The organism is Brevibacterium sp. R8603A2 (assembly GCF_023072605.1).
Lineage (GTDB): Bacteria > Actinomycetota > Actinomycetes > Actinomycetales > Brevibacteriaceae > Brevibacterium > Brevibacterium pityocampae.
In genome coordinates this window covers 1-111,206 of record NZ_JALLGN010000010.1, presented here as the reverse complement: position 1 = coordinate 111,206, position 111,206 = coordinate 1, and the positions used below count along the sequence as shown (strand labels likewise).

Here is a 111,206-nt window from a genome sequence, read left to right as displayed (position 1 = left end):
CTCCACGGCCTCCCGGGCCACCCCGGGCAGGTCGTCGTGTCTGCGGAACGCGTCGACGATGTCGGGGACCTCGGGCAGGTCGGCGAGCGAGGGGTAGACGGGGTGCCCGAGGATCTCGTCGAGCACCGGGTTGATGAAGTACACCCGGTACGTCGAGGAGGACAGCAGATAGGTCGCCACGAAGTTCGAGGCGCGCGAGGGCTTGTCCGATGCCCCCACGATGGCGATCGACTCCGCGTCGCGGAGGATCCGCAGGCGTTCGGTGGCGCTGGGTCCCACCCAGGTGCGGGTCTCGATCATCGTGCGTCCTCTCGTTCCAGTCCGGTCGCGGCGGTGAGCGCCTGATCGAAGTCCCAGATGATGTCCTCGACGTCCTCGATGCCCACCGACAGTCGGATGAGATCCTCGTGGACGCCGCCGGAGGCGAGCTGCTCGGCGGTGAGCTGCTGGTGCGTGGTCGACGCCGGGTGGAGCACGAGGGTGCGGGCGTCGCCGACGTTGGCCAGGTGGCTGGCGAGCTGCGTGGCCTCGATGAACCGGGCCCCGACCTCGCGCCCGCTGAGCTCCGCGGTCGCGGTGACGCCGAAGGAGAACACCGGGCTCGTGCCCTTGGGCAGGTACTTCTGCGCGCGCTCGTAATGCGGGTGCGAGGGCAGGCCGGCGTAGTTGACGTAGGACACGCGGGGGTCGGAGTCGAGCCATTCGGCGACGGCCCGCGCGTTCGCCAGGTGGGCGTCGAGGCGCTGGGGGAGGGTCTCCACGCCCTGGAGGAGCTGCCAGGCCGACTGCGCGGAGAGGCTCGGGCCGATGTCGCGCAGCTGCTCGGAGCGCAGCCGGGTGAGGAACCCGAACTCGCCGAAGTTGTCCCACCACGACAGGCCGTTGTACGAGGGCACCGGCTCGGTCATCGCCGGGAAGCTGCCGTTGCCCCAGTCGAAGCGGCCGGACTCGACGACGACGCCGCCGAGCGTGGTGCCGTGGCCGCCGAGGAACTTCGTCGCCGAATGGATCACGATGTCCGCGCCGTGGTCGAACGGCCGGCACAGGTAGGGCGGGGTGAGCGTGGCGTCGACGACGAGCGGGATGCCGGCTTCGTGGGCGATCTCCGCGAGCGCCTCGAGGTCGCTGATCTCACCGGAGGGGTTGGCGACGAGCTCGCAGTAGAGCGCCTTGGTCTCCGGGCGGAGGGCGGCGCGGTAGTCGGCCGGGTCGGTGCCGGGGACGAACGTCGTGTCCACCCCGAACCGGCGCAGCGTGACGTCGAGCTGGGTGACGGTACCGCCGTAGAGCTGGGAGGAGGCCACGATGTGGTCGCCGGCCTGGGTGAGCGCGGCGAAGGTGATGAACTCCGCCGCCATGCCCGAGGCCGTGGCGACCGCTCCGATCCCGCCCTCGAGCGCGGCGATCCGCTCCTCGAACGAGGCGACCGTCGGGTTGCCGATCCGAGAGTAGATGTTGCCGTACTTCTGCAGCGCGAAGAGGTTCGCGGCGTCGGCGGCGTTCTGGAACACGAACGAGGTGGACTGGTAGATCGGCACCGCCCGGGAGCCGTGCATGGCGTCGGGGGTGCCCCCGGCGTGGAGCGCCAGGGTGCGGAAGCCGAACTGATGATCTGACATCGGGTGGGGGCCTCTTCCGGTTGGTCGGTGGTGATTGGGAGTCTGGTTCAGCGGGAGCCGGTCGTGCTCGGGTGTCCCACGATCCGAGCGATCCCGTCGATCGCCTCGGGGTTCTGGAGCGAGGTGGTGTCGCCCAGCGCCGTGCCCTCGAAGAGCTGGGTGAGGAGGCGGCGCATGATCTTCCCCGACCGGGTCTTGGGCACCTCGGGCACGGGGATGACCCGCTGCGGCCTGGCGACGGGGCCGATCTCCCGGGCCACGTGGGCGCGCAGCTCCGCCTCGACCTCGGCCGGCGGCCGCGTGCGTGCGGCTTCGCTGAGGACCACGTAGGCGATCGCGGCCTGCCCGGTGAGCGGATCCGCGATCGGCGCGGAGCCGGCCTCGACGACGTCGGGATGGGCGATGAGCGCGGATTCGAGCTCGATCGTCGAGAGCCGGTGGCCGGAGACGTTGATGACGTCGTCGACGCGCCCGAGCAGGGTGATGTCCCCGTCCGCATCGCGCCGGCCGCCGTCGCCGGAGAAGAACCAGCCGCGCTCGCCGAAAGCCCTCCAGTACGAGTCGAGGTAGCGCTGCGGGTCGCCCCACACGGTGCGCGCCATCGACGGCCCGATCCGGTCGACGACGACATACCCCTGCTCGCCGTCCGGGGTGTCCGCACCGGTCTCGTCGACCACCCGGGTCGACACGCCGGGCAGGGCGCGGGTCGCGCAGCCGGGCTTCGGGGCGCTCCCGGACCCGGGATCGAAGCACGGGTCGTGGGGGCGCGGGGACATGATCGTCGACCCGGTCTCCGACTGCCACCACGTGTCGATCACCGGCAGGATGCCGCCGCCGAGCTCGCCGCGCAGCCAGCGCCATGCCTCGGGGTTGATCGATTCCCCGACCGTGCCGAGCAGACGCAGCGATGACAGGTCCCAGGTGTCGGGCAGGCCGTCGGGGAAGTTCCCCATGTGCGAGCGGACGAGGGTGGGGGCGGTGTAGTAGTTCGTCACGCCGTAGCGCTCGATGATCTCGAAGTGGCGGCCCGGGTGCGGGCTGGCCGGGGTGCCCTCGTAGATCACCTGGGTGACGCCGTTGAGGAGAGGGCCGTAGATCTCGTACGTGTGGGCGGTGACCCAGGCGAGGTCCGCGGTGCACCAGTGGACGGTGCTGTCCACCCGGGCGGGGTCGTTGACCGCGGCGAGCTCGTCGTCGACGAGGTCGAAGAGCAGCGCGTGGGTGTAGGCCGTCTGCACGAGGTACCCGCCGGTGGTGTGGACGAGCCCCTTGGGCTTCCCGGTGGTGCCGGAGGTGTAGATGATGAACAGCGGGTGCTCGGCGTCGAAGGCGCGCGGGGTGTGGGTGTCCGGCTGGGCGGCGAGCGACTCGTGCCACCACAGGTCGCGGCCGGCGGTCCACGGGATGTCGTCGCCGGTGCGGGAGACGACGAGCACGTGCTCGATCGCGTTGTCCCCGGCGCATGCGGCGTCCGCGGCGGCCTTGACCGGCACGGCCGCGCCGCGCCGGAACTGTCCGTCGCTCGTGACGAGCACCTTCGCGCCGGTGTCCTCGATGCGGAAGCGCAGCGCCTCGGCGGAGAACCCGCCGAACACGAGCGAGTGGACCGCGCCGATCCGGGCGCAGGCGAGCGTGATGATGATCGTCTCCGGGATCACCGGCAGGTAGATCACCACGCGGTCACCGGGGACGACGCCGAGCGCTTCGAGAGCGTTCGCCGCGCGGGACACCTCCGTGAGGAGCCCCGCATAGGTGTAGGTGCGGCGGTCGCCGGGCTCGCCCTCGAAGTGGAGCGCCACCCGGTCCCCGTGCCCGGCGGCGACGTGCCGGTCGAGGCAGTTGACTGCCGCGTTGAGCGTGCCGCCGGCGAACCACTCGATGCGCGGCACGGTGTACTCGGGGTCGCCGGGTTCGGTGACGCCGGATTCCGGGGCGGGGGCGTCGACTCGACGCGGCTTCTCGAAGGTGTGGGCGGTGTGCCAGGGGGAATCCCAGTCGAGCCGGGCGGCCTGCTTCTCCCAGAATGCGATCCGTGCGGCATCGGACTCCTGCGCCGGGTTCGCATCGGCCCTGGCGACGGGGGAGAGCACGGGGGCAGTCGTCTGGACGGTCATGTCGTCAATTGAGCCGCACGCCCGCGTCACAGCCGCCGCTTGGCGTCACACGCCGTCAGACGGCGTCGTATTCGCGCGTCATATGACGACGTATGACGGACTGTGGCGCGGGTCGCGCGGCGGGAGGTGCGCGCTGTGCTACCCGGTGCGATCGCGGCCGGACGCGTCGTGCGGACCGTGCCTCAGTGCTGCTCTGCGGCACCGGTGGGTGCGGGCTCTCCCGGCGGCCGGGGGCGGTAGACGAGGGTGACGAGGACGACGGAGATGATCATGAGGAGGAACCAGCTCACCATCTTCGACAGCGACACCATCTCCCAGCCGCCCGCCTGGTGCGGGTAGATCCAGGCCCCGGCGGCCGTCCCGATGTTCTCCGCGATCCAGATGAAGAACGCCACCCCGAGGAACGGCAGGAGGATCGGCAGGCTGCGAGCCGGCCGCTCGCGATGGTTCCGGAACAGCATGATGCACCGCCCCCATACGAGGACGACGGCGACCAGCAGCACCCAGCGGGCATCGGGCAGAAAGTGGTGGGTGAAGAAGTTCGCGTAGATGGCCGCCCCGATCACGGCGGTGAGCCACAGCGGGGGATAGCGCACGAACCGCAGGTCGAAGAGCTTGAACACGCGCACCATGTAGGAGCCGACCGCGGCGTACATGAACCCGGTGTAGAGCGGCACCGCGCCGATCGCGAGCACGCCGGCTCCGCCGTACTCCCACGATCCGGCGGCCGTCTTGAACAGCTCCATCACCGTGCCGACGAGGTGGAACAGGACGATCACCCACAGCTCGCGGCCGCTCTCCAGCCGGAGGGCGACCATGAGCACCTGGATCGCCACCGCGATGAGGACGAGCGCGTCGTTGCGGCTGAGCGCCGCACCGTCGGGGTACCACAGGGCGGTGGCGACGAGGGCTGCGAGCATGAGCGCGCCGAACACGCACGCCCAGGCCTGCTTGAGGATGAAGACGAGGAACTCGACCCCGGCCCGGCGGGCGCCTCGGGCCCCGGACTCTGCGGACAGGTGCCGGTGGGCCCAGGCGTCGAGGGCGGCCTCGACCCGGGTGAGGTCGGCGCGCGGATGCTCGGGCCGCTCCCGGGACTCGTCCGTCATCGCTCAGCGCACGACCGAGCGGAGGAGGACGTGGGTGCGGCTGTTGACGATGCCCGGCACCCCGCGGATGCGGCGGAGCACCTCGTCGAAGTTCTGCAGGCCGGTGCACTCGAGCTCTGCGATCAGGTCCCAGCCGCCGTTCGTCGTGTGGAGCGCGCTGATCTCCGGCAGTCCGCGCAGCTCGTGGATGACGCGGTCGGTGGTCCTGCCCTCGACCTCGATGAGGCTCATCGCCTGGAGGCCGCCGCCCTCCGCATCCGTGTCGACCCGCACGGTGTAGCCGACGATGATGCCGGCGTCGGTCAGCCGCTTCATCCGGCTCGTCACGGTGGTGCGGGTGGTGTGGAGGTCCGCGGCGAGCGTCGACACCGGGGAGCGCCCATCCCGGCGCAGCGCCGCGATGAGGCGGCGGTCGAGGTCGTCCATGCGGTACATGGTCAGAGTGTAAACCTGCGGTGCGCACAATGATCGCCCGGTGCGCAGATTTCGGAGGGTCTGCTCATTGTTGCTGCCCTCGGCCCGAACCTGGACTCAGACGGTACTGCGAAAACGGAACGGATCCCTGCAGGGCGCGCCCGTAAACTGCTCCACGGACCGCGGGGTCATCCACCCCGAGGTCGTGGACCATGAGGCCCCGGCCCCGGCCCGCACTCATCCCCATCCCACGCATCATCGTCTGAGCAGGAGGAACCCATGACGGCTTTCGTCGGCGTCGAGAACACGGCCCGCGGGGACACCTACTCCTTCAAGTACGTCAACGGCCACCCCTTCAACCCGGCCCCGCCTTCCAGACCGTCACCGCCTTCGGCGTGCTCGCCGACGTCCACAACGGCTACCCGGTGTTCCTCGGCGAGATGACCCTCGTCACCGCCCTGCGCACCGTCGCGACCTCCGCGATGGTCGCCCGCGCGCTCGCCCGCCCCGACTCCACCCGCATGGCGCTCATCGGCTGCGGCAGCCAGGCCGAGTTCCAGGCACTCGGCATGCGCGCCGCGCTCGGCATCTCCGAGCTCGCCGTGTTCGACACCGACCCGCAAGCGATGGCGAAGCTGCGCCGGAACCTCGAGCCCCTCGGATTCACCATCACCGAGGCCGCCTCCGCCTCCGAGGCGGTCGCCGGCGTCGACGTCATCACCACGTGCATCGCCGACAAGGCCCACTGCGTGGTCCTCGAGGCCGCAGATGTGAAGCCCGGCGTGCACATCAATTCCGTGGGCGGGGACTGCCCCGGCAAGACCGAGCTCGACCCCGCGATCCTCGACCTGGGCGAGGTGTTCGTCGAGCTCCCCGAGCAGACCCGCATCGAGGGCGAGATCCAGCTCCGGGATCCGGACTTCCCCGTCACTGAGATGTGGCAGGTGCTCACCGGTCAGGCCGCAGGGCGCACCTCGCCGCAGCAGGTGACGATCTTCGACTCCGTGGGCTTCGCGATCGCGGACTTCTCCGCACTGCGCTACGTGCGCGACGCGACCGCCGGCACGGCCTACCAGGACGACATCGACCTCGTCGCCGAGCCCGAGGACCCGAAGGACCTGTTCGGTCTCATCGGCGCGCTCTCCCCGGTCGGCTGAGGCCGCTCGGCGGCGGCCCAGCTCCCGTGCTCCGGCCGAGGTCCCGCACCTCGGCCGGGGCACCTCAGTGGCGGGTGATCCGCAGGTAGGTCGTGGCCCTGACCTGCCGCGTGTAGCGCGAGGCCGGCCGCTCGACCTCCAGCCCCGCATCGGTGAGTTCGCTGGTCACCGTGTCCAGCAATGCGGCGTCCTCGACCCCCTCGATCGACACGAGCGGGTAGGCCCGCACCTCCTTCGCCACACGGGCGAGCTCGAGGAGCGAGGCGACGTGGAAGTCCGCGTCGAACATCCCCGCGTAGGTGAAGAGCAGGTGGCTGCTCACCGCGAGGTCGAAGGCGTCGTCGGAGAACGGCAGGTGCGGCAGCGTCGCATCGATGTAGTGCGCCGGACGGGCGTTGAAGTCGTCGAGGAACTGCTGCGCGGAGTGCACGCGTGCCCGGTAGAGCTCCTCGCCGGTGCCGGACTGCTGCCAGTCGAGGCGCTCGCCGTGGGTGCGGGCGAAGTCGGCCCAGCGCTCCACCTCGTGCGCCACCCGGTCCGCGAGCAGGTGGCGGTCTCCGCCGTAGAGCGGGTCGATCGCGAAGGATTCGATGCCGCGGGCCGCGAGCTCCGCCGGAGCGCTCGCGGATCCGCCCGGACAGTCGAGGACGCACTTCCCTGCGAGGTCGTCGATGTCGAGGTCGAACATCGCGATGTACTCCTCGAGCGACCGGGCGGTCACGAGGACGTCGGACATCTGCAAGGGTTCTGTGTCGTATTCGCTCACGTGTGGAGCCTAGCGGAGGAGCAGCACCTGAGCGGAGGTGAGGTGCGTCACGCCGTCTGTGTGGCCGGGTGGAGCACCTCGACCCCGGCCTCCCGGTACTCCTCGAGGAGCGCGGGATCGCACTCATCGGTGACGAGGGTCCATCCGTGGGGCAGACGAGCCCAGGCCGGCACGCTGCGCGGGGCGAGCTTCGCGGCGTCGGCGAGGACGACGGTGCGCCGCGAGCGGGCCGCGACGCGTTCCTTCGTGTACGCCTCGTCCACGGTGGGCTCGCCGACCCCGCAGGCCGGGTCGACGGCGTCGGCACCGAGGAACGCGAGGTCGAAGGAGAAGCGGTCGATGCCCTCGAGCGCGAGCGCCCCGGTGGTGCCGTGGCTGCCGGCGGACAGGCGCCCACCGATGAGCTGCACGTCGACCCGGGGTTCCGCGGCGAGCGCGAGCGCGATCTCGAGCCCGCGCGTGACCACGGTGAGCTCCTGATCGCGTGCCAAGGACTCGACGAGCTGAGCGGTGGTGGAGCCGGCATCGACGAAGATCGTCGCCCCGGCCGGCACGAGCGCGGCCGCGATCCGGCCGATCGCCGCCTTCGCCGAGGTGCGCGCCGCTATCCGCTCGGCGAGCCCGCGCTCCCGGAACGGCGCCACCGAGGTCGCCCCGCCGTAGGTGCGGGCCAGCCGGCCGGAGCGCTCGAGCGCGGCGAGGTCGCGACGGATCGTCGACTCCGACACCCCGGCGTGCACGGCGAGGTCCTCGACGCGGTCGGTGCCGGAGCGCACGAGGCGCAGCAGCCGGTCGCGACGCTCGCGGGTGGCCGAACGGGAGGTCATCGGGGCCGTCCTGCGGTCACCGGGGGAGGTATTCGGCGCGGATGCCGTCGACGTAGGGCGCGTAGCCGACGGCGGCCCGGTAGGCCGAGCGCATGGTGCCGGGATCCGCCTTGCCGGTGCCGGCGATGTCGAAGGCGGTTCCGTGGTCCACCGAGGTGCGGAGGATCGGCAGGCCGACGGTGACGCTGATGGTGCCGTCGAAGTCGAAGGTCTTCGTCGCGATGTGCCCCTGGTCGTGGTACTGGGACAGGATCCCGTCGTAGCGGCCCTGCAGGCCGTGGTGGAACACCGAGTCCGCGGGGATCGGTCCGGCGACCTCGAGGCCCTGGGAGCGCACCCGGTCGACGGCGGGGGTGAGGATCTCGATCTCCTCGTCCCCGAACGCGCCGTTCTCCCCGGCGTGCGGGTTGATCGCGGCGGTGGCCAGCCGGGGGTTCGCCACCCCGTAGACCTCGAGCGCGCGGTGGGCGCGGAGGATAGAGTCGACCTGGGTGTCGACGGTGATCGCGTCGAGGGCCTTCCGCAGCGCCATGTGGCGGGTGGCGAAGAACACCTGGAGGCGGTGACCGGGCACGTGCGTGTTCTCCACGACGAACATCGTGTCCTGCTTGGTCACGCCGGTGAGCTCACCGAGCATCTCGGTGTGCCCGAGGTGCTCCGAGCCGGTCTTCCACACCGCCTCCTTGTTGATCGGCCCGGTGACGATGCCGGCGACCTGCTGGGCCATCGCGGCCTGCGTGGCGACCTCGATCGCGGTGACCGCCGCGCGCCCGGCGCGCTCGTCGACCCGGCCCCATGCGGGCAGGTCGGAGCCGAGCACACCGATGTCGAACACGTCGATGACGCCCTCACCGGCCGACGGCGTGTCCCAGGAGGAGACGGCGCGCACCTCGGCGTCGAGGCCGAGCACCTGCACGGCCTTCTTCATCACCGCGAGGTCGGCCACGGCGATGCCGTGCTGGCTCGTGTCGCCGGAGAACTCGTGGAGGACGGCGGCGGTGATCTCCGGGCCGATGCCGACGGGGTCGCCGACGGTGACTGCGAGGGTGGGGGCGGTGGAGGAGGCGGAAGCGGTCATGGGGTGTCCTTTCGAGCCGGGCTGTCAGGGGCTGGGCGTCGAGCGGTGGTCTGCGCGGCGCGGGTCTGGAGGAGGCGGGTGCGCATCCGCACCATGCCGGAGAGGTGGTCGAGGCAGGCGAGCGCGGTCCCGGCATCGCCGACGAGCCCGCCCTTGGTGACGATCGGCAATCCGGCCCACGGTCCGCCGACGAGCGCGCCGGCGGCGGCGAGCGGCACGACCTCCTCGTCGATCTCCATGCCTGCGGCACCGAGCGCGGCGAGCACGCTCGTGGTGATGTCGCCGCCGGTGGTGTAGAGGCCGCCGATCGCGGGGCCGGGCCCGGCGTCGGTCGCCGGCGCGTCATGCGCGGAGACGGCGTGCGCGGAGACGACCCGGGCGGCGATCCGGCCGAGCGCCTCGGGCAGGGCGTCGGACTCCGCGTTGCTGAGCTCGCGCACGTCCTCGGGGTGGACGACGGAGGCGAGGAGCACGATCTCCCCGGGCTGCGCACGGCGCACTGCGGCGCTGACCTCGGCCGCGGTCGCCTCGACATCGGGCACGGCGGAGCCCTCGGCCCGGGGTACGGGCCGTACGAGGGTGGTCGGGCGCTCGCCGAGCACCCGCTGGACCTGGGCCTGGGTGAGCTCGGTGGCGGAGCCGGCGATCGCGAGCAGCGGGGGAGCTCCAGCGGCACCCTGGGCGCCCATCGCCCGGGCGATCGCGAGCGAGCCCGGCCCGGGATCGATGCCCACCCACATGACCTCGGGGTCGGCCTCGACGGCGGCCTCGGCGACATCGCGCAGGTGGGCCTCGGTGAGGGCGTCGGCGATGATGACGTCGGGCTCCTCGCTGAGCAGGGTGCGGATCCGGTCGACGAGCGCCGAGCGCGGGCCCGTGACGGCGGCGAGGTCGATGCCGAGCGTGGACAGGTGCGTGTCCTTCCGCAGTGCCTCGGCGACCGAGGAGCTCGTCATCGGGGAGCGGACGTCGTGGGCGAGCTCGGTGTGCTCGAGCCGGGTCCCGCCGAGCAGCTGGAGACCGTGCACGGTCTGCCGGTCGGCCGTGGGGAAGGCCGGCATGCACAGGCCCACCGCGCGGCGGCCGCGGGCGCGCACCCCGGTGATGACCGCCTCGGCCTCGGCGCCGAAGTTCCCGCGCAGGGTGGAGTCGGCGCGCGAGCACACGAGGTCGGCCGGCCACCCGGCATCGAGCACCGCGGTGACGGCCGCAGTGGCCCGCGCGGCCGGGAGGTGCCGGGAGTCGGTGGTGACGACCAGCGCGTCGTAGGCGTCGAGGTGAGTGCCGATCTCCGCTGCCGAGGCGTCCGCCCGCAGGGTGGCCGCGCGCAGGCCCGCCCGGGTGAAGCCCGCCGCGCAGCCGTTCCCGCCGGTGAGGTCGTCGGCGACCATGAGGATGCGGGTCATGGGGTCAGCCGATGACGAGGTTGGCGATGAACAGCAGCGGGATGCTGCCGGCCCACACGGCGGTGGTGATGCCCGACCAGCCCTTGAGGGCGGCGGTCCCGTCGAGACCGGTGAAGCGGGTGACGACCCAGAAGTACGAGTCGTTGAAGTAGCTGAACACCATCGAGCCGCACACGCAGGCCATCGCGGCCATCACCGGGGAGATCCCGAGCGACCCGACGAGCGGGGCGGTGACCGAGGCGGCGGTGATCATCGCGACGGTGCCCGAGCCCTGCGCCACGCGCACGAGCGAGGCGATGACGAAGGGCACGATGAACGCCGGCAGCGGCAGCGCGGACACGGCCTCGGCGAGCGCGTCGCCCACCCCGGAGTCGCGCAGCACCTGGCCGAAGGCACCGCCGGCGCCGGTGATGAGGAGGATGAGGCCGGCGGACTCGGCGGCCTGGGCGAGCCAGGAATGGACCTTGGTGCGCGGGGTCCAGCGGGGCAGCAGGACATAGACGGCGAGGATGATGCCGATGATCAGGGCGATGACCGGGTTGCCGAGGAACAGGAACGGGATGACCCAGTCGGAGGCGGCGTACTCCTCGGCATTGATCTGACCGGTCGCGTTCTTGTCGATCGCGGCGGTCACGGTGTTGAGGACGATGAGGAGCAGCGGGACGAGCAGCGGCAGGGAGCCGATGAACGCGTTGATGCGATGTGGCTTCTTCCCCGCCGGGGTCTCGCCGAGGAAGTCCTCGGCGCGGTAGGTCTGGATCGTGTCGAGCTTCGAGTGGACGTCCTCGCCGCCGGATTCGGCGAGCGCGAGGTCGTGGTCGGCGCCGTAGACGTCAGCGGCGACCTCGGTGTTGAGCCGGGCCTCGAGCTTGGGCCCCATCCACTTCGCGTAGAGCACGACGACGGGCAGCAGGAGGACGGTGAAGATCATGCCGGTGAGGATGACCGCGCCGAGGTCAGCGCCGAGCAGACCGGACACCGCGAGCGGTCCCGGGGTCGGGGGCACCATGTGGTGGGTGAGCGTCATGCCGCAGCCGAGCGCGAGGCACAGGGTGACGTAGCCGCCGCGTTTGACGCGGGCGATCGAGCGGGCGAGCGGGTTCATGATGACGAACCCGGAATCGCAGAACACCGGGATCGACACGAGCGAGCCGACGGTGCCCATGGCCCAGGGCTCCTTGCCCTTGCCGAAGCCGCGGAGGAAGGCGCGGGCGAGCGCGTCGGCGGCGCCGGAGACCTCGAGGATCTTGCCGACGGCCACGCCGAGGCCGATCACGATGCCGATGCTCGCCAGCGTGCTGCCGAAGCCGGTGGTGACGGAGTCGATGACGCCGAGGATCTCCTGACCGGCGACGAGGCCGGTGACGAGGGCGGCGATGAGCAGGGCGACGAACGCGTCGAGGCGGGTGCGCAGCACAAGGACGACGATGGTCGCGATGCCGAGCACGAGGGCGAGAATCAGCCGCACATCCATGGGCGGTCTCCTTGGGTCGAGATGATCGAACTGCGCAGGTTTGCTGAGTGAATCATGCACCTTCTCTGCGTGACCGCACAAGAGGCCGGGGAGCGCAGGGGCTGCCAGTAGCGGCACAGATCAACGTATCTGCAGATGAGGATAGGTGCATGTGCCCTGTGGTCCGCTAGCTTCGAGTCGGGTGCCGAGGGCTCGTCCGCAGCGCGTGCACCGTCAACTCCACTCTGCCGATTCGAGGTCATCATGTCCCGCAGCCGTCCTTCCGCCCCGTTCTCCGTCCCCGCGCTCAGCGCGCTCGCACTCTCCTCTGCCGCAGTCCTGCCGCCGGCCGCTGCGGCCGCTCCCGCGGATCCTGACCGGGGTGCTGCCGAGTACACGCTCACCCTCCTCGACCCGACCGACGGGGTGATGAGCAGCGCGCAGGGGATCAGCGAGTCCGGCGAGGTCATCGGTCTCCAGCGCCCGACGAAGAAGGCGCAGCCGCAGGAGACCGTGCTGTGGCGGGCCGGTGAGGCGACGGGCGAGGCCCTGGGCCAGTACCAGGGCACCTCGCAGTTCTCCCGCCCCTTCGACATCAGTGATGCGCGCACCGCGGTAGGGGAGGCGTTCGACGACGCAGGATCCTCGGTGCCTGTGCTGTGGGCCGATGGGGCCGCACCGGTGCGTGCGCACGACAGCTCGGGATTTGCGGTCGACATCGCGAACTCGGGCACGATCGTCGTGCAGACGGCCGAGGGTGCCTTCCGCGGGCGGCCCGATGCGCTCGAGCCGCTGCCCGCCCCGGCCGCCGAGGAGCCCGGGTCCGAGGTGACGCGGGTGCGGGTGACCGCGCTCGCCGAGGACGGTTCCGCGGTCGGCACCGCGACGATCGAGGAGGCCCACGGCGATCACTCCCACGGGGTGCGCCGCGCGGTCGTGTGGGACGGCGATACCCCGACGCTGCTCGAGGAGCCGGCCGAACACGTCTCCGCGGACCCGGCCGGGATCGCGGGCGCGGACGTCGTGGTCGGCTCTGCCCGGATCGACCGGGTGGAAACCGCCTACGTCTGGCGCGAAGGGCGGGCCGAGGCGCTCGCCACGACCCCAGTGGCTGAGTACCCGCACACCAAGGCCGCGGCGGTGAACACGCAGGGGCAGGCCGTCGGGTACGCCTCCCGCTACGCCGGCAATACGAGCTTCGGCGGGTCGGCGCTCCTGTGGGACGGCGGTGGAGTCACCGCCCTCGACTCCGTGGTCGACCTCCCGGAGGGCGTGATGCTGCGGGAAGCCCGTGACATCAACGAGGCAGGCCAGATCGTCGGGACCGCGGAGACCCCCGACGGTGCCCGTGGATATGTGCTCACCCCTACGGCCGGGGAGCCGACGGGGGAGCCGACTCCGACCGAGGAGCCTTCAGCGGAGCCGACGCCTGCTCCGAGCGAGGAGCCGAGCGAGGGGTCGAGTGATGGCCCGACCGGGGAGCCGACTGCTCCCGAGCCCACCGATCGCCCGAGCGGTGATCCGACCGAGGCCCCGGACTCGACCCCGTCGGTGTCGCCGTCGCCCGACGCCCAGCCCACGCATACGGACTCTCCCACCGCGCCGGGCGGACGCGAGGATGATTCCACCGACGACAGTGCCTCCGGGCCCGGTCGTGGCGACTCGCCCGGTTCGCTGCCGCGCACCGGCACCCAGGTGCTCGGGCTCCTCGGGATCGGCGCAGTTCTCGTGGCGGTCGGTGCCGTCACCGTGCTGCGCGTGCGCCGTCGCGGCTGAGGCGTACCCGGCGCGGTGCCGCGTATCCTGGGAACGATGAACACCGACCCCGCTCCCCACCTCGCGCGTGCCCGCGTGCGCGCCGCCGTCGACCGGCTCTACCAAGCCGACTCCCAGCGCTGGGAGGTGGCGTGTCAGCGAGTGATCCGCTTCCTCGAGGGGATCACCGAGAGCATGGAGCTCGCCGATCGCTCCAGGATCGTCGTCGACGGCTACCGGATCAAGGAGCCCATGCGGACGCTGGAGAAAGTGCTCAAGAAGTCCGAGGGCCAGGCGCTGCCGAGCGAGCCCGGGGAGATCGTGGAGATGATCTCCGACCTCGCCGGGGTCAAGGTGCTGTGCAAGTCCTCCCGCGACCTCGAGGCCTTCGTCGACGTGCTGCGCGCGGAGATGGGCCGGGCCAGTCGGTTCGAGGTCGTCGAGCCGGTGAAGAACTACCACCTCGACCCGAAGCCGAGCGGCTACCGCGCATTCCATGCGGTGCTCGGCGCGGAGGACTCCAAGGCGCAGCACCCTGTGCGGGTGGAGATCCAGGTGCGCACCCGGCTCCAGGACGCCTGGGGCGAGCTCACCCACGACGACCTCTACAAGCCCGGCGGACCGCTGTCGCCGAGTGATTTCCACACGCAGGTCGCGGCCTCGATGGCCAATCTCCTGTCCGAGGTCGACCGGCTCGCGGACCTGCTCGCCCAGGACATCGAGCAGACCTCGCGCGGGGATGCGCAGGACGGTGAGGGCGAGACGCAGGCCGGCGACCTGCTGCGCGTCACCGTGACGCGCACCGGTCCGGGCTATGCGATCGCCGAGGACGAGCTCGGCCGACGCGGCCTCATCCGCGCCCGTGACGTCCGGCTGCTCGCCGAGGTCACGGGAGCTGCGGAGAAGTCGGGGGAGAACCGCAAGCAGATCAAGGTCTCCGACCTCGTCAAGGTGGGCGACGAGCTGCCGGCCGCGGAAGTCGAGTTCAAGGGCAACCGCTACTTCGCGCCGGTCGAGTTCGCCGAGCGCGGGTAGGGAGCGGCGGGGACGTCCCCGCTGTGACGCGTCCCCGCTGTGACGCAGAGTTCCGAGGCCGATCCGCCGATTGTGAAACCGGGCCTTGGGTTTGCTACAGTAACGGGGTCTCGGGGCTATAGCTCAGTTGGTAGAGCGTTTCGTTCGCAATGAAAAGGTCAGGGGTTCGATTCCCCTTAGCTCCACCCCTGTGGCCCCTGTCAGCTCGCTGACAGGGGCTTTCCTCTTGCCGCCTCAATGACCCTGGGGAAGGGACCTGATGGCTTCGCCGGCCACCTGCCTGTCGTGCTCGCATCTGCCGATGGGTGGGCCTTCCGACTGAAGGATCCTCTGGCGTCATGCCGCCCACTATGATCCGACGGCCCCCCACCGGGCTCCGGGGCCGGGGCCGTTCCTTGGCTCCCGAGGCTTGAATGTTCCTTTGTGGGCCGTCGTCGGGACCATACCCGTGCCTGTGACTAGAATTGGTGGGTCCGTACCCGACCTTCGAGAGGACTTCAAGTGGAGCTGCAGGAGCGTCAGATTCGTAGGCGGCTGGAGGAAGACTTCGAGCCTCACATCGACCTTTCCGACTATCAGCACCATCCGGAGGACGAACAGGCCAAGGCGCGCACGACCCGCGCCCTGGCGGCATTGACCGTGGCGGCACACGCGATGGTCTCCGTTGAAGATGCATGTGCCTCCGTGGTTGACGAAAGCAGTGACCAAGGAATCGATGCGATCGGAATTTCAGCGGCGCGTCGTGAGGTTTACGTCGTGCAGACCAAGACGTCCTCTGGTGGTCCCAGCCCGACTGAGGTCATGAAGTTCGCGCACGGCATTCGCCGCCTTCTCGACTGGGATTGGGATGCGCTCGGCCCAAAGGCGCGGCGCCGTCGCGGTGAAATTGAGGAGGCGCTGACGGACGCTCGAGTCATCGCCATCTTTAGTTACCTAGGCACGCAAGGGCCGAATGAGGATGCGTCTCGCCTGAGCACTCAGTTGACACAAGAAGTGAATTCGGCCGGCGATATTCTTGAGTTTCACTACGAAGGTCTGCGCGAAAACTACGAGCGTCGGAATATCGCAAGCGGTTTGTCGTCCCCTGACTCTGAACTGACCTTTGACAGGTGGGTCACGATGAGCGACTACAGGTCGGAGATTATGGGCATCGTTCCTGGAGAACAGTTGGCAACGATAACGGACCAGTTCAGCGAACGACTGTTCGACAAGAACATCCGAGCGATCCTTCGTTCAACCGAAACAAATGAAGTCCTCGACGAGACTCTTCGCAACTCTCCGTCAGACTTCTGGTACTACAACAACGGCATCACGATTGTCGCAAACTCGATCGGCTGCTCTCGCACCAATCCGAGGTCCTCTAACGAGACCTTCTCATTGAAGGGCTTGAGTGTGGTCAATGGAGCTCAGACTTGTGGCGCCCTTTCGCGAGCACTTCGTAGCAACTTACCCCTAGACGACGTTCACGTCACCGTCCGTGTCATCTCGACCGCAGGTCACCCTGAGGATTTCGAGAAGCAGGTCACTCGATACACCAATACCCAGAATCAAGTTAGCAACCGCGAGTTTGTAGCCCTGGATCCTTATCAGCAGGAGTTGAGCGACATTCTCTTGGCTGAGGCTATTCAGTACTCATTCCGCACCGGGCAAGCACTTGATGACGAGGAGTACGACTTCGCATTCGACCTCGAGGAGGCCACGCGTGCGCTCAGTTGTTGGTCCGGCGTGGACAACGCGACGCGAGCCAAGCGCGAAATCGGTCGCATGTGGACAGACTTGAACGCTAGTCCGTACCTCGAACTCTTTCCGCGGGATCTAAATGCGGCCACAATGTATAACGCGGTGCGCTTCTGGCGATATTTCCGAGACTCCTATAATGCGTACGGTCGAGAGCGCGAGCATCGCGCGAAGAATATTGTCAAGAACTCTGAGTTCATGGCTACCGCGCTTTTCATGCAGTGGGCCCGGGCCAATGGTGCCGAATTCACGAATATCGATTGGGACGTGGCGACGTTCATCGATGGGTGCGCGGAGCAAGTTCGCGTCTTGTCAGAGTGCGTAGTCGACCGGCATGAACGCGAGAATCCAGGTGGCTTTGCTATGTCATTCTTCAAGAACCAGCAAAAGGTCGAGCATTTTGCTCGTACAGTTCGCACTGATTTTCAGAGCCAACTCGGGGTGTCAGCGAGCAGCGCATAGGCCCGCTGTCGAGCCGACTGGCGTGTGCGGCATGTCCAGCTGCGGACTTGCACTCGTTCGCGCTATGCGTCAGTAGGACTTCCCTCTACGAGGATGGAGCGCGGAAACCGCTGAGAGCGGCCTTTGGCGCAATTCACTCACTCCGTGAGCACCTTTGGTTTGGTGCACGAGTAACCACGCGCGTGCCCCATTCCGCCGCGAGTGACGTACTCTCATGCCGCGAGGTTCAAGCGCGTTTGGAAACCGACCAGTCGTGCCCAACAACGTAGAGGTCGATGCTCAACTCCCTGCGAACCCCCGCGGGCACCCCTTCCGCCGCAGCCGATGCATGCGTGGGCACGACAACGGCAAAGCGAGTGTCGGGGCCGGGACACTCGTCACGCATACGGCGGGGCAGTTGCCCGAGCATCGTGTCCTCGTCCAAGCCGATCGCGACCGTACGTCCCTTCGCTTCTGCGAAAGTGGCTCATCCGATTCTAGGGTGTAGTCGCGGTCTGAAGCCGCCGGTCTCGAGCAGGGACCTGGCGATGTAGTTGGTGAGGTTGCGGAACCCGAGGGCTGAGCCGCGGAGGTGTTCGAGCCGGCCGTTGATCGCCTCCGTAGGCCCGTTGCTGGTGCCGGGGCGGTCGAAGTAGGCCAGCACGTCGGCGGCCCGCTTCTTCAACGTCCGGCCCAGCGTGATGACCTCGATCAGCGCGGCCGGGACGCCGTCGCTGACCGACTCGATCAGCTTGGTCATGAGCTCGCGGCCCTGGCGTCGGTCCTCGTGGCGGTAGGCCGCGATCATCCGCTGATAGATCCCCCAGGTCGCCTCGACCTGCACGTGCTCATCACCGGCGAACAGTGCCCGTAGTCGGCTGGCCTGCTTGTCAGTGAGCAGCCCAGCACCGGTGTGCAGCGTTCGCCGTGCGGAGTAGAGCGGGTCACCCTTGTGGCCGCGGTGACCGTGGATGGCCTGCTGGACCCGGCGTCGACACCGGTCCAACGCGTCGCCGGCCAACCGGACCACGTGGAAGGGATCCATGACCGCGACAGCGTCGGGGAGCTCCTCGGTGGTGGCGGTCTTGAAGCCGCTGAACCCGTCCATCGCGACGACTTCCACGCCGTCACGCCAGGTGTCGCTCCGGGTGGCGAGCCAGGTCTTGAACACCTGCTTCGAGCGACCCTCGACCATGTCTAGGAGCCGTGCCGGGCCGGTGCCATCACGGATCGGGGTGAGGTCGATGATCACGGTGATGTACTTGTCGCCACGCCTGGTGTGGCGCCACACGTGTTCATCGACGCCAACGACTCGGACACCCTCGAACCGTGCCGGGTCGTCGATCAGGACCCGCTTGCCCTCGGCCACGACGGCGTCGTTAGCGGTGTCCCAGGCAACCCCGAGACCCTCGGCGACCCGGGCGACGGTGAGGTGAGCGATCACGATCCCCTCAAGTGCCCACCGCAGCCCGCGACGCGAGAGCTTCGCCCGAGGTTCGGCCGCCCGGGAGGTGTCTTGGCGCCACACGTGCCCGCAGCCAGCGCATCGGTAGCGGCGGATGGTGAGCAGCAGCGTGGTAGGTCGCCAGCCGAGTGGTTCGTGGGCCAGCTGCCTGGTGACCGTGTCCCGCGGGGTTCCTTCGCAGCCGCATCGGCGGCACCACTGGTCGGCTTCGGCGACCCGGCACGCGACGACCGCACGGTCGGACTCGAGGCGTTGGCCGGTGACGACGAGGCCGAGCTCGTCGAGTCGGCAGAAGGTGGTCAGATCTGGGTGGGCGAACGCGCGTGAGCGGTCGCCGGCGGTAGCGTCGGGCACGTCGAGGTCTTTCAGGATGAGCGTGTAGGAGCCTTCATCCTCGGGAGACCTCGACGTCTATCCCGGGACCGCCACGCCAACGCCTGCTACACCCACAACCGGGATGAGCCCCTATGGCGCTTCACAACCGTGGTACACGAGAGCACGCATGGTGCGGCTCCTTCGGTGGGTGGGCTGCCGGCCGGGGGCCGGGTTCGGTGCGGGTCGGTCTCAGAAGGCGCTGGCGGCGGCTTCGGCGACGGCCTGGTCTTGGTCACCGGTTCCTCCGCTGACGCCGACGGCGCCGACGACCTGGCCGTCGCGCTCGAGCGGGATGCCACCGGCGAAGATCATCACCCGACCGTCGTTGGAGGCGTGGATGCCGTAGAACTGCTCACCGGGTTGGGCGAGGTCGCCGAGGTCTTTGGTGGCTGTGTCGAACGCGCGGGCCGTGAAGGCTTTGTTGATCGAGATGTCGATGCTGCCCAGCCACGCTCCGTCCATCCGTACGTGAGCGACGAGATTGCCGCCGGCATCGACGACGGCGATGTTACTGGGCTGACCCTGCGTGCTGGATTCAGCTTCTGCTGCCGCGATGACACGTTTGGCGTCGTCCAACGACAATGTAGGAATTGATAGCATCAATTGCTCCTTCGAATGTGGCGTGCGCTTTGTGGCTCGAGCCGCTCCAGAGCCGCCCGTTGGTTTGCCTGTTGAGTTTGTGACCGACAGCGCTCGTGTTGTGGTTCGCGTTGCGAACGTGCGTGAGCGGACTACGGGAGCTTGGACGCGAGGACGTCGGCCGGCAGGATCTCGGGTGCTGCGCCGAGGAGCTGCTGGTTGGCCATCAGGGCTGCGACGATGGCGCCGTTGGCGTGGGCGTCGCGAGCCGCCTCGTCGGGGAATGCATCGAAGATCCAGAAGGTGTCGGCGTGGGTCCTGACCGCGAACCAGACAATCGTTCCTACTTCTTCGTTGGCGAGAGCGACAGCGCCGGCGAGCAGATCGGCGAGCGCGTCGTGCTGTCCATCGGCCGCGACGATCTTGGCGACGAAGGCATACGGAAGTGATGCGGGTGTGGACATGAGGGACTCTCCTTGAAGTCGGGGTTCTTCGTGGGACGAGTTCAGCGTATGACGAGCGAGGGCCGGTGGGGAGTGGCGTATACGGCAGTATTGCTATTGTTTACGTCATGCGTATCGGACTGATCGCGATCGACGGCTGCTTCGGTTCGGCTATCGCGTCGATCATCGACATCGTGCGGGTGGCCGACGGAGCCCGCGGCGATGTCGACCCGCGGATCGACCCGATCGAACTCGCCATCCTCGGACCGAAACGGCGAGTGACCACGACGGCATCGATGACCCTGTCGGTGGACCACCCGCTGTCGGAGTCCGCAGAGTTCGACGTGGTCGTCGTCCCTGCGCTTGGAACCCTCACGGCCGCCGCTACCAACGACGCCCTCCAGAGCCGAGATGCTCGTTCGGTCATCGCCTCGCTCGGGCGCCTCGACGAGGCGACCACCCGGATCGCTGCGGCGTGCACCGGCGTGTTCGCTGTCGCCGAGACCGGACGGATGCATCATCGGCGGGCGACGACCAGCTGGTTCCTGGGGCCGGAGTTCCTGAAGCGCTATCCGACCGTCGCCCTCGATCTCGACACCATGGTCGTGGTCGACGGGAACCTCGTCACCGCCGGCGCCGCGTTCGCCCACATCGACCTCGCGCTCTCACTCGTGCGATCGATCAGCCCCGACCTGGCCCAACAAGTCGCCAAGCTCCTCATCATCGACGAGCGCCCGTCGCAGGCGGCCTTCGTCGCCTACGAACATCTCCGGCATGAGGACCCGATCGTCGTCGAGTTCGAACGCTTCGTGCGCGCCCGCCTGGACGAACCGTTCAACGTCGCCTTCGTCGCGCAGTCGCTCGGCACCAGCCGGCGCACCCTCGAACGACGAGTCCGTGCGGCGCTCAACCTCACTCCGCTCGGCTTCGTCCAACGGCTTCGCATCGAACGAGCTCGGCACCTCTCAGCAACCACGGACCTCACCTCCGCCGAGATCGCGCTACGGGTCGGCTACGCGAACGCCGAGACTCTGCGCTCCCTCCTGCGCAGGGAGCGACGCCGTTCCTGACCTATCGCCATGCCTGCAGCCGGTGCGCTAGTTGTAGTTCCCCGACACGTTGTGAACGCGAGCCGCAGGGACCGCCCCGCCGATTCCCGAGTGGGGGCGGTGATGGTTGTAGTGGTGCAGCCAGCGTGGGTAGTCCACCGCGCGAGCTTCGTCGGAGTCGTAGGCGGCCGCGTAGGCCCACTCAGCCGCGAGTGTCCGATTGAATCGCTCGACCTTTCCGTTTGTCTGTGGCCGGTATGGACGGGTGCGGCGATGCTTGATCTCGCCAAGCGCCGTCGCGAAAGCACTTGACCGGTAGCAGGAGCCGTTATCTGTCATCACCGCTGTGACCTGGATGCCCGCGTGCTCGAAGAACGCTCGAGCCCGCTGCCAGAACGCTGCGGCTGTTTCTTTGCGCTCATCGCTGAGGATCTCGGAATAGGCCAGCCGCGAATGGTCATCGACGGCATGGTGGAGGTAGGCATAGCCCCGTCCCTGCTTCTTGTTGTTCCGCGCGCCGGCCTTTCGGCCGAGCACGCGATGGCCTCCGCCGTCAGGGATGCGTCCGAGCTTCTTGATGTCGATGTGGACGAGTTCACCGGGAGCTGACTTCTCGTAGCGAATTGGCTTCGCCGCGCGGACTGGGAGGCCGGTGGCTTGGTCGAGGTGCGCCAACAGCGGCATCCGATAACGGTTCAGCACCCGTCCGACTGTGGAGCGCGGGATACCAAGGTGGTAGCCGATTCGATGTGGACCCCAGCGCCTGTTGGCACGAAGCGAGATGATCCGTCGTTCCGTATGTGTGTCTGCGCGTTGAGGCATCCTTTGCGGGCGTGAGCTGAGATCGGTGAGCGGCAGGCCGGCTCGGTGACGCCGCACCCATTTCGAGACCGTCGCAGGTGAGCATTGGAACCGGTCGGCAACTCGCCGGAGTGGCCATCCGTGTTCGACGACCAGGGCGACGAGCCGTCGCCTACCTTCGGGCCTGGGGGGTGCGTTCGCGTGTGTCACACCGAGTCCGATTCGACCCGTTCGAGGAGCCGTCGAAGTGTTCCGAGGCTGCGCGTGGTTGCCGAAGCATTGACGAGGGATTCCACGAACCTGTTCACATCTCCCGCCTTCGAGCCGGGTTTCCAGCAGAAGCTGACCGCGACCCCGGCTTCAAGCTCGCGCAATTCGACGAGGCGGTCGCGGCTTTGCATCGGGATCTGGACCTGCGGGACCGAGGGGACATCGAAGAACGAGACCATGGTGCGGTAAACGCCGCGATCTCGGTCCGGTTCCGCGGCGTGCTCGATGGCCTGGTGGATCTCCGCGCTCGTGCGGATGACGACGGGCTGGGTGTAGCCGGCGGCACGTAGTCGATCAATTCCCCGCGGCAGGAGCGTGCGTGCGGAAGGCCCAGTAAGGAGGACTGTTCCGTTCGTCTGGAAGATGCTGGCCGATTGAGGTCCGCCGAATATCGTGAGTAGCTCTTCGCCTGTGGGGCTGCCAGGGTGGCCGAGATTCATGTTTCGGAAGAGGGCGACGGTAGTCACGGTGTCGCCAGTTCTTCGATCACTGCGGCGGTGAGGGCTGGATCGGTGATCATCGGCCAGTGTCCAGTGGCAAGGGTCCGGAAGGCCCATCCACGCGTCGTGTCGGCGATGTCTGCAACGGGTGGAGTGGTGCGGACGCACCGAACGTAGTCGAGGTGAGTCTTCTCGGGGTCAATCTCTCGCGTGATTGCCGGTTGCGCATACGTTCGGATTGGTTGGGCGGCAATGTGCGCGCTCATCCACTCCCAGTCATCTCGACTGATCCCATGTCCCGGGTGGATTTGGTCGAGCTGCTCCAGCGTGAAGAACGGAATGGCGCTCTCCACTGCGAGTGACGACATGAATGCCTTGGTCTGGGGCCCCATGACGTCGAACCACGAACGATTCGGGGCGGGCAGCGCAGCATCGAGAAAGATGGCTCTTCGGACAATGCGGGGGTTCCGCTCGAGTGCCGCTGCGGCCACGTAGCCAGCAAACGAGTGAGCCACGAGCACGGTGTTGTCGAGGTTCGACGCCTCGAGCGCGCCGAGAAGGTCCTCGGCCCAGTCCGAGAGTGTGACCTCTGTTGCCGAAGTGGGGTCGTCGCCAGTGGATCTCAGTTGGGGTAGGACGACATCAAATCCGCGCGCCTCCAAGAGTGGTGTGACGCGTTCCCAGGCCCACGGGCCCAGGCCGCTGCCTCCTAGTAGAACTACGGTCGTTGAGGACGTCATGCCACGGTCTCCATTCGGTTCACGAAGTCGGAAAGGTCTGAGATGAAGCTGTCGGTGGCGTCGAGGGCCGCGACGTGACCGCCGTCGGCATGCTCGTACCAAGCGATCAGATGGTTCTCTCGCATAGAGACCTCACGGCAAGCGAAATCGCCGGTTCCGAACACGCTCACTGCGGTCGGAACCGCCGAGGGTGGAGCGGCGGGAACATCCCTGTTCTCGGAGTAGATGCGCATGCTGCTCCCGATTGAACCCGCAGCCCAATAGAAGGTCGCGTTCGCAAGAATGAAGTCTTCGCCAAGCCCGAAGTCTGGACCGAGGCTTGCCTGCCACAGCTGATACTTGTCGAGTTGCCACGCGAGCAATCCCGCGGGCGAGTCGCCCAGGCCGACGGCCAGGAAATCGGGACGATGCGACTGAAAGTGGAGATAGCCCCTGCCTTTGTCGGCGAAGGCACCGAGGCGTCGCCAGGAGTCACCGCATGCGGGACCGTCGGCCATGAATCCTTGTAGCCCCGCACTGACGTGCACCCCGACTACGCGATCAGGGAAACTGACCGCAATCTGCCGGGCGACGACTGAGCCCCAATCCTGGCCGTGGACGATAAACCGAGAATGCCCGAGCAGCATCATCGCGTCCGCGAGTACCCCGGCAATGGCGGCGATCGCCATGCCGTCCTTGGGAGCCGGAGCGGTGCCGAACCCGGGAAGGATCGCCAAAACGACCTCCGACGCCATCTGCCTCACCGGCCCGATTGCGCGATGGAACGCGAGGAAGGACGTGGGCCATCCATGGATTAGCAAGATAGGCATCTTCCCGTGGCCGACGAATCGAATCACATGCGCTTCTCCGTGACTCGTCGGGATGAGCAGGGACTGGCCATCCGATGGACCCGGTTCTTGCTCAAGCCATCGCGCCCACGCATCGACGAAACGGAGGGTCAATGCCGCTGCTGCGTCGTCGGACCCTGCAGGAAGCCACCGAGTGTTTTCCAATCGATCCGTGAGGTCGGACGCGGTGTGAGCCAGCTCGGGCATCACTGTCGAGAGAAGTTGGTAACATGTTGTCACTCCGCAACTCTAAGAAAGGTGACAACAAATTGTCAACTGTGGAAGAGGTGGACGATGTGATTCACGCGCTTGTCTACGTGAACAAGCTTCTGCGCGACGCCGGCGAGAAAGCGGCCGCCGCTGCCGGACAGACGCACGCGCGCCGAATGGTGCTCCAGAGCGCGGGCGATGGCACCACGGTCGCCGACATCGCGCGAGCGCTCGGCCTCCAGCGCCAGGGTGTGCAACGAATTGCTGACGAACTCGTGGCCGACGGTCTCGGGCGCTACGGGAACAACCCGCGCCACAAAAAGTCCAGACTGTTCGCAGTAACACCGTCCGGACAATCGACGCTCGCGGCGGTCCACGAAGAGCACGCCGCCTGGCTCACCGAGCTCAATGAGGCGGCACCTGACATGGACTGGGCCTCACTCCACCTAACCCTCGATCGCCTCACGGCGGCGCTTCAGACCAGCAACCACCAGCCTGCCCGAGCTTGACCTGCGGCCTCTCGTGCCGATTGCTGTTCACAACGTGTCGGGGAACTACAGCTAGTGCTCGACTGGAACCACCTCTCAGCACGTCGCGTCGACGCTCCTGCGTCGGCCCCTGGACGACCCACTCGACACGCCCGCAGCACAGGCCATGTGACGTGCCCCGGCTTCCCGGACGGTCGGGGTCGGGTGGCTGTGATGTGTCGCTGCGTTCTCGTCGAGGGGGTCAGCAGACTCGATCAGGGTTGATTGGGATGAGACGCGAAGGCGCTCAGGTCAAGGCGGCCGAAGCCGGCCGGCGGGGTAGCGTCGGACACGTCGAGGTCTTTCGGATGGATGGCGTAGGAACCTCCATCGTCGGGAGACCCCGACGTCTACCTGCGGACCGACGCGCCCGGCCGACCTACACCCTCATCTGGGAAGAGCCGCGAAAGTTCGTTGACCGTCCTTCTGCGCAACCGCGTCAACGAAGCCGATCTCGCGCTCGGTGACCCACTCCTGTTCGTCTAGGAACGCGCAGAAGGCTTGGATGACCCGCTCCTCGTTGCCCCTCATTGGAACAACCTTGGGACGTTGAACGTACGGATCTGCCGCGATGAGGGTAAGACCTGGACCATTCATTGGCCCGTTGGTCTTGTCTGAGTCATGCGGCGGGCTGAATCAGCATCAGGTGGTGCCCGAAGGCACGGAGTTCGACACGTGCCCCTTAGCTCCACTCGAGAAACCGTGAGACAGTGACTCGTCGATGAAGGCCCAGCCGGGATGCCGGCCGGGCCTTCGTCGCGCGCGGGGCAGATTCAGCAACGAACTCCGATGACTGGGCCGGGTGCAGAGGTCGTGCCGATGGTGTGACTTCCGTGTGTTCGACTCCACTGAGGCCGCCCTCGACGCGCTGCGATAAGTTGTGACTATCGCTCTGAGGTGGCGGGGGCCAGTACGATCGATGCACGGTAGGTCAACGCGAAGCCCGGCGGCTGAGCGACCCCGACCCTGTGCCCGCCCGAGTGTGTCCCCGACAGGAGTGCTGACGTGTCCACGCTCGACCTGTTGCTCGTGGTGGTCGGCGCCCTCGGCGTCGTCATCGTGGCCATCTCGGCCCGGCTCCACCAGTGGCCTGTCTCGGAGCCCCTCATTGCGATCGTGGCGGGTGTGCTGCTCGGCCCGGCCGTCACCGGGATCCTCGAACTGCCCGAGCTCACCGCCGAGCCCTCCCTCCTGCAGCACGGCGCGGAGGTTCTCCTGGCGGTGTCCGTGATGGGCGTGGCATTGCGCTACCCCTTCGCGGCCCTGCGGCGGAACTGGAGGTCGCTCGCCCTCCTCATCGGGGTGGTGATGCCCGCAATGGCGCTGGTCTCCACCGGGCTGGCGATGTGGCTGCTCGGCACCTCCTTCGCGCTCGCCCTGCTGCTCGGCGCGGCCGTCTGCCCTACCGACCCGGTGCTCGCGTCCAGCGCGGTGACCGGCCTGGACGCCGAGGAGGACCTCCCGAAGCGCGATCGCCAGATCCTCTCCCTCGAGTCCGGCGCCAACGATGGCCTCGCCATGCCGCTTGTCCTGCTCGCGCTCGCTGTGGCGGGGCCGCTCTCCGCGGGACAGGCCGTGCTGGAATCTGGGTGGCAGGTGCTCGGCGCGCTCGTCGTGGGTGTGGTGGGCGGCGTGGTCGCGGCGAAGGCCCTGCACCTGGCGCAGCGCCACAAGACCACCGAACAGGGCCCGATGCTGCTCTACACGATCCTCCTGGCGCTGCTGGTCCTCGGCGTCTGCGGCCTCGCAAACCTCAACGGCGTCTTCGGGGCCTTCTGCGCCGGGTTGGCGTTCAACCTGGTGAGCACCGGCGCCGAGCGCGAGACTGAGGTGCAGATCGATGAGGCTGTCAACCAGTTCGCCGTCCTGCCCTTCTTCGTCGCCCTGGGCGCCATGCTCCCCTGGGCCGAGTGGAGGGCGCTCGGGTGGACGGGCGTGGCGCTCGCGGTTGCGGTGCTCGTCCTGCGCCGCCTGCCGCTGATCCTCGGCCTGGCCCGCCCCCTGGGGATGCCGCTGCACAGCGCGGCGTTCCTCGGTTGGTTCGGGCCCGTCGGCGTGGCCGCGATCTTCTACCTCACGATGGAGGTCGAGTACGGCAGCGTCCACCCGGAGATCCTCGCCGCCGGCACACTCATCGTCGTCGCGAGCACCCTCGCCCACGGGATCTCGTCGGCACCCGGGCGCGCGTGGTTCCGGAAGGTGGAGCGGGCGCGCGCCGACTGACGACCACAGGGCAGTCCGGGGGCGCATATGGCATCCGGGAGCTGGAGTCGGGCCGCATCCGGCCCGAGTGGTCCGTCCTGGCGATCGACGAGTCCGGCGCAGTCATCGAGCGGCGATGGTGGACGAGCGCCGACCTCGTCACGAAACTCTTGGCGATGCTTGTTGCAGCTGCCGCGTTCAGGTTCGTCAGGCGACCTTCGAGCTGTAGCGCTGTCGGGCGGCTTCGCCGGAAGTGCCGACGAAGGAACCGATGGTGGACCAGGGCATGCCGGCCTCTCGGGCGGTGCGGACAGCATCGACCATGTGGCGTTCGGCTTCAGAGCGTTCGGCGACGGCAGCGCGGAGCAGCGCGACTGCGTCGGCGTCGAGTTCGGCGGCGGGGTTGGGCTCGTAGTCCTCGAACCGGGTGGCCAGCTCCTCGGCGTGGGCCAGGATCTCCTCGACCGTGCGTGGCATATTCATCACCTCAGGAACTTCTCGCGGGCAACCATGGCGTGGACGATGACGTGGATCTGCTCGCTATCGACGTAGCCGACCTCCAGAAGGATCGCCGCCCGGTTGGGGCCGACGATCCTGGTGAACCCGTCACCCAGATCCCAGATTCGGACGGGGTTTCGGTAGGCGTGGAGAATGTCGGTTTCTTCCAGTCCGTGCTTGAGTGCGGACGGAGCGATGAGCGGTTCATCCGGCACCCTTCCAAGATAACTTGCAGAAGCGGCGTGGTCAACAGTCTTTCACGTATCCGCGCGCAGAGCTGGACGGCAGGACTCGCGCCGAGTGATCCGCGACGCCCGGCGTCGGCGTGCGAGTACATCCCTCGGCTCTGGAGTACGGGATCGATGCTGGATGCTCGTCCTACTCCCGTAGTGGGTGAGCTGTCGGCTACCGCACGAGCAGCTGCCGGCGGGCGAGGTCGCGGTAGAGGTCGCTCGTCTCGAGGAGCTCGGCATGGGTGCCGGTGGCGGTGACCCGGCCGTCGTCGAGCACGACGATCTGATCCGCGTCCGCGACGGTGGCGAGGCGATGCGCGATGATCACGACCGTGCGTCCGATCGATGCGGACTCGATGGCGCTGCGCATCGCGGATTCGTTCCGGGCGTCGAGGCTCGCGGTCGGCTCGTCGAGCAGGAGCAGGGGAGTGTCGGCGATGAGCGCGCGGGCGATCGACAGCCGCTGGCGCTCCCCGCCGGACAGACCCGCCCCGTCATCGCCCACGACCGCATCGAGGCCCAGCGGGTGCTGGTCGATGCGGTCGAGCAGGTTGACCTCGGCGAGCACCCGCCGGCACCGGGCCTCGTCCGCCTCGGGGGCGGCGAGGAGGAGGTTGTCCCGGATGGTCCCGGCCAGCACCGGCGCATCCTGCTCGACGTAGCCGATCCTGGCGCGGAGCTCTGCGCGCGGCATGTCGCGGATGTCCGTCCCGTCGACGGAGATCGACCCGTCGGCCGGATCATAGAAGCGCTCGATGAGCGCCAGGGCCGTCGACTTCCCCGCCCCGGACGGCCCGACGAGGGCAGTCGTCGAACCGTGGGGGACTGCGAAGCTCGCCTCTCGGAGAACGGGCTCCCCGTCCCGGTAGGCGAACGAGACGCGGTCGAACTCGACCTGATTGACAGAGGCTGGCTGCGCGATTCTGTCCGCCGACCGCAACGCTGGGGCATCGTCGTCGCTCTCGGAAGGGAGATCGAGCACCTCCTCGATGCGGGAGAGAGCGCCGAGCGCGGTCCGCACGGTGATGACCGCCCCGAACGCGGTGCCCAGCGGCATGAGCATCATGAACAGGAAGAGGATGAAGGTGACGAGATCCGCCACCGACAGGGTGCCCGAGGCGACGCGGTAGCCGCCGACGCCGAGCACCGCGAGGAACGCCCCCTGGATAGCGAGGCCGCTCACCGGCCACAGCAGGGCGCTGATCCGCACGATCCGCACCCCGAGGCGATATGCGGCCCCCGCATCGGCGACCAGAGCGGCCTCCTCCCGCGCCGTGGCGCCGGAGGCGCGGATCGTGCGCACCCCGGAGATGGCCCGCTCCACCCCGGAGGAGACCCGGCCCAGCGCTTCCTGGGACTCCAGGGTGAGTGCCTGGATACGCGAGCTCACCAGCGTCACGCAGAGGACGGCAACGAGAACGACGGCGGCCGTGATGCCGAGCAGGGTCAGGTCGAGCAGAGCCATGGCGATGAGCGCGCCGACGAAGACGAGCGCACCGCTCACCGCCTCGATCAGACCGCCGGTGAGCGCCTCGCGCACCATGGTCGTGTCCGAGCCGACGCGGGAGACGAGGTCTCCGGTCCGGCGGGTGTCGTACTCCTTCACCGGCAGCCTGAGCAGACGGCCGAGCAGGCGCCGCCGGGCGCTGAACACGACTCCCTCGGCGGTCCGCCCCAGCAGGTACTGCTGCACGGCTTCGGTGATTCCTGCGGCGACGACGAGGGCGACGAGGATGATGACCGTGCCGCCGATCGCCGTACCCGCGCCCACGCCGTCGATGACCCGGTTGACCATGACCGGCTGAGCGAGGCTGAGTCCGGCACTGACCAGGGAGATGACGAGGACGACGATGAGTACGCCGCGGTGCTCGGCGAGGTAGGAGAAGAGGTCCCGCAGTCGTGCGGGCGGGGGAGAGGTCTGGTCGTCCGTCACGTCTGTTCCACCTTCTGGTCATTCATCGCCAGCGCCTCATGAGTGGCGCTGAGAACGGTCGACTGTAGATGCGCAACCGCCGCTCCTCGATCTACTCGTCCTCGACCCGCTGGCGCAGCGTCGCTGCACCCGCGCCGTCGAGCCGGTCGAGGTGGCTCGGGCGCACCGCCATCGCCATGACGAGCGACAGCAGCGGGCCCACGACCTCGGGTCCGGTGCCATGGGTGAACGGGGTATCGCTCGCGCGCAGGCGCAGACCTTCGACCATGGCGTGGCTCGGCACGGCGAAGTCCTTGGCCGCGTAGAACTCCGCGACCGCCGTGAGCGCCTCGGCCGAAGGCGTCGTCGTCAGCCCGAGGGGTTCGCGGATGTCCTGCGCATGGACGACGACCTCCCCGAGGAAGGCCGTGATGTCCGAGGTCGGCGCGATCCGCGCGTCGATGACGGCCCGGAACGCCTCGAGGGTCTGCTGCGGGGTGGCGCCGAGGTGCTCGGCCAGCCGGCGCTCGTTGTGCATCGCCGGCCGGAAGCGGGCCGCCGCCATGCTCCGCAACCACCCGAAGCGGGTCGTCGTGGCGGCCGCCGTGAGGTGGGCGACGACATTCTCCACGTCCCACTCACCGCACAGGCTGGGACTGCGCCACTGCTCGTCGGTGAGACCTTGGAGGTCGCTGAGCAGGGCGGCGCGCTCGGCGCGGACGAGGGTCCAGAGGGCATCGGTCTCACGTCGCGTCATGGGGCGAGCATAGCCGGGGTCGAGCGCCGGCAGGAGAGGATCCGACGTGACGTCGCGCCCCGGTTTCATCGGGTCGCGCCGACCGGATCCCGCGTCGGGGCCGCACCCGTGCCCGGCCCGTCCGCCACCGCGCCCGAGGCGGGCTGCCGTGCATCGCGGAGCAGGCACCCGGTGAGCAGGCAGCTGAGTCCGCGGGGGTCGACGGCGACGGCGAGGAGGGCGGCTGCACCCAGCGGCAGGACGAGGAGCGCGGACGGGAACCCGCAGAACAGGGCCGTGACCATCGCGCCGTGCACCGTGAGCGCGCGGGCGAGGAGCCGCACCCGCGATCCGTTCTTCGCCACGGGGGCGAGGTAGACGGTGCGCTGACCGAGCGAGGCACCGGTGCCGATGACTGCCGGCACGACGATCACGCCGAGTGCGGCGATCCACGCGCCGGTGACGATGGTCCGCTCGAGCGCGAGGTACTGCTCCGGGCTGAGAGCACCGTCGGGACCGCTCTGGGCGAGGGTGAAGAGCGTCGACCCGGCGGTTCCCCCGAGCACCGCGGCGAGTACGAGGAACCAGCAGTCGAGGACCATGCCGAGCCCCCGGCGGCCGCGGGTCACCGGACGCGCCCGCTCCCGGTGGGCGAACAGGTGCGCCTTGGTGGACAGGAGCCGCGGGGTGATCGCCGCGAGGCCGAGCCCGGCGACCGCGCCGGTGGTGTTGGTGAGGAGGTCGGTGGTGTCGGCGAACCGGTACGCGCACGGCGCCAGGCCCCAGTTGCCGGTGAGCTGGGTGAGCTCGATGAGGAGCGAGGTGCCCAGCGCCGCGGCGAGGACGGTGCCGCGCGGCCACTCCATGACGCGGCGCACGATCAGCCCGAACGGGACGAACAGCACGATGTTGAGCACGAACTCCCACACGAGCCCATCGCCGATGACCGCCCGCGGCCCCTGGGACCGGACGAGCTCGACGAGCTCGCGGGGGAACCGCAGCGGGTCGAGCAGCGGCCGCGTGCCGTGGGCTGCGCAGTAGCCGTCGGTGAACTCCGGCAGCGGGAACACGGTGAACGCGACGATGGCGGTGGCGTAGACGAACCCGGCGGTGGTCCACAGCATCCGCAGCGCATCGAAGCGGCCGTAGCGGCGGTACTGCCACACGAGCAGCGGCAGGAACAGCAGTGCTGAGACGATGAGGCCGACGAGGATCGACCCGAAGAACTGCGCGGTCATGGCGACTCCTCTCTCCCTGTGCGGTCGGTGATTCCAGGACGCGCGTCAGGCGCCGAGGACGATCGAGCGGACGCGGTCGATGGCCTCGTGGAGCTCGGCGTAGTCCCGGATCGCCGGGCCGGCGACCCCGAGGTTCCACACGACCGCGGCACCCAGCAGGACCACGAACAGCAGTGTGGACACGACGAGCCCGGTGACGGCGACACCTCGGCCGTGGGTCGCCCCGCGCAGCCCGGTGGCGGCGAGGACGATCCCGGCCGCGGCGGCGAGCGCCGGAGCGAAACCGATGGAGGGGAGGAGCAGGAGGACCGGTGCGGTGAGCAGCGCGACCCCGGAGAGCACGAGGGCGAGGACGCCCCCGCCGGTCGCGGACCCCTGCGGTGCAGGCGCCGCACTGTTCCGGGACGTCGCCGCCTGCTCACGGTGGCCGGCGGTGCTGGGGGTGAGATGCGTGGTGGACATGGTGGCTTCCTTTCGCTGGAGCGTTGTCGTGTCCACCACTCTCGCGGAATGCCGCGCCCCGATCGTCTCCCTCGGGGCCGATCTTCCGCGTATGCCTCAGGGCATAGCCGGCCGCCCCAGCACAAGGTCAGCCGGCCGCCTCCTGTTCGGCCGCCCAGGCGGCGATCCGGCGGCTGCTCTCCTCCTCGGAGAGGTCCTCCACCCGGGACATGATCGACCAGCGCACCCCGAACGGGTCCCGGATCGAGGCGTACCGGTCGCCGGAGACGAAGGTGCTCACCGGCTCACGCACCACCGCCCCGGACTCCTCGGCGCGCTGTACGACCGCATCGACGTCCGAGCAGTACAGTCCCAGCGAATAGCAGGCCCGATCGCCGCCCGGGGCCGGAACCATGCCGTAGTCCGGGCTGGGCTCGCCGATCTGGAGCCTGCCGGTACCGAGGTCGAGCTCGGCGTGGACGACGACGCCGCCCATCTCGGTGGCGTCGACGACGCGGGCGCCGAACACCGAGCGATAGAATTCGAGTGCATCACCTGCACCCTCGATGGCGAGGAACGGGGTGAGGCTCGTCGAGCCGTGGGGGATTCCGTCGGTCGTGTGGTCTCCTGTGACTCCGAAACGGAGTGTGTCATGTGTGTTCATGGAATGAGCGTACGAGTGAGCCTGACGTCGACGCTTGGAGATTCACGACGACTTCCCGGAGGGACGGTGCGATGACCGACCCGAGCGATGAGCGGGGGATCCTGTACCCGGCAGCGCTCCCGCGCTTCCACCGGTACCCGGCTCCCGTCGACCTCAGCGATCGGATCCGCTGGCTCTGGAACCCGGTGTGGGACCTCCCGCCGGGGGAGAGCTCGCGGCAGAACCTGCTGCCGTTCCCTGCCTCGAACCTCGTCGTCGATCCCACCGGAGTGTCCCTCGTCGGGCCCACCACGGGGGCCTCCCATCGCGAGCTCAGCGGCAGCGGGTGGGCGTTCGGGGCGCTGCTGCGGCCGGCCGGGATCGCAGCCCTTCACCCCGATCCCCGCGCAATCGCCGACTCCGAGGTGCCCTTCGCGGCACCCGCATTGCACCGGTCGGTGACCACCGCGATGCAGGACGGCGGCGAGGAGCACGACCGTGATCGTGCCGCCGAGTCGTTCACCGCGTGGCTCCGCGAGAACCTCGCACCGCCGGACGAGGGCGGTCTCCTCGCCAACGCGATGGAGGACCTCATCGCCGCCGACCGCTCCCTCGTCCGCGTCGACGAGGTCGCAGTCCGCCTGCGCATCTCCGTGCGCGGTGTGCAGAGGATCGCGCAGCGGTACGTCGGACTGCCGCCGCTGACCATCATCCGCCGGTACCGGCTCCAGGAGGCCGCGCAGCGACTCCGCGAGGACCCGCCGCTGTCGATCGCGCGGGTCGCCGCGGAGCTCGGCTACGCCGACCATGCCCACCTGAGCACCGACTTCCGCCGCGTGCTCGGATTCACTCCGCTGTCCTACCGCGGTGATCCGATCCATTCGCCGAGGCACCGGACGGAGTCCGGTGGACGATGACCGACGCACCGCTCGCATGAGATGGAAGGAGAAGTTCATGCGCATCCTCATCACCGGGTCGACCGACGGCCTCGGCCGGGCCGGCGCCGCATCACTCCTCGATGACGGCCACGAGGTCGTCGTCCATGCCCGCAGCCCGCAGCGGCTCGCCGTCGTCGCGGAGCTGACCTCCCTCGGGGCCGAGGCGATCGTCGGCGACCTCGCCCGCCCCGACGAGGTGGCATCACTGGCCGAGGACGTATCCCGGTTCGGGCCGATCGACGCCGTCATCCACAACGCCGGGATCATCGACGGGCCGGACGTGCTGCCGGCCAACGTCATCGCACCCTATCTGCTCACCGCGCTCGTCCCGGCCGCGCGGGTGATCTACCTCAGCAGCGGCATGCACCGAGGCGGCCGGGCTGAGCTCACCGGAATCGAGCAGCCAGGTGAATCGGTGTCGTACTCCGACAGCAAGCTGCTCGTCACCGCTCTCATGGCGGCCGTCGCGCGGCGCCGGCCCGACGTCATCTCCCACGCCGTGGATCCCGGATGGGTGCCGACGAAGATGGGCGGGCCGTCCGCGACCGACGATCTGGCGCTCGGACACGTGACCCAGGCGTGGCTCGCGGCCACGGACGACCCCGCGGCACGCGACTCCGGAGGCTATTGGCGCCACCAGCGGATCGAGGAGCCGCATCCGACGGTCCAAGACGAGCAGTTCCAGGACGAGCTGTGCGCCGCCCTCGAGCGCCCTACCGGGGTCAGCCTGCCGCGACCGTGAAGTGCCGGTCCTCCCCGGGGTGCTCGAGCTCGTTGACCACGGCGATCGCGAGGTCCGGGGCCGTGATGCGCGAGCGCCCGTGCGCGTCGGTGAGCAGCGTCGTGGTCCCGCGCCGGTACACGCCGGTGCGCGCACCGGGCTCGAGCACGGCCGGCGGGCTGAGATAGGTCCACCCGGTGAAGGCATGCCTCCGGCATACGCGGTACTGCGCCAGACTCGCCGCGGCGACCGCCCGCCACGCCTCGGGCACGTGTTCCGGGTCGTCGATGAGGAGGCGCCCGGGATCTCCCGGGGAGCGCAGCGGCGCGGAGCCGCCGACGATGAGGACCCGGGTGCCGGACCGCTCCGCGGCATCGAGCACCCCGCGGGTGAGCCCGGCGACGGCGGACTCCTCCCCGGGTGGCAGCCGGATGGCGAGCACCGCGGCGTCGACCTCGGCGAGCACTGCCTTGACCGCCGCGTGGTCGGCGATGTCGACGGCACGGGATTCGCACCCCGGCCGGTCCGGCTCCGCGCCCGGCCGGCGGGAGAGGGCGAGGACGGAATGGCTGCGGCTGAGCGCCTCGGCGACGGTGGCGCTGCCGACCATGCCGGTGGCGCCGAATACGGCGATTCTCATGATGGTCGAGTCTCCTTCTGTGGGATGTCGGGTGTCGGGTTCGAACGGGTGGGTGAGGGGAGCTGACCGGCGACCATCGCGGTGAGTGCGACTGCGAACCCGACCAGCTGGACCGGGGTGAGGGCCTCGCCGGCGATCGCCGCGCCGAGGACCGCGGCGACGAGCGGGGAGAGGAGGCCGAGGAGCGCGGTCGCGGTGACGGGCAGGCGTCGGATGCCGGAGAACCACAGGGTGTACGTCAGCAGTGCGCCGACGAGCCCCAGCCACAGGTACCCGGCGACTGCCGGGGCGTCGATGCCGGCGGGCACCCCGTCGATGACGAGCGCCGGGACGAGCAGCACGAGGCCGCCGGCGATGAGCTGCCAGCCGGCCAGGCCAAGCGAGGACACCCCGGGCGGGCGGCCCCAGCGCTTGGTGAGCACGACTCCGGTGCCCATCGACACGGCCCCGGCCATCCCGGCGAGCACGCCGAGCGGACTCAGCGCGGCGGCGGGCCCGAGGACGACGAGGCCGATGCCCACGACGCCGACGATCCCCCAGGCCACGCGCCACGCGGAGAGCCGCTCGTGGAGGATCGCGACGGCGAGGAACGCGACGACGAGCGGCTGGGTGGCGCCGAGCGTGGCGGCGACCCCGCCGGGCAGGAACTGCGCGGAGAGGAACAGGAGGGGGAAGAACGCACCGATGTTGAGCGTGCCGAGGACGAGGCTCTTCCACCACCACGCGCCGTGCGGCAGCTGCCGGACCAGCAGCACCGCGAGGAGGCCCGCGGGAAGCGAGCGCAAGAGCGCGGCGAACAGCGGATGGCCCTCGGGCAGCAGGTGCGTGGTGACGATGTACGTCGTGCCCCAGACCGCCGGGGCGAGTGCCGCGAGCGCCGTCCAGCCCGCGCGGGTGCTTCCGGTCAGGTCGGCTGCCGGAGCGGGGGAGCGGGGCGGGGTCGGAGTCATGCGTCCATCGTCGGACCTCCGCCGATGATGAGGCCAACACATTGTTGTCATGCTGAGCATGAACAGCGATCATGGATGGATGGAGCTCCAGCAGATGCGGTACGTCGTCGCCGTCGCCGAGGAGCGCAGCTTCACCCGGGCGGCCGAACGCTGCTTCGTCGTGCAGTCCGCGCTCAGCCACCAGATCAAGACGCTCGAGCACGAGCTCGGCGTCACCCTGTTCGCCCGGTCGAGCCGCCGGGTCGAGCCCACGCCCGCCGGCCGGGCGTTCCTCCCGCAGGCGCGGGCGAGCCTCGAGGCCGCGGAGCGCGCGGTGGCCGATTCCGCCGCCGCGATCGGACGCATCAGCGGCACCCTGACCCTCGGGGTGATCCCCACCGTCACCGCGCTTGACATCGCCGCGACGCTCGGCGCCTTCCACCGGGCGCACCCCGAGGTGCGGATCGCGCTGCGCGGCGGCGGCAGCGACACCTTCGTCTCCGCCATCGCGGACGGGCGGATGGACGTCGCGGTGCTCGGCCTGCCGGACACCGGGCCGCCGCAGGGCGTCGCCTCCCGCGTGCTCGCACGGCAGCGTCACGTCGCGGTCGTGTCCTCCCGCCACCGGCTCGCCGGGCGGAAGCGCATCGGACTCGCCGACCTCACCGGAGAGGCGTTCGTCGACTTCGCGCAGGGCACGCCCGGGCGCACCCAGTCCGACCTCGCGTTCCGGGCCGCCGGACTGCGCCGGGAGGTCGCCTTCGAGGCGATGAGCACCGAGCTCATCCTCGACCTCGTTCGCGAGGACCTCGTCGTCACCCTGCTCCCGCCCGCGGTGGTGCCCGCAGACCCCGGGCTGCGCACCATCACCGTCACCGGCGGGCCCACTCGCATCGAGTACCTCGCCTGGAGCGGCTTCAACCCCTCACCGGCGGCGCTGGCGTTCCTTGGCGGAATCCAGCCGCCGGAGTGCCGGGGCGGCATCTTCATCCGCCGGGAAGGGCGATCCGTGGGACCATGAGTCCATGGCGTCCGACGCCCCGCTCGACCCGCCCGCAGATCCGCCCCCGCAGGGGTCCGGACCCGCTGGAACCGGGCCCGAGGCGCCGCGGGCTCACCATGCGGCCCGCGGTCCGCTCGCCCTCAGCGCACTCGGCATCGTGTTCGGCGACATCGGCACCAGCCCGCTGTACTCGCTGCAGGCGGTGTTCAGCGTCGACCACAACTCCGTCGCACCCACGCGCGGCGACGTGTTCGGCATCATCTCGATGGTGTTCTGGGTCATCACCGTCATCGTCTCCGTCAAGTACATCGCCCTCGTCATGCGCGCCGATAACGACGGCGAAGGCGGGCTCCTCGCTCTCGTCGCCCTCATCCGGCGCAGGCTCGGGGAGCGCGGCAGGCTCACCGGCACCGCGCTGATCCTCGGCATGGTCGGTGCCGCCCTGTTCTACGGCGACTCGCTCATCACCCCGGCGATCTCCGTGATGTCGGCCTTCGAGGGCCTCGCGGTGGTGCGGCACGGGCTGTCCGGGTGGGTGCTGCCGCTGTCGGTGGGGCTGCTCGCCGTGGTCTTCTGGGTGCAGCGGTTCGGCACGACCGCCGTCGGCCACCTCTACGGGCCGATCATGGTGGTCTGGTTCCTCACGCTCGCCGTGCTCGGGGTGCCGCACATCCTCGCCACCCCGGAGATCCTCGGCGCGCTGCTGCCGCACCACGCGATCGTCTTCGCCGTCGAGCGCCCCGGCGTAGCGTTCATCGCGATGGGTGCGGTGGTGCTCGTCATCACCGGTGCAGAGGCGCTCTACGCCGACATGGGACACGTCGGCCCCCGGCCCATCCGGCTGGCTTGGTTCGGCCTCGTGTTCCCGGCGCTCACACTCAACTACCTGGGGCAGGGCACCGTGATCCTGGGCGATCCGACCGCGATCGACAACCCGTTCTTCCACCTCGCCCCGACCTGGGCGACGGTGCCGCTCGTCGGCCTCGCCGCGCTCGCGACCGTCATCGCCTCGCAGGCGGTGATCTCCGGGGCGTTCTCCGTGTCCCGCCAGGCCGCGCGCCTGGGGATCCTGCCGCGTCTGACCATCAGGCACACCTCGCGGCGGGAGGGCGGGCAGATCTGCATCGGCTCGGTCAACTGGATGCTCTTCGCCGGTGTCCTCGTCCTTATCGCGCTCTTCCGCTCCTCCGTGGCCCTCGCCGCGGCTTACGGGCTGGCGGTGACCGGCACGCTCGTGCTCACCTCCGTGCTGTTCATGGTGTTCGCCCGCCGGGTCCTGGGTGCGGCCTGGTGGCAGCTCGTGGTGTTCCTCGTGCTCATCGTGGGAGTCGAGCTCGTGCTCCTCGCGGCGAACCTCACCAAGCTGCTCCACGGCGGCTGGCTGCCGGTCACGATCGCGGTCGTGCTCGTCACCGTGATGGCGACGTGGCGGTGGGGAGCGGCGCGCGCGGCGGCCGGCCGCGCCCGGCTCGAATCACCCCTCGACGCGTTCCTCTCCGGCACCGCCGCACAGGCGGGCCGCGTGCCGGGGGTCGCGGTGTTCCTCCACCAGGATCCCGCGACGACCCCGCTGGCGCTGCGCGACTCGGTGACGTTCAACCGGGTGCTCCATAAGCAGAACGTCATCATGACCGTCGTCAATGCCGACGTGCCGCACATCCGCCACGACGAGCGCGTCGTGGTGGAGCGGCTGCCGCACCCGGGGTTCATCCACGTCACCTGCCGGGTCGGTTTCATGGACCCGCAGGACGTGCCCCGGGCGCTGGCGCGGGCGCAGGCCCTGGTCCCGGACCTCGACCTCGACCTCGACGTGCACCGTGCCCGGTACTTCCTCTCCATCGTGCGGCTGACCACGGCGCACCCGCCGTCGTGGCGCCGGTGGCGCACCGCGGTGTTCCTCTGGCCCGCCGGGACCGCCGCGGACCGGACCACGGCGTTCCACCTGCCGTCCGACCGGACCGTGATCATGGGCGGCCGGCTCGTGCTGTGAGGCCACGGGAGCAGCGCCGTGCCGGTCGGACGAACGCTCCGGCGACACCGACGAGCGCAGTGACCGCGAAGGCGAGCGGCGGACCGATGGCTGTTGACAGCGACCCGACCAGCGGTGTTCCTGCCGCCTGCCCGAGGGCGAGGACGAGGAAGGCGAGGCCGACGCCGGTGGCGGGGGAGTGCATGTACACCTGAGTCCCCCAGACCAGCAGGATCCCGGTGAGACCGATGTAGGTGGCGCCGAACACCGCCGCCGCACCCCAGGCGATCGGCACGGAACCCGGGAGCGCCGCGAACAGCACTGTCGCTGCCCCGTTGAGGATCATGGTCGCGGTCCAACTCGGCCCGACGCCGAGGCGCGCGACAAGTCCACCGGCGGCAGCGCCGGCCATGCCGAACGCGCCGAGGAGGATCCAGGCAACCGTCGAGGTGAACTGAGTCATGCCGCCGGTGCCCACGAGCAGGTCCCGCCCGAACGTCCATACCGCCGAGCTCGCGATCCCCATGAGAGCCGCGGCGAGCACGAGTCGGCCGGACCCGGCGGGGAGGCGCTGCAACTGGAATGCGCGGTGTGTTCTCCCCTTGGCGGGGGACGGCGCATCGGTCGTCCGGAGCGGTCTCCCGCCCGGCACCGCGAAGGCGACCCAGAGTGTGACCGCTGCGCACAGCCCGGCGAACACGAACCAGGCGAGCCGCCACTGACTCGCGGCAACGAGCGCGACCGGCCCGGAGATGAGCACGCCGAGTCTGGTGCCGGCGTTGACGACGGTCTGTGCGCGATCCCGCACCCGCTCCCTCACCGTGGTGGCGATCGCCTGGGCCAGCGGAGGCGAGGCGATGCCCGTGCTCGAACCCGCGACGATCACACCGATGGCGAGCGCCATCGCATTCGGGGCGAGCGCGATGAGCAGGACCCCAACAGTGGCGACGACTCCCGCGCTGATCGCCAGGGTGCGGCTCCCGAGCCGCGGGGTCAGCGCGGTCGAGGCCACGATGGCGAGGCAGTACGCGGCGTAGGACCCCGAGGCGATCGCCCCCGCGGTGGCGGCGGTGAGTTCGAACTCGGCGCTGAGCACCGGGACGAACAGTCCGTAGGAGAAGCGCGCGAGCCCATAGCAGGCGGCGATGAGCGCGAGCCCGGCACCGGTGAGCTGCGCAGTCCTCCACCGCCCCGGAGCAGGCGTGCTCGTCACTGCGGATCCCAATCCCATCGTGCTGCCTCTTCATGAGGTTTACAGGTCTGTGAACCTGTGGCTACGCTGCGTATACTCGGCAGCAGAGTCAACGAGGAGGACATCGGTGGGATCGAGTGGAGCGGCAGCGGGCCAACGCACGTCCGCAGGCCTGAGCCCAGGTGCCCGCCGGATCCTCGACACCGCCTCCGCCCTCTTCTACGAGCACGGGATCCACACCGTCGGAGTGGACACGATCGCGGCGCGATCAGGCATCACCAAGCGCACGCTCTACGACCGGTTCGGCTCCAAGGACGCGCTCGTCACCGCATACCTCCAGGCACGTCACGAGGCGTGGTGGGACGACCTCGAGCGGCGCATCGACCGGGCGCTCGCCCCGCGGGTCCTCGCAGTCTTCGACGCCTACGCCTCGACCGGTCTGCCGAGCGTACGCGGCTGCGCGTTCCTCAACGCCGCCGGGGAACTCCCGCTCGACCACCCCGGCCAGGCGGTGATCCGGGCGCACAAGACCGCGGTGCGCCGCCGCCTCGGCGAACTCCTCCACGCCGACCACCCGGACCTCAGTGACCGCGGATCCCTGGCCGAGCACCTCTTCCTGCTCCTCGAGGGCGCGATCGCCCATCGCGGAGTCGACGGCGACGACCGGCGCCTCGTCCGCGCCCGCGGACTCGCCGCACAGCTCCTCGGGGACACCCGATGAGCACCCACCAGGAGCGCACTGCCCGGGTGACCACTACCCGGGCGGGAACCGAGTTCCTCCGCAGCCCAGGCCTGCCGCAGCTGGAGTTCCGGCGTCCGGCCCAGGATCGTTCCTGCTACCAACCGCACGCGCACGAGCGGTTCTCCGTCGGGATCATCGACAGCGGATCGACGCTGTTCTCCGGCGCGGTTGGTGACCCGGTCCGCCTGGTGCCCGGGGACGTCATCCTCATCCCCGCGGGCTTCGTCCACGAGTGCAACCCCGACGGCGGTCGCTGGGAGTACCGGATGATCCACGCCGATGAGGCCTGGCTCGCCGCGCTCGTCCCGGACGATCACTCCGAGCTCCTCGCCGCTGGCCTGGCGGCAGAATGACCGGGTCATCCGCGGCCGGGAGATGCTGCGCGCCGGAACCTCTGTCGTGGAAACCGCGATCGCCCTGGGGTTCGTCGACCAGAGCCACTTCCACCGGGTGTTCCGGGCCCACGTGGCCGCACTGCCCGGTGCCTACCGCGGCTGACCGCCGCGCCCGGCACACCTGCAACTTCGTACAAGACCGCGCCTCACTGCTCCGGCCATGCTCGATGCAGATCATCGTCGAGCCCCCGGAGGTCCCGTGGAGCAGTTCCTCGCCGTCGCCCTGGCCAACGGCCTCTTCATCGCCGCGGCCTTCTCCGGCATGGCGCTCATCACGAACGATGCGGTGCTCCACGTCATCCAGGCAACAGGGGGGATCTTCCTCGTGCACATCGGGATCGTGTTCCTGCGCTCCCGCACAGCACTCGACCCGGCCGAGGTGCACCGGGCCGCCCGGACCACGTGGACGCGCAACCTCGGCCTGGGCCTCGCCTCCGGTCTGCTCAACCCCAAGAACGCGCTGTTCTACGTCAGCCTCGCCTCTGCGGTGACCACCGCGAGCCCGGCTGCGCTCGTGCTCTACGGCGGGTGGATGTTCACCCTCGTGCTCGTCTGGGACCTGTTCGTCGCCATGGCGCTCGGTTTCCGGCGGGGTGATCGCCGGCTGCGGGATGAAGGATGAACCGCAGTCGCTCGGGTAGTCTGCTCGAAACGTTTTGGAGACCGGAACCGAGCTATCCTCCGTTCTCAGCGAGTATCGATTCGTAGTCTCGCCCGCCGTAGAAGATGCCGATGATTGCGACCACCTCTTCGAGCACGGCGAACGCGATCACCACTCGTCTTCTGTAGCCGATCGTGCGGAGCCCCGGTCTGATGTCATCGCGTTCGGAACCACGGAAGGGAAAGTCTCCAAGCCCCTCGCAGAAGTCGACGATTGCATTGGTGAATCGCAATGCGGTGTCGGGTGAATCAGCATCGGCGATGTAGTCGTACAGGTCATCGAGCTGACTGAGCGAGTCGCGGCCGAAGACGACGCGGTAGTCGTTCACGTCTCGCGGGAGTGCCGAGATGCAAGGCGGGCTCGAACCTCATCCGGACTCGCGGCTTCGGCAGGTGATTCGACCGCGGAGTCGTAGGCGGCGGCGACCTCGTCCTGCAACCACCGTTCGATCGCAAAATCGCGGGCGAACAGAGCACGCAACCCATCTCGGACGACTTCGCTCTCACTCGCGTACTCTCCCGAGCGGACCCGCTCGCGGAGGGCGTCGGCCATGTCGTTGGGGAGCGTGATGCTCAATTGACGGGTGGTCCGCATGATCGACCTCCGAACTCCGATGGGATTCCATCCTACTCAGGGCGAGGCCTGCAGGCGAGGCTCGTTCGAGAGGATTTCGACGGTGCCGCGTGAGCTGTGCCTCAGTGCTGCATCGACCGTAGGAACCGCGCGGAGGACGCTCCGTGGGTAGGATCGGAACCGGCCGCGACGACGAGGCACCTTCCGCCGCGAGGGGCTCTCCGGTCGGGGCGGAGAGGAGAGCACGCATGCGCAGGTCGTCCGACGGATCCGCCCCGCTCCGGCTCGGACGGACGGGCTACTTCTGGGCGGCAGCCTCTGTCCTCGCACTCGGCCTGTGGTCCTCCGGGTCGCCGAGCGTCCTCTACCCGATCTACGCGGACCGGTGGGACCTCGCGCCGGTCGTCGTGACGTCGGTGTTCGCCACCTACCAGCTCTCGCTCATGGTCGTGCTGCCGCTGTTCGGCAATCTGTCCGACCTCTACGGCAGACGACGGGTGATGATCGTCGGCATCGCTCTGATCGGGCTCTCAGCGCTCGTCTTCGCGCTCGCCCCGAACGTGCTGTTCCTCTACGCCGGGCGCGTCCTTCAGGGTGCGGGAACCGGGCTCACGGTGGGCGCAGCCACTGCGGCGCTGACGGAGAACAACCCCACTGCGAATCCGCGCTTCGCGAGCACCACCGCCACCGTCGCGACCGCCACCGGTCTCGCCTGCGCCCTGGTCCTCAGCGGTGTGCTCGCCGAGCATTTCCCGCTGCCGCTGGTGTGGAGCTACATCGTTCTCCTCGGCCTTGCTGCAGTGTCGATCATCGCGCTCGTGCTCAGCCCGGACGACCGGCCCGCCGCCCGGGCGAGGTGGCGCCCGCAGGCCCCGTATGTGCCGGCGGGGATGCGCCTCGGGTTCCTCATCGCGACCCTGTCCGCGGCGCTCGCGTACTGCGTCGGCGCGATCTTCCTCTCGCTCGGCGCGACGATGATCGACCAGTTCACGAGCACCGACAACACCGCAGTCGTCGGCGGTCTGCTGGGAGCGTCGGCCGCCTGCATCGGACTCACCGGGCTGTTCCTCGGACGTGCGCGCGCCGGCGCGCTCGTCGCCGCCGGAGCGCTGGCCACCGTACTCAGCGTCGGACTCATGGCCGCGGCGAGCGCATTCGAGTCCCTGCCGCTGTTCTTCGCCTGGTGCATCGTCGGCGGCATCGCCTACTCGCTGGCATTCACCGGCGGGCTCGGCGTCATCAACCGGATCGCTCCGGATGAGCACCGCGGTGCCGTGCTCTCCCTGCTCTACCTCGTCGCCTACACCCTCCAGGCGGTGGCCGTGCTCGGTGTCGGGGTGCTCGCGACCGCCGGCTCGCTCGGCGCGGCAGTGGGTATCGCCGCCGTCGTACTCGCCGTCGTCTGCGTCACCGTGCTCGCGCTCCTCCTCGTCGATCGGCGGGCAGGAGCAGCCTGAGGGTCAGTTCGCAGGTTCGTCGAAGCCGACGAACACCGTCGCCTCGTCCACCGACTTGCGGGCGGACACGACGCTGTTCGCCGGGAAGGACTCGTCCGGGTGGCCGATGGCGATCGCGATCATGATGACCTGGTCCTCGGCGATGCCGGCGTGCTCCCGCACGACGGGGGACTGCATGATGCCCTGCGAGTTGACGCAGCAGCCGAGGCCCCGGGACCACGCCGCGTTGACGAGCGCGGTGGCGACCGCTCCGCAGTCGAACACCGGCACGTCCCCGCCGTGGAGGTCCCGGTCGTAGGTGACGATGATGCAGGCCGGGGCGTCGAACTGCCGGAAGCCGCGCAGCACCCAGTCCTGGCGCGCCGGTTTGTCCTCGCGTGCGATGCCCATGGCGGCGAAGAGCTGCTTGGCGACGCCGATCTGGCGCTCCCGGTGCTTGCCCTGGTACGGGTCGGAGCCGCGGAACTCCCGCGACTCCGGGATGCCGGCGAGGTTGCGCTCGACGTTGCCGGCGCGGATCCGCTCGAGGGGCTCGCCGGTGATGACGTAGAAGTTCCACGGCTGGCTGTTGAGTGAGGACGGCGACCGGATCGCCAGGCCGATGATCTCCTCGATCACGGCCCGGGACACGGGTTCGTCGGTGAACCCGCGGATCGTCCGGCGTCCGAGCACCACCTCGTCGTAGGTCATGGGGAGGGGCTGCAGGGTGCGCTCCGCACTCCTCGGTGCTGGTCTCGGTGAGACGACTGTGTCCATCCCTCATAACTATCACATCGCCGGCAGGATCATCCGCCGCCGGTCCCCGTCGAGGTGGTCGAGCCGGTCGACGGCCGCGAGCTCGGCATCGCGGCGGAGGCCCAATCGCTGTGATCGTCGATGGTGTAGGACTGCACCATGCACATCACGGGAGCCAGCAGCGCACAGGAGCACGGCCGCGATCCGCACGACGGGTTCGGCCGATGAGCGCCGCCGAGGAGTGGCCGCCGATCGTCGACCGCGCCGTCTGGGACGACGCGCGTGCCGTGCTGCAGCAGGAGAAGGTGCTCACCCGGATGAAGGACGCGATCAGCGCCGCCCGGCGCCGGATGCCCATGGTCGAGGTGCGCTCCGACTACCGCTTCCACGGCCCGGACGGCACCGTGACGCTGCTCGACCTGTTCGACGGGCACCCGCAGCTCATCGTCCAGCACTTCATGTTCGGTCCCGATTGGCAGGAGGGGTGCGACGGGTGCTCGATGATGGCCGAGCACATCGGGCCGCTCTCCCACCTCCACGCACGTCGGACCGCGTTCGTGCTCAGCTCGCGCGCTCCGCTCGAGCGCCTGCACGCCTTCCGCGAGCGCATGGGCTGGGACCTGCCGTGGTACTCGACCGAGGGCGACGCCTTCAACATCGAGTTCGGGGCGACCGTCGACGGCGAAGAGCAGCAGGCGATCAGCGTGTTCGTGCGCCGCGGCGACCGCGTCTTCCACACCTGGTCGATCTACGCCCGCGGTGAGGAGCCCTTCATGATGGTCTTCGACCTCCTCGACCTCACCCCCTTCGGGCGGCAGGAGGAGTGGGAGAGCTCGCCGCCCGGGGTGCCGCAGGATCCGACGTACTCGTGGATGCGGCTCAGCGACAGCTATGACCGCACCGAACAGTCCTGCACCTGCCACGACGCCGACTGACTGAGCGAAGGCGCAGTCGGCGGGAACACAGCGGGCCGATCATCTCGGTCCGCGGCCCTCACAGCCACCCGGTCCCCGGGATCTCCTGATCCTCACGACCTCCACCGCTCGACGATGACCGTGTCACGCCACTGCCCGGCCTGAGGCCCGTAGGTCATGAGCGCGATCCGCTCCCGGCGGCCCACCGTGCGGAACCCGGCGCGCTTGTGCAGGCGGACGCTCGCGGTGTTCTCCGGGAACAGCGAGCCCTGAATCGTCCACACGCCGTGCGCGTCCGCGACCCGGATGAACTCGGCCAGCAGCCGCGCGCCGAGGCCGCGGCCGAACTCCTCGGGGTGGACGTACACCGAGTGCTCGACGACGCCCCGGTACACCGCGCGGGCCGACACCGGCGTGGCGGCCGCCCAGCCGCGCACCCGCTCGTCGTCATCGACGGCGACGAGGCGCAGCGCGGGGATCCGGCGCTCCGCGAACTCCTCCCAGCTCGCCGGGGGTGCGGAATCGAAGGTCGCCTGCCCGGTCGCGATCCCGGCCCGGTAGATCTCCTCCACCGCCGGCCAGTCCGCCTCCGTCATCACGCGGAAGCGCACCCCCGGGCCCGAGGCGCCGCTCATGCGTGCGACCGCTGTCCGCTGCGCCCGTGCGCGGTGCCCGTGGGGATGCCGAGCGACACCGGGGCCGCCGGTAGGCAGCACGCGCTCACCGGCGGGCAGCACGCGGCGTCGGCATCCGTGCCGCTGTCGCCGGAGTCGGCGCAGTCAGGGGTGTCGCAGCCGCCCTCGTCTCCGTCCACGGAGCCGAGGCCCGCGGAGCACACCCCGGTCTCCGGCAGCACGAGCTCGACGCGCTCGGCCGCCTCCCGGTCGCCGGCGAGCGCGGCCGCGATCGAGCGCACCTGCTCGTAGCCGGTGGCCAGGAGGAACGTCGGTGCCCGGCCGTAGGACTTCATCCCCACGATGTAGAAGTCCGGATCCGGGTGCGCGAGCAGCCTCGCACCGTGCGGGGGCACGGTCCCGCAGCTGTGGAACTCGGGGTCGATGAGCGGACCGAGCTCCCGCGGCGCCTCGACGACGGGATCGAGGTCGAGGCGGACCTCGCGCAGCATGCCGAGGTCCGGCCGGAACCCGGTCGTCGGCACCACCCGGTCCGCCTCGAGCGCGACGGGGCCGGCCGGGGTGTCGGCATGGACGGTCACGCCGTCGCCCGATTCCAGACCGGTGATGGTGAACTCGGTGTGCAGCTCGACGGCGCCGCTCTCGACGAGTGCGCGCAGGCGCGCGCCGAGCGCGCCGCGGGCCGGGAGCCCGTCCTGGTCCTCCCCGCCGTAGACGGCGTCAGGGAGTGCGGACCGGATCGCCCAGCTGATGCGGGTGTCCGCCTCCTCCGCCCGGAGCTCGGCGAGGGCGAGCAGGGTGTTCGCAGCCGAATGGCCCGCACCGACGACGAGCACGCGGCGGCCGGAGAAATGCTCGCGGTCCCGGCCGGTGACGTCCGGCAGGGGAGAGGTGACGAGTCCGGCGGCGCGGGCGGCCGCCTCGCCGGCGGCAGGAAGTCCCGCCTGCCCGAGCGGGTTCGGGGTGTGCCACGTGCCCGAGGCGTCGATCACCGCACGCACGCGGTGATCGGTGACCGCGCCCTGCGCGTCGGCGACCCGGACGAGGAACGGGGTGGTCTCGCGCTCGTGGCTGCGAGTCCGATCCATGCCCTCGCGGCTGACCGCGACGACCCGGGTACTCGTGCGGATCCGTCCGCTGAGCTCCGGGGTCGCGGCGAGCGGCGCGAGGTAGTCGGCGACGAGCTCCGCCCCGGTGGGCAGGCGGTCGAGGTCGGGCTCCGTCCAGCCGGTCGATTCAAGGAGTGCGCGGGCGGCGGGGTCGATGTCGTACCGCCATGGGGAGAAGAGGCGGATGTGGCCCCAGGCGCTCACCGCGGATGCCGGTTCAGGGCCCGCCTCGAACACGATCGGCTCGAGCCCGCGGGCCAGCAGGTGCGCCGCCGCGGCGAGACCGACCGGGCCGGCTCCGATCACGGCGACCGGCAGTGTGGACGGGTCGGCTGCGGGCACGGGCGTCTCCTCGGTTCGGGGTGCGCACGGTGGTCGCCGCACGCGGCTCAATCGACAGCCATCGCACATCGATGGCTGTCGATGTACAGCCAAGCATGTCGTATCGACAGGTGTCAATCTATGGGCATAATGGGGGAGTGACCACAGCGATGAGACCTGCCGGACCTGTTCGATGACCGACCGACCCCGGGGTGGGATGACGGCCCTGTGCCTGGCCCAGATCACCAGTTGGGGACTGCTCTACTACTCGCTGCCCGTCGCCGTCGTCCCGGTCTCCGCGGACACCGGGTGGAGCCACACGACGGTCACCGCCGCACTCGCCGCAGGCCTCCTCGTGTCCGCGGTGCTCGGCGTCCGGGTGGGCCGGCTCCTCGACGTCCGCGGGCCGCGTGCGGTGATGACCACCGGCTCCGTCATCGGGGTGCTCGCCCTGCTGCTCGTCGCCTGGTCGCCGAACCTGCCGATGTTCTTCGCCGCCTGGCTGCTCGCCGGCTTCGCTCAGGCCGCGGTGCTCTACCCGCCCGCGTTCGCCGTCATCACCCGCTGGTACGGGCCCCGGCGCGTCGGTCCGCTCACCACGCTCACGCTCGTCGGCGGCTTCGCCTCGACGGTGTTCGCCCCGCTCGTCGCCTTCCTCGTCGAGGTGTTCGGGTGGCGCGGGAGCTACCTCGTCATGGCGGGCATCCTTGCGCTCGTCACCATCCCGCTGCACGCGCTGTTCCTCAACGGTCCGTGGTCCGACGGCGCCCCTGTCCGGGCCACCACCGCTGCGACGGCGGAGATCCGGCAGGTCACCCGCTCCGCCCGGTTCCGGATCCTGCAGATCACCATGGCGGTGGCGACCTTCACCCTCTTCGCGGTGACGATCAACATCATCCCGATGTTCCTCGAGCGCGGGATGAGCTACGAGATGGCGGCCCTGTCGCTCGGCCTCGTCGGCGCCGGGCAGGTCATCGGCCGCATCGGGTACCCGCAGTTCGCCCGCGCCACCACACCTCGGATGAGGACGGTCACGGTGTTCATCGCCGGCGCCGCAGCACTCTGGGTGCTGGCGCTGCTCCCGCAGCCGTACTGGCTGCTCGTGGCGGTCGCGATCCTCGCCGGAGGAGTGCGCGGGTGCCACACACTGCTCCAGGCGACTGCGGTGTCGGACCGCTGGGGGACGAAGAACTTCGGCGCGATCAACGGCGCTTTCGTCGCACCGATGACCGCCGTCGGAGCGGTCGCCCTGGTTGCCGGGCCGGGTCTGGCCGAGCTGCTCGGCGGCTACCCGGCGATGGCGGTCATCATGGCCGCACTGTTGACCGGGGCCGCGCTCGTGGCAATGAGGGAGCCGCAGCCGAGGCCGGCGCCTCACCCCTGATGGACGGGCAGCTCCACATGCACGGCGAATCCACGGGCCGGAGCGGGGTCAGCGCCGGCCGGTGAGGCCCGGATCCTGGCCCTCGCATACCATCGATGCGTGCCGAATCCTCCAGAACCCGCCGCCCGTCCCGACGACCACGACGACGGGCCGCCCGCCGACAGCCGCTACCAGAAGCTCGACAGCGCAGCGGTCCGTGATTCGACGGCTCGCCTGCAGCGGAAAATCAGGAGCCGGTTCCCCGACCGGGGACTGTGGGAGGTGTGCAGCGAGCTCCTCGGCCTCGTCGACGAGGTCATCGAGGGCGGCGGGATCAGCCGCCGCCGGGTCGGCCTCGCCCGGGTGCTCTCGCGTGCCGCGATCATCACCGTCATCGTCGTCTTCGGCGGCGCGATCGTGCTCGCCGGCGTCGACGTCTGGGCGGGAGCCGATGCCCTGGGGCCGATCGACCTGCTGCCGCTGCTCGAGACCGCGGTGAACAACCTCGTGTTCGCCGGCATCGCGATCTTCTTCCTCGTCGCGGTCCCGGAGCGCATGGAGCGTGCGCGGGTGCTGCGCCTCGTCCACCGTCTGCGCTCGCTCGCCCACGTCATCGACATGCACCAGCTCACCAAGGTGCCCGAGCGGCTCGAACGCGGCCGGCGCGAGGACGATGGTCTCGATCTGACCCGTGAACAGCTCGCCCACTACTTCGACTACTGCACGGAGATGCTCTCCCTCGTCGGCAAGGCGGCCGCGCTGTTCGCCGAGGACACCACCGATGGCGAGGTGCTCGATGCGGTCGAGGGCATCGAGACGCTGACGTCCGACATGGCGCGCAAGGTGTGGCAGAAGATCGCGGTGCTCCAGTCCCAGAGCGGCGCCTGACGGATCTCCGTCGCAGCAGGTGAGAGCGGGGGGCTCAGAACCGGAAGGGGATGGGGATCCCGCCCAGGCAGCACACGCCCTGCACATTGCCGCCGCCGGCCTTGAGCGAGGTCGCGGCGCGGGAGCAGCGGGCGAACTGGGACATCGAGGGGCGGATCCCGCCGATCACTCCGCGTTCGGCGATGATCGAGCGGATCACGGCCGAGCAGGAGCGCTCGGCGCCGGCGACGAGGGAGGCGCAGGTGAATCCCTTGCGCGGCGATATGTGCCGCTGGTACATGCGGATGGCGCGGTCGGCGCCGAGGCGCGGGGCACGGGTGATCGGGTGTGTGTTCGACATGCTCCGACAGTAGACCCGATGGCTCGCCGGGTACAGGGTGACCTGCCGGAAACCGGGGCCGACCGGCCCGGTGGTGCACCGCGGACCTGCGGCCGGGGTTCAGTCCTCGCGGTTGCGTTCGGCCCGGCGGTCGGGCATGACCCAGCCGAGGACCGCGGACACGATCGCGACGATGATCGCGGCGAACAGTGCGGTGAGGAACCCGTCGAAGCTCAGCGTGATCGGGGTGAACTGCGAGACCCATGCGGTGAGGAGCAGCATGAGCGCATTGATGACGACGGCGAACAGGCCGAGTGTCAGGCAGGTCAGGGGGAGTGCGACGAGTTCGACGAGCGGCCGGACGAGTGCATTCACCACCCCGAACAGAGCACCGATGACGAGGTACGCCACGACGGTCGAGCCGGTGTCCCCGAGCGAGGCGGCGAAGGCGTCGCTCCCGGCGATCTCCATCCCGGGCAGGAACCAGACCGCGGCGGCGAGCGCCAGGGCATTGACGATGATGCGCAGGATGAGGTTCATGGTGCGTCCTCCTGGAACTGTCGGAACGGTGGCCGCGGCCAGCGGTGCGGTGGGATCCGGTCACCCCCGCAGGATCGACTCCATCTTCCTGCCCCGGCCCACCTCGTCGACGAGCTTGTCCATGTAGCGGATCTTCTGCATGAGAGGGTCCTCGATCTCCTCGACCCGCACCCCGCAGACGACGCCGGTGATGAGCTCGGCGTTGGGGTTGAGCTCCGGCGCCTCGGCGAAGAAGGTCGCGAGGTCCGTGTCGTTCTCGATGACGCGCTCGAGGTCTGCCTCGGAGTACCCCGTGAGCCAGGTGATGACGGTGTCGACCTCGGCCTTGCCGCGGCCCTTCTTCTCCGCCTTGGTGACGTAGTGCGGGTAGATGCTCGCGAAGCTCGTGGTGAAGATGCGGTGCCCGGCCATGGTGCGCCTCCTGGAGTGGTGGATCGATCGACGTCTCGACGTCATTGTCCCACCGGCGAGGCCATCCCGGCCCGGCTCACGAGGTGAACCCGAGCCCCAGCCGGTCGAGCGTGCGCAGCATGAGGTTTCGGTACCCGTCGTTGCGGTCGGCGCGGTCCATCGCCCAGCGGGTCGCGTTGATCCCCGCCGAGGCGTTCGTCCAACGCCTTCACCCCCGCACCTCGCGGCGGGCGAGGAGTGCGGCGCTCCCGGCGATCGCCGCTGCGGTGAGGAGCACCGTGCACGCGAGGATCGCGGCGACGTCGCCGAACCCGATCGTGCCGGGGTCGGCGAAGGTGCCGGTGCCCAGCTGGGTGGTGCGGGCGATGAGCGCATGGGGGAGCACCGCGATCAGCGCACCGACGTCGGCGAGCAGGAGCACCACGGAGACCCCCGAGGCGACGAGCGCGCAGGCCACGGGCGTGGCGAAGGACGGCAGCAGGATCGACAGGCCCGACTGCACGGCGGCCACCGGGATGCTCGCGGCGATGATGAGCAGGCTGATCGCCAGGTACTCACCGGGCAGCAGCCCCGGCAGGCCGAACACGAACCTCCCGAACACCGTGAGCACCCCGAGGAGCACGAGCTGCATGGCCGCGGCGGCTGTCGCGATGACCGCGGTCTTCACCACCGCGATCCGCAGCGCCGAGGTCGGGCCGCTGAGCAGGGCGTTCCAGTTGCCCCCCTGCCTCTCGGGCCGCCACACGAGGGAGGCGATGATCGCGATGCCGAGCGGCAGCGGCGCCATCCCATGGACGACGACGGAGCGCAGCCACATCGTGTGCCAGCCATCGGCCGGGGCCTGACCCGAGGCCAGGGTGTTCGCGACCCCGGAGAGGACCATGGCGGTCGGGAGCAGGAGCACGACGACCCAGCTCAGGGAACGGGAGAGTTTGAGGAATTCGGCGCGGACGGCATTCATGTCAGTCCTCCTTGAGGTCGAGGAGTCCGGTGGTGAGGACGAAGAGCAGGGAGCCCACCACGGCGAGCGCGGCGACGCTCGGGAAGGCCGGGGTGAGGAGTTCGGGGGCGTCGCCGACGAATGCGGCCCCCGTCGCCAGGGAGTAGTAGCCCCACGGCGACAGGTGGGCGAGCAGCGGTGGGAAGCCGCTGGCGAACACCGCGATGAGCGTGCCGACCACCCCGATGCCGAGCGTGACGAGCTGATTGTCCACCACGGTGGCGAGCACGACGTGCAGGGCGAGGACGACGAGGCTGACGGTGACCGCCAGCAGAGTGTAGAGCGCCCATGCGGCCACGGGCAGCAGGGCGGTGATCCCCACCGCGAGCCCGAACCCCGCGACGAGCAGGCTGCTGAGCACGGTCGCCCCGGCCACCCAGATCGCGGTGGCGGCGAACTTCGTTCGGCACAGCCGGCCGGTGGTGACGCCTGCGGTGCGCGCGAGCAGCCAGCCGTTCGCCCGGTGCTCGATGTCGACCTGGCGACTGGCGAGCACGGCGATGGTGAGCGGCGAGCCGACCGGCACGGCGAGCGAGAGTCCGGCGAGCAGGCCGGCCCACGCCTCGGGGGCGGCGGGGCTGAACTCCGGGGAGCTCACCGCGCTCATGATGCTCAGCCCGGAGACGGCGCAGACGAGCGCCGCGGCGCTGAGCCCCATGCGGAGCCGGCGCATCTTGGAGAACTCGAGTCGCAGGAGTCGTGCGCTCATCACAGACCACCTCCGGCGGTGACGTCCATGAAGACGTCCTCGAGCGTCGGTTCGTCGCGCCGCACGCCGTAGATGTCGATCCCCGCACCGGCGAGCTCGCTGACGAGCCGGGCGGTCGCAGGTTCGTCGATGCCGGTGAGGCGCAGGGTGCGGCCGTGCGTGCCGCGGAGCAGCTCGGGCCGGATGAGGGAGGCGGTGCGCTGCGGGTCCGCGGTGTCGATCAGCAGGTCCGGGGTCGAGGCGGCGAACAGCTGCTCCCGGGTGCCCTGGAACACGAGCCGCCCGCCGCTGAGGATGCCGAGCACGGTGGCGGTGCGGTCGATCTCGCCGAGCAGGTGGGAGGACACCATGACGGTGACCCCGGATTCGGCGAGGCTGCGCAGCAGCGCGCGGATCTCCTCGATCCCGGCGGGGTCGAGGCCGTTCGTCGGCTCGTCGAGGATGAGGATCCGCGGCTGCCGGGCGAGCGCCATCGCGATCCCGAGGCGCTGCTTCATGCCGAGCGAGAACTCGCGCACCTTCTTGTCGAGCTGCTTCTCCAGCCGCACGGTGCGCACCGCCGCATCGATCTGCGCGTCGTCGAGCCCGAGCAGCCGCTGGATCAGGCGCATGTTCTCCGTTCCGGTGAGGTGCCCGTAGCCCGGTGGCGATTCGATGAGGGAGCCGATCCCGCCGAGGAGCTCCCGCCGGGTGATGCGGTTCATCGGCCGGCCCATGATCGTCACCTCGCCGCGGGTGGGGCGGACGAGGGAGAGGAGCATCTTCATCGTCGTCGACTTCCCGGCCCCGTTCGGGCCGAGGAACCCGTAGACGCATCCGGTGGGGACGCGCAGCTCGAGGTCCTCGACGACCGGGCGGGTGCCGTAGGTCTTGGTCAGTCCGTGGGTGCTGATGATCGTGTCCATGCCTCCACCCTCGCGAGGATCGGACGCCGCGTCGTCAGCCGCGGGACATCACCTGCGCCTATGCCTCAGGTGGTATGCGCGTCCCCGGGGTCCTCCGGGCCGGGCCGCAGGAGCCCGGATTCGTAGGCGAGCACGACGGCCTGCACCCGATCGCGGAGGTCGAGCTTGGTCAGTATCCGACCGACGTGGATCTTCACCGTTCCCTCGGCGAGGACGAGGCGCTGGGCGATCTCCGCGTTCGAGTGCCCGCGGGCCACTTCGAGAAGGACTTCCCGCTCCCGCGGGGTGAGGAGCTCGAGGCGCGGGTCGGGCAGCCGCGGTGCGCCGTCAGCGGCGCCGCCGGGGGCGAGCACGTGGTCGAGGAGGCGGCGCGTGGTGCTCGGGGCGACGATCGCCTCCCCGGCGTGGACGTGGCCGATCGCTTGCGCGATCTCCTCGAGCGGGGCGTCCTTGAGGAGGAAGCCGCCGGCCCCGGCGCGCAGCGCGTCGTAGGCGTACTCGTCGAGGTCGAAGGTGGTGAGGACGAGAACCTGCGGGGCGTCCGCCTGCTCGCGGATCCGACGGGTGGCCGCGACCCCGTCGAGGCGCGGCATCCGGATGTCCATGAGCACGACATCGGCGGCGACGGACTCGAGCAGGGCGAGCGCCTCCTCGCCGTCGCCGGCCTCGCCGACGACGGTGATCTCCGGCCGGGACTCGAGCATCATCCGCAGGCCGGTGCGGATCATCTCCTGGTCGTCGACGAGCACCACGCGGATCGTCATGTGCGCTCTCCTTCCGTTCGGGTGTCGGTCGGCAGCTCGGCGGCGACCTCGAAACCGCCGCCGGGGCGCGGTCCGGCGTGCACGATCCCGCCCGAGGCCGCCACCCGCTCCCGGATGCCACGCAGTCCGAACCCGTTGCCCGCCGCCGAGGTGCCCGCTGTCGAGGTGCCCGCCGGCGCGGATGCTGGTGCGGCGGTCGTCGGCGCCGTCGCGGGGCCCTGTCCGTCGTCGGTGATCCGGACCCGGACCGACCCGGGGTCGGTGCGCACCGCGACCTCGACACGGCCGACCTCGGGCCCGGCGTGCTTGCGGGTGTTGGTGAGGGCCTCCTGCACGATCCGGTAGACGGTCGCCTCGAGCCCGGTGGACAGTGCTGCTTGGTTCCCGTCGACGGTGAGCTGAACCGGCAGGCCGGCGGCCCGGGATTCCGCGACGAGCTCCGGCAGCCGGTCGATTCCGGGCTGCGGGTCGTGGGGGCCGGTCTCCGGGCTGCGGAGGACGCCGAGCATGGTGCGCATGTCGGCGAGCGCGCTGCGCCCGGTGTCGCGCACCCGCAGCATCGCCTCGCGGGCGCGCTCGGGGGCGGTGTCGACGGTGGCGGCCGCCCCCTCGGACATGACGACGACGACGCTGAGGCTGTGGGAGACGATGTCGTGCATCTCGCGGGCGATCCGGGCGCGCTCCTCGGCCGCCGCGGCCTCCGCGAGCGCGTGCTGCTCGCGTTCGAGCCGCAGGGCGCGTGCCCCGAGCTCGTCGAGGTGGGCACGGCGGATCCGCACGAGGGTGCCCCAGGTCCACACCCAGGCGATGACGACGCAGAGGAGGCCGACCTCGCCGGGGTTGAGGTGCTCGTCGCCGAGCCGCGGCAGGGTTGTGGCGAGCAGCCAGGTCAGCAGTGCGGCGGCGCCCGGCACGGACACCGGCGGGCGGTGCAACGCAGCGAGGGAGTACAGGGCGGGCAGGGCCAGCACGTCGATGGGGAGCAGCGGGGCGCCGAGGAGCGCGTGGGCGCTCATCGCGATGACCATCACGGCGAGGGCGGCGACCGGGTGCCGGTGCCGGAACGGCAGCGCGGCGCCGATGGCCGCGGCGAGGAGGACGTGGACGAGGAGCATGATCGGCGGCTGGCCCACGGCGGCCGCCGGCAGCAGCGGCAGGGTGTAGACGACGGCGACGACCGCGACCGCGATGTCGATCGGGATGCGGAACCGGGCGAGCGGCGCGGGCCGCGCCTCGGCAGGGTCCGGTGCCGGAGCGGCGGGGGTGCCGTCGCCCGCGGGGGCGGGGGAGTCGGGGGCCGGACGTGCCATCGAGTGGCACTCTACCGAACCGGAGGGAGCATACTGGAACCCGTGAAGCACGACGACGAGCAGCGGCCGAGCACGGAGGAGACCTCCTTCCTCCGTGCACTCGTGACGTTCCGCCCGCCGCTCATGTCATTGCGGACCACCTTGCTCCTGGTGAGCCCCGTGTGGTTCGGGTTCATCGTGTTCACCGCGCTCGGCCGACCGCTCGAGGGGCTGCTCGTGGCGCTGGGGGCGTACATCGTGCTCTTCGGCGGGGGCAGCCGCTGCACGCCGGCTGCGCGCGTACATCATCGCCGCGCTCGGGCTCCTGGGCTCCGTCGCTCTCGGCATGGCGGCAGCCGGGTCCGCGCTCCTCACCTGGCTCGCCTACCTCGGGTCCGCGGTGCTCGCCGTGCTCGTCACCCGGCGGGTCGATCCCGGACCGCCGGGCCCGTACTTCTTCGTCCTCATGGTCGGCGGCGGAACCCTGCTCGGCGGGGTGGGCCTCGGCATCCCGCTGACCCTCCTGTTCCTCGCGCTCGGCTCCGCCCTCGCGCTGCTCATGGGCGGCATCGACGCACTCCTCGACCGGCGTACCGCGGACGCGCAGCCGGAGCCGGCCGGGGAGCCGGGACCGGAGACGGTCGGGAATGCGGACAGGGCTGCCGGCGATGCGGACGAGGAGGAGACCGACGACGTCGATGCGCCGCGGGACGATGCCGGTGCCGGGCCGGATCGCGGGTCGACCCGGCTCACGTTCGTGCGGATCGCGATCGCGCTGAGCGCCACGCTCGGCATCAGTGCCCTGCGCGGGGATGCGCACCCGTTCTGGAGAGTGCTCGTCGTCGTCCTCGTACTCTCCTACCCGGGCGATTCCCGGCAGCTCACCGTGCGCGCCGTGTCCCGCATCCTCGGCACGCTCGCCGGCCTGCTCCTGTTCCTGCCGGTCGCCGACCTCCACCTCGGCAGCGCCGGCTACGTCGCCGTGCTGTGCATCCTCCTGTGGTGCGTGGCCCGCTGGACCGCCCGCAACTACCTGCTCGGCAGCGTCCTCATCACCCTGCTCGCCCTGTTCATGTCGGTGCCGCTGACCCCGGACGAATCACCCCTGCAGCTCACGCTGGCGCGCGGCATCGACACCGTGATCGTGTCCCTCGCGGTGCTGCGGCTCGTCCGCCTGCGGCCCGTGGACGACGGAATCGGAAGGACCCCATGACGCACCCCGCACCCGAACCCCACCGCGAGCCCGAGGCGACCCCGTACCCGGATGCCGCTCCGGGCACGGGACCGGCTCCCGCCTCGGGCCCAGCTCCCGCCTCGGGCCCAGCTCCCACCTCGGGACCGGGTCCTGCAGCCGACCCGGAGCCCTCGGCGCCGCCGCTCGGTGCCATGAACGGGGTCGACCAGGCCCTCCAGAAGCACTCGTGGATCGAGGACGTGTGGGGGATGCTCACCGGCACCTTCCTCGCCTCGCTCGGCCTCTACCTGCTGCGTGAGTCGCTCGCCGTCACCGGCGGCACCGCCGGCCTCGGACTCCTGCTGAGCTACGCCTCGGACATCCCGGTCGCGGTGATGTTCCCGCTGGTCAACATCCCGTTCTTCGCCCTCGCGCTGTGGAAGAAGGGATGGAGCTTCACGCTCCGCACGATCATCGCCGTGCTCCTCGTCTCCGCCCTCACGCTCCTCCACCCGGTCATGCTCGCCGGCGTCGACGTCGACCCCGTCTACGGCACGTTCACCGGCAACCTGCTCGCCGGGGTCGGGCTCCTCATCCTGTTCCGTCACCGTTCGAGCCTGGGCGGCATCAACATCCTCGCCCTGCTCGTCCAGGAGCGCCTGGGCTGGAGTGCGGGCTACGTGCAGATGGGCATCGATGTCCTCATCATCGTCGCCGCCCTGATGGTGAGCCCCTGGCCGTCGGTGCTGCTGTCGGCGGCCGGCGCAGTCGTCCTCAACCTCATCCTCGCCCTCAACCACCGGCCGGGCCGCTACACCGGGTATTAGGAGCCCGCGCCGGGGTCGCGGACGGCGGGCGGGAGTAGACTTCCGACGGCCGCACCCGCCGGCCGCACCCGCCTGCGCTGGGAGACACCTCATGACCGATCCCGGGCCCTCCGCCCCGACCGCCGCCGTCGGCGACTCCGCGCCCGCGGCCGACGCCCACGAGCGCATCCGCGTCCACGGCGCGCGCGAGAACAACCTCAAGGACATCAGCGTCGACCTCCCCAAGCGGCGGCTCACGGTGTTCACCGGGGTGTCCGGGTCCGGCAAGAGCTCGCTGGTGTTCGGCACGGTCGCCGCGGAGTCCCAGCGGCTCATCAACGAGACCTACAGCGCATTCGTCCAGGGCTTCATGCCGAGCCTCGCCCGCCCGGACGTCGACCGGCTCGAAGGCCTCACCACCGCGATCCTCGTCGACCAGGAGCGGATGGGTGCGAACTCGCGGTCCACCGTGGGCACCGCGACGGATGCCTACGCGCTCCTGCGGATCATCTACAGCCGGCTCGGCACCCCGCACATCGGCTCCCCGCAGGCCTTCTCCTTCAACGTCGCCTCGGTCAGCGGCGCCGGCGCCGTGACCCTGGACAAGGGCGGCCGGACCGTCAAGGAGAAGCGGACGTTCAGCATCACCGGGGGCATGTGCCCGCGCTGCGAGGGGATGGGCCGGGTCGAGGACTTCGACCTCAGCGAGCTCTACGACGCGGAGAGGTCGCTCAACGAGGGCGCGCTCTCCGTGCCCGGCTACAGCATGGACGGCTGGTACGGCCGGATCTTCCGCGCCTGCGGGTTCTTCGACCCGGACACGCCCATCAAGAAGTTCACCAAGCGCCAGCTCGACGACCTCCTCTACAAGGAGCCGACGAAGATCAAGGTCGAGGGCATCAACCTCACCTACACCGGGGTCATCCCGCAGATCCAGAAGTCCTTCCTGTCCAAGGACGTCGACGCGATGCAGCCGCACATCCGTGCCTTCGTCGAACGCGTCATCACCTTCTCCCGCTGCCCGGAGTGCGACGGCACCCGGCTGAGCGAGGCCGCCCGGTCCTCGACGATCAAGGGAATCCACATCGGGCAGGCCGCCGCGATGCAGATCACCGACCTCGCCGCCTGGGTCGCAGAGCTCGACGAGCCCTCGGTCGCCCCGCTCCTCGCCGGCCTGCGCGAGCTCCTCGACTCCTTCGTCGAGATCGGGCTCGGCTACCTCTCGCTCGACCGGCCGGCGGGAACGCTGTCGGGCGGCGAGGCGCAGCGCACCAAGATGATCCGCCACCTCGGCTCCTCGCTCACCGACATCACCTACGTGTTCGACGAGCCCAGCGCCGGCCTCCACCCGCACGACATCGATCGCATGAACGGCCTGCTGCGCCGCCTGCGCGACAAGGGCAACACCGTCCTCGTCGTGGAGCACAAGCCGGAGATGATCCAGATCGCCGACCACGTCGTCGACCTCGGCCCCGGTGCCGGCGCGGTCGGCGGGGAGATCTGCTACGAGGGGCCGCTGTCCGGCCTGCGCGACAGCGGCACGCTCACCGCCCGCCACCTCGACGACCGCGCCCGCCTCAAGGAGACGGTGCGGGAGTCGAGAGAGGTGATCGAGATCCGCGGGGCGGTCGACAACAACCTGCGCGACGTCGACGTCGACGTGCCGCTCGGCGTGCTCACCGTCGTCACCGGGGTCGCCGGTTCGGGGAAGAGCTCGCTCATCCACGGCCAGATCGCCGACCGCGACGACGTCGTCGTCATCGACCAGTCCGGCATCCGCGGCTCCCGGCGGAGCAATCCGGCGACCTACACCGGGCTGCTCGACCCGATCCGCAAGGCCTTCGCCAAGGCCAATGGGGTCAAGCCCGGGCTGTTCAGCGCGAACTCCGACGGCGCGTGCCCCAACTGCAAGGGTGCCGGGGTGATCTACACCGACCTCGGCGTCATGGCCGGGGTGTCGACGACGTGCGAGGTGTGCGAGGGCCGGCGGTTCGAGGCCTCCGTGCTCGAGCACCGCCTGGGCGGGAGGTCGATCGCCGAGGTCCTCGCGATGTCCGTCGAGGAGGCCTTGGCATTCTTCCGCGAGGGCGAGGCCCGCCTGCCGGCGGCCCATAGGATCCTCGTGCGCCTCGCCGAGGTGGGCCTGGGCTATCTGACGATCGGCCAGCCGCTCACCACCCTGTCCGGCGGAGAGCGGCAGCGGCTCAAGCTCGCCACCCGGATGGGGGAGAAGGGCGGGATCTACGTCCTCGACGAGCCGACCACCGGGCTCCACCTCGCCGATGTCGACCAGCTGCTCGGCCTGCTCGACACGCTCGTCGACGCCGGGAAGTCGGTCATCGTCATCGAGCATCACCAGGCGGTCATGGCGCACGCCGACTGGATCATCGACCTCGGGCCCGGGGCGGGCTCCGAGGGCGGCCGGGTGGTGTTCGAGGGGACGCCGGCCGCGCTCGTCGCCGACGCCTCGACGCTCACGGGGAAGCACCTGAAGGAATACATCGCCGGCTGACCGGGGACCGGGCGAGCACCCCGCACCGCCTGCAGATGCCCGCGATTCCTGCACAGATTCCGCGGGCGGCTGCAGGAATCGCGGGCCTCTCGCGGATCAGCCCAGCGTGCTGCGCAGCACCCGACCGCCGCCGACGACGAGCCTGCGCTCGGGCAGCCGGACGAGGGCGTCCATCGGGTTCTCGGCGTCGACGAGCACGAGGTCGGCGCGCGCCCCGGCCGTGAGGTCGTGGTCCGCGCGGCCGACCGCCCAGGCGCCGTCGCTCGTCGCGGTGCGCACCACGTCGAGCAGGTCCTCGTCGCGCACCAGGCCGCTGACGCGTGCGTACTGCCAGGCGATGCCGAGCGTGTCGCCTGTCCCGTAGGGGCTCCACAGGTCGCGGATGCCGTCGGTGCCGAGGGTGAGCCGGACCCCGTGCTCGCGCAGCGCGTGCAGGGGCAGCTGGGCGGCGCCGAGGCGCGGCGGGGCGACGGTCGACATCGTCACCCCGAGCCCGCCCATCCGCGCGAGCAGGTCCCGCTGCCCGGCGGCGTCGATCTGCGCGACGGCGAAGCCGTGGGCGATGTTCACCGGCGAGGAGAGCTCCCAGCGCTCCATCCGGTCGAGCAGCAGCTCGATCTGGAACACGCCGAGCTCGGCCGGGTCGTGGAGGTGGATGTCGATGCCGACCCCGGTGTCGCGGGCGATGTCGACGAGCGCATCGATCTGCCCCACGGGATCGCGGTCGATGCCGGCGGGGTCGAGGCCGCCGATGTGCTCGACGCCGGATTCGGCGGCCCGCCGCAGCAGGTCGACGACACCGGGCCGGCGGAGCACGCCGTCCTGCGGGAAGGCGACGATCTCAACCGCGAGCGTACCGTCGTAGGCGGCGACGGCCTCGCGCACCGCCTCGATGCCGGACAGCCCGATCCCGAGGTCGACGTCGACGTGGGAGCGGATCGCGGTCGTGCCGTGGCCCACCATGGCGTCGAGCACCCGGGAGCTCAGCGCGGCGCTGGGGATGCCGAGCTCGTCGCGGCGGGCCCGCTCGTGGCGGATCCGGCCGTCCGTGCCGGGCTCGCCGCCGTAGGACTGCCAGGGCAGGCCGAGCCAGGACTTGTCGACGTGGGCGTGCCCGTTGACGATGCCCGGCAGCGCGAGCAGGCCGCGCCCGTCGATGACCTCGGGCGCTGTATCCGTGCCGTGCGCGCCGAGGGCGGGCTCCGCAGCCGGTGCAGCCGGGCCGTGCGGTGCAGAGGTGCCGGTGTCGGCGAATCCGGTGAAGGTGTCGCCATCGATCGTGATGTCCTGGGCCGGGCCGCCCCAGGGGCGGACGTTCGTGATGATGATGCTCATGGTCTCAGCATCGCATGCCGCGCGGGGTCGGGCCCCAGCGGGCGATCAGGCGTCCGCGTCGCGTTGCGCTCCGCTGTCCGATGTCGCCAAGGGGTCCTGCCGGCGCGGGTCGAGCTCGGCGATGCTCCGCGAGGTCTGGCTGAGCTGGAGCAGGGCGAGCACGAGGCGCGAATACTCGTGAGTGCCGACGGCGACGGTCAGGGCGATCCGGTCCCGGGTGCCGCGGAAGTCGAAGTCGCCCGTGCTCACGGTGTCGAGCGCCCGGGAAGCGCGGGTGAGGTAGGCGTCGCTCGGCACGATCCCGAGCACACCCATTTCACCGAGCACCCGTTCGAGTGCGGTGCGGGCCGCCGAATCCGCATCCGGCCAGCAGCGCTCGGCGATGACGGAGGCCACCCGGGCCGACGGCGCCGCCCCTGTACCGGATCCCTCAGCATGGGGCGCCCCGCCATCGGTCCGTGCGGAAGCGGGCGGGCCCGGTTCCCGTGACCCGGCAGTCGGCGCCTCGGCTGCGGCCGTGCGGGAGCGCGCCGAACCGGGTGCGGGCCCGGCCGCCATCCCGCTCGCGAGCACCTGGGCGGTCTCCATGACGGTGAGGATCCCCACCTCGGGGTCGTCGATGAGGGCGGTGAGGCGGGCGATGTCGGCGATTGGGGCGCCGAGGATCCGGCGCAGCGCTCCGATGAGCTCGAGGCGCTCGACGTGCTCCTCACCGTAGACGGCGGTCGTCGCGTTCTTCTTCCGTCCCGCGGGCAGCAGCCCGACCCGCAGGTAGTACTTGATGCTCGCCGCCGAGGTGTCGGTCCGCCGGGCGAGGTCCTGGAGCTTCATCGGGTGTCCTCGGTGAAAGGGTCGGGGTGATCGCATCGGATAGTCCGCGCAGGGCTCACTATCCACGTTGAGCCGAATTGGAGAGCGGCACTATCTTACCAGCATGGATACCACCGCGATCCCCGCAGCAGTCCTCGTCCATGCCTCCGCCGCCTTCCTCGTCCTCGTGCTCGGTCCGGTGAACATCCTCCGGCCCCGCCGGGACGCATTCCACCGCCACCTCGGCCGCACCTGGGTCGTCCTCATGTACATCACCTGCGGCTCGAGCTTCCTCTTCGGACTCGAGCACGGCTTCACGTTCCTCCACGGGCTCTCCGTGTTCACCGCGGTCACGGTGACGCTCGGCGTCTGGCGGATCGTCCGGGGTGACCGGATCGGGCACAGCGCGAACATGATCGGCAGCTATCTCGGCACGCTCATCGCGTTCGGCTTCGCCGCATTCGTCCCCTCGCGCCTCATCTGGACGACGGCGACGACGCACCCGCTCACCCTCATCGGGTTCGCCGCCGCGCTCCTCGTCATCGCCGCAGCGTGGATCGCGGTGCTCAGCACCCGGTTCGGGCGCAGCCGCCTCGTGCGCACCGGGGCGCGCGCACCGGACGCGGTGCCGAGCGCACACCCGCCGGCTGAGCCGACCCGCAAGGCGTCGCGGAACGTCATCCTCGCCGCGCTGTGCGACAGCAGATGACGGGCGGTGACGCCGTGCGACCGGCGGGCGGCCCGCGCAGCGGTGACGTCCCTAGTGTGGGCTTCGTCGTCGGGGCCCGGCCCGGTGCGCCCGCGGTGCGGGGCGCCGGACAGGGCCCGCGGACCGCCCAACGGAAAGGACCCTCGCCCATGGCCAGCATCGTCGTGCTCAACGGCAGCCCCTCGAACCCGTCCACCACCGAACGCCTCCTCACCGAGGTCGCCCACCGGATGCGCGGGCACGGTCACCTCACCTCGCTCATCAACGTCCGCGATCTGCCGGCCGCGGCCCTCGTCACCGCGGACCTCGGTGATCGGGACATCGTCGCCGGGATCGCCGAGGTCGTCGCCGCCGATGCCCTCGTCGTCGCCTCGCCGGTCTACAAGGCGAGCTACTCCGGGCTGCTCAAGACCTTCGTCGACCTGCTGCCGCCGAACTGCCTCGCCGGCACCCCGGTGCTCCCGTTCGTCACCGGCGGGTCCGTGGGCCACGTCCTCGCTCTCGACCAGGGCCTCAAACCGCTGCTCGCCGCGCTCGGCGCGACGACGATCGCGCGCGGGCGCTTCGTCGAATCCGGGCACATCGGACCGGCCGGGCTCAGCGAGCCGACGGCGGCGAAGGTCGCCGGGACGGTGGACGACTTCGCGCTCGACATCGCCGTGCGCAGTCGCACGCGGCTCGCGGCCGTCGCCGTCTGATCCGCGGCCGTCGAAGCGTGTTCAGAACCGGGAGGAGCTGCCGGCGCCGCTGAATCCTCCGCCGGTGGACCCGTACCCGGCCGTGCTGCTCGACGAGGAGCTGTTCTTCGCAGCCTCCTGCGCCTGACGATGGTTGCGCAGTCCGGTGGCGTATCCGATGCCGAAGGCCATCGGCCGCAGATAGCCGGGGGAGTCGTAGTACCCGGTGAGGCTGCCGGCGCGGCGGCGGGAGACGGACTGCTCCTCGATCGCCCCGGAGATGTAGGACTCCTTGTCGTCGTCCATGCCGACGAATGCCGAGTCGCGGACCCGGTCCATGTACCCGGCGAACTCGCCGCGCAGATCGGTGAGTGCGGTGAGGCCGGAGTCGAGCTCCTCGTCCCCTCCGCCGATCCCCGCCGCCTCGATCGCGTCGAGCCGGTCGAGTGTCCGGCTGCAGAAGGCCTCGAGCTCGCGCAGCAGCTCCGGGTCGTCGGCGCGTTCGCGGATGTCCTTCGACACCTGCGCATCGCGGATGTCCTGGCGCAGATCATCGACCTCGGACCGCCAGACGGACTCCCACCCCGGTTCACGGGCGTAGAGCACGTTCGCGGTGCGGAGCATCGCGCCGTCCGCCTCGAGGCCGTCGAGTCCCTCGTCGAACCGACTCATCCGGGTGAAGAGCGGGAGATTGAGCCCATGGAGCGACGGCAGCGATGTCGCATCGATCGAGTCGCGCTTCTCCAGCAGGTCGGTGTACGTGTGGAGGGTGGTCCGCGCGGATTCCTTCACCCGCGTGCCGAAGCCGAGGTCGGGGATGAGCTCGGTCTGCCCGACGAGCCCGTCGACCTCGGCGGCGCTGTCGGTGAGGCGGCGGCGGTTCCTGGAGTACCCGGTGACCGCATGGGCGACGATCCACCGATTGACGAGGAGGAGACCGAGGAGCACGGCTGCGGCGATGCCGATGACGAGGGGGCGGGCGAAGAACGGTCGGCCCATGACCTCCGCGGCCGCCTCGGCGATCTCCGTCACCCCGCGGTTCCAATCCCGCTGCTGGAACGCCTCATAGCCGTGCGACTGGATCTCCTGCTCCGCCTCGGTGCTGCCGGGTGCGAGGTCGTCGCCGAAGTACGTGCCGACCTGCCCGGAGCCCGGTCCGCCGTCCTCCCCGTTCGCCTCGACGCTCGCGGTGATGAGGAGGGTCCCGTCCTTCCACTTCTCACCGTCGTCCGAGAGAAGGTCGAGATCGGGATTCAGCCGGGCCCATGCGAGGGTCTGCTCGTTGATGTTGTCGGAGACCTCTCCGTCCAGGGTGAGGACGACGACCCGGGTGGGTCGGTGCACGGCCAGGTCGGAGATCTGCTCCTCGATGAGCGTCGGATCGAGGACTGCGGCGTCATCGGCGATATGCACCTCGGTGATCGATGCGTCGGGGCGGCCGAGGAGGAATGCGGCCACCGCGGCGAGGACGACGAGGGCGCAGGCGACCCCGGTGAGCACGTCGAGCCGACGACGCGTGCGCTGGAGCGGATGGGAATCCTGGGAGGGTGTGGCGCGAGCCGGAGAAGACATGGCACCAGTGTGGCAGGAATCCCCGGCCCGGCGCCGCGGCTCAGTGCGCCGGGAGCTCGATGTTGTCGATGAGCCGGACGCTGCCGACGTAGGCGGCGATGAGTGCGAGCGCTGGCAGCGACTCGGTGGGCAGCAGGGTGCCCGGGTCGACGACCTCGAGGTAGTCGAGGATGACGTCGGGGGCCTCCCGCACCTGTCGGCGCAGCCCCGACAGATCCCAGTCCGCACCCTTCGCCGCCCGCTCGCGGAGCTCGAACAGGGCCGACGACAGGGCCGTCGCGGCCCGGCGGTGCTCCTCGGTGAGGAGGAGATTCCGGCTGGAGAGCGCGAGCCCGGATTCCTCCCGCTGCGTGGGCACCGGCACGATCGTCACCGGGAAGTCGAGGTCGGCGACCATGCGGGAGACGATCATGAGCTGCTGGGCGTCCTTCTGCCCGAAGTATGCCTTGAGCCGCGCCGGGCCCTCGGGATCGAAGATATTGAAGAGCTTGGAGACGACCGTGGCGACCCCGTCGAAGTGACCGGGCCGGGAGGCGCCCTCGAGGATCTGACCCATGTGGCCGCTCGTCACCCGCACGATGGGGGAGTCGGGGTGGTTCGGGTACATCTCCTCGACCTCGGGTGCGAGGACGAGGTCGACCCCCTCGGCCTCGCACAGCGCCATGTCCGCATCGAGGTCGCGCGGATAGAGCTCGAGGTCGAGCGGCGACTCGAACTGGAGCGGGTTGACGAACAGGGAGGCGCAGACGACGGGGTTGTCCGCCCGGGCCGCGCGCATGAGCGCGGCATGCCCCTGGTGGAGGGCGCCCATCGTCGGCACGAGCCCGACGGAGTGGGCTTCGCGCTCCGCGACGAGGCGGGTGAGCGCATTACGGAGCTCAGCGATGGTGCGGGTGAGGACGGTCATCGTGACCTCCGGGTCGGGGTGCGGCCGCGCCGCTGAGGGGTCAGTCCTCCGGGGCGAGCAGTGCGGAGAAGTACTCGCGCATCGCGTCGTCGAACGGCTGCGACTTGCGGGTCGAGGTGTTGATCTGCACGATCACGGACTCACCTGCGGCGCACAGGCGACCGTCGTTGAACAGCGCCTGCTCGACGACGAGCGAGCTGCCGCCGATCCGCTTGACCCGGGAGCCGACCTCGACGGTGCCCGGCCAGTGCGTCTCCTGCAGGTACTTGATGGTGATCTGTGCGATGACGAACTCGGCATCGTCATGGGCCGAGACCTCGTGGGCGCGGCTGATGAACTCGACCCGGCCGGTCTCGAAGAACGTCGCATAGACGGCGTTGTTGATGTGGCCCTGCTTGTCGGTGTCCGCGTACCGGAGCTTGTCGTGGGTGCGGATGGGGAAGTCGTCGATCGTGTCGGTCATTCTCTCATCGTGCCATGTGAGCCCGATCACGGGAACCGCAGGACCGAGTGGTGGACAGCCGGCGGCCCCGCCGGCCGCTGCGGACGCCGCGTCAGGCGGTGTTCAGGCTCACCGTGCCGAGGGATCCGAAGTCGGCGTGCACCCGTGTCCCGGGCACGAGCGGGATCGGCGCGGAGAGGACCCCGGTGGTCACGACCTGCCCGGCGTGCAGGGTGATCCCGTGGGTGGAGAGCTCGCCCACGAGCCAGGTGAGCGAGCCGAGCGGGCCGTCGAGGACGTTGCCGCCGCGACCGGTCGAGTGCGCACTCGTGCCATCCGCCAGCGTGACGGTGATCGTGACCTCGAGCTCGGTGAGGTCGTCGTCGAGCCGCGCGGGCGGCGCGGCGGGACCGAGCACGAACTCCGCGGCGCAGGCGCTGTCGGCGGTGAGCTCGGCGATGCCGACATCGGTGAAGCGCGACAGTCGGGTGTCGGGAAGCTCGATGGCCGGGTGGACCGAGGCGAGGGCAGCGCGCACCTCGGGCTGCGAGTACGGGTCATCGCGGGGGACGAGATCGCGGGCGAGGGTGAAGGCGCACTCGACCTCGGCCAGGGGCATCACCCGGGGGCCCAATTGCAGGGTGCCGCCGTCGGGGATGATCCCGTCGGCGAGCATGCGGCCGGCGATCGGCGCGTCGACGTCGAGGTGGGCCTGCCCGGCCGCGCTCGTCGCCGCGATCTTCCAGCCGTGGACCGGGCTGCCGGCGAGCGTCGCGACACGGGTGGCGATCGCGTGGCCCTCGCCCCGGGACAGCGGGGTGAGGCTGCCGGGCAGGCGCTAGAGCGGTGTACGCGTGCGGCGCGCCTCGGCGAGGACGGCGGCGGCCTGCTGGATCTGGGCGGGGGAGAGGTCCATGGCCTCAGCCTAGCTCCGGGCGCCGCCCCGCAGGTCGGCAACCGGTCCCCGTGCTCGCTCCGGTCCCGGACCTCAGGCCTGCTCGGTGCTCGCCGCGGAATGGAGCCGGGACAGCAGCTTCGTCGTCTTCTTCAGCGCCTTCGTCTGCACCGCGATCTCAGCGCCGTAGAGCAGCCCGTACCCGAACGTCGGCTCGCCCTTCTTCTCCGCCCGGCGAGCGGTGCTGCGGACATGGTCCTGGAACATCACCGAGTCGCGATGGGTGCCGAGCGCGGTCTGGAGCTTCTTCGCCACCGCCATCTTCTCCGCGAGGTCGTCCCCGAGGTCGATCGCAGCGGCATCGGTGACTGCGGACACGGCGTAGCGCAGCCGCTTGGCCTCCTTGCGCACCTCGTGGAGCTCCTCGATGCGGGTGGCCTCGTCGGCTTCGTGCTCGGCGGTCTCCGCGTGGGCGAGCAGGCTGTCGACCTGGGCCGTGGCGAGCGGGGCGAGGGCGGCCGCAGCATCCCTGCGCTGCTCGGCGCCGAGGTCGGGGTGCAGCGGGACCGCACGGGCGCAGCGGTCGATGATGTCGAGCTGCTCGGCGTACCAGGGGCTGCGCATCGCGGCGAGGAGCCTCCGGTGCGCGCGCCGGTACTCCCGGACCTGGGAGTCGCGGAGCCGGCGCACGGTCCTCTTGGGGATGAGTGCGGCGGTGAGGCCCTCCGCCCCGCCCGGGAGCGCGGCGATCCGCTCACCGACCTGGTCGCGGAGCACCTCGGCGTCGCGTGCGGCCGACAGCAACCGGCCGAGGCGGCGCAGCGCCCGGTTGACCTCCTTCCGCGCCTCCGGTTCGAGCAGGGGACGGTAGATCTGGAGGAGCGAGCGCAGGGTGCGGGCGGACACCCGGAATTGGTGGACGGCGTCGTCGGCGCTGCGCCTGACGAGCGGATCCCAGGACTTGAGACGGCGCACCTGGGTGCGGACCGTGCGGGTGAGGACGGTGGCGAGGTCGGTGCCCTCACCGGCGCCCTCCGGGCTCAGCGGGTCCGCCGGACGGCCGAGGACCTTCTCGAGCTTGGAGCCCGCATGCGAGCGCTGCGCCCCCGCATCGAGGAGCGTCGACTCCACCGCATCGAGGAAGCCCGGGACGGATTCCATCCCGCCCACGAGGGTCGGGTTGACGACCTCGACCTCCCATTCGCGCCAGTGGCGCACCCGGGAGTCGGTGCGCGATCCCGCCGCCATCGCCGCGACCTGGTCGTCGCACACCTCGGCCACGGTGCGGCCCCGGGCATCCATGAGGTCGACGACGGAGCGCAGCGTATTCATGCTGAGCACCGGCACGAGCGCGCGCCCGCGCACGTGCACCGCGACGAGGTCGGCGATCTCCTCCGGCACGCGGTACGGCACGGACTCGGCCGGTCCGTCCCCGGTCCGCTCGGACGAGGCGAGCGGCACCTGCATCTCGATCCGGTGCGCGCCCGAGGGGATCTTCACGTGCCAGCCGGCGTCCTCCCCGCCGGCCCTCCGGCGCAGGATCACACCGTTGGCGGCGAGCACCCGGTCGCGGGTGTCGAAGTACACCGCCTCGAGCGCCACCGGCGGGCGGTAGCCCACGCGGGAGACCCCGGCGGCGCCGTGCAGGCGCGGCAGCGAGGTCTGGCCGGTGATGTCGTACTTGCGCTCGATCTCGAGGAAGGTCCCGCTCATGCTCCCATTATGGGCGCTCGGGGCAACCCCGCACAGGGTGGAGGGCTCCGGGGGCGTGCCGGGAGGGACCGCGGGCCGGGAGACCTCAGTACGCCTTGACGCGCTGCTCGACGATGATGTGGATGAGCGCGAACTCGCCGTCGGCGATCGCGGCGAGCGCGGTGTCGACGGCCGCCGGCACCTCGGAGTCGCGCTCGACGCGCACGCCCACGCCGCCGTAGGCCTCGGCGAGCTTGGCGAAGTCGGGGTTCGCCAGCTGCGTGCCGGACACCCGGTCCGGGTAGTCCCGCTCCTGGTGGGTGCGGATGGTGCCGTACTCCTGGTTGTCCATGACGATGACGAGCGGATTCGCGCCGTACTGCTTGGCGGTCGCGAGCTCCTGGCCGTTCATGAGGAACTCGCCGTCGCCGGCGATCGAGATGATCTGGCGGCCGGGGTGGTTGAGCGAGGCGGCGACCGCGGCGGGCACCGAGTAGCCCATCGAGCCGTTGCGGGCGGAGATCATCGAGGCGTAGCCGTTGGTCGGGAAGTAGCGGTGGGCCCAGTTCGTGTGCTCGCCGGCGCCGAAGGTCACCATCGCGTCCTCGTCGAGACGGGGGACGAGGTTCGCCATGAGCGTCGCCATCTTCGCCTGCCCGTCGCCGGGCTCCGCCGTGGGGAGCGCGGCGAAGTCGTTCTGCCGCTCGCGCAGCTCGTTCGTCCACTGCCGCCAGGCGTCGCGCACCGGCAGGTCCATGCGCACGAGGTCGCGGATGAAGACGTCGGGCTTGGCGACGATCTGATGGCTCACCGGGCCGGACCGTCCGCGCAGGGCGGGGTCGATGGTGACGAGGAAGTTGCTCTTCTCCCAGTTCTGGCGCGCGGTGAAGCCGTCGGTGATGACGTCGCCGGGCACGGTGCCGACGAACACGAGGAGGTCGGAGTCCTCGAGCACGCTGCGGGTGTGGTGCGGCCGGCCGTAGCCCAGCGGGCCGACGTAGCTCGGCGAGGTGAACGGCACGGTGCCCTCGCAGCGCCATTCCGCGGCGGCCGGCAGGTTGTGCGACTCGAGCCAGGCGGTGAACTCCTCGGCGGCGGGGTGCGTCCAGTCGTTGCCGCCGAACACGAACAGCGGGCGCTCGGCGTCGAGCAGCGCGGACTTGAGCGCCTTCCAGTCGGTGACGGTCATGCCGCCCTCCGCGATCGGGATCCGCGGGTGGAGGACGCCGTCGTTGCCCATCTTGATGATGTCCTCGGGGAGGCCGACGACCACGGGGCCGGGCCGGCCGGAGGCGGCGGCGAACATCGCCTCGGCGACGATCTCCGAGGCGCGCTCGGCGTGGTCGAGGATCATCACGCGCTTGGCGCCGCTGTCGAACCAGGCCTTCGGATCGAACTCCTGGAAGGCCTCCTTCTCACGGTGCTCGAAGGGGATGAGGCCGACGAACAGCACCATCGCGGTGGAATCCTGCCAGGCGGTGTGGAGGCCTACGTGGGCGTTCGCAGCTCCGGGTCCGCGGGTGACCATCGCGATGCCGGGCACCGGGTTCATCTTGCCGTCGGCCTCGGCCATGTAGGCGGCGCCGCCCTCGTGGCGGCAGACCACCGTCTCGATATCCGAGTCGTGGAGCCCGTCGAGCACGTCGAGGTAGCTCTCGCCCGGCACCACGTACACGCGCTCGACCCCGTGCTGCGCCAAGGACTTGACGATCATGTGCCCGGCCGAGACCGAGTTCGGGACACCTTCGATATCGCGTACCGTTGTCATGGTTCCTCTTCGCTCCACTCCGTCGTGACGCTGCCGCGCACTCCCTGCCGGGACCCGAGTCTACGGGTGACCGGCGCCACTGTTCCTGCCATGATGATCGAAAGCGCGTGCGTCCCGCACGGTTTCCCGACATGCAAGACGGTGCACGGGCATCGAGGACCGTCCGGGCCCGGCGGGCCCGCGCACCGACAGGGCGGAGGAGGGCGGATGCATCGGCGCACCGGTCTGCTGCTCGGCGGCGTCGTGCTCGCGGTCCTCGCCCTCCTCGTATCCCTCCTCATCGTCCTCGATCCCGAGCTCGGCACCTCGCCGGAGTCCGCGGCCCGGCGCGCTGCCGAATCGCTCCAGGAGGACGCGGTGGCCCACGGGCCCTGGACCGACCCGCAGGCCGCGGAACGGGAGTACGCGAAGGTGCGCGCCCCGCTGCGGACCACCCGTCTGCTCACCCCGACCGTCGTCGATGTGCTCGAGGTCCGCAGCACCGGAGAAGCGAGCGCGCAGGCGGTGCTCCACTGGGGGTGGACGACGGACCCGGAATCGGAGACCGGGATCCCCGACTGGACGTACACCTCCGTGCTCGAAGTGCGCAAGCACCGACTGTCCTGGCAGGCCGAGTTCGTGCCCGCGGTGGTCCACCCCGACCTCACAGGCGGCCACGTCTTCGCCGTCGAGTCCGCTCCGGCGCAGCGCGGGCAGATCCACGGGGCCGGCGATGCCGTGCTCACGAGCACCGAGGCCGTCGTCGACGTCGGGATCGAACCCGGACGCGTCGAGGACCTCGATGAGGTGGTGCGGGTGCTCGAGGCGGAGCTCGACGTGGATCCCGGACCGCTGCGGGACCGGGTGGAGAGCGCTGCGGCCACCGCCTTCGTGCCGGTGATCACCCTGCGCGAGCGCGACTACATCGACGTCGCCGGGGCCATCCGGCCGATCCCCGGCACGGTGTTCCGCCGCAGCGAGCGCTCGATCCCGGTGCGCCAGGGCCTCGGCCCGCTGCTGCTCGGCCGCGTGGGCGAGGCCACCGCCGAGGAGATCGCCGCCGCACCCGCCCGGGTGCGCCCCGGGGAACTCGTGGGCCGCGGCGGCCTCCAGGAGCACTACGAGGAGGAGCTCGCCGGGTCCGACGGGTACACCCTGTCCATCGCGACGGCACCCGTGGACGGAGAGTCGGCACCGGAAGAACCCGCCGCCGAGCCGCTGCTCACCGTCGACCCGGTGCCCGGCCGGCCGGTCCGCACGACGATCGACCTCGCGGTGCAGGCCGCGGCCGAGGCCGCCCTCCAGGACACCGGATCCCCGGCGGCGCTCATCGCCGTCGACCCCGGCACCGGAGAGATCCGCGCGGTCGCGAACGCCGACGGCGGATTCGACCGGGCGCTGCGCGGCGGCTACTCCGACGGCCCGCACTCCCTGCTCGTCGAGGCGCTGCTCGAGCAGCGCGGCGAGGATCCGGACGACCCCGGCCGGCGGACGAGGGCGGCGGCCGACCTCGGGATGAGCGGCCTCGACATCGGTCTGCCCGCGCTGTCGGCACGGACCGCCGGCGCCGGGCTCACCGGCAGCCCGATCGCCGCGGCGGCCGGCGCCTCCTCGATGCTCGCCGGGGGCACCTCTGCGCCGACCCTCGTCACCGAGGCCGGCGGCGCGCCGCGCAGACCCGCGGGCACCGCCGGGTCGCTCACCGCAGCCGAGGCCCGGGCGCTGCGGCCGGTCCTGAACCGGCCCGTGGACACCGGTGCGACGACATGGCGCATCGGGGAGACGGAGCACGCGGGCGTAGGACTGCTGTTCGTGCTCGTCGTGGAGTCCGCGGACCGCGGGGAGGCCGACCGCGCCGCGGAGCGCTTCCGGGAGCAGCTCGGCTGAGCATCTATAACGGATGCGTCTCGATTCGGGACCAATGACCGCCATTCGGGGTCGGAGCGACCTGCACCGCGTGCAGGGTGTTTATTGTGATCCACATGACAGCTGATCCGAACCCCGCGCAGACCTCCCCGCAGCCTGCTCCCGGCCGGCCGCTGGTGGAGATCATGAACGTCGACAAGCACTTCGGCGAGTTCCACGCGCTCAAGGACATCACCCTCACCGTGCACCACGGCGAGGTCGTCGTCGTCATCGGCCCGTCGGGCTCCGGGAAGTCGACGCTGTGCCGCACGATCAACAGGCTCGAGACGATCGACAACGGCACGATCACCATCGACGGGAAGGTCCTCCCGGAGGAGGGTGCCCAGCTCGCGCAGCTGCGCTCCGACGTCGGCATGGTCTTCCAGTCGTTCAACCTCTTCGCCCACAAGACGATCCTCGAGAACGTCACGCTCGGCCCGATCAAGGTGCGCAAGCTGGGGAAGGCCGACGCCGACGCCCTCGCGATGGACCTGCTCACCCGGGTGGGCGTCGAGCACCAGGCGCAGAAGTTCCCCGCCCAGCTGTCCGGCGGCCAGCAGCAGCGCGTCGCGATCGCGCGAGCACTGGCGATGAAGCCCAAGGTCATGCTGTTCGACGAACCGACCTCGGCGCTCGACCCGGAGATGATCAACGAGGTCCTCGACGTCATGGTCGAGCTCGCGCAGGACGGCATGACCATGGTCGTCGTCACCCACGAGATGGGATTCGCGCGCAAGGCGGCGAACCGGGTGGCCTTCATGGCCGACGGGGAGATCGTCGAGGTCGCGGAGCCGGAGACCTTCTTCACCGCTCCGAGGTCCGAGCGGGCCAAGGACTTCCTGTCCAAGATCCTCACCCACTAAGGAGACACCATGAAGAAACTGCACACTCTCCTCGCGGCCTCGGCCGCCGGCATCCTGGCGCTGAGCGCCTGCGGTCAGAGCGGCACCCCGGAGACGGGCGGCGGAGGCGGCGAAGGCGGCGGCGACACCGCTGCCGAGGCGCCCCAGTACGAGGTCGCATCTGACGTCGACCTCGCCGACAGCCCGACCTGGTCCGCGGCGAACGACGCCGGGACCCTCAAGGTCGGCGTGAAGTTCGACCAGCCGGGACTCGGCAACAAGGACGCCACCGCCGATGCCCCCGAGGGCTTCGACATCGAGATCGCCAAGATCACCGCCGCCGCGCTCGGCTTCGAGCCCGACCAGATCGAATGGGTCGAGACCGTGTCGGCCAACCGCGAGCCCTTCCTCCAGCAGGGCAACGTCGACCTCGTCGTCGCCACCTACACGATCAACGACGAGCGCAAGGAGGTCGTCGACTTCGCCGGACCGTACTACGTCGCCGGTCAGGATCTCCTCGTGGCCGAGGACTCCGAGATCGCCGGACCGGACGACCTCGCGGGAACCACCGTGTGCTCGGTCGACGGCTCCACCCCGGCCCAGCGGATCCAGGACGAGTACGGCGACGCCGAGCTCGTCACCTACGACGCCTACTCCAAGTGCGTCGAGGACCTGCAGACCGGCAACGTTGACGCGGTGACCACCGACGACGCGATCCTCCGCGGCTACGCCGCGCAGTACGAGGGCGAGTTCAAGGTCGTCGGCGAGCCCTTCTCCGACGAGCCCTACGGCATCGGCCTGCCCAAGGACGACCAGGCCCTGCGCGACGCGGTCAACGATGCGCTCGAGCAGGCAGGGGAGGACGGCACCTGGACCGAGGCGTTCGAGTACACCCTCGGCGACTCCTCCGGCGTCGAGCAGCCTGCGGTCGACCGCTACTGATCCGTGCCCGCGCGAGTGCTCCCGGGTGAGGGTCGACGGCCCTCACCCGGGGCGCCTCGGGCGGACCTCACCCAGCCTGACCGAACCGAAAGCTGATCGCCCGTGTCATTCCTCGATATGACCCAGCTGTTCCTCAGCGGCACGTGGGGAACACTGAGACTCTTCCTCCTCACGCTCGTGGGCTGCATGGTCCTCGGCACGATCCTCGCCGCGATGCGGGTCTCACCCACTCCGGTGCTCCGGGTCACCGCCCACACCTACGTCAACGTGGTGCGCAACACGCCGCTGACCCTGGTGATGTTCTTCTGCGTGTTCGGCCTGCCCTACCTCGACATCCGGTTCGCCGAGAGCGCCGGACTCAACTCGATGATCCTGGCGACGATCGCGCTCATCGCCTACACCGCCTGCTTCGTCGCCGAGACCCTGCGCTCCGGCATCGCCACGGTGCCGGTGGGGCAGGCCGAGGCGGCCCGCGCGATCGGTCTGACCTTCGGCCAGACCCTGTCCACGGTGGTGCTCCCGCAGGCCGTGCGCACAGTCATCCCGCCGCTCGGCAGCGTCATCATCGCGATGCTCAAGAACACCTCGATCGCGTCGGCGTTCAACAACCGCGAACTCATGTCGGCGATGCGCAACGCGATCGAGCTGCGCGGCGACCTCGTCATCACGATCCTGCTCGCCACGGCCGTCGTCTACCTCGTGCTGGCGCTGATCCTCGGCCGGGTGTTCGACCTCCTCGAGAAGAAGCTGGTGATCCTCCGATGAGCGCGCCCACCCAGGTCCTCTTCGACGCCCCGGGCCCCAAGGCACGGCGGAACAACGTCATCATGTCCGTGGTGTCGGTGCTCGCGCTGCTCGGCATCATCGCGTTCATCGTCTGGAAGTTCTACGACGCCGGCCAGCTCGAGCCGAACCGGTGGAGCCCCTTCACCTACACCGGCATCCAGCAGGTGCTGCTGCGGGGGATGGGCGCCACCCTGTCCGTCGCGGCGGTCGCGACTCTGCTCGCTCTGGCCGTCGGACTCGTCTTCGCGCTGCTGCGCCTGGCCCCGACGCGCGCGATCTCGCTGCCCTCGACGATCGTGCTCGAGGTGTTCCGCGGCGTGCCCGTGCTGCTCCTGATCTTCGCGACGTTCATGATCTTCGGCAACCGGATCGGACCGTTCTGGTCGGTGGTCATCGGGCTCACGCTCTACAACGGCATGGTCATCGCGGAGATCATCCGTGCCGGCATCCTCGCCGTGCCCAAGGGGCAGCGCGAGGCGGCGATGGCGATCGGTCTGCGCAGCTCCCAGACGATGGGTCTCGTCCTCCTGCCCCAGGCGCTGCGGGCGATGATGCCGACGCTCATCGCCCAGGTCGTGGTGCTGCTCAAGGATTCCGCGCTCGGCTTCATGGTGACCTACCAGGACCTGCTCTACCAGGTCAACGCGATCGGCCGCCAGTACAACAACCTGCTCCCGACCTTCATCGTCGGCGCGCTGCTCTACATCGCCATCAACATGATCGTCGCCGCGTTCGCGCGGTGGCTCGAGCGCCGCCTGCAGTCGAAGACCGCCGGGGGCTCGGGCCCGGCGAAAGCCATCGACTGACGACGCGGCGTCGAGCGACGATGCGCCGCCCCCGGGCGGGAGGTGCCGGACCGGGGTGCCGCAGGGGTCGTGTCAGCGGCGGACGCCCATGGCCCCGCACACCGGGGCGGGCCAGCCGAGATCCCCGTCGGCGGCGACGGCGGCCTCGAGCGCCTCGCGGAACTCCTCGGGGAACGCCGCGGCCTTCCGGGCGGTCATGTCGACGTGGACGAGCACGACCTCGAACACGGTCGCGACCCGTTCGCGCTCCCGGTCGAGGATGAGGGTGATGAGGTGCACCGACTTCGGACCGACGTCGACGCAGCGCACATGCGCGCTGAGCCGCTCTCCGAGGCGCAGCTCGCTGAGGTAGGTGAGGTGGTGCTCCGTGGTGAACAGGCCGGTCGGCGGCTCGGCCTCATAGAGTCGCTGCAGGCCGAGTCCCTGGCAGAACTTCCACGCCGCCTCGCCGCCGATGTCGAAGAAATGGCTGATGTTCATGTGCCCGTTCTCGTCGATCCAGTCCTGGGGGACGGTCGCCTCGAGCACGGTGGGCAGGGCATCGACCTGGGCGAAGGTCGGGGTGGTGAAATCGGCCACGGGGGCTCCTCGTTCGTCTCGGCGGCATCGGCAAGCACTGTCGAATATATCGGACCCGATGGCGGCGGTGCGTGCAGCGTCCACGGTGAGCGCACCGCGGGCCTCATCGAGCCGCCGGGGGAGTGATGCCCGTCGGAGGGTCCGCCGGGGCAGCGGTGGGTGCGGATAGACTCGGGGCCATCAGCCCGCCTGCGCTCGGAAGGGGAGCCGCCCATGAGCACACCTGAGATCGTCACCACGCCCGTCGAGGTCCTCGACAACCTCACCCACGATCGGTTCGAGCTCTGGGCCTCCGAGCCGGAGCGCACCTTCGTCGGCTTCCTCGGCTACCGGCTCGAGCGGCCCGGGGTCTACGACCTCCAGCACACGATCATCTCCGAATCCTTCGGCCGCCAGGGGTACGCGCGCACACTCGTGACGAAGGTCCTCGACCAGCTCCGGGAGCGCGAGCAGCGGATCGTGCCCACGTGCTCCTACGTGCAGCGCTACCTCGAGCGCTTCCCGCAGTACGCGGACCTCGTGGAGTCCTGAGCCCCGCCGCTCAGCGGATGCCGAGCTTGCGGGTACATGCCGGCCAGGCGCCCCAGCCCTGGACCTTCTGCACCTTCTGCGCGATCTCGATCTGCTGCTCGCGGGTGGCGAGGTGCGCGTTCTTCGCGTACTTGTGGCCGCCGAACGCCTTCCACGTGCTCGCGGAGAACTGCAGGCCGCCGTAGTACCCGTTGCCGGTGTTGATCTTCCAGTTGCCGCCCGATTCGCACTGCGCCAGGCGGTCCCACACCGGGTCGATCGTCGTGTAGGTCTTCAGGCCGCCCTGGAAGCGCTGTTCCCACCTGCCGCTGCCGACCTTGCGCTCACTGCCGGTGGGATAGCCCCAGGAGCCGTTCTCCCATCCGGCCTTCGCCCACTGGCGCTGCATGCCGCCCTTGGTGGCGTGCGCACCGGTCTTCGGCGACCAGTGGATCTGGCCCTTCTGGAACTTCTGGTAGCAGCCCCCGCCCTTGAGTCCGCAGCGTTCTCCGGAGGTCGGGTAGCCGAGGTCGCCGGTCTCGTGGCCGTTCCAGGACCAGGCCCGGGCGATCGCGCCGGTGGTCGCCCGCGCGCCGGTCTTCGGTGACCAGTGCACCTCGCCCTTCTGGAACCGCTGGTAGCAGCCGCCGCCGTTCAGGCCGCAGCGCTCGCCGGTCACGGGGTAGCCGAGCTTCCCGCTCTCGAATCCCAGCCGCGACCAGGCGGTACGGATCCCGCCCTTGGTCGGGTGCGCACCGGTGCCGCTCGACCAGTGGATCTGGCCCTTCTCGAACCACTGGTAGCAGCCGCCGCCCTTGAGGCCGCAGCGCTCGTTCGACGTGGGGTAGCCGAGCTTCCCGCCCTCGTGCCCGGTCCGGGCCCAGGTGTTCGCGATCGCGCCGAGGGTCGCATGGGCGCCGGTCTTCGGCGACCAGTGCACCTCGCCCTTCTGGAACCGCTGGTAGCAGCCGCTGCCGCGCAGACCGCACCGCTCGGCGGTGGTCGGACGGCCGAGGTCGCCGGCGGCGCCGCCGAGGTCGTGCCAGGTCGAGGCGATCGCACCGCGCACCGCGAACGCGCCGGTGCCGGAGCTCAGTGCATCGCCGGCCGGCGCCTCGGACGCGGGATCCTCGGGAGCGCTCTCGTCCGCTGTGTCATCGGATCCGGCACCCTCGTCCGGGGCCTCTTCGGGCTGAGCGCCCTCGTCCGGGGCGTCTTCGGGAGCGCTCGGGGGAGCGGTCGTCGCCTCCGCGCTCGGTCCGGTGTCGGTCGAACCGAGGCCGGCCGCGGAGACCGAGGCGATGCCGAGCTGGGCGGTCATGGCGAGTGCGGCGACGGCGACCGCCGTGCGCCGTGCGAGATCGGTGATCCTCATGATGTGGTCTCCGTCGGTCGGATCGCGATGTGCACCTCGGGCGGGTTCTCGGCCACAGGCGGCACGCGTGGAAGATACGTTACGGTATCTTAACCATAAGGGCGCAGTAATGTCACAATGTCGCAACACTGACATAATGTGATGCGCCACTGGGGGAGGCCACACCTCGCGGTGGAAATGTGCGGGGGCGCCGGAGCCCGACTCGACGGGGGACGAGGCGGCCTGCGAACGCGAAGCAGGCGGGACCCGGAGAAATCCGGATCCCGCCTGCTCGGTGTGCTCCCCCGGCTGGGCTCGAACCAGCGACCCTTCGATTAACAGTCGAATGCTCTGCCAACTGAGCTACGGAGGAATAGCATGCGTGGTGCCGCACGCGAGAGACCACTCTAGCACCGGGCCTGCCGGAGGTCCAAGCGGATCGGAATGGCGTGGATCACAGCCCGGGGGAACCTGCCCGACGACCCTGGGGTTTTCCGCCGACCTGCCCGTGAACCCCCGGTTTCCGGCTCTTCGGGACGGTGCCCGGCGTCCCGCCTGCTTAGACTGTCGGCGTGACCCCTCTCGCCATCGTCCTCGCAGTGCTCGCCGCCGTCGGCCTCGCCTTCGGCGCGATGTACCAGCACCGTGGTGTGGCCGACGAGGACGATCACCCCGCAGGATTCCGGCTCGGGACCTTCCTGCGCCTGCTCCGCAACCGGACGTGGCTGCTCGGCCTCCTGTGCCTGGGGCTGGGCACCGTCGCGAACGTCGTCGCCCTCTCGCTGGCCGCCGTCATGGTCGTCCAGCCGATCGGTGCGGTCTCCCTCCTCATCTCGATCCTCCTCGCCGCCCGCTACCGCGGACTGCGGATCACCCGTCGGATCTCGCTGGCCGTCGCGGTCTGCGCGCTCAGCGTCGCCGCCTTCGTCGCGGTGTCCGCGAGGATCGCGAGCACCCGCCTGCACGTGGGGGAGGAGTCCCACCCGGTCGCCTGGATCGCCTTCGCGCTCTCCGCGGTCTTCCTCGTCGTCGTCCTGGCCTGGCGGCGTCCGCCGCAGCTGCTGCTCGTGCTCGGTGCCGGTCTGCTCTTCGCCTGCGTCGCCACGACCACGCACCTCGTGAGCAACCAGTTGTTCCAAGCCGGCCCCGGCGCGGTGTCGCTGCTCAACCTCGTCGCGCTCGTCGTCGCCGCCGCGATCGGGACCTGGTTCGTGCAGGCGGCGTACTCCGCCGGCCCGCCGGAGATGGTGATCGCCGGTCTCACCGTCGTCGACCCGATCTTCGCCGTCGTCCTCGGCTCGGTCGTGCTCGGGGAGGCCGCCGGCGCACCGCCGCCCGTCGTGCTCCTCATGTCGGCCACCGGAGTGGTCGCCTGCGCCGCCGTCGTTGTATTGTCCCGATATCACCCGGACGTCATCGAACGGGAGCGCGCCCGGCGCGCCTCCCGGGCCGTCGTCGCCGCGACAGGATCACGCGTCTGAGCAGGGCTCCCGCCCGCCTCCACGCCCGGAAGGACACGCACCGGACATGGCATTCCAGCCACCGCTGACCATCTGCATCCCCGCCGAGACCTATGCCCCTGAGGTCAACGGAGCCGCGAAGTTCACCGAGCGCCTCGCCGCCGGACTCGCTGCGCGCGGTCATGAGGTCCACGTCATCTGTCCCTCGCCCACCGGTGTGCCGAGCACCGACCGGGAGGACGGGGTCGTCGTCCACCGCATCCGGTCCCATCGCTGGTACTTCCACCCGACCTGGACGATCTGCATGCCCTGGGAGACCAAGCCCGCCGTCGCCCGGCTGCTCGACGACATCCGCCCCGACGTCGTCCACACGCAGGCGCACTTCGTCATCGGCCGCTACGCGTTCTCCGAGGCGCACCGCCGCGGCATCCCGATCGTCGCGACGAACCACTTCATGCCGGACAACGTGCGGCCGTATCTGCCGGTGTCCGGTCCGGTCGTCGACGCTGCGACCGCCGCGGCCTGGTGGGACCTGCGGCGCACGTTCCAGTCCGCCGAACACATCACCGTGCCCACGCAGCTCGCTGCGGACCTGCTCACCGAGAACGGTTTCGACCGGCCCATCCAGGCGGTGTCGTGCGGGATCGACCTGTCGCGCTTCCGCCGGGCGCAGGAGGGGGTGGGCCCGGGCGTCGGCGGGTCGGACGCGGCCCCGACGGTGCTGTTCGTCGGTCGGCTGTCGAAGGAGAAGCACATCGACGACATCGTCCGTGCCCTTGCCCGCACCGACCCCGGCCTCGGCCTGCGCGCGGTGATCGTCGGCACCGGCGACCAGGAGCCGGCACTCCGCTCGCTCGCCGCCGAGCTCGGTGTCGCCGACCGGGTGGAGCTGCGCGGCAAGGTCGACGACCGGGAGCTCGTGCGCGCCTACCAGGAGGCGACGTTCTTCTGCCTGCCCGGCACCGCGGAACTCCAGAGCATCGCCACCCTCGAGGCGATGTCCTCGGGAAATCCCGTGGTGCTCGCGGACGCGGTGGCGCTGCCCCACCTGTGCGAGGACGGCGTCAACGGATTCCTGTTCCCGCCGCGCGACGTCGACGCCCTCGCCGAGCGCTTCACCCGTCTGTGCCGGATGCCCGCGGCCGAGCGCGCCGCGATGGGAGAGGCCTCCCAGACCACGGCCGCCCGGCACGACATCACCCGCACCCTCGACGCGTTCGAGGACATCTACCGGAAGGTCATCGATGAGCCCCGTGCCGCCTGAGCACCCGACCCCCGGCACGCGCGGTCCGGGGTCCCGGCCCATGCGCACCTTCGAGGCCGCCGACCTCGAGGCGACCCGCCGCCTCATGTACGGGCTCGTCGTTCCCCGCCCGATCGCCTGGGTGACGACGGCGGACGCGCACGGGCGCACCAACCTCGCACCCTTCAGCTTCTTCACGGTGGTGTCGACCCGCCCGGCGATGATGGGCCTGGCGATCACCCCGGACCACACCTCCGAGGTCCACAAGGACACCTGGCGCAACCTCGACGTCACCGGAGAGCTCGTCATCCACTCGGTGTCCGAGGCCGATGCGCAGGCGATGCACGCGAGCTCGCGCCCGCTGCCGGCCGAGCACAGCGAGATCGCCGAGCTCGGGCTCGCCACCGAACCGAGCGAGCTCGTCGCCCCGCCGCGGCTGTGCACGGCGGACTCGGCGCTCGAGTGCCGGGTGGAGACACGGCTGCGGCCCGGCCAGGAGGAGTTCTTCGTCGTCCGCGTGCTGCGCGCCCACGTCGCGGAGGCGCTGAGCGATGCGGCGGGGCATATCGACATCTCGGCGCTCGACCCCGTGGCCCGGGTGGGGCGTCACTACGCGCACCTCGCCGAGCACTACCGACTGGGCTGAGGACCGCCGCGCCGAGCGCCCTCGCACTGCGCAGTCCGGCTCGGCCGGCGGGATGAGTCCGCTCAGTCGGCCGGCGGGGTGAAGATGACCGGCTCCGGGTCGAGGCGGCCGAGATCGAACTCCGCCAGCGCCTGCTCCATGCCGGACCACGGGCCGAACCCGCAGGACTGCCCGAGCCACGCCCACACGTCGAAACCGAGCGCGTCGAGCTCCCGCAGCGTGACCGCGCCGTCCCGTTTGGCCAGCCGGGCACCGGACGGGGCGAGGACGAGCGGCACATGGACGTATCGGGGCACTGCGAAGCCGAGCAGCGCGGCGAGGTGCGCCTGGCGCGGCGCGGAGCTCGCGAGGTCGTCGGCGCGGACGACCTGGTCGATGCCGGTCTCGCCGTCGTCGACGACGACGGCGAGGTTGTAGGCCACCACCCCGTCCCCGCGCCGGAGCACGAAATCGTCGACCGCGCCGGTGACGGGCCCGAGGAAGTCGTCGTCGACGGTGACCGACTCGTGAGCGGTGCGCAGGCGGACGGCGGGATGGCGACCCTGCTCCCGCAGCCGGGCCCGGGCGGTCCGGCGCGCGGTCTCGCCGAGGTCCCGGCAGGTGCCCGGGTAGGCGCCCGGGGGAGTATGGGGCGCCGAGGGGGCGGCCTGGATCTCCTTCCGCGAGCAGTAGCACTCGTACGTCAGACCGCGCTCCGCGAGCGCGGCGAGGTGCGCGGCGTAGCGGTCCGTGCGTGCGGACTGGACGAGCACCGGCGGGTCGACGTCCACCCCGAGCGATTCGAGGTCGGCGCGCTGACGCTCGGCGGCGCCGTCCTGCACCCGGTCGAGGTCCTCGACCCGCCAGCGGAACACCCGGCCCGTGGTCCGCGCACAGAGGAACGCGAGCACCCCGGTGCGGATGTTGCCGAGGTGGAGGTCGCCGCTCGGGCTCGGCGCATAGCGGCCGGCAGGCGTGCGGGGCGGATCCGGGACGGGGTCGGCGGGGGCCTGCGGAGCGATGGACATGGCGTCCACTGTAGCGTCGGGCGGCGCGGGCGCGGACCCGTCTTTGCCCCGCCGCTGAAGCGGGTGTACGAATGAGGGAATGAGCTCCCACCCGGAACCGCGGCTGACGGACGTCCAGCGGACGGTCCTCGCGATCACCCTCGTCCCGCTCTTCATGTCGCTGCTGAGCGTGTCGATCGTCAATGTCGTGCTGCCGTCGATCGAGACCGGGCTCGGGGCGAGCGCCTCGGGCCTCCAATGGGTGCTCACCGGGTACACGCTGGCCTTCGGGGTCGTGCTCGTCGCCGCCGGCCGGGCCGGAGACCTGTTCGGGCGCGCGCCGATGTTCGTCGTCGGCGTCGCGCTGTTCGGGCTGTCCTCGCTCGTCGCCGGACTCGCCCCGAACGAGGTCGTCCTCAACATCGCGCGCGTCACCATGGGGATCGGCTCCGGATTCCTCAATCCGCAGACGGTGGGGCTCATCCAGCAGTACTTCCAGGGCGCGCAGCGCGGCCGGGCGTTCGGCATGTTCGGCGCGGTCGTCGGGATCTCCGTGGCGATCGGCCCGGTGCTCGGCGGGGTGCTCGTCGCGCTGCTCGGCGCCGACTGGGGATGGCGCTCCTCGTTCCTCATCAACGTGCCCTTCGCCGTCGTGTCGATCCTCTTCGCCGTCCGCTCCCTGCCGGTCTCCGCATGGCGCGCCCTGCCGGATGCCGATGCCGCATCGCCGGACGCCCCCGGCGCCCCGGCCGGTACCGAGGAACCCGCCCCCGGCCCGGCCGCGCCGCCGGCGGCACCGGCGGACCGCGCCCCGGCCCGCCGGCTGCCCGACCTCGACCCGGTCGGCATGGCGCTCCTCGCACTCGGCACGCTCGCGGTGATGATCCCCTTCCTCCAGTTCTCCGCCGGACCGTGGGTGTGGTCGATCCTCGGCCTCGGCGTCCTGCTCGTGTTCGCGTGGGTGCGCTGGGAGGCGGCCTACAAGCGGCGCGGGCGCGCACCCATGGTCGACCTCCGGCTGTTCGCCACCCGCTCCTTCGCCAACGGCTCGCTGCTCATCGCCCTCTACTTCATGGGGATGACGAGCGTGTGGGTGGTCGGTGCGATCTTCCTCCAGTCCGGACTGGGTCGCACCGCGCTCGAAGCCGGGCTCGTCGGGCTGCCCGCTGCGATCCTCTCCGCGTTCTCCTCCGGTATCGCCGGGCGCCACGTGTTCCGGATCGGGCGGCCGATCGTGCTCGGCGGGATCGCGATCCTCCTGGTCGGACTGGTGACGAGCATCCTCGTCGTCGTGCTCCACGACCGCGCCGGCACGAGCATCTGGTGGCTCCTGCTCACCCTGTCCTTCGTCGGGCTCGGCCAGGGGGCGACGATCAGCCCCAACCAGACGCTCACGCTCGCCGACGTCCCGCTGCGCTACGCCGGCTCGGCCGGCGGAGTGCTCCAGACCGGGCAGCGGATCGGCACGGCGATCGGGCTCGCCCTCATCACCGCGGTGTTCTTCGCGGTGCAGGGCCAGGCCGGCTGGACGGCGGCCTTCGTCGCCGCCTACCTCGTCATCATCGCCATCGTCGTCGCCTCCGGCGTCGTCGGGATCGTCGACCAGGTGCAGGCCCGCCGTGCCGGGAGGAGACCCGGAGCGTAGCCCGCGGCGTCGTTCACCTGTCCGAAACCTCGTTATGGTGGTCTGTGGTCAGCCCGGTCCCCCGGGGACCCGCCCACCGGCAGTCGACGATCACGGAGCCCCCATGCACACGAGCACCGCAGCCGACCACGAGGTCCCGTTCGCCGCGACCGCGCCGTGGTCCGCCGTCGTCTTCGACATGGACGGCGTGGTCACTGATACCGCCTCGCTCCATGCCGTGGCCTGGAAGCAGCTGTTCGACACCGCGCTGGCCGACGAGTCGCTCGAGGGCAACGTCGACCGCAGTCCCTTCGACGTCGTCGGCGACTACCGTCGCTACGTCGACGGGCGCCCGCGGGAGGACGGCGTGCGCACCTTCCTCGCCGCGCGCGGCGCCGTGGTCCCCGAGGGCGAGGAGACCGACGACGCAGACCAGTTCACCGTCCACGGGCTCGCCAAGCGCAAGAACGACTGCTTCAACGCGATCCTCGCCGAGGACGGTGTGCGGGTGTTCGACGGCACCATCCGGCTCATCAAGCGCCTGCGCCGCGGCGGCATGCCCACCGCCCTCGTCACCGCGAGCCGCAACGCGCCGCTGCTGCTCGAGAACGCGGAGATCACCGACCTGTTCGACGTCATCGTCGACGGGCAGGTCGCCAAGGACCTCGGCCTGCCCGGGAAGCCGGAGCCCGCTACCTTCCTCGAGGCCGCCAACCGGCTCGGCGTCGACGCCGTCGACACCGCCGTGCTCGAGGACGCCGAGGCCGGGGTGCGCGCGGCCCGGGCCGGCGGGTTCGGGCTCGTCGTCGGGATCGCCCGCGACCACAACCGGCAGGCGCTCGAGGCCGCCGGCGCCGACGTCGTCGTCAACGACGTCACCGAGCTCGACCTCGGCGACGTGCGCGACGACCCCTGGGAGCTCTCCTTCGAGGGCGTCGATCCCGAGCACGAGGGCCGGCGCGAGGCGCTCACCACCCTCGCCAACGGCTACATGTCGCTGCGCGGCTCCGCTCCGGAGCGCGCCGCGGACGGCGTGCACTACCCGGGCTCGTACATGTCGGGGATCTTCAACCGCCTGGTCAGCCACGTCAACGACCGCGACATCGAGCACGAGTCGATGGTCAACCTGCCGCGCTGGGCGCTGTGCGACGTCAAGGTCGGCGACGGCCGGTGGTGGTCCGAGGGCGGTCTCGAGGTCGTCGAGGAGAACCGCACGCTGTCCATGGCCACCGGTGTCCTCACCCGCACCGCGGTGCTCGTCGACGACCGGGACCGGCGGCTGCGGATCAAGCAGCAGCGGCTCGTCTCCATGGCCCACCAGCACGTCGCGGCGATGCTCACCGAGATCACCCCGGTGAACCATTCCGGGATGATCTACGTGCGCACCGGCGTCGACACCTCGGTGCTCAACGACAATGTCGCGGAGTACGACCAGCTCGCCAAGCGCCACCTCGTCAACCGGTACAACTCCGTCGCCCAGGACGGCACGCTCATCTGCGAGGTCGAGACCACGCAGAGCCACCTGCGGATCGCGATGGCCCAGCGCACCACCCTGACCCAGGAGCCCACGCACGCCGTCACCACCCAGGTGCCCGAGGTGTCCCATGCCTACTCGGTGTCGACGATCGAGGAGACGCAGGCGATCTACCGCGAGTTCGCAGTACCGGTGGAGAGCGGGTACGCGGTGAGCGTCGACTCGACGACGGCCGCGGTGAACTCGCGCGACTCCGCGATCACCTCGGTCCGCGGGGGCGCGGTGCACCAGCTCGACTGGCTGCCCGCGATCGGCTTCCACAACCTCCTGCCGGCCCACACCGCGGCCGTGCAGCGGCTGTGGGAGCGCTTCGACGTCGAGGTCGACGCCGATCCGCAGACCCAGCTCATCATCCACCTCCACACCTTCCACCTGCTGCAGTCGCTGTCGCCGCACACCGCCTTCCTCGACGCCGGCACCCCGGCGCGCGGCCTCCACGGCGAGGGATACCGCGGGCACATCTTCTGGGACGAGCTCTTCATCCTGCCGCTGCTCAACCTGCGGCTGCCGGAGATCTCGAAGTCGCTCCTGCTCTACCGCTGGCGGCGGCTCGACGCCGCCCGCCACCACGCGCGCGAGGCCGGGCTCGCCGGTGCCCTGTTCCCGTGGCAGTCGGGCTCCGACGGCCGCGAGGAGACGCCGATCGAGCTCTACAATCCGCGGTCCAAGCGCTGGATGCCGGACAACTCGCGGCGGCAGTTCCACGTCGGCCTCGCGATCGCCTACAACGCCTGGCAGCACTACCGGGCGACGGCGGACACCGGCTGGCTGGCCGCGCAGGGCGGCGAGCTCCTCATCGAGGTGGTGCGGCTGTTCGCGTCGATGTCGTCCTACGACGCGAGCGACGACCGCTTCCACATCACCGGCGTGATGGGGCCCGACGAGTTCCACGACGGCTATCCGGGCCGGTCCGGCGAGGGCCTCGACGACAACGCCTACACGAACATCATGACCGCCTGGCTGTGCCGCCATGCGGTGGAGATCTTCCGCGTGCTGTCCTCCCACGAGGCCGAGGACCTGATCTTCCGGCTGGGCATCCAGCCGGCCGAGATCACCCACTGGGGCCGGCTCGCCGCCCGTCTCGCGGTGCCGTTCAACTCCGACGGGGTGATCAGCCAGTTCGAGGGATACGACGATCTCAAGGAGCTCGACTGGGCGGCCTACCGCAAGAAGTACGGCAACATCGGCCGGATGGACCTCATCATGGAGTCCGAGGGCGACTCCACGAACAACTACAAGCTGTCCAAGCAGGCCGACGTCACGATGCTCTTCTTCCTCCTCGGCCCCGAGGGCGTCATCAAGGAGCTGCGGCGCATGGGGTACGAGTTCACCCAGGAGCAGGTCGTGCAGACGATCGACTACTACGTCGCCCGCTCGACGAACGGCTCCAGCCTGTCCAATGTCGTCAACGCCGGCGTGCTCGCCTCGATCGGGCGCGAGGAGGCGTGGGACGCGTGGAAGCAGGCCGCCGTCGTCGACCTCAACGACACCCAGTGGGGCACCACGCAGGAGGGCATCCACCTCGGCGCGATGTCCGGCACCGTCGACGTCATCGTGCGCGCCTTCGCCGGGGTGCTCATCCGCTTCGACCGGATCGAGTTCTACCCCCGGCTGCCCGCCGCCATGGGCTCGGTGCGGTTCCGCGTGCTGTTCCAGGGGCAGGTCATCGACGTCCGGGTCTACCACGACGAGCTCGTCCTCATGTCGCGATCCCACGAAACCTCCCGCGTCAAGGTCCAGGTGTTCGACGAGCAGCGGTTCCTCGACGGCGGGGCGACGCTCCACTTCGCGCTCGACGGCTGAGACCCAGGGGGTCGGTGACCACCGGTTCCCCGCCGTCGGGAGCGCGGCGCCCCGCCTTCTGCGACGGGTGCGGCACGATCCTGTGTCAGTCCTGTCATAAATCCCGGATCGCCGTGAACCAGCGAGGTCGATGTGAGACCCTGGACGGGTTCCACGGGCGCAACCATCGTGAGGAGACCACTGCATCGTGCAGACCGACAGCGTCGACACCTCGACCGCAGAGCTCGAGCGGCTCATCCGCTCCGGTCTCATCGACACCCACTTCGCCCCCGTGGTGGACCGCTTCACCGGGGAGCCCGCCGGCTACACCCTGCAGCACCTCGAGCACGGCTCGGAGGACGGCACCGGCAGCGCCTCGGCCCGGCTCCGCGCCGACATCCGCGCCTCCCAGCTGATCGGCGACTTCGACGCCTCGCTGCGCTCGATCGGTCTGCGCGCCGCCGAGGCCGCAGGCCTCCCCACCCACACCCGCCTCTTCCTCCAGGCCGAGCCGGAATCCCTCGTCACCGTCGAGGACCGGACCGACGAGCCCGACCGCTCGGTCATCCTGCAGCTCCACCCGGAGCGGATCGCCGCGAGCCCGGCCGCGGTGCTCCGCTCGGTCCGCCTCGCCCGCTCGCAGGGCTGGGGCATCGGGATGGAGGAGATCGGAGTCGACCTCGCCACCGCGGCGTTCCTGCCGCTCGTCAACCCGTCCGTCGTCACCCTGCATCCCGGGGTCCTCGACATCACCGACACCGCCCACCTCGCCGAGCTCATCCGCCTCCTCCACGCCCACACCGAGCGCACCGGCGGGGTCATCATGGCCACCGGTGTGCGCCACGAGGACGACCTCGAGATGGTCCGCGCGCTCGGGGTGCGGTTCGTCACCGGGCCGCTCTACGGCGGTCCCTCGACCGCGCCGGAGCCGCTGACGAACCCGCCGGAGGATCCGCTCGCCGACCACTTCTCCCGGAACGCCGCGGTGCAGGGCACGCCCTTCTCCGCGACCCGCGCGCTGCGCCGCGATCCGCTCGTCATGGACGAGCCGCTGCTCACCGCGCAGATGCAGTCCCTGCAGCGCCGGGCGCTGGCGAGCGGCGGAGAATCGTCCGTGGTCATCGGTGTGTTCGGGGAGGACCAGGAGCTCATCACCGCGACACGGGAGAACTTCTCCGTGCTCAGCGGCTCGGCCGGCTTCGTCGCCGCGCTGTCCGGCGGGTTCGAGGAGCCGCCGATCCCCGGCGTGCGCTCGGGGATGGTCGACGCCTCCGACCCGCTGCGCCGGGAGTACGCGATCATCGTCGTCGGCTCCGACTGGTCGGCCATGGTCGCAGCTTCCCGGCGCTCCGATCCGGGGCCCGACGGCCGCGTCGAGTACGACGTCTACGTCACCTCGGAGCGCTACACCTGCGTCGACGCCGCCCGCGGCGTCCTCAGCAGGATCCGGCCGCTCGGCTAGGATCGCCCCATGATCTCCACAGCAGACCTCTACGACGAGCGCGGCGAGGAGCTCGACTCCGTCGCGCTCCAGTTCCTCGACCTCGGCGGGCGGGAGTCCTTCTCCGGCCCGATCCGCACGATCGTGTGCCACCGCGACAACGGGCTCGTCAAGCAGACTCTCAACTCGCCCGGGGACGGCGCAGTGCTCGTGGTCGACGGGGGAGGCTCGCTCGAATCGGCGCTCATGGGCGACCTCATCGCCGCGGCCGCGGTGGAGAACGGCTGGGCCGGCGTCGTCATCCTCGGCGCGGTCCGCGACCGCACCGCGCTGGCTGCGCTCGACCTCGGGGTCAAAGCGCTCGGCTCGAACCCGCGCAAGTCGTCGAAGGACGGGGTCGGTGAGGTCGACGTCCCGGTGACGATCGGTGAGGTGCGGCTGGTCCCGGGACGCATGCTGTGGGCCGACCCCGACGGCATCCTCGTCGAACGCTGAGCGTGGCGCCCATCTGCTAGCCTGGCGACGGCACGCCCGCCGTGGCGCAGGACACCATCGGTGACCTGTGCGTCGCTCCGCGCGCAGGCTGCACGCCCCTGTAGCTCAGCTGGTCAGAGCAGAGGACTCATAATCCTTTGGTCGCGGGTTCAAGCCCCGCCGGGGGCACCGGTACGGCACACCGAGGTGCCGGGAGAGATCGAGGAGAGCCGACGACATGACAGCACTGAGGTCGCATGCCGAGGTCGACGCGGAGCTCACCGCTCCCGGCGCGCCGTTCGAGACCATCGAGATCGATCGCTCCGGAGTCACCGTGCGCGCCTGGCGCCACGCCCCGCCGAGCCTGCGCGCGATGATCGAGGCCTCACGCGAGCACGGGGACCGGGACATGCTCGTGCTCGGCACCGACCGCCTGAGCTACGCCGAGCACTTCCGCCGTGTGGCCGGGCTCGCGCACGCGCTCGTCGAGGAGTACGGGATCCGCCCGGGGGACCGGGTCGCCATCGCGATGCGCAACTACCCGGAATGGTCGATCGCCTTCTTCGCCGCAGCCTGCGCAGGCGCCGTCGTCGTACCGCTCAACGCCTGGTGGGCCGCCGGTGAGCTCGAGTTCGGGCTGCGCGATTCCGGAGCGCGCGTGCTGCTCGCGGACGACGAGCGCCTCGAGCGCCTCTCCGATGTGCTGCCCGCCCTCGACCTCCCCGTGCTCGTGGCCCGTCCCGCCGGAGAGCTGCCCGCCGGCGCGCGGGACATGGCCGAGGTCCCCGGCGCCGCGGAGCTGCCGGACTGCAAGATCGGTCCGGACGACGGCGCGACGATCTTCTACACCTCCGGCACCACCGGCACCCCCAAGGGGGCCTTCGGCACGCACCGCAACATCTGCGGCAACGTCATGAGCGTGCGGTACTCCGCGGCCCGGGAGCAGCTGCGGCAGGGGAGCAGTCTGCGCGAGCTCCTGGCGAACCCGGCGCCCCCGGGGGCGATCCTCGTCGCGGTGCCGTTCTTCCATGCCACCGGCTGCCATGCGGTGCTGCTCGGCGCGGTGAGCCAGGGAGCCACCCTCGTGCTCATGCACAAGTGGGACGCCGGGGTCGCTCTCGAGCTCATGGAGCGCGAACGGGTGACGAGCTTCACCGGCGTGCCGGCGATGCTCACCCAGCTCTACCAGCACCCGGACTTCGCCGACCGCGACCTCAGCAGCCTGACCGGGATCGGCTCCGGGGGAGCCTCGGCCGCTCCCGCGCTCGTCCGCCGGACCACCGAGCTCCTCCCGCAGGCGGCTCCGGGCAACGGGTACGGCCTCACCGAGACCTCCTCGCTCACCACCGCGAACCGCGGGCAGGACTACATCGAGAAGCCCGACAGCGTCGGCCGACCGGTGCCGATCTGCGATGTCGACGTCATCGACCCCGCGACCTGGGAGCCGCTGCCTCCCGGCGAGCTCGGGGAGCTGCGGATCAGGGGAGCCAATGTCGTCACCGGATACTGGAACCGGCCGGAGGCCACCGCCCAGGCGATCGTCGACGGCTGGCTCCACACCGGCGATCTCGCCCGGATCGACGAGGAGGGCTTCGTCTACATCGTCGACCGCGCCAAGGACATGATCATCCGCGGCGGGGAGAACGTCTACTCCGCCGAGGTCGAGGCCGCGATCCACCAGCACCCCGACGTCGCCGACTGCGCGGTTATCGGCATCCCGCACGAGGAGCTCGGTGAGGAGGTCGCCGCGGTCGTGCAGCCCGGTCCGGGAACGGCGCTCACCGCCGAGGATCTGCGCGCCTTCCTCGGCGAGCGGATCGCCCGGTTCAAGATCCCCTCCCACATCGTCGTGCAGGACCTGGACCTGCCCCGCAATGCCGCCGGCAAGCTCCTCAAGCGCGAGATCAAGGCCGGATTCGTGCCGTCCGCCGCCGGCGACCGGGCCGGCGCGGAATCACGCCGAGCACAGCACTCCGAACCGGCACGGCGTCGGGTGCTGCGTGCAGACCGCTGCTGCTCACATCCCCACGGCGGCGGCACCGGACGGCAGGGAGAGGACGTGGTCCCGATGACGGACACCGCACACGCCGAGGCGCATCCGAACGAGCCCCGCTGGGTCACCAGGATGCCCGAACCGCAGCGCTCCCGGATGCGCGCGGGGCGGATGCGCACCGACATCCGCCGCTTCGGGGTGCTGGCTCCGGTGATCGGCAGCTGGGTGTTCGTCGCCGCCGGACTCGACGCACTGGGCCGTCCGGGGTGGGGGATCGGTGTGCAGGCCCTCGTCCTCGCCCTCATCGCCGCCTGCGTGCTCGCGCTGTTCGTCCGCCCGGCGGCGCTCGGACCCGTCGAGCGCATGCACTGGTCGGCGCTGCCGATCTGGATCGGCGGCATCGTGCTCATGGCCGTCGGCGTCAACCTCGCCGGGGGAGCGGCCCGCGACGCCGGGATGGTGCACCTGCAGCCAGCGATCAACGCGACCTTCGTCGGCTTCCACTTCATCCCCTACGCCTGGGCGTTCGTCACCCGCATGATCCTGTGGCTCGGGGTGTGCGTGGGCTCGATCGGGGTGCTCGGGGTGCTCGCCGGGATCCTCGCGGGCCCGCCGTGGGCGGCCGTCGGTGCGATCGTCGCCGGCCTCGTGCAGGTCACCATCGTCCTCGTCTGGGCCACCGGCCGGCTGCGCGGCGGGGCCCCGCGCCTCGGCCGTCGACCGGCATCCGCCTGAGCACCGCGGGCGCACCCGCCCGGCGCGGGTGCTGGCACCGGCCCTGACCATGCCATACAATGACCGCAGACCTCCGCATATTCGGATCGTAGGGGAAGACGTATCCGAACCGCAGGAGGCAGATATGGATATGACGCAGGGCGTGCTCTTCGTCCACTCAGCACCTCGTGCGCTGTGCCCTCACATCGAGTGGGCAGCGGGCGGGGCCATCGGCGCGCAGGCGAAGTTCGACTGGTCGCCGCAGCCGGCCGCACCGGGCATGTTCCGGGCGGAGATCTGCTGGAAGGCGCCCGGCGGCTCCGGCGCGCGCATCGCCTCGGCCCTGCGCGGCTGGGACGGCGTGCGCTACGAGGTCACCGAGGAGCCCTCGGCCGGGATCGACGGCGGCCGCTGGAGCCACACCCCCTCGCTCGGCATCTACCACGCCACCACCGACGCGTTCGGCAACATCGTCGTGCCCGAGGACATCATCCGCTCGGTGCTCGTCCGTGCGGCCGAGCACGGCGAGGACATCGCCGGTGCGATGGAGAAGGCGCTCGGCCAGGCGTGGGACGACGAGCTCGAACCCTTCCGCCACGCCGGTGAGGGCGCCCCGGTGCGCTGGCTCACCAAGGTCGGCTGAACCCGCTCCACCTGCGCCGCCCTGCGTGCGGCGCGCCCCGGCACCCCGCTGTCTTTCACCGGTGCCCCTGCCTCCCTCCATGCGAACGGCCGCCTGCCCGCAGACCTGCTGCGGACAGGCGGCCGTTCGGCGCGCCCGGGGCGGTCAGACGCTCTTGACGGCGACGACGGCGTTGTGGCCGCCGAAGCCGAACGAGTTCGTCAGCGCGGCGATCTCGCCGGCCGGGAGCTCCTCCGGGGTGTCGCGCGCGATCGTCAGCTCGATCTGCGGATCGACCTGCTCGATATTGATCGTCGGGGGAGCGGTGCGGTTCTGCACGGCGAGCACGGTGAGCACGGCCTCGACTGCGCCGGCGCCGCCGAGCAGGTGGCCCATCATCGACTTCGTCGCCGACACCATGGCGTCGGAGGCGTGCGAGCCGAGCAGGGCGTTGATCGCCACCGATTCGGGAACGTCGCCCACCGGGGTGGACGTGGCGTGCGCATTGATGTGGCGGATGTCGGCCGGCTGCAGGCCTGCGGTCTCGAGGGCCTGGCGCATGGCGAGGATCGAGCCCCTGCCCTCGGGCTCGCCGGCGGTGATGTGGTACGAGTCATTGGAGATGCCCCAGCCGCCGATCTCCGCGTAGATCTTCGCGCCGCGGGCCTTCGCGTGCTCTTCGAGCTCGAGCACGAGCGTTCCGGCGCCCTCGCCCATGACGAAGCCGTCGCGGTCGATGTCGTAGGGGCGCGAAGCGGTCTCCGGCGAGTCGGTGCGGCGCGACAGGGCGCGCATCGAGGAGAAGGCGGACAGCGTGACGGGCAGGATCGCGGCCTCGGAGCCGCCGGCGATGACGACGTCGGCCTTGCCGGAGCGCAGCTGGTCGAAGGCGTGTCCGATGCTCTCCGTGGACGATGCGCAGGCGGACACGATCGTCTGCACGGCGGCGCGGGCGGAGAACTCCATCCCGACCGCGGCGGCGGGACCGTTGGGCATGAGCATGGGCACGGTGAGCGGCATGACGCGGCGCGAGCCCTCCTCGCGCAGCGTGTCCCAGGCGTTGAGCAGGGTCCAGGCGCCGCCGATCCCGGTGCCCCAGGACACGGCGAGCCGCTCGGGCTCGACCTCGGGGGCACCGGCGTCCTGCCACGCCTCCCGGGCGGAGATCAGGGCGAAGCGGCTGTTGGGGTCGAGGCGCTTGGCCTCGACGCGTGTGAGGTTCTCCTCGACGACCGAGGCGTCGATGGGCGCGGCGAAGTCGACGGGGATGCCGTACTCCTCCGACCAGTCGTTGGTGAGGGTGCGCGCACCCGACGTTCCGGCCAGGGCGGCGCGCCAGGTGGCGTCCGCTCCGGTGCCGAGGGGGGTGACGGCACCGAGTCCGGTGACGACAACAGTGGAAGTCATGGTGTGAAACCTCGTCGAATCAGTAGTGCGGTGCCGCGGGGCGGCCCGATGGGACGGGGGCCGCCCCGCGGCAGGGGACCGTCAGGCCTGCTGGGCCTTGACGATGTAGTCCACGGCGTCCTGGACGGTGACGAGGTCCTTGACGTCGTCGTCCGGGATCTTCACGCTGAACTTCTTCTCGGCGTTGACGACGATGGTCATCATCGAGATCGAGTCGATGTCGAGGTCGTCGGTGAAGGACTTGCTCGGCTCGACGGCCTCAGGAGCCAGTCCGGTCTCCTCGTTGACGATCTCGGCGAGTCCCGAGAGGACTTCGGCTTCGGTGTGTGCCATTTTCCTATCCTTCTTTCTCATGTGGTCCGCCGATCCGAGAGGACCGGGCGGATTTCGCGTGGAACGTGATTCGACGAGTGTCCCGTCAGAATCCTACGACATCGACCCTGCCGGGCCGAGGTGCGTCGCCGCCTCGCCGGTGGGCGGACGGTGTTCCGGTTCAGGGGAGGACGATGACCTGCGCCGCGTAGACGAGGCCGGCGCCGAAGCCGATCTGCAGGGCGAGCCCGCCGTGGAGCTCCGGGTTCTCGCGCAGGAGTCGCTCGGTGGCGAGCGGGATCGAGGCCGCGGAGGTGTTGCCGTTGTCCGCGATGTCGCGGGCGACGACGACGGAGTCGGGGAGCTTGAGCTGCTTGGCGAGCTCGTCGATGATCCGCATGTTCGCCTGGTGGGGCACGAACGCCGCGAGGTCCTTCGACTCGATGCCGGCGGCCTCGAGGGCCTCCTTGGCGACCTCGGCCATGTCCCACACGGCCCAGCGGAACACGCTCGGTCCGTCCTGCCGCAGGGTGGGGAACGGGGTCTCACGGTCGTCGCGCAGGTCGAGGAAGGAGTTCGTCATCCGGATCGTCTCCCAGTTCTCGCCCTTCGAACCCCACACGCTGCGCGCGATGCCCGGGGTGTCGGAGGAGGTGACGACCACTGCGCCGGCGCCGTCGCCGAGCAGGAAGGAGATCGTGCGATCCGTGGGATCGATGAAGTCGGAGAGCTTCTCCACGCCGATGACGAGGATGTTGTCGAGCGTGCCGGAGCGCACGAGGCCGTCGGCCTGGGCGATCGCGTAGCAGTAGCCGGCGCAGGCCGCGGAGATGTCCCAGGCCGGGACCGGGCCGGTGCCGAGCCGGGTCGTGAGCGCGGACGCCGCCGAGGGGGTGGGCGTGCCGAAGGTCACCGTGGCGATGAGCACCGCGCCGATGTCCTCGGGCTTGAGCCCGGCGTTGGCGATCGCCTCGACCGCGGCCTCCTCGCACATGTCGAGGACGGCGACGTCCTCGCCGGCGCGGTGGCGGGTGACGATCCCGGTGCGCTGCCGGATCCACTCGTCCGAGGAATCGATCGGACCGACGAGGTCGGCGTTGGGCACCGCGTGCTCGGCGCGGTAGCCGCCGATGCCGGCGATCCGCGAGAACTGATTGGGTGCCGGGGTCTGCAGGGTGGGCATGGCTCTTCCTCCTTCGTTCACGCCTGGGCGTGGGTCTGCGCGAATGCGCGGGCGGCCTCGAGGTCGTCCGCGGACTTGAGCGCGAGCGTCTCGACGCCCTTCATCGCCCGACGGGCGAGCCCGGTGAGGGTGCCGCCGGGGACGAGCTCGATGAGCCCGGTGACGCCCATGTCGAGGAGCTGCTGCTGGCACAGGTCCCAGCGCACGGGGCTCGTCACCTGGTCGACGAGCAGCTCCAGGTATTCCGTGCCGGAAGCGACGCTGCGGCCGTCGGCATTGGTGAGGACGGTGAGCTGCGGGTCGTGCACCGTCAGGGTGCCGGCGAGATCCCGCAGCGGCTCCTGCGCGGGGGCCATGTACGCGGTGTGGAAGGCGCCGGCCACCGGCAGCGGGATGACGCGGGCGCGCTCGGGGGCGTTCTCCACCAGCGCGTCGATGTTCTCCAGTGCACCGGCGGCCACGGTCTGCCCGCCGCCGTTGATGTTCGCCGGTGCGAGACCGGCGGCCTCGATCGCGGCGAGCACCTGATCCGGGTCGCCGCCGACCACGGCGGCCATCCCGGTCGGGGCGGCCGCGGAGGCCTCGGCCATGCCGGTGGCGCGCACGCGCACGAACTCCATCGCGGACTCGGCGTCGAGGATCCCGGCGATCTGCGCGGCGGCGATCTCCCCGACGGAGTGGCCGGCAACCGCCTGCGGGGCGGGCAGGTCGCGCAGGAGCTCGCGGGAGGCGGCGATCGCGGAGGCGACGAGCAACGGCTGCGCGAGCGCGGTGTCCTTGAGTGTCGCGTCGTCGGATTCGGTGCCGTGGAGCCTGAGGTCGATCCCGGAGGCCGCGGACAGCGCGTCGATGGATTCGGCGAAGCCGGGGAGCTCGAGCCAGGAGCTGAGGAATCCGGATTTCTGGGCGCCCTGTCCCGGGCAGGCGATGACGAGCACTGGTGAGGGGTCCTCTCGGTCGACGTTCTGGTCCAACTTAGGTCAGGGGACTGCCGGGCACAGTGGATTTGTGTCCGTTCGACAATTGCCCGGCCTCGGACAGTCGTCCGTACACCAAGGCGATCCGCACGACGAAACCGGCGCGCGCCTCGGTCGGGTCGATGCCGATGAGACCGGTGATCTTCCGCAGCCGGTAGCGCACGGTGTTGGGGTGGACGTGGAGGGCCTTCGCGGTGGTCTCCAGGGAACCGCCGAACTCGAGGTAGGCCGCGACCGTGTCATGGAGCTGCCCGGAGCCCGCACCGAGCGGCTCGTAGAACCGTGAGATGAGTTCGGCGACGGCGCTGCGGTCCCCGGCGATCGCCCGCTCCGGCAGGAGATCGGCGGCGTGGACCGGGCGCGGGGTGGCCGGCCGGGCCGCGGCCGTCCGGAGCGCCCAGACGGCGGCCGAGGCCGAGGTGCCCGCCTCGGCCAGCGAGTCGACCCGGGGTCCGATGATGACCTCCGAGGGGCCGAAGTAGTGGGCGAGCGAGGTCACGGTGCGGTCGATGTCTTCGACCCCGCCGAGCACGATGAGGAGCCGGTCGTCGTGGACGCCGAGGAGCGCGTCCTCCGCCCACTTCTGGGCGGCCCGTCGGATCTCGTCGATGCTCCGGTGGGCGCTGCGCTTGGGCGCGCGGCCGACGAGCACGTGGACGGCGCCGTCGGAGCGCCAGCCGAACGCCGCGGTGCGGCTGGCGAGCTCGTCGACGGAGTCCCCGCGCACGAGCGCGTCGATGACCATCGCCTCGAGCCGGGCGTCCCAGCTGCCGCGCGCCTCGGCGGCCCGGGCGTAGACGTCCGCGGCGGCGAAGGCGATCTCGCGGGAGTAGATGAGCACGGCCTCCTTGAGGCCGGACTGCTCGGAGGGGCGGGCAAGCTCGGTCACCCGCTCCTCGACGACCTGCACGACGACCCGGAGGAGCTGCAGGGTCTGCTGGAGCGACACCGAGCGCACGAGCTCGCGCGGGGCGGACTTGAAGATGTCGCCGACCACGCGCAGCGGCGTCTGGGGTTTGCGGTACCAGTCGATGAAGGAGGAGATGCCGGAGTTGGCGAGAACGACCACCCAGCCGCGGTCGGCCGAGCTCATCGCCCGGTACCAGGGGAGCTGCGCCTCGATGCGCTGGAGGGTGAGCTTGGAGAGCACGGCCTGTCCGGCCTTGAGCCTGCGGCTGGTCTCGGCGCGTCCGCGGATCGCAGCGGACTGGGCATCGGCGGCTGTCGGCATGATCCCCACTGTAACCGCAGACCGACAACTTTCTTGTGCCCGGACCACAAGACGGGCCGCGGAGGTCTCCCTCCGCGGCCCGTCCTGTGATGCCGCCGGTCGCAGCGAGCAGCGGTGCCGGTCGCTCGTGCCGGTCGGTGCGGTCAGGCGCTGGCGCCCTCCGTCGAGCCGGTGGCGCCGGCCCGCGGATCGTCGAGCTGGTACTTCTTCGCCGCCTCGGCCGCGGTCGACGGGTCGATCTCCCCGGTGTCGGCGAGGCTGATGAGCGCCTGCACGACCACGGAGGGGGCGTCGATGAGGAAGTGGCGGCGGGCCGCCGGGCGGGTGTCGGAGATCGCGTAGCCGTCCGCGCCGAGCGAGGTGAAGTGCCCCGGCACGTACTGGCGGATCATGTCCGGCACGGTGCGGGTGTAGTCGCTCGTCGCGATGATCGGACCGCGCGCCTCGGCGAGCTTCGCGGTGACGAACGGGATCCGCTTCTCCGCGGCCGGATCGAGCAGGCGCTCGTCGTCGCAGGCGAGGCCGTCGCGGCGCAGCTCCTGCCACGAGGTCACCGACCACACGTCGGCGCTCACGCCCCAGTCCTCGGCGAGGAGGCGCTGGGCCTCGACGATCCACGGCACCGCGACGCCGGAGGCGAGCAGCTGGACCTTCGGGCCGTCGAGCTCGGGACCGTCGGCGAGCTTGTAGATGCCCTTGAGCACACCTTCGACGTCGAGGTCCTCCGGCTCCGGCGGCTGCACCATCGGCTCGTTGTACATCGTGATGTAGTACATGACGTTCGGGTCGCGGGAGTCGTCGGGCCCGTACATCCGCTCGATCCCGTCACGCACGATGTGGCCGATCTCGTAGGCGTAGGCCGGGTCGTAGGAGATGATCGACGGGTACGTCGAGGACAGCACGTGGGAATGCCCGTCACCGTGCTGCAGGCCCTCGGCCACGAGGGTGGTGCGTCCGGCGGTCGCGCCGAGGATGAACCCGCGGGCCATCTGGTCGCAGGCCGCCCAGAAGGCGTCGCCGGAGCGCTGGAACCCGAACATCGAGTAGAAGATGTAGAACGGGATCAGCGGCTCGCCGTGGGTGGCGTACGAGGTGCCCACCGCGGTGAGCGCGGCGGTCGAGCCGGCCTCGTTGATGCCCATGTGGAGCAGCTGGCCGTCGGTCGCCTCCTTGTAGGCGAGGAACAGGTCGCGGTCGACGGAGACGTAGTTCTGCCCGTGCGGGTTGTAGATCTTGGCCGTCGGGAAGAACGAGTCCATGCCGAAGGTGCGGGCCTCGTCCGGGATGATCGGGACGATCCGCGGGCCCCACTCCTTGTGGCGCATGAGGTCCTTGAGGATCCGCACGAACGCCATGGTGGTGGCGATCTCCTGCTTGCCGGAGCCCTTCTTCGCGCCGGCGAACTCCTTGTCGCCGGGCAGCGCGAGGTCGACGTACTTCGAGCGGCGCTCGGGGGTGAACCCGCCGAGCTCGTGACGGCGATCGAGCAGGTACTTGATCTCCGGTGCGTCCTCACCGGGGTGGTAGTACGGCGGGAGCTTCGGGTTCTCCTCGAGGTCCTTGTCGGAGATCGGGATGGAGAAGTGGTCGCGGGCCATCTTGAGGTCCTCGAGGGCCATCTTCTTCATCTGGTGGGTGGCGTTGCGCGCCTCGAAGTGCGGGCCGAGCGAATAGCCCTTGACCGTCTTGACGAGGATCGCGGTCGGCTGACCGGTGTGGTTCATCGCCTGCTGGTACGCGGCGAACACCTTGCGGTAGTCGTGGCCGCCGCGCTTGAGCTGCCAGATCTGCTCGTCGGAGTAGTCCTCGACCATCGCCTTGGTGCGCGGGTCGCGGCCGAAGAAGTTGTCGCGCACGAATCCGCCGGACTCGCCCTTGTACGTCTGGTAGTCGCCGTCGGGGGTGGCGTTCATGAGGTTGACGAGCGCGCCGTCGCGGTCCTTGGCGAGCAGGGCGTCCCATTCGCGACCCCAGATCACCTTGATGACGTTCCAGCCGGCACCGCGGAAGAACGCCTCGAGCTCCTGGATGATCTTGCCGTTGCCGCGCACCGGGCCATCGAGGCGCTGGAGGTTGCAGTTGACGACGAAGGTGAGGTTGTCGAGCTCCTCGTAGGCGGCGGTCTGGAGCATGCCGCGGCTCTCCGGCTCGTCCATCTCGCCGTCGCCGAGGAATGCCCAGGTGTGCTGCTGGGAGGTGTCCTTGATGCCGCGGTTGTGGAGGTACTTGTCGAACTGCGCCTGCGCGATCGCGTTCATCGGGCCCAGGCCCATCGACACTGTGGGGTGCTCCCAGAACTCGGGCATGTGCCGCGGGTGCGGGTAGGACGGGATGCCGCCGGGCTTGTCGCCGATGCGGTGGGAGACCTGCTGGCGGAAGCCGTCGAGCTGGTCCTCGCTCAGCCGGCCCTCGAGGTAGGCGCGGGCGTACATGCCGGGGGACGCGTGTCCCTGGTAGAAGATGTGGTCGCCGCCGCCGGGGTGGTCCTTGCCGCGGAAGAAGTGGTTGAGGCCGACCTCGTAGAGGGTGGCGGCGGAGGCGTAGGTCGAGATGTGGCCGCCGACCTCGATCCCGGGTCGCTGGGCGCGGTGGACCATGACAGCGGCGTTCCAGCGGATCCAGCGGCGGAAGCGGCGCTCGAGGTCCTCGTCGCCGGGGAACCAGGGCTCGTCGTCGGGCCCGATGGTGTTGACGTAGTCGGTCGCCGTGAGGCTGGGCACGCCGAGGCTCTTCTGGCGGGCGCGCTGGATCAGCCGGAGCATGACGTAGCGGGCCCGGGTCCGGCCGCCGTCATCGACCAGGGAGTCGAGGGACTCGAGCCATTCCTGGGTCTCTTCGGGGTCGATATCGGGAACGTGGCTCGGGAGACCGTTGAGAATCGGTCCGCTGCTCTTGTTGACCACTTCGTGGAGTCCTCTCGGTTCGACGGGGTGCCGTCGGCGGACGGGCGGGAACGTGGGCGCCGGTGCTGGATGAGCGCCGTCGGCCATCTCCGCCTCAGGGGCTCCTCCCAGCCTAGTCCGGTTTCGCCGCCGTGCGTAAGGGTGCGCGTGTGGCGGCGGTCTCCCTCCCGCGGAGCATCCTCTCTGTCCCGCGGCGGGGCACGCACCGGGCGTGTGGACGGTGCGCGGCGGGCGAGCGGCGGGCCGGGGCGGCGTCCCTGAGTATCGATTGTGTGAATTCTGACCGGTGTCCGAGCGATGTATTTGCCCCCACAGCAGTCGGGCGTGGACAATGTGCGCATGAGCACTACGCCTTCCGAAAGGACACTGCACACATCCGAGGCTGACCTCGGGGAACTCAAGGACAGCCTGGGCCTCAAGGCCGGGCAGTACATCCAGGAGCTCGGGTACGACGACGACGTCGACTTCGACCTCCGCGAGGTCATCGAGGCGATCACCGGCGAGGAGATGGCCGACGACGATGTCGACGACGTGTTCGATGTCGTCGTGATGTGGTGGCGCTCGGACGACCCGGACCTCACCGACGCGATCGTCGACGCGCAGACCATGCTCGGCCAGGGCGGCTTCGTGTGGCTGTTCACCCCGAAGGCCGGTCGTCCCGGCCACATCCCGCCGGCCGACATCTCCCATGCGGCGCCGACGGCGGGCATGCACCTGACGAAGACCATCAGCGCCGGACCGGACTGGTCCGGGTTCCGGCTGGTGGGCAAGAAGAATTACAGCTGAGCGCCGGTGCCCGCCCTCGCCGTCGGATCGATCGCGCCGGAGTTCGCGCTGCGATCGCAGTACGGCGAGCCGCTCGAGCTCGCCGCGCTGCGACGCGAGGGGCCGGTGCTCCTCGTGTTCTACCCCTTCGCGTTCTCCGCAGTGTGCGGGGGCGAGATGCATGTGCTCCGGGAGCTCCACGAACACTTCACCGCCGCCGGCATCACCGTGATCGGCGTGTCCGTCGACTCGAAGTACGCCCTGCAGGCGTGGTCTCTGGACATGGGCATCCCGTTCTCCCTCGCGGCGGACTTCTGGCCCCACGGTGAGGTCGCCCGCGCCTACGGCGTGTTCGACGAGGAGCGCGGCATGGCGACGCGCGGCACCTTCCTCATCGGCACGGACGGCACGGTGGAGCAGGTGCTCACGGGCCCGGTGGCCGAGGCGCGCGATTTCACCGTGTTCCTGCCCGCCGGGCAGGCCCCACCGAGCTGATCGCCCCTGCCGGGGTGATCGTCGTGCCGCGGGTCCCGTACCCGGTGCAGTCGGCATCGCCGGCAGCAGTCGCCGCCGTCTGCGGCACTGAGCCCGGTCGATCTCCACGCTGCGCCGCCCACGAACCGCAATCCGCAACCGGAAGGACTGATCATGGCAAGCATCTTCACGAAGATCATGGCAGGGGAGATCCCCGGCGCCTTCGTCTACGAGGACGAGAAGTGTGCTGCGTTCCTCGACGTCGCCCCGATGACCGATGGACACGTGCTCGTGGTCCCGCGCGAGGAGATCGACCACTGGATCGACCTGCCCGAGGACCTCGCCGCGCATCTGTTCGGGGTGGCGCAGAAGATCGGCGTGGCGCAGAGGACGGCGTTCGGCTGCGAGCGGATCGGTGTGATGATCCAGGGCTACGAGGTGCCCCACGTCCACATCCACGTCTGGCCGACGAATGCGATCAAGGACTTCGATCCCGCGAACAAGGGCCCGATGGCCGAGCCCGAGGTGCTCAAGGCCAACGCCGAGCGCATCACCGCCGCCCTCTGACGAGACCTCGATTTCAGAAGGTTCCTGAGAGCTGGAACGCCGTTCTTCGCAATCTCGATGCCGCTCGCCGAGACTGCAATATCTGGTGGAACCGCTCTCAGGAACCTTCGAAAATTGCTGTTTCACGGGGATGAGAAAACCGGCCCGGATCAGCGTTTGTGCTGATCAGAGCCGGTTTCCGGATGGTCGGGATAGCGGGATTCGAACCCACGACCTCCTCGTCCCGAACGAGGCGCGCTACCAAGCTGCGCCATATCCCGATGCGCGAAGCAAGAACAACTATAACCACACCCGGGGGATTCGACCAATTCGGCTCCGTCCCCTTCGCGTGGCCTGTGATCGGTGTCACTCGTCGTAGTGTCCGGGCCATCGGGCGGCCCGGCTCGAGCGGGTCTGCTCGAGCATGTCTGGTAGGAATGGAACGGCCGCACGCAGGGAATCGAGGCGCAGGGAGGAGCAGGTATGGCATTGACCCCGGAGTCGATCACCGACACCGCGCTCGAGGTGCTCTCCCGGTTCGGCATGGGCGACCTGTCGATGCGCCGGCTCGCCCGGGAGCTCGACGTGCAGCCCTCCGCCCTGTACTGGCATGTGAAGAACAAGCAGGAGCTGTTCGCCCTCGTCGCCCGCCGATTCACCGAGCAGGTGGATACCCGGTGCCCGGCCGCAGCGAAGCCCGCACCGGTGGTCGTCGCCCTCGCCCTGCGCGAGGTGCTCCTGAGCTACCGCGACGGCGCGGAGATCCATCTCCTCGCCTACGCCCTCGAAGCCGAACGCACCGTGCCCGAGGCGCTGGCCGCCGCCCTCGACGGGCACCGGCTCGCGGCGACAATGGGGTTCGTGCTCGGCCAGGTGGCCGTCGAGCAGAACCGCGCGATGCTCGGGGTCGATGACCCCGACGCCGAGGACATCTTCATCCACGGCCTGCGCGCTCTCCTCGGCACATGACGAGGGCCGCCCCGGTCGGGGCGGCCCTCGTTCGACCGGTGCTCCGCAGGCGGAGCGGATCTGTTGTCGTCGAGCTCAGTCCTCCTGCTCACCGAACTGCGCCTCGGCGATGGCGCGGAGGGCGGCGAGGTGCCGGGTGAGGGCTGAGCGCCCGTCCTCGGTGATCGCCAACCAGGTCCGGGGACGCTTGCCGACGAAGCCCTTCGATACCGTGAGGAGCCCGGCCTTCTCGAGAGTCGTCATCTGCCGGGAGAGCACCGAATCGGAGACCCCGAGCGTCTCGCGGATGAGCTTGAACTCCGCGCGCTCCCGGTTCTGCAGGCCGGCGAGCATGGCCAGGCGGGTGGGATGGTTGAGGTCGGGGTGGAGGGCGTCGAGCGTGCCGGCGATGTCGGCCCCCGACGTCGAGTTCTTCGTGTCCATGACGCGGTCTCCTGTTCTGCGACTCAGTCGCGCAGTTCGAGAAGGGCAGCGATCGGCGTGGCGACCCAGATCGCGGCCGCGGCCGCGAACGGCACCCAGCCGAATCCGAGCACTCCGACCGTGGAGACGCCGAGGACCAGGCACAGCGTGGCGAACACGACGAATCCGACGAACCGGAAGGTCGTGCCGCGCTGCCAGCCCTTGGCGTACCGGAAGTAGAGGATGAACGCGGGCACGAGCCAGGCGAGCCCCGCGCCGACCATGAGCGTCCCGCCGGTGGTGGTGCCTGCGACGACCTGGGCCAGGAGCGCGAGCGAGAGGACGGCGCCGAGCACCATCTCGAGGACGACGATCGGCCAGGCGTCGGACTGCTTGGCGCTGCGGGTCGAGGCGTCCGCGCGTTCGACGAGTGCGGCTGCTTCGGCGGGGGAGATGTTCGTGTGCTGGGTGTTCATGGCGGTTCCTCCTGGTGTGGATGTGCTGTTGGAACCAACGTAGCAAATAGTTTCCAGTATGGAAAGTAGTTGCGGAAATACCACTACTTTTCAGGGCGTGAGGACCGCGATGGCGGCGGCGACATCCTCCTCCGTCGAGTACAGGTGGCAGGACAGCCGGATGCTGCCCCCGCGCACCGCGTGGCTCACCCCTGCCTCGTCCAGCGTGCGGCTCGCTCCGTCGAATCCGTCGAGGGAGAGGATCGGCGAGTCGCCCGGCGGCAGGCCGAGGCCCGCGCGCAGGCGGTTCGCCAGGCCGACCGCGTGGGCGCGCACGGCCTCGAGGTCGAGGGAGGCGAGCCAGGGGAGCGCGACCCCGGCACTCACGTGGCTCAGCCACGCCGGCGAGGCGTCGAAGCGCCGGGCGTCCGCGTGGAGTTCGGGTGTCAGGCCGTACATCGAGCCCTGGAGGTCGGCGCCGGCGTACCAGTTCGCCGCGAGCGGCCTGATGCCCGCCGCGGTGTCGGGTCGGAGCGCCATCCAGGCGGCTCCGCGGGGGCTCAGCAGCCATTTGTAGCCGGCGCACACCACGGCATCCGCCCAGTCGAGATGCAGGGGCATCCACCCGGCCGTCTGCGTGACGTCGAGCAGCACGCGGGTGCCGGCGCGCTCCGTCGCCTCCCGCAGGCCGTCGAGGTCGATCATTGCGCCGTCCGTGGACTGGGTCACGCTCACCGCCACCCAGTCGTAGCCCGGGGCGGCCCCCGGCAGCTCGGCGAGCGGTCGGGAGTCCACGACGACGCCTCGGGGGCGGTGGACGGCGAACGGGTAGGTCACGCTGGTGAACTCGTCGTCGGCGACGAGCACCCGGGCCCCGTCCGGCACCGCTGCGGCGACGAGCCCGATGAGCGCCGAGGCGCTGCCGCCGATCGTCACGCTGCTCACCGGCACCCCGATGAGATCGGCGTACCCCTGGCGCGCGGCCGCGACGGGAGGGTCGTACTCTGCGACCGTCGTGCGTCCCTGCGCCCAGCGCTCGAGTGCCGTCCTCATCGCCTCCGCGACGCGGCCCGGCGGAATGCCGATGCTCGCGGTGTTGAGGTATCCGGTCGGAATGTCGAAGGTCTCTCCCCAGCTGTGACGCATGCCACTGGACCCTAGCATCCGAGGCTCAGCCGCGCTCCCATTCCGCGCGCGGCCCGGGCACCGCGAACATGAGCGGGTGGAGCGCTGGCACGTCACCGTCCCGCGCCCGCTCCGCGCAGGCCTCGGCGTGCGCGGGGCTGCGGATGGTGAGCTTGGCCAGCAGGTGGTCCCACTCGAACGCGATCTGCCCCTCGGCGACCTCGATGGTGCCGTCCCACGCGTCGTCGACGATGAGGCCGCGGTTGAAGGTGTAACCGCGGGCATCCGCCTCGGCGGCGAGCCCGGAGAGGTAGGCGCCGATCGCGGCGACCGGCGCGTCGAGCTCGCGGAAGCGCACGAGCTGCGGGTGGCTGCGGTACCCACGGGTCTGCCCGCGCAGCACCTTCTGGGCGAGCAGCGTCTCCCGCCAGCAGGCGATGAGCCCCTGCCGGTCGAGGTGGGAGGGGTGGAGCGACCAGATGCGCACAGGACCCGCGCTCAGCCGGTGGGCGCGGTCTCGTCGAACAGGATGACCTGCCGGACCGCCCGTCCGTCGGCGAGGGTGTCGAGGGCGGCGTTGATGTCGGCGAGCCCGATGTGCCCGGAGATCAGCTCGCCCACCGGGAGCCGCCCGTCGCGCCAGAGCCCTTCGTAGACGGGGATGTCCCGGGCCGGCACCGCGGAGCCCAGATAGGAGCCGATGATCGTGCGCGCTTCGGCGGTGAGGGTGAGCGGCGCGATCGAGGACCGGGCATCGGGGGAGGGCAGGCCCACCGTGACCGTCGTGCCGCCCACCCCGGTGAGCCGCACGGCGGTCTCGAAGGCCTGGGGGTGGCCGGCGGCCTCGATAACGACCGGGGCGCGCACTTCGGCGTCCTCCGCCTCCTCGGGTGTGTGGACGGCGTCCGCGCCGAGCTCGGTGGCGCGGTCGAGCTTGTCGCGGTTCGCATCGACCCCGATGACCTTCCCCCGGCCCAGGGACACGGCGGTGATGAGCGCGGCCATCCCGACCCCGCCGAGGCCGACGACGATGACGTCGTCACCCTCGGCCGGGTCGCCGGCGTTGATCACAGCGCCGCCGCCGGTGAGCACGGCGCAGCCGAGCACGGCCGCGATGTCCGCGGGCACATCGTCGCCGACGGGCACCACGGAGGTGCGGTGGAGGACTGCATGGGTGGCGAAGCCGGACACGCCGAGGTGGTGGAGGACGTCCTCGTCGCCGCGGTGGAGGCGGATGTGGTCGCCGACGAGGTGTCCGGCGTTGTTCGCCGCGGTGCCGGGGGTGCAGGGGAGCTTGCCGTCGGTGCGGCAGTTCGCGCACTCCCCGCAGCGCGGCAGGAACACCGTGCTGACCTGCTGGCCGGGGGCGAGGTCGGTGACGGCCGACCCGACCTCCTCGACGATCCCGGACGCCTCGTGCCCGAGCAGCATGGGGACGGGGCGGACCCGGTTGCCGTCGACCACGGACAGGTCCGAGTGGCACAGGCCGGCCGCGCGGATCCGGATGCGCACCTCCTCGGGTCCGGGCGGGTCGAGCTCGAGCTCCTGGACCCGCAGCGGTGCGGACTCGGCGTACGGGCGCGGGGCCCCGATCTCCTCGAGGACAGCTCCGGTGATCTTCATCCTGGCTCCTTCTCCTGTGCGCCGCCGGGTGGGGGCGGATGCGTCGTCGTGCATCCGACGCTACCGGTTCCCAGGCGCCGGCGGCAGGGGAACCCACCGACCGGTGGATGCACCCTCCGTCCCATCCTCTCGGCGGGAGCGACGCCTCATCAGGTGTGCTGAGGGCTCCCACGCCCCACGGTGACATCACTCGGGGTGCGGTCCGCGCACCTCGGGAGCGGGTGCGCGCCGTGGAGCACGCTCGCAGCCAGACCCGTGCAGGCGCCGAGCAGGAGCAGGCCGGAGAGGTAGATCGCCCACTCGGTGAAGTTGCCGCCGACGAACTCGACGAGGACGAACGCGATGAGCACCGGACCGGCCCAGCGCGGCGCGGTGCCGGAGCGGAGGTGGGCGATGCCGAGGAGCACCAGGCCCACCACCGTGCAGATCAGGCCGGCCATCATGAACGGCATCAGCGGCAGGTAGGACTCGAGCCGGCCGGCGGCCGCGAGGTTCGCGGTGGGGTCGGCGGCCAGCGCGTGGCGAGCCATCTCGACCCCGCAGAACACGGTGTGGCCGAAGCCGCCGAGGATGGCGAGTGCGCCGCCGATCGACGTCAGCCTGGGGGTGGCCGGATGGAGCCAGACCGCGACTCCGACGAAGGCGATCATGAAGGCGAGCTGGCTGAGGGCGAGCGTCAGGACGGCGATCGGGGCGGTGGCGCCGGCGTCGGCGATCACGAGCAGGCTGTTCTGGGGGTCGACGGCGCTGTGGGGGAGGAGCAGTGTCCAGACGATCGACATGGTTGCGAAGAGGACGAGGCTGATGGCGACGAGAAGTCGAAGTTTTCTGTTCATGTCTCCAGCACACCACCGCAGAGCGCGCCCGGCATCGACCCCGGGGTCGTGCCCGGTGTCCTCCGCGGGATGAGCCTGAGGCTGCTCGATGTCACCCATGGTTGACTCCCGCGGCGGCCTGCCCGTGCAGCACCGAGATCCGCGCGGACCGCCTCGGCGCCGGGAACGCCACCAGGGAGGGCCCGGGGAGCAGTGAGCACCACTGTTGTAAGGTCCGAAGATTGTCATCCGTGGGATGACGCCTCGGGTGCCCAACCGGCCTACCGTGAACATGTGGAGCGGCACCGGTCCAGGATCGTCGATCTCATGATCGCCCTCGCTGTGCTCGTGGTCGGCCTGCTGGAGATCTGGGTCCCGTTCGTCTCCCGCGAGGGGGACGGAAATCTGTGGCTGTCCTCGGCGCAGGTCGTCATCGTGGCGGCTGTCATGGTGGTGCGCCGCACCCGCCCGCTCCTCGCCGCCGGGGTGGCCTTCGTCCTGTTCAGCGGTCTGCACATCGCGGCGGTGACCTACCTGCTGTTCTACGGACAGTTCGTCCCGATGGTGCTGACGACCTTCGCCGTGGCCCGCTACGGGAAGGGCCGGGAGCCCTACCTCGGTGCGGCGCTGATCATCGGCACCATGCTCGTCGGCGACCTGCTCGTGCCGGAGCTGCAGGTCCCTGACGAGATCGTCTTCCACTGGAGCGTACTGTTCGGCGCCTATGCCCTGGGAACCTGGCAGCGGGTGATGGCGAACCAGGCCGCGCTGGCGCGGCAGCAGGCGATCGACGCCCAGGTTCAGGCCGCGGCCCGGACCGCACAGGCGATTCTCGGGGAGCGCACCCGGATGGCGCGTGAGCTGCACGACGTGGTGGCCCATGCGATGAGCGTGATCGTCGTCCAGGCGGGAGCGGCCCAGCTCGTCAGCGACGACGAGGACGAGGTGCGTCGTTCGCTCGAGACGATCCGGCTCACCGAGGCCGAGGCGCTGGCGGAGATGCGGCGGTTCGTCACGATGCTCCGGGATCAGGACGAGACCGCCCTGCGCGTGCCGCAGCCGGGACTGGCCGCGGTCACGCAGCTCGTCGACGACGCTCGCGACAGTGGGCTCCCGGTCACCCTCGCGGTGCACGGCACTCCAAGGTGCCTGCCGGCGGGGATCGACCTCGCGGCCTATCGGATCGTCCAGGAGGCGCTGACCAACGTCCGGCGGCACGCGACGGGTGCAGCGGCGGTCGAGGTGACCGTCGATCATGCGGAGGACGGGCTGCACCTGGGGGTGCGCGATGACGGGACCTCCGTGGCCGGGACGAGCGGTTCGGGCCACGGCCTGATCGGGATGCGCGAACGGGTCGAGCTCTACGGCGGATCCCTGCGCGCCGGCCCGGCGGATCCGCGCGGCTTCCTCGTCGAGGCCGTCCTGCCGGTGGAGCGATCGTGACCACCTCGGTGCTCATCGTCGACGACCAGGAGCTGCTCCGGGCGGGATTCCGGCTGATCCTCGAGAAGTCGGGGTTCGACGTCGTCGGGGAGGCCGCCGATGGGGTCGAGGCCATCGAGCGGGCGAGGGCTCTGTCCCCGGACGTCGTGCTCATGGACATCCGGATGCCGCGCCTGGACGGGATCGAGGCCACCCGCCGGATCGTGGCGCAGCTCCCCGCGACCAGGGTGCTCGTGCTCACCACCTTCGACCTCGACGAGTACGTCTACGATGCGGTGCGGGCCGGCGCGTCCGGCTTCGTGCTCAAGGACCTGCGCCCGGCCGACCTCGTCCGGGCCGTCGAGATCGTCGCGACCGGCGAGTCGATGCTCGCCCCGCAGGTCACCCGGCGACTGCTCGAACAGTTCGCACCGCCGCCGTCGCAGGCAGTGGCGCTGCCCGTGTTGACGGACCGCGAGACGGAGGTGCTCACGCTCATCGCGGCGGGGAGGTCGAACACCGAGATCGCCGGTCTCCTCTTCCTCAGCGAGGCGACGGTGAAGACCTACGACTCGCGGCTGCTCGCCAAGCTCGGCCTGCGCGACCGGGTGCAGATCGCCGTCCTGGCCTACGAGAGCGGACTCGTGCTGCCCGGATCGGGGTGACCGGCGGTGTGAGTGCGGGACGCCGATGTCCCGCCGCACGGGAAGGCGATCCACTCCGACCAGGTCACGGCCGCACCCACATAGCGCGGCCGCTCGAGCCGCCAGTCGCGGGCGACTGTGGAGCGTGCCGGGGCTACACCGGGAGTCCACGCCTGCGCCGCCGCGCGCGGTTGGCGAGCGCGGCCGCGGTGCCGAGGAAGACGAGCGCGGTGACGACCCAGACCGCGCGGATCCCGAGGGCCAGGTAGCACAGGCCTCCGAGCACCGCTCCGAGGGCGAGCGAGAGCCAGAGAAGGAAGTACCCGAGCCAGGCGGAATGGGCACCGCCGAAGAAGACGCCGACGAATCGCTGCGACATCTTCACCAGGGTGCCTGTCATGTAGGTCAGAGAGATCGCGACCTCGCCGTCGCGTTCGAAGATGCTGTTCATCGAGCCCACGGTGAAGGACAGGCTGAGCACCGCGGGCAGATCGTGCCCGGCGAGGACCAGGGCCGAGGCGATCATCGCCGTGAGGCAGACGAAGAGGAGGACGAGCTCACGCGGTCGGGTGGGCGGCAGGTGGCGGTGGGCGAGTCGACTGACGAGTGAGCCGATCATCACACCGAGGAGGAACAGGGCCATCTGTTTAGCAGCGTCTTTCGGTAGCGTGTGTGTGGCGAACCGGTAGCGCGGGCGGGACGACCGGGTAGCGGCGATCCCGCCCGCGGTGGTGTTCAGTCGGCGGCGTCGAGTTTGGTGTGGCGACGCA

108 protein-coding genes, 4 tRNA genes and 1 pseudogene (1 of these 113 running past the window's edge) are annotated in these 111,206 nt (G+C 70.4%); 47 read left to right on the top strand and 66 right to left on the bottom strand.

Going from position 1 to position 111,206, the window contains the following annotated elements; genetic code table 11:
* The 5 genes from MTQ12_RS11295 to MTQ12_RS11275 form a co-directional block, all read right to left on the bottom strand.
* Positions 1-300: the 5' portion of a CoA-binding protein gene (locus MTQ12_RS11295; protein ID WP_137319494.1), read on the bottom strand. Its footprint begins 192 nt before the window's first position; the window shows 300 of its 492 coding nt (coding positions 1-300); it begins with the start codon at positions 298-300; its stop codon lies beyond the left edge, outside the window.
* Positions 297-1,619 (bottom strand): O-acetylhomoserine aminocarboxypropyltransferase/cysteine synthase family protein, encoded by a 1,323-nt coding sequence (locus tag MTQ12_RS11290; RefSeq protein ID WP_137319495.1) that lies wholly within the window; start codon positions 1,617-1,619, stop codon positions 297-299. The genes MTQ12_RS11295 and MTQ12_RS11290 overlap by 4 nt, the downstream gene beginning before the upstream one ends.
* 47 nt (positions 1,620-1,666) lie before the next feature.
* Positions 1,667-3,733, bottom strand: coding sequence for an acetate--CoA ligase (gene acs / locus MTQ12_RS11285; RefSeq protein ID WP_247618691.1), 2,067 nt, complete (start codon positions 3,731-3,733; stop codon positions 1,667-1,669).
* A gap of 182 nt (positions 3,734-3,915) precedes the next feature.
* Positions 3,916-4,842, bottom strand: a complete 927-nt coding sequence (locus MTQ12_RS11280) for a DUF817 domain-containing protein (protein ID WP_247618690.1) — start codon at positions 4,840-4,842, stop codon at positions 3,916-3,918.
* Between the two features lie 3 nt (positions 4,843-4,845).
* Positions 4,846-5,277: an Lrp/AsnC family transcriptional regulator gene (locus MTQ12_RS11275; RefSeq protein WP_137319498.1), complete on the bottom strand. Its 432-nt coding sequence runs from the start codon at positions 5,275-5,277 to the stop codon at positions 4,846-4,848.
* Positions 5,278-5,577: 300 nt separating this feature from the next.
* Between MTQ12_RS11275 and MTQ12_RS11270 the strand changes: the two are divergent.
* Positions 5,578-6,413, top strand: a pseudogene (locus tag MTQ12_RS11270) (ornithine cyclodeaminase); the annotation flags it as partial.
* Between the two features lie 64 nt (positions 6,414-6,477).
* Here the strand turns inward: MTQ12_RS11270 and MTQ12_RS11265 are convergent.
* From MTQ12_RS11265 to MTQ12_RS11245, 5 genes are read right to left on the bottom strand one after another with little or no spacing between them, the layout of a single operon-like run.
* Complete coding sequence (locus MTQ12_RS11265; RefSeq protein WP_247618689.1) at positions 6,478-7,179, bottom strand: class I SAM-dependent methyltransferase; 702 nt, start codon at positions 7,177-7,179, stop codon at positions 6,478-6,480.
* Positions 7,180-7,226: 47 nt separating this feature from the next.
* Complete coding sequence (locus MTQ12_RS11260) at positions 7,227-8,006, bottom strand: DeoR/GlpR family DNA-binding transcription regulator (RefSeq protein ID WP_137319500.1); 780 nt, start codon at positions 8,004-8,006, stop codon at positions 7,227-7,229.
* A gap of 16 nt (positions 8,007-8,022) precedes the next feature.
* A complete protein-coding gene (gene pdxA, locus MTQ12_RS11255) occupies positions 8,023-9,084 on the bottom strand; it encodes a 4-hydroxythreonine-4-phosphate dehydrogenase PdxA (RefSeq protein WP_247618688.1) in 1,062 nt (353 codons plus the stop codon).
* Complete coding sequence (locus MTQ12_RS11250; protein WP_247618687.1) at positions 9,081-10,490, bottom strand: four-carbon acid sugar kinase family protein; 1,410 nt, start codon at positions 10,488-10,490, stop codon at positions 9,081-9,083. Before MTQ12_RS11250 ends, pdxA begins: the two co-directional genes overlap by 4 nt.
* A 4-nt stretch (positions 10,491-10,494) precedes the next feature.
* Positions 10,495-11,964 (bottom strand): SLC13 family permease, encoded by a 1,470-nt coding sequence (locus tag MTQ12_RS11245; RefSeq protein ID WP_247618686.1) that lies wholly within the window; start codon positions 11,962-11,964, stop codon positions 10,495-10,497.
* A gap of 243 nt (positions 11,965-12,207) precedes the next feature.
* Here MTQ12_RS11245 and MTQ12_RS11240 point away from each other — a divergent pair, with 243 nt between their 5' ends.
* The 4 genes from MTQ12_RS11240 (at position 12,208) to MTQ12_RS11225 (ending at position 16,932) form a co-directional block, all read left to right on the top strand.
* Positions 12,208-13,719 carry a hypothetical protein gene (locus MTQ12_RS11240; RefSeq protein WP_247618708.1) on the top strand — a complete coding sequence of 504 codons (1,512 nt, stop codon included), beginning with the start codon at positions 12,208-12,210 and terminating at the stop codon, positions 13,717-13,719.
* Positions 13,720-13,755: 36 nt separating this feature from the next.
* Complete coding sequence (locus MTQ12_RS11235) at positions 13,756-14,733, top strand: RelA/SpoT domain-containing protein (protein WP_247618685.1); 978 nt, start codon at positions 13,756-13,758, stop codon at positions 14,731-14,733.
* A gap of 112 nt (positions 14,734-14,845) precedes the next feature.
* Positions 14,846-14,918 (top strand) — tRNA-Ala (locus MTQ12_RS11230).
* A 316-nt stretch (positions 14,919-15,234) separates the two neighbouring features.
* On the top strand, positions 15,235-16,932 hold the full coding sequence (locus MTQ12_RS11225) for an AIPR family protein (protein ID WP_247618684.1): 1,698 nt from the start codon (positions 15,235-15,237) through the stop codon (positions 16,930-16,932).
* 466 nt (positions 16,933-17,398) lie between these two features.
* On the opposite strand, the gene MTQ12_RS11220 is transcribed toward MTQ12_RS11225, so the two are convergent.
* From MTQ12_RS11220 to MTQ12_RS11210, 3 genes are all read right to left on the bottom strand, one after another.
* Complete coding sequence (locus MTQ12_RS11220; RefSeq protein WP_247618683.1) at positions 17,399-18,730, bottom strand: ISL3 family transposase; 1,332 nt, start codon at positions 18,728-18,730, stop codon at positions 17,399-17,401.
* Positions 18,731-18,940: 210 nt separating this feature from the next.
* Positions 18,941-19,327 carry a heme-binding protein gene (locus MTQ12_RS11215; protein ID WP_247089895.1) on the bottom strand — a complete coding sequence of 129 codons (387 nt, stop codon included), beginning with the start codon at positions 19,325-19,327 and terminating at the stop codon, positions 18,941-18,943.
* 155 nt (positions 19,328-19,482) lie between these two features.
* A complete protein-coding gene (locus tag MTQ12_RS11210; RefSeq protein WP_247618682.1) occupies positions 19,483-19,794 on the bottom strand; it encodes an antibiotic biosynthesis monooxygenase in 312 nt (103 codons plus the stop codon).
* Between the two features lie 107 nt (positions 19,795-19,901).
* On the opposite strand from MTQ12_RS11210, the gene MTQ12_RS11205 reads away from it, so the two are divergent.
* The gene (locus MTQ12_RS11205; protein WP_247618681.1) at positions 19,902-20,843 is read left to right on the top strand and encodes a helix-turn-helix domain-containing protein; all 942 of its coding nucleotides are present in this window, start codon (positions 19,902-19,904) and stop codon (positions 20,841-20,843) included.
* A 27-nt stretch (positions 20,844-20,870) separates the two neighbouring features.
* Here MTQ12_RS11205 and MTQ12_RS11200 read toward each other — a convergent pair whose 3' ends face one another.
* The 4 genes from MTQ12_RS11200 to MTQ12_RS11185 are packed head-to-tail and all read right to left on the bottom strand — an operon-like array spanning position 20,871 to position 23,882.
* The gene (locus MTQ12_RS11200; RefSeq protein ID WP_247618680.1) at positions 20,871-21,833 is read right to left on the bottom strand and encodes an IS481 family transposase; all 963 of its coding nucleotides are present in this window, start codon (positions 21,831-21,833) and stop codon (positions 20,871-20,873) included.
* Positions 21,830-22,360, bottom strand: coding sequence for a DUF1697 domain-containing protein (locus tag MTQ12_RS11195; RefSeq protein WP_247618679.1), 531 nt, complete (start codon positions 22,358-22,360; stop codon positions 21,830-21,832). The genes MTQ12_RS11200 and MTQ12_RS11195 overlap by 4 nt, the downstream gene beginning before the upstream one ends.
* Positions 22,357-23,073, bottom strand: a complete 717-nt coding sequence (locus MTQ12_RS11190) for an alpha/beta hydrolase (RefSeq protein ID WP_247618678.1) — start codon at positions 23,071-23,073, stop codon at positions 22,357-22,359. Before MTQ12_RS11190 ends, MTQ12_RS11195 begins: the two co-directional genes overlap by 4 nt.
* Positions 23,070-23,882 carry an alpha/beta hydrolase gene (locus MTQ12_RS11185; protein WP_247618707.1) on the bottom strand — a complete coding sequence of 271 codons (813 nt, stop codon included), beginning with the start codon at positions 23,880-23,882 and terminating at the stop codon, positions 23,070-23,072. Before MTQ12_RS11185 ends, MTQ12_RS11190 begins: the two co-directional genes overlap by 4 nt.
* A 296-nt stretch (positions 23,883-24,178) precedes the next feature.
* Here MTQ12_RS11185 and MTQ12_RS11180 point away from each other — a divergent pair, with 296 nt between their 5' ends.
* Positions 24,179-24,619: a MarR family transcriptional regulator gene (locus tag MTQ12_RS11180; protein WP_247618677.1), complete on the top strand. Its 441-nt coding sequence runs from the start codon at positions 24,179-24,181 to the stop codon at positions 24,617-24,619.
* Between the two features lie 1,023 nt (positions 24,620-25,642).
* Complete coding sequence (locus MTQ12_RS11175) at positions 25,643-26,860, top strand: cation:proton antiporter (RefSeq protein WP_247618676.1); 1,218 nt, start codon at positions 25,643-25,645, stop codon at positions 26,858-26,860.
* 186 nt (positions 26,861-27,046) lie between these two features.
* Here the strand turns inward: MTQ12_RS11175 and MTQ12_RS11170 are convergent, their stop codons facing one another.
* The 7 genes from MTQ12_RS11170 to MTQ12_RS11140 all read right to left on the bottom strand — a co-directional run bounded on the left by MTQ12_RS11170 (position 27,047) and on the right by MTQ12_RS11140 (position 32,561).
* Positions 27,047-27,316, bottom strand: a complete 270-nt coding sequence (locus tag MTQ12_RS11170) for a hypothetical protein (RefSeq protein WP_247618675.1) — start codon at positions 27,314-27,316, stop codon at positions 27,047-27,049.
* Positions 27,317-27,321: 5 nt separating this feature from the next.
* The gene (locus tag MTQ12_RS11165) at positions 27,322-27,552 is read right to left on the bottom strand and encodes a hypothetical protein (protein WP_247618674.1); all 231 of its coding nucleotides are present in this window, start codon (positions 27,550-27,552) and stop codon (positions 27,322-27,324) included.
* Positions 27,553-27,742: 190 nt separating this feature from the next.
* Positions 27,743-29,503: an ABC transporter ATP-binding protein gene (locus tag MTQ12_RS11160; protein ID WP_247618673.1), complete on the bottom strand. Its 1,761-nt coding sequence runs from the start codon at positions 29,501-29,503 to the stop codon at positions 27,743-27,745.
* A 91-nt stretch (positions 29,504-29,594) separates the two neighbouring features.
* Positions 29,595-30,239, bottom strand: a complete 645-nt coding sequence (locus MTQ12_RS11155; RefSeq protein WP_137319521.1) for a maleylpyruvate isomerase family mycothiol-dependent enzyme — start codon at positions 30,237-30,239, stop codon at positions 29,595-29,597.
* Positions 30,240-30,304: 65 nt separating this feature from the next.
* Positions 30,305-31,456 carry a VanZ family protein gene (locus MTQ12_RS11150; RefSeq protein ID WP_137319522.1) on the bottom strand — a complete coding sequence of 384 codons (1,152 nt, stop codon included), beginning with the start codon at positions 31,454-31,456 and terminating at the stop codon, positions 30,305-30,307.
* A 45-nt stretch (positions 31,457-31,501) separates the two neighbouring features.
* Entirely contained in the window at positions 31,502-31,918 is a 417-nt protein-coding gene (locus tag MTQ12_RS11145) for a hypothetical protein (protein ID WP_137319523.1), read from the bottom strand.
* 127 nt (positions 31,919-32,045) lie between these two features.
* Positions 32,046-32,561 carry a VOC family protein gene (locus tag MTQ12_RS11140; protein WP_137319524.1) on the bottom strand — a complete coding sequence of 172 codons (516 nt, stop codon included), beginning with the start codon at positions 32,559-32,561 and terminating at the stop codon, positions 32,046-32,048.
* A gap of 71 nt (positions 32,562-32,632) precedes the next feature.
* On the opposite strand from MTQ12_RS11140, the gene MTQ12_RS11135 reads away from it, so the two are divergent.
* A complete protein-coding gene (locus MTQ12_RS11135; RefSeq protein WP_247618672.1) occupies positions 32,633-33,457 on the top strand; it encodes a helix-turn-helix transcriptional regulator in 825 nt (274 codons plus the stop codon).
* Positions 33,458-33,494: 37 nt separating this feature from the next.
* Positions 33,495-34,220, top strand: a complete 726-nt coding sequence (locus tag MTQ12_RS11130) for an SDR family NAD(P)-dependent oxidoreductase (RefSeq protein WP_137319526.1) — start codon at positions 33,495-33,497, stop codon at positions 34,218-34,220.
* On the opposite strand, the gene MTQ12_RS11125 is transcribed toward MTQ12_RS11130, so the two are convergent.
* Positions 34,201-34,839, bottom strand: a complete 639-nt coding sequence (locus MTQ12_RS11125) for an NAD(P)H-binding protein (protein WP_137319527.1) — start codon at positions 34,837-34,839, stop codon at positions 34,201-34,203. The two genes, MTQ12_RS11130 and MTQ12_RS11125, sit on opposite strands and share 20 nt — an antisense overlap.
* Positions 34,836-35,789: an EamA family transporter gene (locus tag MTQ12_RS11120; protein ID WP_247618671.1), complete on the bottom strand. Its 954-nt coding sequence runs from the start codon at positions 35,787-35,789 to the stop codon at positions 34,836-34,838. The genes MTQ12_RS11125 and MTQ12_RS11120 overlap by 4 nt, the downstream gene beginning before the upstream one ends.
* Positions 35,790-35,868: 79 nt before the next feature.
* Between MTQ12_RS11120 and MTQ12_RS11115 the strand changes: the two genes are divergently transcribed.
* Together MTQ12_RS11115 and MTQ12_RS11110 are read left to right on the top strand one after the other, a co-directional pair.
* Positions 35,869-36,789, top strand: coding sequence for a LysR substrate-binding domain-containing protein (locus MTQ12_RS11115; protein ID WP_247618670.1), 921 nt, complete (start codon positions 35,869-35,871; stop codon positions 36,787-36,789).
* Positions 36,790-36,793: 4 nt separating this feature from the next.
* Positions 36,794-38,761 carry a KUP/HAK/KT family potassium transporter gene (locus MTQ12_RS11110; RefSeq protein WP_247618669.1) on the top strand — a complete coding sequence of 656 codons (1,968 nt, stop codon included), beginning with the start codon at positions 36,794-36,796 and terminating at the stop codon, positions 38,759-38,761.
* On the opposite strand, the gene MTQ12_RS11105 is transcribed toward MTQ12_RS11110, so the two are convergent.
* Positions 38,736-39,971, bottom strand: a complete 1,236-nt coding sequence (locus MTQ12_RS11105; RefSeq protein WP_247618668.1) for an MFS transporter — start codon at positions 39,969-39,971, stop codon at positions 38,736-38,738. The two genes, MTQ12_RS11110 and MTQ12_RS11105, sit on opposite strands and share 26 nt — an antisense overlap.
* Positions 39,972-40,059: 88 nt before the next feature.
* Between MTQ12_RS11105 and MTQ12_RS11100 the strand changes: the two genes are divergently transcribed.
* The 4 genes from MTQ12_RS11100 (at position 40,060) to MTQ12_RS11085 (ending at position 41,691) form a co-directional block, all read left to right on the top strand.
* Positions 40,060-40,653, top strand: a complete 594-nt coding sequence (locus tag MTQ12_RS11100; RefSeq protein WP_247618667.1) for a TetR/AcrR family transcriptional regulator — start codon at positions 40,060-40,062, stop codon at positions 40,651-40,653.
* A complete protein-coding gene (locus tag MTQ12_RS11095) occupies positions 40,650-41,027 on the top strand; it encodes an AraC family ligand binding domain-containing protein (protein WP_247618666.1) in 378 nt (125 codons plus the stop codon). Before MTQ12_RS11100 ends, MTQ12_RS11095 begins: the two co-directional genes overlap by 4 nt.
* Positions 40,954-41,172 carry a helix-turn-helix domain-containing protein gene (locus tag MTQ12_RS15245; protein ID WP_217494849.1) on the top strand — a complete coding sequence of 73 codons (219 nt, stop codon included), beginning with the start codon at positions 40,954-40,956 and terminating at the stop codon, positions 41,170-41,172. The genes MTQ12_RS11095 and MTQ12_RS15245 overlap by 74 nt, the downstream gene beginning before the upstream one ends.
* A gap of 96 nt (positions 41,173-41,268) precedes the next feature.
* Complete coding sequence (locus MTQ12_RS11085) at positions 41,269-41,691, top strand: LysE family transporter (RefSeq protein ID WP_247618664.1); 423 nt, start codon at positions 41,269-41,271, stop codon at positions 41,689-41,691.
* A 52-nt stretch (positions 41,692-41,743) separates the two neighbouring features.
* On the opposite strand, the gene MTQ12_RS11080 is transcribed toward MTQ12_RS11085, so the two are convergent.
* Both MTQ12_RS11080 and MTQ12_RS11075 read right to left on the bottom strand, forming a co-directional pair.
* Complete coding sequence (locus tag MTQ12_RS11080) at positions 41,744-42,058, bottom strand: type II toxin-antitoxin system RelE/ParE family toxin (protein WP_137319535.1); 315 nt, start codon at positions 42,056-42,058, stop codon at positions 41,744-41,746.
* The gene (locus MTQ12_RS11075; RefSeq protein WP_247618663.1) at positions 42,055-42,306 is read right to left on the bottom strand and encodes a type II toxin-antitoxin system ParD family antitoxin; all 252 of its coding nucleotides are present in this window, start codon (positions 42,304-42,306) and stop codon (positions 42,055-42,057) included. The genes MTQ12_RS11080 and MTQ12_RS11075 overlap by 4 nt, the downstream gene beginning before the upstream one ends.
* Positions 42,307-42,551: 245 nt before the next feature.
* Between MTQ12_RS11075 and MTQ12_RS11070 the strand changes: the two genes are divergently transcribed.
* Positions 42,552-43,760 (top strand): MFS transporter, encoded by a 1,209-nt coding sequence (locus MTQ12_RS11070; RefSeq protein ID WP_247618662.1) that lies wholly within the window; start codon positions 42,552-42,554, stop codon positions 43,758-43,760.
* Positions 43,761-43,763: 3 nt separating this feature from the next.
* Here the strand turns inward: MTQ12_RS11070 and MTQ12_RS11065 are convergent, their stop codons facing one another.
* Complete coding sequence (locus MTQ12_RS11065; RefSeq protein WP_137319538.1) at positions 43,764-44,450, bottom strand: nitroreductase; 687 nt, start codon at positions 44,448-44,450, stop codon at positions 43,764-43,766.
* A 269-nt stretch (positions 44,451-44,719) separates the two neighbouring features.
* Between MTQ12_RS11065 and MTQ12_RS11060 the strand changes: the two genes are divergently transcribed.
* Entirely contained in the window at positions 44,720-45,430 is a 711-nt protein-coding gene (locus MTQ12_RS11060) for a DUF899 domain-containing protein (protein WP_247618661.1), read from the top strand.
* Positions 45,431-45,522: 92 nt separating this feature from the next.
* On the opposite strand, the gene MTQ12_RS11055 is transcribed toward MTQ12_RS11060, so the two are convergent.
* Together MTQ12_RS11055 and MTQ12_RS11050 are read right to left on the bottom strand one after the other, a co-directional pair.
* A complete protein-coding gene (locus MTQ12_RS11055; protein ID WP_247618660.1) occupies positions 45,523-46,044 on the bottom strand; it encodes a GNAT family N-acetyltransferase in 522 nt (173 codons plus the stop codon).
* A complete protein-coding gene (locus MTQ12_RS11050; protein ID WP_247618659.1) occupies positions 46,041-47,495 on the bottom strand; it encodes an FAD-dependent oxidoreductase in 1,455 nt (484 codons plus the stop codon). The genes MTQ12_RS11055 and MTQ12_RS11050 overlap by 4 nt, the downstream gene beginning before the upstream one ends.
* 172 nt (positions 47,496-47,667) lie before the next feature.
* On the opposite strand from MTQ12_RS11050, the gene MTQ12_RS11045 reads away from it, so the two are divergent.
* Entirely contained in the window at positions 47,668-48,858 is a 1,191-nt protein-coding gene (locus tag MTQ12_RS11045) for an MFS transporter (protein ID WP_137319541.1), read from the top strand.
* 99 nt (positions 48,859-48,957) lie between these two features.
* On the top strand, positions 48,958-49,725 hold the full coding sequence (locus MTQ12_RS11040; protein WP_247618658.1) for a hypothetical protein: 768 nt from the start codon (positions 48,958-48,960) through the stop codon (positions 49,723-49,725).
* Between the two features lie 34 nt (positions 49,726-49,759).
* Here the strand turns inward: MTQ12_RS11040 and yidD are convergent, their stop codons facing one another.
* The 8 genes from yidD to MTQ12_RS11000 form a co-directional block, all read right to left on the bottom strand.
* Positions 49,760-50,065: a membrane protein insertion efficiency factor YidD gene (yidD, locus tag MTQ12_RS11035; protein ID WP_247618657.1), complete on the bottom strand. Its 306-nt coding sequence runs from the start codon at positions 50,063-50,065 to the stop codon at positions 49,760-49,762.
* A gap of 99 nt (positions 50,066-50,164) precedes the next feature.
* Positions 50,165-50,584 carry a phage holin family protein gene (locus tag MTQ12_RS11030; RefSeq protein ID WP_247618656.1) on the bottom strand — a complete coding sequence of 140 codons (420 nt, stop codon included), beginning with the start codon at positions 50,582-50,584 and terminating at the stop codon, positions 50,165-50,167.
* Between the two features lie 60 nt (positions 50,585-50,644).
* Complete coding sequence (locus MTQ12_RS11025; protein ID WP_247618655.1) at positions 50,645-50,995, bottom strand: DUF2200 domain-containing protein; 351 nt, start codon at positions 50,993-50,995, stop codon at positions 50,645-50,647.
* A 208-nt stretch (positions 50,996-51,203) separates the two neighbouring features.
* Positions 51,204-51,956, bottom strand: a complete 753-nt coding sequence (locus MTQ12_RS11020) for an ABC transporter permease (RefSeq protein WP_247618654.1) — start codon at positions 51,954-51,956, stop codon at positions 51,204-51,206.
* Between the two features lies 1 nt (position 51,957).
* The gene (locus tag MTQ12_RS11015; RefSeq protein ID WP_247618653.1) at positions 51,958-52,704 is read right to left on the bottom strand and encodes an ABC transporter permease; all 747 of its coding nucleotides are present in this window, start codon (positions 52,702-52,704) and stop codon (positions 51,958-51,960) included.
* Positions 52,704-53,609, bottom strand: coding sequence for an ATP-binding cassette domain-containing protein (locus MTQ12_RS11010; RefSeq protein ID WP_247618652.1), 906 nt, complete (start codon positions 53,607-53,609; stop codon positions 52,704-52,706). Before MTQ12_RS11010 ends, MTQ12_RS11015 begins: the two co-directional genes overlap by 1 nt.
* 65 nt (positions 53,610-53,674) lie before the next feature.
* Positions 53,675-54,373, bottom strand: coding sequence for a response regulator transcription factor (locus MTQ12_RS11005; RefSeq protein WP_247618651.1), 699 nt, complete (start codon positions 54,371-54,373; stop codon positions 53,675-53,677).
* On the bottom strand, positions 54,370-55,683 hold the full coding sequence (locus tag MTQ12_RS11000) for a histidine kinase (protein ID WP_247618650.1): 1,314 nt from the start codon (positions 55,681-55,683) through the stop codon (positions 54,370-54,372). Before MTQ12_RS11000 ends, MTQ12_RS11005 begins: the two co-directional genes overlap by 4 nt.
* Positions 55,684-56,008: 325 nt before the next feature.
* Here MTQ12_RS11000 and MTQ12_RS10995 point away from each other — a divergent pair, with 325 nt between their 5' ends.
* The 3 genes from MTQ12_RS10995 to MTQ12_RS10985 all read left to right on the top strand — a co-directional run bounded on the left by MTQ12_RS10995 (position 56,009) and on the right by MTQ12_RS10985 (position 60,154).
* Positions 56,009-56,875, top strand: coding sequence for an FUSC family protein (locus MTQ12_RS10995; protein ID WP_247618649.1), 867 nt, complete (start codon positions 56,009-56,011; stop codon positions 56,873-56,875).
* A 173-nt stretch (positions 56,876-57,048) separates the two neighbouring features.
* On the top strand, positions 57,049-57,663 hold the full coding sequence (locus MTQ12_RS10990) for a YitT family protein (RefSeq protein ID WP_348983877.1): 615 nt from the start codon (positions 57,049-57,051) through the stop codon (positions 57,661-57,663).
* 91 nt (positions 57,664-57,754) lie between these two features.
* Complete coding sequence (locus MTQ12_RS10985) at positions 57,755-60,154, top strand: excinuclease ABC subunit UvrA (protein WP_247618648.1); 2,400 nt, start codon at positions 57,755-57,757, stop codon at positions 60,152-60,154.
* Between the two features lie 96 nt (positions 60,155-60,250).
* On the opposite strand, the gene MTQ12_RS10980 is transcribed toward MTQ12_RS10985, so the two are convergent.
* Together MTQ12_RS10980 and MTQ12_RS10975 are read right to left on the bottom strand one after the other, a co-directional pair.
* Entirely contained in the window at positions 60,251-61,489 is a 1,239-nt protein-coding gene (locus MTQ12_RS10980) for an amidohydrolase family protein (protein ID WP_247618647.1), read from the bottom strand.
* Positions 61,490-61,534: 45 nt separating this feature from the next.
* Positions 61,535-62,320, bottom strand: coding sequence for a MerR family transcriptional regulator (locus tag MTQ12_RS10975; RefSeq protein WP_247618646.1), 786 nt, complete (start codon positions 62,318-62,320; stop codon positions 61,535-61,537).
* A gap of 103 nt (positions 62,321-62,423) precedes the next feature.
* Between MTQ12_RS10975 and MTQ12_RS10970 the strand changes: the two genes are divergently transcribed.
* Complete coding sequence (locus MTQ12_RS10970; protein WP_247618645.1) at positions 62,424-63,008, top strand: DUF2306 domain-containing protein; 585 nt, start codon at positions 62,424-62,426, stop codon at positions 63,006-63,008.
* A gap of 149 nt (positions 63,009-63,157) precedes the next feature.
* Positions 63,158-63,706, top strand: coding sequence for an NAD(P)H-dependent oxidoreductase (locus MTQ12_RS10965; RefSeq protein ID WP_247618644.1), 549 nt, complete (start codon positions 63,158-63,160; stop codon positions 63,704-63,706).
* 21 nt (positions 63,707-63,727) lie between these two features.
* On the opposite strand, the gene MTQ12_RS10960 is transcribed toward MTQ12_RS10965, so the two are convergent.
* The 6 genes from MTQ12_RS10960 to MTQ12_RS10935 all read right to left on the bottom strand — a co-directional run bounded on the left by MTQ12_RS10960 (position 63,728) and on the right by MTQ12_RS10935 (position 70,961).
* Positions 63,728-65,257, bottom strand: a complete 1,530-nt coding sequence (locus MTQ12_RS10960) for a DUF5129 domain-containing protein (RefSeq protein WP_247618643.1) — start codon at positions 65,255-65,257, stop codon at positions 63,728-63,730.
* 40 nt (positions 65,258-65,297) lie between these two features.
* The gene (panC, locus tag MTQ12_RS10955) at positions 65,298-66,164 is read right to left on the bottom strand and encodes a pantoate--beta-alanine ligase (RefSeq protein WP_247618642.1); all 867 of its coding nucleotides are present in this window, start codon (positions 66,162-66,164) and stop codon (positions 65,298-65,300) included.
* A 40-nt stretch (positions 66,165-66,204) separates the two neighbouring features.
* On the bottom strand, positions 66,205-66,627 hold the full coding sequence (locus MTQ12_RS10950; protein ID WP_137319580.1) for a thioesterase family protein: 423 nt from the start codon (positions 66,625-66,627) through the stop codon (positions 66,205-66,207).
* 91 nt (positions 66,628-66,718) lie between these two features.
* Positions 66,719-67,282, bottom strand: coding sequence for a hypothetical protein (locus tag MTQ12_RS10945; RefSeq protein ID WP_247618641.1), 564 nt, complete (start codon positions 67,280-67,282; stop codon positions 66,719-66,721).
* 312 nt (positions 67,283-67,594) lie between these two features.
* Positions 67,595-69,214 (bottom strand): CYTH and CHAD domain-containing protein, encoded by a 1,620-nt coding sequence (locus MTQ12_RS10940; RefSeq protein ID WP_137319582.1) that lies wholly within the window; start codon positions 69,212-69,214, stop codon positions 67,595-67,597.
* Positions 69,215-69,299: 85 nt separating this feature from the next.
* Positions 69,300-70,961 carry a thiamine pyrophosphate-dependent enzyme gene (locus MTQ12_RS10935; protein WP_137319583.1) on the bottom strand — a complete coding sequence of 554 codons (1,662 nt, stop codon included), beginning with the start codon at positions 70,959-70,961 and terminating at the stop codon, positions 69,300-69,302.
* Positions 70,962-71,168: 207 nt separating this feature from the next.
* Between MTQ12_RS10935 and MTQ12_RS10930 the strand changes: the two genes are divergently transcribed.
* From MTQ12_RS10930 to MTQ12_RS10910, 5 genes are all read left to right on the top strand, one after another.
* The gene (locus MTQ12_RS10930) at positions 71,169-72,827 is read left to right on the top strand and encodes a hypothetical protein (protein ID WP_247618640.1); all 1,659 of its coding nucleotides are present in this window, start codon (positions 71,169-71,171) and stop codon (positions 72,825-72,827) included.
* Positions 72,828-72,979: 152 nt separating this feature from the next.
* A complete protein-coding gene (locus tag MTQ12_RS10925; RefSeq protein ID WP_247618705.1) occupies positions 72,980-73,708 on the top strand; it encodes an amino acid ABC transporter ATP-binding protein in 729 nt (242 codons plus the stop codon).
* Between the two features lie 9 nt (positions 73,709-73,717).
* On the top strand, positions 73,718-74,629 hold the full coding sequence (locus MTQ12_RS10920) for a glutamate ABC transporter substrate-binding protein (protein WP_137319586.1): 912 nt from the start codon (positions 73,718-73,720) through the stop codon (positions 74,627-74,629).
* A 102-nt stretch (positions 74,630-74,731) separates the two neighbouring features.
* Positions 74,732-75,394: an amino acid ABC transporter permease gene (locus tag MTQ12_RS10915; protein ID WP_247618639.1), complete on the top strand. Its 663-nt coding sequence runs from the start codon at positions 74,732-74,734 to the stop codon at positions 75,392-75,394.
* Positions 75,391-76,221 (top strand): amino acid ABC transporter permease, encoded by an 831-nt coding sequence (locus MTQ12_RS10910; RefSeq protein ID WP_247618638.1) that lies wholly within the window; start codon positions 75,391-75,393, stop codon positions 76,219-76,221. The genes MTQ12_RS10915 and MTQ12_RS10910 overlap by 4 nt, the downstream gene beginning before the upstream one ends.
* A gap of 72 nt (positions 76,222-76,293) precedes the next feature.
* Here MTQ12_RS10910 and MTQ12_RS10905 read toward each other — a convergent pair whose 3' ends face one another.
* Positions 76,294-76,800 carry a thioesterase family protein gene (locus MTQ12_RS10905; protein ID WP_137319589.1) on the bottom strand — a complete coding sequence of 169 codons (507 nt, stop codon included), beginning with the start codon at positions 76,798-76,800 and terminating at the stop codon, positions 76,294-76,296.
* Between the two features lie 213 nt (positions 76,801-77,013).
* On the opposite strand from MTQ12_RS10905, the gene MTQ12_RS10900 reads away from it, so the two are divergent.
* Positions 77,014-77,331 (top strand): GNAT family N-acetyltransferase, encoded by a 318-nt coding sequence (locus MTQ12_RS10900; RefSeq protein WP_137319590.1) that lies wholly within the window; start codon positions 77,014-77,016, stop codon positions 77,329-77,331.
* Between the two features lie 10 nt (positions 77,332-77,341).
* Here MTQ12_RS10900 and MTQ12_RS10890 read toward each other — a convergent pair whose 3' ends face one another.
* Positions 77,342-78,685: a transglycosylase family protein gene (locus tag MTQ12_RS10890; RefSeq protein WP_282599330.1), complete on the bottom strand. Its 1,344-nt coding sequence runs from the start codon at positions 78,683-78,685 to the stop codon at positions 77,342-77,344.
* Positions 78,686-78,964: 279 nt separating this feature from the next.
* A tRNA-Asn gene (locus MTQ12_RS10885) sits at positions 78,965-79,037 on the bottom strand.
* Between the two features lie 199 nt (positions 79,038-79,236).
* On the opposite strand from MTQ12_RS10885, the gene MTQ12_RS10880 reads away from it, so the two are divergent.
* The 3 genes from MTQ12_RS10880 to MTQ12_RS10870 are packed head-to-tail and all read left to right on the top strand — an operon-like array spanning position 79,237 to position 82,013.
* Positions 79,237-80,145, top strand: a complete 909-nt coding sequence (locus MTQ12_RS10880; RefSeq protein ID WP_247618637.1) for a DMT family transporter — start codon at positions 79,237-79,239, stop codon at positions 80,143-80,145.
* A 46-nt stretch (positions 80,146-80,191) separates the two neighbouring features.
* Entirely contained in the window at positions 80,192-81,388 is a 1,197-nt protein-coding gene (locus MTQ12_RS10875; RefSeq protein WP_247618636.1) for a glycosyltransferase, read from the top strand.
* Between the two features lie 40 nt (positions 81,389-81,428).
* Positions 81,429-82,013 carry a flavin reductase family protein gene (locus tag MTQ12_RS10870; protein ID WP_247618635.1) on the top strand — a complete coding sequence of 195 codons (585 nt, stop codon included), beginning with the start codon at positions 81,429-81,431 and terminating at the stop codon, positions 82,011-82,013.
* A gap of 62 nt (positions 82,014-82,075) precedes the next feature.
* On the opposite strand, the gene gluQRS is transcribed toward MTQ12_RS10870, so the two are convergent.
* Complete coding sequence (gene gluQRS / locus MTQ12_RS10865; RefSeq protein ID WP_247618634.1) at positions 82,076-83,020, bottom strand: tRNA glutamyl-Q(34) synthetase GluQRS; 945 nt, start codon at positions 83,018-83,020, stop codon at positions 82,076-82,078.
* A gap of 79 nt (positions 83,021-83,099) precedes the next feature.
* On the opposite strand from gluQRS, the gene MTQ12_RS10860 reads away from it, so the two are divergent.
* From MTQ12_RS10860 to MTQ12_RS10830, 7 genes are all read left to right on the top strand, one after another.
* Complete coding sequence (locus MTQ12_RS10860) at positions 83,100-84,644, top strand: MFS transporter (RefSeq protein ID WP_247618633.1); 1,545 nt, start codon at positions 83,100-83,102, stop codon at positions 84,642-84,644.
* A 103-nt stretch (positions 84,645-84,747) separates the two neighbouring features.
* Positions 84,748-87,960, top strand: coding sequence for a beta-phosphoglucomutase family hydrolase (locus MTQ12_RS10855; RefSeq protein WP_247618632.1), 3,213 nt, complete (start codon positions 84,748-84,750; stop codon positions 87,958-87,960).
* 187 nt (positions 87,961-88,147) lie between these two features.
* Positions 88,148-89,401 carry an EAL domain-containing protein gene (locus MTQ12_RS10850; protein WP_247618631.1) on the top strand — a complete coding sequence of 418 codons (1,254 nt, stop codon included), beginning with the start codon at positions 88,148-88,150 and terminating at the stop codon, positions 89,399-89,401.
* 9 nt (positions 89,402-89,410) lie between these two features.
* Positions 89,411-89,875 (top strand): ribonuclease E activity regulator RraA, encoded by a 465-nt coding sequence (gene rraA / locus MTQ12_RS10845; protein WP_247618630.1) that lies wholly within the window; start codon positions 89,411-89,413, stop codon positions 89,873-89,875.
* Between the two features lie 94 nt (positions 89,876-89,969).
* Positions 89,970-90,043 (top strand) — tRNA-Ile (locus tag MTQ12_RS10840).
* 49 nt (positions 90,044-90,092) lie between these two features.
* Complete coding sequence (locus tag MTQ12_RS10835) at positions 90,093-92,582, top strand: AMP-binding protein (RefSeq protein WP_247618629.1); 2,490 nt, start codon at positions 90,093-90,095, stop codon at positions 92,580-92,582.
* 130 nt (positions 92,583-92,712) lie between these two features.
* On the top strand, positions 92,713-93,204 hold the full coding sequence (locus MTQ12_RS10830) for a DUF3145 domain-containing protein (protein ID WP_101650457.1): 492 nt from the start codon (positions 92,713-92,715) through the stop codon (positions 93,202-93,204).
* Positions 93,205-93,348: 144 nt separating this feature from the next.
* Here MTQ12_RS10830 and MTQ12_RS10825 read toward each other — a convergent pair whose 3' ends face one another.
* The 6 genes from MTQ12_RS10825 to aceE form a co-directional block, all read right to left on the bottom strand.
* Entirely contained in the window at positions 93,349-94,590 is a 1,242-nt protein-coding gene (locus tag MTQ12_RS10825) for a beta-ketoacyl-[acyl-carrier-protein] synthase family protein (RefSeq protein WP_247618628.1), read from the bottom strand.
* An 81-nt stretch (positions 94,591-94,671) separates the two neighbouring features.
* On the bottom strand, positions 94,672-94,923 hold the full coding sequence (locus tag MTQ12_RS10820; RefSeq protein WP_137319601.1) for an acyl carrier protein: 252 nt from the start codon (positions 94,921-94,923) through the stop codon (positions 94,672-94,674).
* A 160-nt stretch (positions 94,924-95,083) separates the two neighbouring features.
* Positions 95,084-96,085 carry a beta-ketoacyl-ACP synthase III gene (locus MTQ12_RS10815; protein ID WP_247618627.1) on the bottom strand — a complete coding sequence of 334 codons (1,002 nt, stop codon included), beginning with the start codon at positions 96,083-96,085 and terminating at the stop codon, positions 95,084-95,086.
* Between the two features lie 17 nt (positions 96,086-96,102).
* Entirely contained in the window at positions 96,103-97,023 is a 921-nt protein-coding gene (locus MTQ12_RS10810; protein ID WP_247618704.1) for an ACP S-malonyltransferase, read from the bottom strand.
* A gap of 37 nt (positions 97,024-97,060) precedes the next feature.
* Complete coding sequence (locus MTQ12_RS10805) at positions 97,061-98,293, bottom strand: PucR family transcriptional regulator (protein ID WP_247618626.1); 1,233 nt, start codon at positions 98,291-98,293, stop codon at positions 97,061-97,063.
* 143 nt (positions 98,294-98,436) lie between these two features.
* Positions 98,437-101,196: a pyruvate dehydrogenase (acetyl-transferring), homodimeric type gene (aceE, locus tag MTQ12_RS10800; RefSeq protein ID WP_247618625.1), complete on the bottom strand. Its 2,760-nt coding sequence runs from the start codon at positions 101,194-101,196 to the stop codon at positions 98,437-98,439.
* 339 nt (positions 101,197-101,535) lie between these two features.
* Here aceE and MTQ12_RS10795 point away from each other — a divergent pair, with 339 nt between their 5' ends.
* The 3 genes from MTQ12_RS10795 to MTQ12_RS10785 all read left to right on the top strand — a co-directional run bounded on the left by MTQ12_RS10795 (position 101,536) and on the right by MTQ12_RS10785 (position 103,002).
* Positions 101,536-101,982 (top strand): DUF3052 domain-containing protein, encoded by a 447-nt coding sequence (locus MTQ12_RS10795; RefSeq protein ID WP_137319605.1) that lies wholly within the window; start codon positions 101,536-101,538, stop codon positions 101,980-101,982.
* A gap of 6 nt (positions 101,983-101,988) precedes the next feature.
* Complete coding sequence (locus MTQ12_RS10790) at positions 101,989-102,456, top strand: redoxin domain-containing protein (protein ID WP_137319606.1); 468 nt, start codon at positions 101,989-101,991, stop codon at positions 102,454-102,456.
* A 153-nt stretch (positions 102,457-102,609) separates the two neighbouring features.
* The gene (locus MTQ12_RS10785) at positions 102,610-103,002 is read left to right on the top strand and encodes an HIT family protein (RefSeq protein WP_247618624.1); all 393 of its coding nucleotides are present in this window, start codon (positions 102,610-102,612) and stop codon (positions 103,000-103,002) included.
* 183 nt (positions 103,003-103,185) lie between these two features.
* Here the strand turns inward: MTQ12_RS10785 and MTQ12_RS10780 are convergent.
* Positions 103,186-103,262: transfer RNA gene (locus MTQ12_RS10780), tRNA-Pro, on the bottom strand.
* Between the two features lie 202 nt (positions 103,263-103,464).
* Here MTQ12_RS10780 and MTQ12_RS10775 point away from each other — a divergent pair.
* Positions 103,465-103,950 (top strand): TetR family transcriptional regulator, encoded by a 486-nt coding sequence (locus MTQ12_RS10775; protein ID WP_247618623.1) that lies wholly within the window; start codon positions 103,465-103,467, stop codon positions 103,948-103,950.
* A gap of 75 nt (positions 103,951-104,025) precedes the next feature.
* Here the strand turns inward: MTQ12_RS10775 and MTQ12_RS10770 are convergent, their stop codons facing one another.
* The 6 genes from MTQ12_RS10770 to MTQ12_RS10745 all read right to left on the bottom strand — a co-directional run bounded on the left by MTQ12_RS10770 (position 104,026) and on the right by MTQ12_RS10745 (position 108,391).
* The gene (locus MTQ12_RS10770) at positions 104,026-104,373 is read right to left on the bottom strand and encodes a transcriptional regulator (RefSeq protein WP_247618622.1); all 348 of its coding nucleotides are present in this window, start codon (positions 104,371-104,373) and stop codon (positions 104,026-104,028) included.
* Between the two features lie 23 nt (positions 104,374-104,396).
* The gene (locus MTQ12_RS10765; protein WP_247618621.1) at positions 104,397-104,828 is read right to left on the bottom strand and encodes a hypothetical protein; all 432 of its coding nucleotides are present in this window, start codon (positions 104,826-104,828) and stop codon (positions 104,397-104,399) included.
* A gap of 90 nt (positions 104,829-104,918) precedes the next feature.
* Positions 104,919-105,953 (bottom strand): aminotransferase class V-fold PLP-dependent enzyme, encoded by a 1,035-nt coding sequence (locus MTQ12_RS10760; RefSeq protein WP_247618620.1) that lies wholly within the window; start codon positions 105,951-105,953, stop codon positions 104,919-104,921.
* Positions 105,954-105,978: 25 nt separating this feature from the next.
* Positions 105,979-106,419 carry a pyrimidine dimer DNA glycosylase/endonuclease V gene (locus MTQ12_RS10755; protein WP_247618619.1) on the bottom strand — a complete coding sequence of 147 codons (441 nt, stop codon included), beginning with the start codon at positions 106,417-106,419 and terminating at the stop codon, positions 105,979-105,981.
* Positions 106,420-106,430: 11 nt separating this feature from the next.
* Positions 106,431-107,555, bottom strand: coding sequence for an alcohol dehydrogenase catalytic domain-containing protein (locus MTQ12_RS10750; RefSeq protein ID WP_247618618.1), 1,125 nt, complete (start codon positions 107,553-107,555; stop codon positions 106,431-106,433).
* 149 nt (positions 107,556-107,704) lie between these two features.
* On the bottom strand, positions 107,705-108,391 hold the full coding sequence (locus MTQ12_RS10745; RefSeq protein ID WP_247618617.1) for a hypothetical protein: 687 nt from the start codon (positions 108,389-108,391) through the stop codon (positions 107,705-107,707).
* A 306-nt stretch (positions 108,392-108,697) separates the two neighbouring features.
* Between MTQ12_RS10745 and MTQ12_RS15240 the strand changes: the two genes are divergently transcribed.
* Positions 108,698-109,813 carry a sensor histidine kinase gene (locus tag MTQ12_RS15240; RefSeq protein ID WP_247618616.1) on the top strand — a complete coding sequence of 372 codons (1,116 nt, stop codon included), beginning with the start codon at positions 108,698-108,700 and terminating at the stop codon, positions 109,811-109,813.
* A complete protein-coding gene (locus MTQ12_RS10735; RefSeq protein ID WP_247618615.1) occupies positions 109,810-110,457 on the top strand; it encodes a response regulator transcription factor in 648 nt (215 codons plus the stop codon). Before MTQ12_RS15240 ends, MTQ12_RS10735 begins: the two co-directional genes overlap by 4 nt.
* A gap of 133 nt (positions 110,458-110,590) precedes the next feature.
* Here MTQ12_RS10735 and MTQ12_RS10730 read toward each other — a convergent pair whose 3' ends face one another.
* On the bottom strand, positions 110,591-111,079 hold the full coding sequence (locus tag MTQ12_RS10730; protein WP_247618614.1) for a DUF1275 family protein: 489 nt from the start codon (positions 111,077-111,079) through the stop codon (positions 110,591-110,593).
* Positions 111,080-111,206 lie beyond the last annotated feature (127 nt).

Excerpts from the sequence above, each read along its gene's own strand:
- MTQ12_RS11290 (WP_137319495.1), bottom strand. The coding sequence starts at position 1,619 with ATGTCAGATCATCAGTTCGGCTTCCGCACCCTGGCGCTCCACGCCGGG.
- acs (WP_247618691.1), bottom strand. The coding sequence starts at position 3,733 with ATGACCGTCCAGACGACTGCCCCCGTGCTCTCCCCCGTCGCCAGGGCC.
- MTQ12_RS11280 (WP_247618690.1), bottom strand. The coding sequence starts at position 4,842 with ATGACGGACGAGTCCCGGGAGCGGCCCGAGCATCCGCGCGCCGACCTC.
- MTQ12_RS11275 (WP_137319498.1), bottom strand. The coding sequence starts at position 5,277 with ATGTACCGCATGGACGACCTCGACCGCCGCCTCATCGCGGCGCTGCGC.
- MTQ12_RS11260 (WP_137319500.1), bottom strand. The coding sequence starts at position 8,006 with ATGACCTCCCGTTCGGCCACCCGCGAGCGTCGCGACCGGCTGCTGCGC.
- pdxA (WP_247618688.1), bottom strand. The coding sequence starts at position 9,084 with ATGACCGCTTCCGCCTCCTCCACCGCCCCCACCCTCGCAGTCACCGTC.
- MTQ12_RS11250 (WP_247618687.1), bottom strand. The coding sequence starts at position 10,490 with ATGACCCGCATCCTCATGGTCGCCGACGACCTCACCGGCGGGAACGGC.
- MTQ12_RS11245 (WP_247618686.1), bottom strand. The coding sequence starts at position 11,964 with ATGGATGTGCGGCTGATTCTCGCCCTCGTGCTCGGCATCGCGACCATC.
- MTQ12_RS11240 (WP_247618708.1), top strand. The coding sequence starts at position 12,208 with ATGTCCCGCAGCCGTCCTTCCGCCCCGTTCTCCGTCCCCGCGCTCAGC.
- MTQ12_RS11235 (WP_247618685.1), top strand. The coding sequence starts at position 13,756 with ATGAACACCGACCCCGCTCCCCACCTCGCGCGTGCCCGCGTGCGCGCC.
- MTQ12_RS11210 (WP_247618682.1), bottom strand. The coding sequence starts at position 19,794 with ATGTCCACACCCGCATCACTTCCGTATGCCTTCGTCGCCAAGATCGTC.
- MTQ12_RS11205 (WP_247618681.1), top strand. The coding sequence starts at position 19,902 with ATGCGTATCGGACTGATCGCGATCGACGGCTGCTTCGGTTCGGCTATC.
- MTQ12_RS11190 (WP_247618678.1), bottom strand. The coding sequence starts at position 23,073 with ATGACGTCCTCAACGACCGTAGTTCTACTAGGAGGCAGCGGCCTGGGC.
- MTQ12_RS11185 (WP_247618707.1), bottom strand. The coding sequence starts at position 23,882 with ATGCCTATCTTGCTAATCCATGGATGGCCCACGTCCTTCCTCGCGTTC.
- MTQ12_RS11170 (WP_247618675.1), bottom strand. The coding sequence starts at position 27,316 with ATGCCACGCACGGTCGAGGAGATCCTGGCCCACGCCGAGGAGCTGGCC.
- MTQ12_RS11155 (WP_137319521.1), bottom strand. The coding sequence starts at position 30,239 with ATGACGCGACGTGAGACCGATGCCCTCTGGACCCTCGTCCGCGCCGAG.
- MTQ12_RS11150 (WP_137319522.1), bottom strand. The coding sequence starts at position 31,456 with ATGACCGCGCAGTTCTTCGGGTCGATCCTCGTCGGCCTCATCGTCTCA.
- MTQ12_RS11145 (WP_137319523.1), bottom strand. The coding sequence starts at position 31,918 with ATGTCCACCACGCATCTCACCCCCAGCACCGCCGGCCACCGTGAGCAG.
- MTQ12_RS11140 (WP_137319524.1), bottom strand. The coding sequence starts at position 32,561 with ATGAACACACATGACACACTCCGTTTCGGAGTCACAGGAGACCACACG.
- MTQ12_RS11135 (WP_247618672.1), top strand. The coding sequence starts at position 32,633 with ATGACCGACCCGAGCGATGAGCGGGGGATCCTGTACCCGGCAGCGCTC.
- MTQ12_RS11130 (WP_137319526.1), top strand. The coding sequence starts at position 33,495 with ATGCGCATCCTCATCACCGGGTCGACCGACGGCCTCGGCCGGGCCGGC.
- MTQ12_RS11125 (WP_137319527.1), bottom strand. The coding sequence starts at position 34,839 with ATGAGAATCGCCGTATTCGGCGCCACCGGCATGGTCGGCAGCGCCACC.
- MTQ12_RS11120 (WP_247618671.1), bottom strand. The coding sequence starts at position 35,789 with ATGACTCCGACCCCGCCCCGCTCCCCCGCTCCGGCAGCCGACCTGACC.
- MTQ12_RS11115 (WP_247618670.1), top strand. The coding sequence starts at position 35,869 with ATGGAGCTCCAGCAGATGCGGTACGTCGTCGCCGTCGCCGAGGAGCGC.
- MTQ12_RS11110 (WP_247618669.1), top strand. The coding sequence starts at position 36,794 with ATGGCGTCCGACGCCCCGCTCGACCCGCCCGCAGATCCGCCCCCGCAG.
- MTQ12_RS11105 (WP_247618668.1), bottom strand. The coding sequence starts at position 39,971 with ATGGGATTGGGATCCGCAGTGACGAGCACGCCTGCTCCGGGGCGGTGG.
- MTQ12_RS11095 (WP_247618666.1), top strand. The coding sequence starts at position 40,650 with ATGAGCACCCACCAGGAGCGCACTGCCCGGGTGACCACTACCCGGGCG.
- MTQ12_RS15245 (WP_217494849.1), top strand. The coding sequence starts at position 40,954 with ATGAGGCCTGGCTCGCCGCGCTCGTCCCGGACGATCACTCCGAGCTCC.
- MTQ12_RS11070 (WP_247618662.1), top strand. The coding sequence starts at position 42,552 with ATGCGCAGGTCGTCCGACGGATCCGCCCCGCTCCGGCTCGGACGGACG.
- MTQ12_RS11065 (WP_137319538.1), bottom strand. The coding sequence starts at position 44,450 with ATGACCTACGACGAGGTGGTGCTCGGACGCCGGACGATCCGCGGGTTC.
- MTQ12_RS11060 (WP_247618661.1), top strand. The coding sequence starts at position 44,720 with ATGAGCGCCGCCGAGGAGTGGCCGCCGATCGTCGACCGCGCCGTCTGG.
- MTQ12_RS11055 (WP_247618660.1), bottom strand. The coding sequence starts at position 46,044 with ATGAGCGGCGCCTCGGGCCCGGGGGTGCGCTTCCGCGTGATGACGGAG.
- MTQ12_RS11045 (WP_137319541.1), top strand. The coding sequence starts at position 47,668 with ATGACCGACCGACCCCGGGGTGGGATGACGGCCCTGTGCCTGGCCCAG.
- yidD (WP_247618657.1), bottom strand. The coding sequence starts at position 50,065 with ATGTCGAACACACACCCGATCACCCGTGCCCCGCGCCTCGGCGCCGAC.
- MTQ12_RS11030 (WP_247618656.1), bottom strand. The coding sequence starts at position 50,584 with ATGAACCTCATCCTGCGCATCATCGTCAATGCCCTGGCGCTCGCCGCC.
- MTQ12_RS11025 (WP_247618655.1), bottom strand. The coding sequence starts at position 50,995 with ATGGCCGGGCACCGCATCTTCACCACGAGCTTCGCGAGCATCTACCCG.
- MTQ12_RS11020 (WP_247618654.1), bottom strand. The coding sequence starts at position 51,956 with ATGAATGCCGTCCGCGCCGAATTCCTCAAACTCTCCCGTTCCCTGAGC.
- MTQ12_RS11015 (WP_247618653.1), bottom strand. The coding sequence starts at position 52,704 with ATGAGCGCACGACTCCTGCGACTCGAGTTCTCCAAGATGCGCCGGCTC.
- MTQ12_RS11010 (WP_247618652.1), bottom strand. The coding sequence starts at position 53,609 with ATGGACACGATCATCAGCACCCACGGACTGACCAAGACCTACGGCACC.
- MTQ12_RS11005 (WP_247618651.1), bottom strand. The coding sequence starts at position 54,373 with ATGACGATCCGCGTGGTGCTCGTCGACGACCAGGAGATGATCCGCACC.
- MTQ12_RS11000 (WP_247618650.1), bottom strand. The coding sequence starts at position 55,683 with ATGGCACGTCCGGCCCCCGACTCCCCCGCCCCCGCGGGCGACGGCACC.
- MTQ12_RS10995 (WP_247618649.1), top strand. The coding sequence starts at position 56,009 with ATGGCGGCAGCCGGGTCCGCGCTCCTCACCTGGCTCGCCTACCTCGGG.
- MTQ12_RS10990 (WP_348983877.1), top strand. The coding sequence starts at position 57,049 with ATGAACGGGGTCGACCAGGCCCTCCAGAAGCACTCGTGGATCGAGGAC.
- MTQ12_RS10985 (WP_247618648.1), top strand. The coding sequence starts at position 57,755 with ATGACCGATCCCGGGCCCTCCGCCCCGACCGCCGCCGTCGGCGACTCC.
- MTQ12_RS10980 (WP_247618647.1), bottom strand. The coding sequence starts at position 61,489 with ATGAGCATCATCATCACGAACGTCCGCCCCTGGGGCGGCCCGGCCCAG.
- MTQ12_RS10975 (WP_247618646.1), bottom strand. The coding sequence starts at position 62,320 with ATGAAGCTCCAGGACCTCGCCCGGCGGACCGACACCTCGGCGGCGAGC.
- MTQ12_RS10970 (WP_247618645.1), top strand. The coding sequence starts at position 62,424 with ATGGATACCACCGCGATCCCCGCAGCAGTCCTCGTCCATGCCTCCGCC.
- MTQ12_RS10965 (WP_247618644.1), top strand. The coding sequence starts at position 63,158 with ATGGCCAGCATCGTCGTGCTCAACGGCAGCCCCTCGAACCCGTCCACC.
- MTQ12_RS10960 (WP_247618643.1), bottom strand. The coding sequence starts at position 65,257 with ATGTCTTCTCCGGCTCGCGCCACACCCTCCCAGGATTCCCATCCGCTC.
- panC (WP_247618642.1), bottom strand. The coding sequence starts at position 66,164 with ATGACCGTCCTCACCCGCACCATCGCTGAGCTCCGTAATGCGCTCACC.
- MTQ12_RS10950 (WP_137319580.1), bottom strand. The coding sequence starts at position 66,627 with ATGACCGACACGATCGACGACTTCCCCATCCGCACCCACGACAAGCTC.
- MTQ12_RS10945 (WP_247618641.1), bottom strand. The coding sequence starts at position 67,282 with ATGCTCGCCGACGGGATCATCCCCGACGGCGGCACCCTGCAATTGGGC.
- MTQ12_RS10940 (WP_137319582.1), bottom strand. The coding sequence starts at position 69,214 with ATGAGCGGGACCTTCCTCGAGATCGAGCGCAAGTACGACATCACCGGC.
- MTQ12_RS10935 (WP_137319583.1), bottom strand. The coding sequence starts at position 70,961 with ATGACAACGGTACGCGATATCGAAGGTGTCCCGAACTCGGTCTCGGCC.
- MTQ12_RS10930 (WP_247618640.1), top strand. The coding sequence starts at position 71,169 with ATGCATCGGCGCACCGGTCTGCTGCTCGGCGGCGTCGTGCTCGCGGTC.
- MTQ12_RS10920 (WP_137319586.1), top strand. The coding sequence starts at position 73,718 with ATGAAGAAACTGCACACTCTCCTCGCGGCCTCGGCCGCCGGCATCCTG.
- MTQ12_RS10910 (WP_247618638.1), top strand. The coding sequence starts at position 75,391 with ATGAGCGCGCCCACCCAGGTCCTCTTCGACGCCCCGGGCCCCAAGGCA.
- MTQ12_RS10900 (WP_137319590.1), top strand. The coding sequence starts at position 77,014 with ATGAGCACACCTGAGATCGTCACCACGCCCGTCGAGGTCCTCGACAAC.
- MTQ12_RS10890 (WP_282599330.1), bottom strand. The coding sequence starts at position 78,685 with ATGAGGATCACCGATCTCGCACGGCGCACGGCGGTCGCCGTCGCCGCA.
- MTQ12_RS10875 (WP_247618636.1), top strand. The coding sequence starts at position 80,192 with ATGGCATTCCAGCCACCGCTGACCATCTGCATCCCCGCCGAGACCTAT.
- MTQ12_RS10870 (WP_247618635.1), top strand. The coding sequence starts at position 81,429 with ATGCGCACCTTCGAGGCCGCCGACCTCGAGGCGACCCGCCGCCTCATG.
- gluQRS (WP_247618634.1), bottom strand. The coding sequence starts at position 83,020 with ATGTCCATCGCTCCGCAGGCCCCCGCCGACCCCGTCCCGGATCCGCCC.
- MTQ12_RS10860 (WP_247618633.1), top strand. The coding sequence starts at position 83,100 with ATGAGCTCCCACCCGGAACCGCGGCTGACGGACGTCCAGCGGACGGTC.
- MTQ12_RS10855 (WP_247618632.1), top strand. The coding sequence starts at position 84,748 with ATGCACACGAGCACCGCAGCCGACCACGAGGTCCCGTTCGCCGCGACC.
- rraA (WP_247618630.1), top strand. The coding sequence starts at position 89,411 with ATGATCTCCACAGCAGACCTCTACGACGAGCGCGGCGAGGAGCTCGAC.
- MTQ12_RS10835 (WP_247618629.1), top strand. The coding sequence starts at position 90,093 with ATGACAGCACTGAGGTCGCATGCCGAGGTCGACGCGGAGCTCACCGCT.
- MTQ12_RS10830 (WP_101650457.1), top strand. The coding sequence starts at position 92,713 with ATGACGCAGGGCGTGCTCTTCGTCCACTCAGCACCTCGTGCGCTGTGC.
- MTQ12_RS10825 (WP_247618628.1), bottom strand. The coding sequence starts at position 94,590 with ATGACTTCCACTGTTGTCGTCACCGGACTCGGTGCCGTCACCCCCCTC.
- MTQ12_RS10820 (WP_137319601.1), bottom strand. The coding sequence starts at position 94,923 with ATGGCACACACCGAAGCCGAAGTCCTCTCGGGACTCGCCGAGATCGTC.
- MTQ12_RS10815 (WP_247618627.1), bottom strand. The coding sequence starts at position 96,085 with ATGCCCACCCTGCAGACCCCGGCACCCAATCAGTTCTCGCGGATCGCC.
- MTQ12_RS10805 (WP_247618626.1), bottom strand. The coding sequence starts at position 98,293 with ATGCCGACAGCCGCCGATGCCCAGTCCGCTGCGATCCGCGGACGCGCC.
- MTQ12_RS10795 (WP_137319605.1), top strand. The coding sequence starts at position 101,536 with ATGAGCACTACGCCTTCCGAAAGGACACTGCACACATCCGAGGCTGAC.
- MTQ12_RS10785 (WP_247618624.1), top strand. The coding sequence starts at position 102,610 with ATGGCAAGCATCTTCACGAAGATCATGGCAGGGGAGATCCCCGGCGCC.
- MTQ12_RS10775 (WP_247618623.1), top strand. The coding sequence starts at position 103,465 with ATGGCATTGACCCCGGAGTCGATCACCGACACCGCGCTCGAGGTGCTC.
- MTQ12_RS10770 (WP_247618622.1), bottom strand. The coding sequence starts at position 104,373 with ATGGACACGAAGAACTCGACGTCGGGGGCCGACATCGCCGGCACGCTC.
- MTQ12_RS10765 (WP_247618621.1), bottom strand. The coding sequence starts at position 104,828 with ATGAACACCCAGCACACGAACATCTCCCCCGCCGAAGCAGCCGCACTC.
- MTQ12_RS10760 (WP_247618620.1), bottom strand. The coding sequence starts at position 105,953 with ATGCGTCACAGCTGGGGAGAGACCTTCGACATTCCGACCGGATACCTC.
- MTQ12_RS10750 (WP_247618618.1), bottom strand. The coding sequence starts at position 107,555 with ATGAAGATCACCGGAGCTGTCCTCGAGGAGATCGGGGCCCCGCGCCCG.
- MTQ12_RS10745 (WP_247618617.1), bottom strand. The coding sequence starts at position 108,391 with ATGAACAGAAAACTTCGACTTCTCGTCGCCATCAGCCTCGTCCTCTTC.
- MTQ12_RS15240 (WP_247618616.1), top strand. The coding sequence starts at position 108,698 with ATGATCGCCCTCGCTGTGCTCGTGGTCGGCCTGCTGGAGATCTGGGTC.
- MTQ12_RS10730 (WP_247618614.1), bottom strand. The coding sequence starts at position 111,079 with ATGGCCCTGTTCCTCCTCGGTGTGATGATCGGCTCACTCGTCAGTCGA.